At 52.6% G+C, this 115343-nt stretch carries 102 protein-coding genes, 1 tRNA gene and 1 riboswitch (1 of these 104 running past the window's edge); of the genes, 69 read left to right on the forward strand and 34 right to left on the reverse strand.

Annotated features, from left to right (window positions below; translation table 11 throughout):
- Positions 1 to 120 precede the first annotated feature (120 nt).
- A complete protein-coding gene (locus tag JNC80_RS09255) occupies positions 121 to 945 on the reverse strand; it encodes an aldo/keto reductase (RefSeq protein ID WP_022709446.1) in 825 nt (274 codons plus the stop codon).
- A 348-nt stretch (positions 946 to 1293) separates the two neighbouring features.
- Positions 1294 to 2127, reverse strand: a complete 834-nt coding sequence (locus tag JNC80_RS09260) for a L,D-transpeptidase (RefSeq protein WP_376710376.1) — start codon at positions 2125 to 2127, stop codon at positions 1294 to 1296.
- Between the two features lie 303 nt (positions 2128 to 2430).
- Here JNC80_RS09260 and JNC80_RS09265 point away from each other — a divergent pair, with 303 nt between their 5' ends.
- The 4 genes from JNC80_RS09265 (at position 2431) to hisG (ending at position 6561) form a co-directional block, all read left to right on the forward strand.
- Positions 2431 to 3081: a DNA-3-methyladenine glycosylase I gene (locus JNC80_RS09265; protein ID WP_376710144.1), complete on the forward strand. Its 651-nt coding sequence runs from the start codon at positions 2431 to 2433 to the stop codon at positions 3079 to 3081.
- 123 nt (positions 3082 to 3204) lie between these two features.
- Positions 3205 to 4728, forward strand: a complete 1524-nt coding sequence (gene hisS / locus JNC80_RS09270) for a histidine--tRNA ligase (protein ID WP_376710145.1) — start codon at positions 3205 to 3207, stop codon at positions 4726 to 4728.
- Position 4729: 1 nt separating this feature from the next.
- Positions 4730 to 5872 (forward strand): ATP phosphoribosyltransferase regulatory subunit, encoded by a 1143-nt coding sequence (locus tag JNC80_RS09275; RefSeq protein WP_376710146.1) that lies wholly within the window; start codon positions 4730 to 4732, stop codon positions 5870 to 5872.
- A complete protein-coding gene (hisG, locus tag JNC80_RS09280) occupies positions 5869 to 6561 on the forward strand; it encodes an ATP phosphoribosyltransferase (protein WP_151158395.1) in 693 nt (230 codons plus the stop codon). The genes JNC80_RS09275 and hisG overlap by 4 nt, the downstream gene beginning before the upstream one ends.
- A 78-nt stretch (positions 6562 to 6639) precedes the next feature.
- Here hisG and JNC80_RS09285 read toward each other — a convergent pair whose 3' ends face one another.
- The 6 genes from JNC80_RS09285 to JNC80_RS09310 all read right to left on the reverse strand — a co-directional run bounded on the left by JNC80_RS09285 (position 6640) and on the right by JNC80_RS09310 (position 14248).
- Positions 6640 to 7041 (reverse strand): DoxX family protein, encoded by a 402-nt coding sequence (locus JNC80_RS09285; protein ID WP_376710147.1) that lies wholly within the window; start codon positions 7039 to 7041, stop codon positions 6640 to 6642.
- Positions 7042 to 7369: 328 nt separating this feature from the next.
- Positions 7370 to 8761: a class II fumarate hydratase gene (gene fumC / locus JNC80_RS09290; protein WP_376710148.1), complete on the reverse strand. Its 1392-nt coding sequence runs from the start codon at positions 8759 to 8761 to the stop codon at positions 7370 to 7372.
- A 179-nt stretch (positions 8762 to 8940) separates the two neighbouring features.
- Positions 8941 to 9192, reverse strand: coding sequence for a hypothetical protein (locus JNC80_RS09295; RefSeq protein WP_116086960.1), 252 nt, complete (start codon positions 9190 to 9192; stop codon positions 8941 to 8943).
- A gap of 746 nt (positions 9193 to 9938) precedes the next feature.
- Positions 9939 to 11582 (reverse strand): chaperonin GroEL, encoded by a 1644-nt coding sequence (groL, locus tag JNC80_RS09300; RefSeq protein WP_075654413.1) that lies wholly within the window; start codon positions 11580 to 11582, stop codon positions 9939 to 9941.
- A gap of 109 nt (positions 11583 to 11691) precedes the next feature.
- Positions 11692 to 11988, reverse strand: coding sequence for a co-chaperone GroES (gene groES / locus JNC80_RS09305; RefSeq protein WP_022711248.1), 297 nt, complete (start codon positions 11986 to 11988; stop codon positions 11692 to 11694).
- A 412-nt stretch (positions 11989 to 12400) separates the two neighbouring features.
- Positions 12401 to 14248: a TadE/TadG family type IV pilus assembly protein gene (locus JNC80_RS09310; RefSeq protein WP_376710149.1), complete on the reverse strand. Its 1848-nt coding sequence runs from the start codon at positions 14246 to 14248 to the stop codon at positions 12401 to 12403.
- A gap of 421 nt (positions 14249 to 14669) precedes the next feature.
- Between JNC80_RS09310 and JNC80_RS09315 the strand changes: the two genes are divergently transcribed.
- From JNC80_RS09315 to JNC80_RS09335, 5 genes are all read left to right on the forward strand, one after another.
- A complete protein-coding gene (locus JNC80_RS09315) occupies positions 14670 to 15518 on the forward strand; it encodes a TIGR01459 family HAD-type hydrolase (RefSeq protein WP_376710150.1) in 849 nt (282 codons plus the stop codon).
- A 55-nt stretch (positions 15519 to 15573) separates the two neighbouring features.
- Positions 15574 to 16596: a bifunctional riboflavin kinase/FAD synthetase gene (locus tag JNC80_RS09320; protein WP_376710377.1), complete on the forward strand. Its 1023-nt coding sequence runs from the start codon at positions 15574 to 15576 to the stop codon at positions 16594 to 16596.
- 105 nt (positions 16597 to 16701) lie between these two features.
- Entirely contained in the window at positions 16702 to 17523 is an 822-nt protein-coding gene (locus JNC80_RS09325; protein ID WP_376710378.1) for a MipA/OmpV family protein, read from the forward strand.
- A gap of 367 nt (positions 17524 to 17890) precedes the next feature.
- Entirely contained in the window at positions 17891 to 20797 is a 2907-nt protein-coding gene (ileS, locus tag JNC80_RS09330; RefSeq protein ID WP_376710151.1) for an isoleucine--tRNA ligase, read from the forward strand.
- A gap of 317 nt (positions 20798 to 21114) precedes the next feature.
- Positions 21115 to 21783, forward strand: a complete 669-nt coding sequence (locus JNC80_RS09335) for a hypothetical protein (RefSeq protein WP_075654416.1) — start codon at positions 21115 to 21117, stop codon at positions 21781 to 21783.
- A 57-nt stretch (positions 21784 to 21840) separates the two neighbouring features.
- Here JNC80_RS09335 and JNC80_RS09340 read toward each other — a convergent pair whose 3' ends face one another.
- The gene (locus JNC80_RS09340) at positions 21841 to 22272 is read right to left on the reverse strand and encodes a nucleoside deaminase (RefSeq protein WP_075654789.1); all 432 of its coding nucleotides are present in this window, start codon (positions 22270 to 22272) and stop codon (positions 21841 to 21843) included.
- 393 nt (positions 22273 to 22665) lie between these two features.
- Here JNC80_RS09340 and JNC80_RS09345 point away from each other — a divergent pair, with 393 nt between their 5' ends.
- From JNC80_RS09345 to JNC80_RS09360, 4 genes are all read left to right on the forward strand, one after another.
- The gene (locus JNC80_RS09345; protein ID WP_376710152.1) at positions 22666 to 24603 is read left to right on the forward strand and encodes a pseudouridine synthase; all 1938 of its coding nucleotides are present in this window, start codon (positions 22666 to 22668) and stop codon (positions 24601 to 24603) included.
- Positions 24603 to 25157 carry a 16S rRNA (guanine(966)-N(2))-methyltransferase RsmD gene (gene rsmD, locus JNC80_RS09350; protein WP_022711239.1) on the forward strand — a complete coding sequence of 185 codons (555 nt, stop codon included), beginning with the start codon at positions 24603 to 24605 and terminating at the stop codon, positions 25155 to 25157. Before JNC80_RS09345 ends, rsmD begins: the two co-directional genes overlap by 1 nt.
- Before the next feature lie 231 nt (positions 25158 to 25388).
- The gene (locus tag JNC80_RS09355; RefSeq protein ID WP_376710379.1) at positions 25389 to 26951 is read left to right on the forward strand and encodes a M16 family metallopeptidase; all 1563 of its coding nucleotides are present in this window, start codon (positions 25389 to 25391) and stop codon (positions 26949 to 26951) included.
- Positions 26951 to 28312, forward strand: coding sequence for a M16 family metallopeptidase (locus JNC80_RS09360; protein ID WP_376710153.1), 1362 nt, complete (start codon positions 26951 to 26953; stop codon positions 28310 to 28312). The genes JNC80_RS09355 and JNC80_RS09360 overlap by 1 nt, the downstream gene beginning before the upstream one ends.
- Positions 28313 to 28403: 91 nt before the next feature.
- Here JNC80_RS09360 and JNC80_RS09365 read toward each other — a convergent pair whose 3' ends face one another.
- Positions 28404 to 30263 carry a monovalent cation:proton antiporter-2 (CPA2) family protein gene (locus JNC80_RS09365; protein ID WP_022711236.1) on the reverse strand — a complete coding sequence of 620 codons (1860 nt, stop codon included), beginning with the start codon at positions 30261 to 30263 and terminating at the stop codon, positions 28404 to 28406.
- A gap of 422 nt (positions 30264 to 30685) precedes the next feature.
- On the opposite strand from JNC80_RS09365, the gene JNC80_RS09370 reads away from it, so the two are divergent.
- From JNC80_RS09370 to lpxK, 6 genes are all read left to right on the forward strand, one after another.
- Positions 30686 to 32035 (forward strand): TldD/PmbA family protein, encoded by a 1350-nt coding sequence (locus tag JNC80_RS09370; protein WP_376710380.1) that lies wholly within the window; start codon positions 30686 to 30688, stop codon positions 32033 to 32035.
- Positions 32022 to 32876: a 3'(2'),5'-bisphosphate nucleotidase CysQ gene (locus tag JNC80_RS09375; protein WP_075654422.1), complete on the forward strand. Its 855-nt coding sequence runs from the start codon at positions 32022 to 32024 to the stop codon at positions 32874 to 32876. Before JNC80_RS09370 ends, JNC80_RS09375 begins: the two co-directional genes overlap by 14 nt.
- Positions 32877 to 33042: 166 nt before the next feature.
- Positions 33043 to 33312 carry a DUF4170 domain-containing protein gene (locus JNC80_RS09380; RefSeq protein WP_022711233.1) on the forward strand — a complete coding sequence of 90 codons (270 nt, stop codon included), beginning with the start codon at positions 33043 to 33045 and terminating at the stop codon, positions 33310 to 33312.
- 47 nt (positions 33313 to 33359) lie between these two features.
- A complete protein-coding gene (locus JNC80_RS09385; protein WP_376710155.1) occupies positions 33360 to 34130 on the forward strand; it encodes a lysophospholipid acyltransferase family protein in 771 nt (256 codons plus the stop codon).
- Positions 34131 to 34472: 342 nt separating this feature from the next.
- A complete protein-coding gene (gene waaA / locus JNC80_RS09390) occupies positions 34473 to 35822 on the forward strand; it encodes a lipid IV(A) 3-deoxy-D-manno-octulosonic acid transferase (protein ID WP_376710156.1) in 1350 nt (449 codons plus the stop codon).
- The gene (gene lpxK, locus JNC80_RS09395) at positions 35822 to 36883 is read left to right on the forward strand and encodes a tetraacyldisaccharide 4'-kinase (protein ID WP_376710157.1); all 1062 of its coding nucleotides are present in this window, start codon (positions 35822 to 35824) and stop codon (positions 36881 to 36883) included. Before waaA ends, lpxK begins: the two co-directional genes overlap by 1 nt.
- Here lpxK and JNC80_RS09400 read toward each other — a convergent pair whose 3' ends face one another.
- From JNC80_RS09400 to JNC80_RS09415, 4 genes are all read right to left on the reverse strand, one after another.
- Complete coding sequence (locus JNC80_RS09400; protein ID WP_376710158.1) at positions 36884 to 37339, reverse strand: GNAT family N-acetyltransferase; 456 nt, start codon at positions 37337 to 37339, stop codon at positions 36884 to 36886.
- 1 nt (position 37340) lies between these two features.
- Entirely contained in the window at positions 37341 to 37577 is a 237-nt protein-coding gene (locus JNC80_RS09405; protein WP_022711228.1) for a DUF2093 domain-containing protein, read from the reverse strand.
- A gap of 35 nt (positions 37578 to 37612) precedes the next feature.
- Positions 37613 to 39547, reverse strand: a complete 1935-nt coding sequence (gene mutL, locus JNC80_RS09410; RefSeq protein WP_376710159.1) for a DNA mismatch repair endonuclease MutL — start codon at positions 39545 to 39547, stop codon at positions 37613 to 37615.
- Between the two features lie 72 nt (positions 39548 to 39619).
- Positions 39620 to 39961, reverse strand: a complete 342-nt coding sequence (locus JNC80_RS09415; RefSeq protein WP_376710160.1) for a protein tyrosine phosphatase family protein — start codon at positions 39959 to 39961, stop codon at positions 39620 to 39622.
- Positions 39962 to 40250: 289 nt separating this feature from the next.
- Between JNC80_RS09415 and fdhD the strand changes: the two genes are divergently transcribed.
- On the forward strand, positions 40251 to 41114 hold the full coding sequence (gene fdhD / locus JNC80_RS09420) for a formate dehydrogenase accessory sulfurtransferase FdhD (RefSeq protein WP_376710161.1): 864 nt from the start codon (positions 40251 to 40253) through the stop codon (positions 41112 to 41114).
- Between the two features lie 139 nt (positions 41115 to 41253).
- Here fdhD and JNC80_RS09425 read toward each other — a convergent pair whose 3' ends face one another.
- Positions 41254 to 41724, reverse strand: coding sequence for a 6,7-dimethyl-8-ribityllumazine synthase (locus tag JNC80_RS09425; RefSeq protein WP_022711224.1), 471 nt, complete (start codon positions 41722 to 41724; stop codon positions 41254 to 41256).
- An 85-nt stretch (positions 41725 to 41809) separates the two neighbouring features.
- Positions 41810 to 41963: riboswitch (FMN riboswitch) on the reverse strand.
- 263 nt (positions 41964 to 42226) lie between these two features.
- On the opposite strand from JNC80_RS09425, the gene JNC80_RS09430 reads away from it, so the two are divergent.
- The gene (locus tag JNC80_RS09430) at positions 42227 to 42676 is read left to right on the forward strand and encodes a GNAT family N-acetyltransferase (protein WP_220159210.1); all 450 of its coding nucleotides are present in this window, start codon (positions 42227 to 42229) and stop codon (positions 42674 to 42676) included.
- Positions 42677 to 43313: 637 nt separating this feature from the next.
- Positions 43314 to 44714 (forward strand): DHA2 family efflux MFS transporter permease subunit, encoded by a 1401-nt coding sequence (locus tag JNC80_RS09435; protein ID WP_376710162.1) that lies wholly within the window; start codon positions 43314 to 43316, stop codon positions 44712 to 44714.
- Between the two features lie 71 nt (positions 44715 to 44785).
- Here the strand turns inward: JNC80_RS09435 and JNC80_RS09440 are convergent, their stop codons facing one another.
- Together JNC80_RS09440 and JNC80_RS09445 are read right to left on the reverse strand one after the other, a co-directional pair.
- Complete coding sequence (locus JNC80_RS09440; protein WP_022711220.1) at positions 44786 to 45544, reverse strand: RlmE family RNA methyltransferase; 759 nt, start codon at positions 45542 to 45544, stop codon at positions 44786 to 44788.
- Positions 45541 to 47220, reverse strand: coding sequence for a Ppx/GppA phosphatase family protein (locus JNC80_RS09445; protein ID WP_376710163.1), 1680 nt, complete (start codon positions 47218 to 47220; stop codon positions 45541 to 45543). The genes JNC80_RS09440 and JNC80_RS09445 overlap by 4 nt, the downstream gene beginning before the upstream one ends.
- A gap of 259 nt (positions 47221 to 47479) precedes the next feature.
- Between JNC80_RS09445 and JNC80_RS09450 the strand changes: the two genes are divergently transcribed.
- The 8 genes from JNC80_RS09450 to JNC80_RS09485 all read left to right on the forward strand — a co-directional run bounded on the left by JNC80_RS09450 (position 47480) and on the right by JNC80_RS09485 (position 56390).
- A tRNA-Gln gene (locus tag JNC80_RS09450) sits at positions 47480 to 47553 on the forward strand.
- 357 nt (positions 47554 to 47910) lie between these two features.
- On the forward strand, positions 47911 to 49209 hold the full coding sequence (locus JNC80_RS09455) for an ROK family protein (protein ID WP_376710164.1): 1299 nt from the start codon (positions 47911 to 47913) through the stop codon (positions 49207 to 49209).
- Positions 49206 to 50516, forward strand: a complete 1311-nt coding sequence (gene xylA / locus JNC80_RS09460; RefSeq protein WP_376710165.1) for a xylose isomerase — start codon at positions 49206 to 49208, stop codon at positions 50514 to 50516. The genes JNC80_RS09455 and xylA overlap by 4 nt, the downstream gene beginning before the upstream one ends.
- A 58-nt stretch (positions 50517 to 50574) precedes the next feature.
- The gene (locus JNC80_RS09465) at positions 50575 to 51630 is read left to right on the forward strand and encodes a sugar phosphate isomerase/epimerase family protein (protein WP_376710166.1); all 1056 of its coding nucleotides are present in this window, start codon (positions 50575 to 50577) and stop codon (positions 51628 to 51630) included.
- A gap of 12 nt (positions 51631 to 51642) precedes the next feature.
- Positions 51643 to 52797, forward strand: coding sequence for a Gfo/Idh/MocA family protein (locus JNC80_RS09470; protein ID WP_376710167.1), 1155 nt, complete (start codon positions 51643 to 51645; stop codon positions 52795 to 52797).
- Positions 52794 to 54332, forward strand: coding sequence for a sugar ABC transporter ATP-binding protein (locus tag JNC80_RS09475; RefSeq protein ID WP_376710168.1), 1539 nt, complete (start codon positions 52794 to 52796; stop codon positions 54330 to 54332). Before JNC80_RS09470 ends, JNC80_RS09475 begins: the two co-directional genes overlap by 4 nt.
- Positions 54329 to 55342, forward strand: a complete 1014-nt coding sequence (locus JNC80_RS09480; protein WP_075654437.1) for an ABC transporter permease — start codon at positions 54329 to 54331, stop codon at positions 55340 to 55342. Before JNC80_RS09475 ends, JNC80_RS09480 begins: the two co-directional genes overlap by 4 nt.
- A gap of 103 nt (positions 55343 to 55445) precedes the next feature.
- Complete coding sequence (locus tag JNC80_RS09485) at positions 55446 to 56390, forward strand: substrate-binding domain-containing protein (RefSeq protein ID WP_075654438.1); 945 nt, start codon at positions 55446 to 55448, stop codon at positions 56388 to 56390.
- Positions 56391 to 56459: 69 nt separating this feature from the next.
- Here the strand turns inward: JNC80_RS09485 and JNC80_RS09490 are convergent, their stop codons facing one another.
- On the reverse strand, positions 56460 to 56999 hold the full coding sequence (locus JNC80_RS09490; RefSeq protein ID WP_376710169.1) for an invasion associated locus B family protein: 540 nt from the start codon (positions 56997 to 56999) through the stop codon (positions 56460 to 56462).
- A 386-nt stretch (positions 57000 to 57385) separates the two neighbouring features.
- Here JNC80_RS09490 and JNC80_RS09495 point away from each other — a divergent pair, with 386 nt between their 5' ends.
- The 5 genes from JNC80_RS09495 (at position 57386) to JNC80_RS09515 (ending at position 61987) form a co-directional block, all read left to right on the forward strand.
- On the forward strand, positions 57386 to 58528 hold the full coding sequence (locus tag JNC80_RS09495; RefSeq protein ID WP_376710170.1) for an ABC transporter substrate-binding protein: 1143 nt from the start codon (positions 57386 to 57388) through the stop codon (positions 58526 to 58528).
- Positions 58529 to 58647: 119 nt separating this feature from the next.
- Positions 58648 to 59526: a branched-chain amino acid ABC transporter permease gene (locus JNC80_RS09500; RefSeq protein WP_075654440.1), complete on the forward strand. Its 879-nt coding sequence runs from the start codon at positions 58648 to 58650 to the stop codon at positions 59524 to 59526.
- Complete coding sequence (locus JNC80_RS09505; protein ID WP_376710171.1) at positions 59523 to 60524, forward strand: branched-chain amino acid ABC transporter permease; 1002 nt, start codon at positions 59523 to 59525, stop codon at positions 60522 to 60524. Before JNC80_RS09500 ends, JNC80_RS09505 begins: the two co-directional genes overlap by 4 nt.
- Complete coding sequence (locus JNC80_RS09510; protein WP_376710172.1) at positions 60521 to 61264, forward strand: ABC transporter ATP-binding protein; 744 nt, start codon at positions 60521 to 60523, stop codon at positions 61262 to 61264. The genes JNC80_RS09505 and JNC80_RS09510 overlap by 4 nt, the downstream gene beginning before the upstream one ends.
- Before the next feature lie 3 nt (positions 61265 to 61267).
- Positions 61268 to 61987: an ABC transporter ATP-binding protein gene (locus JNC80_RS09515; protein WP_221720454.1), complete on the forward strand. Its 720-nt coding sequence runs from the start codon at positions 61268 to 61270 to the stop codon at positions 61985 to 61987.
- Between the two features lie 135 nt (positions 61988 to 62122).
- Here JNC80_RS09515 and fdhA read toward each other — a convergent pair whose 3' ends face one another.
- Positions 62123 to 63313: a formaldehyde dehydrogenase, glutathione-independent gene (gene fdhA, locus JNC80_RS09520; protein WP_376710173.1), complete on the reverse strand. Its 1191-nt coding sequence runs from the start codon at positions 63311 to 63313 to the stop codon at positions 62123 to 62125.
- 155 nt (positions 63314 to 63468) lie between these two features.
- The gene (locus JNC80_RS09525) at positions 63469 to 63828 is read right to left on the reverse strand and encodes an antibiotic biosynthesis monooxygenase family protein (RefSeq protein ID WP_376710174.1); all 360 of its coding nucleotides are present in this window, start codon (positions 63826 to 63828) and stop codon (positions 63469 to 63471) included.
- Positions 63829 to 63904: 76 nt separating this feature from the next.
- Between JNC80_RS09525 and JNC80_RS09530 the strand changes: the two genes are divergently transcribed.
- From JNC80_RS09530 to JNC80_RS09540, 3 genes are all read left to right on the forward strand, one after another.
- The gene (locus JNC80_RS09530; RefSeq protein WP_376710175.1) at positions 63905 to 64588 is read left to right on the forward strand and encodes an ArsR/SmtB family transcription factor; all 684 of its coding nucleotides are present in this window, start codon (positions 63905 to 63907) and stop codon (positions 64586 to 64588) included.
- 162 nt (positions 64589 to 64750) lie between these two features.
- Complete coding sequence (gene guaB, locus JNC80_RS09535; protein ID WP_075654446.1) at positions 64751 to 66244, forward strand: IMP dehydrogenase; 1494 nt, start codon at positions 64751 to 64753, stop codon at positions 66242 to 66244.
- 61 nt (positions 66245 to 66305) lie between these two features.
- Complete coding sequence (locus JNC80_RS09540; protein ID WP_376710176.1) at positions 66306 to 66524, forward strand: hypothetical protein; 219 nt, start codon at positions 66306 to 66308, stop codon at positions 66522 to 66524.
- Here the strand turns inward: JNC80_RS09540 and JNC80_RS09545 are convergent.
- On the reverse strand, positions 66496 to 67479 hold the full coding sequence (locus JNC80_RS09545) for a hydrogen peroxide-inducible genes activator (protein ID WP_376710177.1): 984 nt from the start codon (positions 67477 to 67479) through the stop codon (positions 66496 to 66498). The two genes, JNC80_RS09540 and JNC80_RS09545, sit on opposite strands and share 29 nt — an antisense overlap.
- A gap of 260 nt (positions 67480 to 67739) precedes the next feature.
- Between JNC80_RS09545 and katA the strand changes: the two genes are divergently transcribed.
- The 6 genes from katA (at position 67740) to JNC80_RS09575 (ending at position 74855) form a co-directional block, all read left to right on the forward strand.
- Positions 67740 to 69239 (forward strand): catalase KatA, encoded by a 1500-nt coding sequence (katA, locus tag JNC80_RS09550; protein ID WP_075654448.1) that lies wholly within the window; start codon positions 67740 to 67742, stop codon positions 69237 to 69239.
- Positions 69240 to 69376: 137 nt separating this feature from the next.
- Complete coding sequence (locus JNC80_RS09555) at positions 69377 to 70669, forward strand: RsmB/NOP family class I SAM-dependent RNA methyltransferase (protein ID WP_376710178.1); 1293 nt, start codon at positions 69377 to 69379, stop codon at positions 70667 to 70669.
- Positions 70670 to 70931: 262 nt separating this feature from the next.
- On the forward strand, positions 70932 to 71387 hold the full coding sequence (locus JNC80_RS09560) for a PaaI family thioesterase (protein ID WP_022711196.1): 456 nt from the start codon (positions 70932 to 70934) through the stop codon (positions 71385 to 71387).
- Positions 71388 to 71601: 214 nt separating this feature from the next.
- Positions 71602 to 72318 carry a 5'-methylthioadenosine/S-adenosylhomocysteine nucleosidase gene (locus JNC80_RS09565; RefSeq protein ID WP_083646896.1) on the forward strand — a complete coding sequence of 239 codons (717 nt, stop codon included), beginning with the start codon at positions 71602 to 71604 and terminating at the stop codon, positions 72316 to 72318.
- Positions 72319 to 72406: 88 nt separating this feature from the next.
- On the forward strand, positions 72407 to 73963 hold the full coding sequence (gene guaA / locus JNC80_RS09570; protein ID WP_075654792.1) for a glutamine-hydrolyzing GMP synthase: 1557 nt from the start codon (positions 72407 to 72409) through the stop codon (positions 73961 to 73963).
- A 181-nt stretch (positions 73964 to 74144) separates the two neighbouring features.
- Positions 74145 to 74855 carry a phosphoribosylaminoimidazolesuccinocarboxamide synthase gene (locus JNC80_RS09575; protein WP_376710179.1) on the forward strand — a complete coding sequence of 237 codons (711 nt, stop codon included), beginning with the start codon at positions 74145 to 74147 and terminating at the stop codon, positions 74853 to 74855.
- 148 nt (positions 74856 to 75003) lie between these two features.
- On the opposite strand, the gene JNC80_RS09580 is transcribed toward JNC80_RS09575, so the two are convergent.
- Entirely contained in the window at positions 75004 to 75723 is a 720-nt protein-coding gene (locus JNC80_RS09580) for a L,D-transpeptidase (protein ID WP_238481704.1), read from the reverse strand.
- A 188-nt stretch (positions 75724 to 75911) separates the two neighbouring features.
- Positions 75912 to 77489: an EAL domain-containing protein gene (locus JNC80_RS09585; protein ID WP_376710180.1), complete on the reverse strand. Its 1578-nt coding sequence runs from the start codon at positions 77487 to 77489 to the stop codon at positions 75912 to 75914.
- A 677-nt stretch (positions 77490 to 78166) separates the two neighbouring features.
- On the opposite strand from JNC80_RS09585, the gene ureB reads away from it, so the two are divergent.
- The 5 genes from ureB (at position 78167) to JNC80_RS09610 (ending at position 84966) form a co-directional block, all read left to right on the forward strand.
- Positions 78167 to 78928 (forward strand): urease subunit beta, encoded by a 762-nt coding sequence (gene ureB / locus JNC80_RS09590; RefSeq protein WP_376710181.1) that lies wholly within the window; start codon positions 78167 to 78169, stop codon positions 78926 to 78928.
- A 90-nt stretch (positions 78929 to 79018) separates the two neighbouring features.
- Entirely contained in the window at positions 79019 to 80734 is a 1716-nt protein-coding gene (gene ureC, locus JNC80_RS09595) for an urease subunit alpha (protein WP_376710182.1), read from the forward strand.
- Positions 80735 to 80944: 210 nt separating this feature from the next.
- Positions 80945 to 81637, forward strand: a complete 693-nt coding sequence (locus JNC80_RS09600; RefSeq protein WP_221720464.1) for an alpha/beta hydrolase — start codon at positions 80945 to 80947, stop codon at positions 81635 to 81637.
- 376 nt (positions 81638 to 82013) lie between these two features.
- On the forward strand, positions 82014 to 83303 hold the full coding sequence (locus JNC80_RS09605; RefSeq protein ID WP_075654458.1) for an NCS2 family permease: 1290 nt from the start codon (positions 82014 to 82016) through the stop codon (positions 83301 to 83303).
- A gap of 271 nt (positions 83304 to 83574) precedes the next feature.
- The gene (locus JNC80_RS09610; RefSeq protein WP_075654794.1) at positions 83575 to 84966 is read left to right on the forward strand and encodes an MATE family efflux transporter; all 1392 of its coding nucleotides are present in this window, start codon (positions 83575 to 83577) and stop codon (positions 84964 to 84966) included.
- Between the two features lie 59 nt (positions 84967 to 85025).
- Here the strand turns inward: JNC80_RS09610 and JNC80_RS09615 are convergent, their stop codons facing one another.
- Positions 85026 to 85715, reverse strand: coding sequence for a hydrolase (locus JNC80_RS09615; protein ID WP_376710183.1), 690 nt, complete (start codon positions 85713 to 85715; stop codon positions 85026 to 85028).
- 109 nt (positions 85716 to 85824) lie between these two features.
- Positions 85825 to 86706 carry a pirin family protein gene (locus tag JNC80_RS09620; protein WP_376710184.1) on the reverse strand — a complete coding sequence of 294 codons (882 nt, stop codon included), beginning with the start codon at positions 86704 to 86706 and terminating at the stop codon, positions 85825 to 85827.
- A gap of 166 nt (positions 86707 to 86872) precedes the next feature.
- Between JNC80_RS09620 and JNC80_RS09625 the strand changes: the two genes are divergently transcribed.
- A complete protein-coding gene (locus JNC80_RS09625) occupies positions 86873 to 87799 on the forward strand; it encodes a LysR family transcriptional regulator (protein WP_376710185.1) in 927 nt (308 codons plus the stop codon).
- A 43-nt stretch (positions 87800 to 87842) separates the two neighbouring features.
- Here JNC80_RS09625 and JNC80_RS09630 read toward each other — a convergent pair whose 3' ends face one another.
- Positions 87843 to 90164, reverse strand: coding sequence for a heavy metal translocating P-type ATPase (locus tag JNC80_RS09630; RefSeq protein WP_376710186.1), 2322 nt, complete (start codon positions 90162 to 90164; stop codon positions 87843 to 87845).
- A gap of 74 nt (positions 90165 to 90238) precedes the next feature.
- Here JNC80_RS09630 and JNC80_RS09635 point away from each other — a divergent pair, with 74 nt between their 5' ends.
- Positions 90239 to 90688 carry a MerR family transcriptional regulator gene (locus JNC80_RS09635; RefSeq protein ID WP_075654461.1) on the forward strand — a complete coding sequence of 150 codons (450 nt, stop codon included), beginning with the start codon at positions 90239 to 90241 and terminating at the stop codon, positions 90686 to 90688.
- Positions 90689 to 90713: 25 nt separating this feature from the next.
- On the forward strand, positions 90714 to 91061 hold the full coding sequence (locus JNC80_RS09640) for an ArsC family reductase (RefSeq protein WP_028233691.1): 348 nt from the start codon (positions 90714 to 90716) through the stop codon (positions 91059 to 91061).
- 27 nt (positions 91062 to 91088) lie between these two features.
- Here JNC80_RS09640 and JNC80_RS09645 read toward each other — a convergent pair whose 3' ends face one another.
- Complete coding sequence (locus JNC80_RS09645; RefSeq protein ID WP_376710187.1) at positions 91089 to 92108, reverse strand: polysaccharide deacetylase family protein; 1020 nt, start codon at positions 92106 to 92108, stop codon at positions 91089 to 91091.
- 410 nt (positions 92109 to 92518) lie between these two features.
- Between JNC80_RS09645 and JNC80_RS09650 the strand changes: the two genes are divergently transcribed.
- The 6 genes from JNC80_RS09650 (at position 92519) to JNC80_RS09675 (ending at position 99014) form a co-directional block, all read left to right on the forward strand.
- A complete protein-coding gene (locus tag JNC80_RS09650; RefSeq protein WP_151158319.1) occupies positions 92519 to 93190 on the forward strand; it encodes a tetratricopeptide repeat protein in 672 nt (223 codons plus the stop codon).
- Between the two features lie 59 nt (positions 93191 to 93249).
- Entirely contained in the window at positions 93250 to 94689 is a 1440-nt protein-coding gene (der, locus tag JNC80_RS09655) for a ribosome biogenesis GTPase Der (protein WP_151158317.1), read from the forward strand.
- An 86-nt stretch (positions 94690 to 94775) separates the two neighbouring features.
- Positions 94776 to 95357 carry a histidine phosphatase family protein gene (locus JNC80_RS09660; protein ID WP_376710188.1) on the forward strand — a complete coding sequence of 194 codons (582 nt, stop codon included), beginning with the start codon at positions 94776 to 94778 and terminating at the stop codon, positions 95355 to 95357.
- Between the two features lie 100 nt (positions 95358 to 95457).
- Entirely contained in the window at positions 95458 to 96420 is a 963-nt protein-coding gene (locus JNC80_RS09665; RefSeq protein WP_151158312.1) for an L-threonylcarbamoyladenylate synthase, read from the forward strand.
- A 20-nt stretch (positions 96421 to 96440) separates the two neighbouring features.
- A complete protein-coding gene (locus JNC80_RS09670; RefSeq protein WP_376710189.1) occupies positions 96441 to 97859 on the forward strand; it encodes an FAD-binding oxidoreductase in 1419 nt (472 codons plus the stop codon).
- 588 nt (positions 97860 to 98447) lie between these two features.
- Positions 98448 to 99014, forward strand: coding sequence for a DUF6101 family protein (locus JNC80_RS09675; protein WP_376710381.1), 567 nt, complete (start codon positions 98448 to 98450; stop codon positions 99012 to 99014).
- Positions 99015 to 99155: 141 nt separating this feature from the next.
- On the opposite strand, the gene JNC80_RS09680 is transcribed toward JNC80_RS09675, so the two are convergent.
- From JNC80_RS09680 to purD, 3 genes are all read right to left on the reverse strand, one after another.
- Positions 99156 to 99908, reverse strand: a complete 753-nt coding sequence (locus tag JNC80_RS09680; RefSeq protein WP_376710190.1) for a crotonase/enoyl-CoA hydratase family protein — start codon at positions 99906 to 99908, stop codon at positions 99156 to 99158.
- 2 nt (positions 99909 to 99910) lie between these two features.
- Positions 99911 to 101677, reverse strand: coding sequence for an acyl-CoA dehydrogenase family protein (locus JNC80_RS09685; RefSeq protein WP_376710191.1), 1767 nt, complete (start codon positions 101675 to 101677; stop codon positions 99911 to 99913).
- 263 nt (positions 101678 to 101940) lie between these two features.
- Positions 101941 to 103248 (reverse strand): phosphoribosylamine--glycine ligase, encoded by a 1308-nt coding sequence (gene purD, locus JNC80_RS09690; RefSeq protein ID WP_376710192.1) that lies wholly within the window; start codon positions 103246 to 103248, stop codon positions 101941 to 101943.
- 102 nt (positions 103249 to 103350) lie between these two features.
- Here purD and ubiA point away from each other — a divergent pair, with 102 nt between their 5' ends.
- A complete protein-coding gene (gene ubiA, locus JNC80_RS09695) occupies positions 103351 to 104334 on the forward strand; it encodes a 4-hydroxybenzoate octaprenyltransferase (RefSeq protein WP_376710193.1) in 984 nt (327 codons plus the stop codon).
- Positions 104335 to 104384: 50 nt separating this feature from the next.
- Here ubiA and pdxH read toward each other — a convergent pair whose 3' ends face one another.
- On the reverse strand, positions 104385 to 104996 hold the full coding sequence (gene pdxH, locus JNC80_RS09700; RefSeq protein ID WP_022711642.1) for a pyridoxamine 5'-phosphate oxidase: 612 nt from the start codon (positions 104994 to 104996) through the stop codon (positions 104385 to 104387).
- Positions 104997 to 105465: 469 nt separating this feature from the next.
- On the opposite strand from pdxH, the gene JNC80_RS09705 reads away from it, so the two are divergent.
- From JNC80_RS09705 to JNC80_RS09720, 4 genes are all read left to right on the forward strand, one after another.
- Positions 105466 to 105897 (forward strand): RT0821/Lpp0805 family surface protein, encoded by a 432-nt coding sequence (locus tag JNC80_RS09705; RefSeq protein ID WP_338019243.1) that lies wholly within the window; start codon positions 105466 to 105468, stop codon positions 105895 to 105897.
- 358 nt (positions 105898 to 106255) lie between these two features.
- A complete protein-coding gene (locus JNC80_RS09710) occupies positions 106256 to 107176 on the forward strand; it encodes a DnaJ C-terminal domain-containing protein (protein ID WP_376710194.1) in 921 nt (306 codons plus the stop codon).
- A 209-nt stretch (positions 107177 to 107385) separates the two neighbouring features.
- Positions 107386 to 108204 carry an enoyl-ACP reductase FabI gene (gene fabI / locus JNC80_RS09715; protein WP_116087060.1) on the forward strand — a complete coding sequence of 273 codons (819 nt, stop codon included), beginning with the start codon at positions 107386 to 107388 and terminating at the stop codon, positions 108202 to 108204.
- 11 nt (positions 108205 to 108215) lie between these two features.
- Positions 108216 to 108815 (forward strand): histidine phosphatase family protein, encoded by a 600-nt coding sequence (locus tag JNC80_RS09720; protein WP_116087062.1) that lies wholly within the window; start codon positions 108216 to 108218, stop codon positions 108813 to 108815.
- Between the two features lie 77 nt (positions 108816 to 108892).
- Here JNC80_RS09720 and JNC80_RS09725 read toward each other — a convergent pair whose 3' ends face one another.
- Positions 108893 to 109150: a DUF1344 domain-containing protein gene (locus tag JNC80_RS09725; RefSeq protein ID WP_022709980.1), complete on the reverse strand. Its 258-nt coding sequence runs from the start codon at positions 109148 to 109150 to the stop codon at positions 108893 to 108895.
- A gap of 292 nt (positions 109151 to 109442) precedes the next feature.
- Here JNC80_RS09725 and aroC point away from each other — a divergent pair, with 292 nt between their 5' ends.
- From aroC to JNC80_RS09745, 4 genes are all read left to right on the forward strand, one after another.
- Positions 109443 to 110534: a chorismate synthase gene (gene aroC / locus JNC80_RS09730; RefSeq protein ID WP_213596964.1), complete on the forward strand. Its 1092-nt coding sequence runs from the start codon at positions 109443 to 109445 to the stop codon at positions 110532 to 110534.
- A 147-nt stretch (positions 110535 to 110681) separates the two neighbouring features.
- Entirely contained in the window at positions 110682 to 111788 is a 1107-nt protein-coding gene (gene ribB / locus JNC80_RS09735) for a 3,4-dihydroxy-2-butanone-4-phosphate synthase (protein WP_075654473.1), read from the forward strand.
- Positions 111789 to 111930: 142 nt separating this feature from the next.
- A complete protein-coding gene (locus JNC80_RS09740; protein WP_376710195.1) occupies positions 111931 to 112893 on the forward strand; it encodes a histone deacetylase family protein in 963 nt (320 codons plus the stop codon).
- A 3-nt stretch (positions 112894 to 112896) separates the two neighbouring features.
- Complete coding sequence (locus tag JNC80_RS09745; RefSeq protein WP_022709975.1) at positions 112897 to 113166, forward strand: exodeoxyribonuclease VII small subunit; 270 nt, start codon at positions 112897 to 112899, stop codon at positions 113164 to 113166.
- Positions 113167 to 113250: 84 nt separating this feature from the next.
- Here JNC80_RS09745 and JNC80_RS09750 read toward each other — a convergent pair whose 3' ends face one another.
- Both JNC80_RS09750 and JNC80_RS09755 read right to left on the reverse strand, forming a co-directional pair.
- A complete protein-coding gene (locus tag JNC80_RS09750; protein ID WP_376710196.1) occupies positions 113251 to 113748 on the reverse strand; it encodes a DedA family protein in 498 nt (165 codons plus the stop codon).
- Between the two features lie 18 nt (positions 113749 to 113766).
- A complete protein-coding gene (locus JNC80_RS09755; protein ID WP_022709973.1) occupies positions 113767 to 114027 on the reverse strand; it encodes a GlsB/YeaQ/YmgE family stress response membrane protein in 261 nt (86 codons plus the stop codon).
- Positions 114028 to 114287: 260 nt separating this feature from the next.
- Here JNC80_RS09755 and JNC80_RS09760 point away from each other — a divergent pair, with 260 nt between their 5' ends.
- Both JNC80_RS09760 and JNC80_RS09765 read left to right on the forward strand, forming a co-directional pair.
- Positions 114288 to 114935 carry a YidB family protein gene (locus JNC80_RS09760; protein ID WP_376710197.1) on the forward strand — a complete coding sequence of 216 codons (648 nt, stop codon included), beginning with the start codon at positions 114288 to 114290 and terminating at the stop codon, positions 114933 to 114935.
- A gap of 229 nt (positions 114936 to 115164) precedes the next feature.
- Positions 115165 to 115343, forward strand: the 5' portion of a protein-coding gene (locus tag JNC80_RS09765; RefSeq protein WP_151158290.1) for a pirin family protein. 757 nt of this gene lie beyond the right edge of the window; the window shows 179 of its 936 coding nt (coding positions 1-179); the start codon lies at positions 115165 to 115167; its stop codon lies off the right edge, out of view.

Below are 115343 nucleotides of genomic sequence, written 5' to 3' on the forward strand. Positions count from 1 at the left end.
GTTTGACACCATTAGATTTTTTGTTGATTTATTCATGTTAAAATAAAGCACTCGTATAATTTATACGAGTGCTTTGATAATTAAGCAAATTTTTTGAAAAATATATTTCGAAATGACAGATTAACCGAAGGTTGTCGGATCAGGCCCGATACGTCCGTCAGAAGCGTCCAGCTTGTTGATCTCGTCATGCTCGATACCCAGAAGCTTGAAATCTGTGACTTCAAAATTTTCTTTAATACGGGCAGGGGTGACGGATTTCGGAATGACGACATTGCCGATATCCAGATGCCAGCGCAGAATGACCTGAGCGACAGATTTGCCGTGATTGGCGGCAATGGCTTTCAAAACCGGATTGTCCAGAATTTTACCCTGTCCGAGCGGGCTCCATGCTTCTGTAGCGATATTATGCTGCTGGTGGAACTGGCGCAGATTATCCTGCTGGAAATAAGGGTGCAGCTCGATCTGGTTGATGGCTGGCACAACATCTGTTTCACGCAGGATACGTTGCAGATCAGCTGTGCGGAAATTGGAAACGCCGATTGATTTCACACGGCCTTCTTCACGTAATTTGATGAGTGCACGCCATGTATCAAGAAATTTATCTTTGTTCGGCATTGGCCAGTGAATGAGATAAAGATCAAAATAATCTGTACCGAGGCGCTCAGCCGAAGCATCAAAAGCTTTCAGGGTGGAATCATAACCCTGATCGTCATTCCAGACTTTCGTTGTCAGAAAAATATCCTGACGTGCGATGCCGGAATTACGAATTGCCTGACCGACACCTTTTTCATTCTTGTAAATTGCGGCGGTATCAATGTGACGGTAGCCGGTTTCAAGCGCGGTTGTCACACTGGCGACGGCTTCTTCATCGCTGACCTGCCATACACCGAAACCCAGTTGCGGAATGGAGTTGCCGTCGTTCAGTTTGATCGCAGCTACGGTCATGTCCTTATTCCTTTTCTGTTTTTTGCGCCGGTAATTTCATCGCATTGTTTGGGATAAACCGGCGAAGCACTTTGCAGAACGCAATCTTGAATCAGTTCTTACAGTTTTTGCAAGACCGGCTTATGTCAAAAGCGATAAATTCTTGGGGGTGGTTTTTCACAAGCCTGTCTGTTGCCGGACAGATTTCTTCTTGCGAGTGCAATGCTCGACAGGCTGCCGGAGGCGAGATGCGAGTAAAACCGCAGCTTGCCATGCGATGAATAGAAAAGCCCTGCATCAGTGTCTGATGCAGGGCTTTTGGTTGTGGGGCGTTTAAACAGAAATCCTATTCTGCTCTTCAGGATAGATTCAGAGAACGACGACTTTCGTGCCCACCGGCACCCGTTCATAGAGATCTTCCACATCCTGATTGCGCATGCGGATACAGCCGGAGGATACTGCGCGCCCGATGGTGGATGGCGCATTGGTGCCGTGAATACGATAGAGCGTATTACCTAAATACAGCGCACGTGCGCCGAGCGGATTGGCAATGCCGCCTTCCATACGAACAGGAAGAATGCGGCCTTTCTTGCGCTCGCGGGCAATCATTTCTTTCGGCGGATGCCATGTCGGCCATTCGGCTTTGCGGCTCACGGTTTCAGTGCCTTTCCAGCTGAAACCTTCTTTGCCGACACCCACGCCGTAGCGGCGGGCTTTGCCATTATCTCCGACAAGATACAGAAACTTGTTTTTCGTATCGATCACGATTGTTCCGGACTTATGGGAAGCTGAGTAATCAACTTCCTGCGGCAGATAGATCGGGTTCATACCACCCGCAGCCTTTGCAGGATTTTGCGGTGCTGCTGCACTGGTGCGGATGAATGAACCCTGCTGATAGGTTGCATTCCGTTGCAGAGCTTTATCCTGTTTTGTGCGCGCTTGCTGGCGTGTAGCGGAGCGTTGCGCAGGTGCCTGAATGCCTTGTGATCCGCTGTTGCGGTAGATGCGCGGCTTTGATGGCGCAAGCTGAGTGGCATAGCGCTGCGGCTGCAATTGAGTGACCCAGGGTGCACTCAGATCAGGGCTGAGAACCAGAGGCGGCGGTGTGGCATAACGGTCATTGGCAAATGCTCCGCCAGCTGAAATGGCGGACAGGGCAAAAGCAGCAATGGATGCGATCAGCAGCAGATGACGTGGTTTCATCAGATCGTCCTGTGTTGAAGTCATGCCTGAAACTGTGATGCACTGTTCAGCAGGCGAGACATGCAGATTCCTTTGCTTCGACTGTGATGCCTGACCCTTTTGAAAAGGTGAATCACTGCCTTGCGGATGCGCAAATGCGGTGAAAACTTTCTCTTTTGGTTATCAGCAGGTAAATATTCTGAGTTGGGTTTCGTGGCTGCTTTCTGTCTTGAAACGGAAGATATGTTCTTTTTTTGTTCCATGTCAAATGAAATATGCTATAGAGAGACTCGTTGGTTTGGACAAAGATGGCGCGGGTGAAAAATGGTGCAGGATATACCGGTTCTGGAAGCAGGATTGCATTTAGGAGAGGATGGGCGGGTGCGCTGTGGTTGGCATGGCGGTTTGCCGGATTATCTGCTTTACCATGATACGGAATGGGGATTTCCGGTTGATAATGATCGTCGTCTTTTCGAGAAAATCTGTCTGGAGGGCTTTCAGTCCGGCCTGTCATGGCTGACAATTCTGCGTAAGCGTGAAAACTTCCGCCGTGCTTTTGCAGAGTTTGATTTTCATAAAATGACGCAGTTTACTGAGGAAGATGTTGAGCGTCTGATGCAGGATAAGGGCATTGTACGCCACCGCGGCAAGATCAAATCAGCGATTAATAATGCAGGTCGTGCGATTGATCTGATTGCCGAGAAGGGCTCGCTGGCCGCTTATTTCTGGAGCTTTGAACCGCAGCCGAAAGACCGGCCGGCACGGTTTGATCTGGCGGCCTATAAAGCGAACCCTTTAACCGAGATTTCTACCCGTATCAGCAAGGATTTGAAGAGGCGCGGCTGGTCATTTGTCGGCCCGACAACAGTCTATGCTTTTATGCAGGCGATGGGGTTGGTGAATGATCATCTGGAAGGTTGTTATTGCCGTCCGGTGATTGAGCGATTGCGGCAGGATTTTGTGCGGCCAGCATAATATGTTTCTGCGCGGATCTTGCTCTTGCCGCATGCAAACTGATCGGTTAGGAAACATACGCGCCTTTCAAGGATATTAAGGCATTTAATCTTCAAGATAACTCAAGTTTAGCGGATCAGTATCATGGCAAATAAAGCGGAGAAGATGAAAGCGCGGTTGCCGCGCGGCTTTGTGGACCGTGAGCCTCATGATCTGCGTGCTGCTGAGAAAATGCTGGCGACAATCCGTGAGGTTTATGAGCGCTACGGTTTTGATCCGATTGAAACGCCGCTTGTTGAATATACTGATGCATTGGGCAAATTCCTGCCGGATCAGGATCGTCCGAATGAGGGCGTGTTCTCGCTTCAGGATGATGATGAACAATGGCTGTCGCTGCGCTATGATCTGACTGCGCCGCTGGCGCGTCATGTGGCTGAGAATTTCAATGAAATTCAGCTGCCATTCCGCACCTATCGCAATGGCTGGGTATTCCGCAATGAAAAGCCGGGTCCTGGCCGTTTCCGCCAGTTCATGCAGTTTGATGCGGATACTGTTGGTGCACCGGGCGTTTCTGCCGATGCGGAAATGTGCATGATGGCAGCGGATACGCTGGAGCGTCTCGGCATTCAGCGCGGCGATTATATGATCCGCGTCAATAACCGTAAGGTTCTAGACGGTGTTCTGGAAGCGATTGGTCTGGCCGGTGATGACAATGCCGGACGCCGCCTCAATGTGCTGCGTGCCATCGACAAGCTCGACAAATTTGGCGAAGAGGGCGTGAAACTGCTGCTCGGCGAAGGCCGTCGTGATGAATCCGGCGACTTTACCAAAGGTGCAGGACTGGATGCGGCTGCGATTGCCAAAGTTCTCGACTTTACTGCTGCGGGTGCGGAAGATGGTCAGCAGACCATCGCAAATTTGCGTGCTGTTGTTGAAGGCAATGCCCGCGGTACAGAAGGCGTGGAAGAACTCGCGCAGATGCAGATTTTATTTGATGCAGGCGGCTATGCCGGTCGCGTCAAAATCGATCCGTCTGTTGTACGTGGTCTGGAATATTACACCGGTCCTGTTTATGAGGCCGAACTGCAATTCGACGTCACCAATGAAAAGGGTGAAAAAGTCGTATTCGGTTCTGTTGGCGGCGGTGGTCGTTACGATGGTCTGGTGTCGCGTTTCCGTGGTCAGCCGGTTCCGGCAACGGGTTTCTCCATCGGCGTTTCCCGTCTGATGACAGCGCTGAAAAACCTCGGCAAGCTCGGCTCAGAAGATGCAATGGCGCCGGTCGTCATTACGGTGATGGATGGTGATGCTGAAAGCCTCGGCCACTACCAGAAATTCACGCAGGATCTGCGTGATGCCGGTATCCGCGCCGAGATGTATCAGGGCAACTGGAAGAAATTCGGTAATCAGCTGAAATATGCGGACCGCCGCAATGCGCCGCTTGCGATTATTCAAGGCGGTGATGAACGTGCCAATGGCGAAATTCAGATTAAGGATCTGATCGAGGGCAAGCGTCTTTCCGGCGAGATTGAAAGCAATGAGGAATGGCGCGCCAGCCGTCCGGCGCAGATCACTGTCAAAGAAGCTGATCTGGTTGCGGAAGTGAAGCGTATTCTGGCTGAACAGGCAGAGGATCGTTTGCAGGAACTAAGCAGGCAGGCGAAGTAAAATGAGCAATCGTCAAACAGCAGATATTGCCACTGATCTGGCGTCTTATTTTGCAACCACGTCGAGTGAAGCCGTTGATATTCCGATCCTGCAGCCGGCCGACCCGTTTCTGGATATGGCCGGTGAGGATCTGCGCAGCCGGATTTTTCTGACTGAGAATGAAAATGGCGACAGCCTGTGCCTGCGTCCGGAATTCACCATTCCGGTCTGCCGCAATCATATTGCGCTGAATGCAGCCACGCCGAAGCGCTATTCTTATATTGGCGAGGTTTTTCGTCAGCGTCGTGAAGGCGGCACCAGTTTTCATCAGGCCGGTATCGAAGATCTTGGCGGCGATAATGAACCTGCCTCCGATGCGCGCTCTCTGAGCGATGCGTTGAATGCTGTGCATCAGGCAGCTCCTAATGCGTCATTGCAGGTGCTGCTCGGCGATCAGTCTGTGTTTGAAGCCGTTCTGGCATCTCTCGGCCTGCCACGCGGCTGGCAGAAAAAGCTGGCGCGTGCTTTTGGTAGTGCTGAACTGCTGGAACAGGCCTTGCAGGATTTGGCATCACCGCGTCTTGGTAATGTCATTCCTGAGCGTTTGCGTCAGATTGTGGATGAACAGGGCGAAGATGCTTTGGTCACTGCACTTGCACAGGAAATGCAGGTTGCCGGTATTTCACCGGCCGCAGGCCGCAGCCCTTCTGAGATTGCACGGCGTCTGATGGAGAAGCAGCAACTGGCTGCGGTTCAGCTGGCAGATAGGGTGCTGACGGCGCTTAAGACATTCCTGTCCATCCGTGTACCGCTGGAACAGGCGACTGTACAGCTGACAGAATTTGCTGAACAAAACGGTCTTGATCTCGGCGCTGCATTGCAGAGCTTCGGCAAACGTGTTGAGGAAATGCGTAAGGCTGGTATTGATCTTCGCATCATCACTTATGATGCAGGTTTTGGCCGTCCGCTCGATTATTATACCGGTCTGGTTTACGAAATTACCAGTCGCGATGCTGATTGCGGTGTGATTGTCGGTGGCGGGCGTTATGACCGTTTGCTGACAATGCTGGGTGCGAAAGAGCGTATTTCCGGTGTTGGTTTCTCCATCTGGCTCGACCGTTTACAAAAATGTGCCGAGGCAACACAGGCAGGAGCACGCTCATGACTGTAACACTGGCTTTGCCTTCCAAAGGCCGTCTGAAAGAGCAAACAATTGCAGTGATGGCGAAAGCCGGATTGCATGTCGTTCTGCCGGAAGATGACCGCAATTACCGCGCCCGTATTGAAGGTGTGGATGATGTGGATATTCTGTTTCTCTCCGCGTCAGAAATTGCCCGTGAACTGGGTTATGGGACAGTTGATCTCGGTGTCACCGGTGAAGACCTGATCCGTGAGACGCTGGCGCGTGCAGATGAAAAAGTGCAGATTGAAACGCAGCTTGGCTTTGGCCATGCGGATGTGATCGTTGCCGTGCCGGAAGTCTGGCATGATGTGGCGACAATGGCCGATCTTGATGATGTGGCTGCGGATTTCCGCCAGCGTCATGGTCGCCGTTTGCGGATTGCCACCAAATATTGGCGGCTGACACAGCAGTTCTTCTCTCAGAAGCACGGTATTCAGGTTTACCGTATTGTTGAGAGCTTGGGTGCGACCGAAGGTGCACCGGCAGCCGGTTCTGCGGATATTATCGTTGATATCACATCGACCGGTTCGACATTACGAGCCAATAGACTGAAAATTCTGGATGACGGCATTATGCTGAAATCGCAGGCTTGTCTGGTTTCTGCGCGCCGCAGTCTGGATAATCCGCGGGTGACGGAAATTATCAGCCGTATCTGTGACAGTTTGAAATAAGCTTACATATTTAAAAAAAAGAAAAGGCCGCAATTCTCATGAATTGCGGCCTTTTTGATAGGTAGAAGTGTTCAGCTATTAGCGACCGCGACGGTCTACTGAATATGCACCGGCACCGGTTACGGCGAGCAGAAGCAGACCACCTGCAATTGCGAGGTTCTTCTGTGCCATCAGTGCGTTCATGCCTTCGGCAAAGTCCATATGGGCTACCAGTGTGGCACCGATGGTGAACAGGGCAACAACGACCGCTGCGATACGGGTCTGGAAACCGATCAGAATGGCGAGGCCACCAACAAATTCAACCAGACCAACGAGAACTGCGGTCACGCTTGGCATTGGCAGGCCGATCGCACCGAAATATTGCGCAGTGCCTTCAAGGCCGGTCAGCTTGCCCCAACCTGCAAGAATGAAAAGAATAGCAAGAAAAACGCGGGAGATCAGAATAATAACGGAATTCTGGGAGGCGGAAACAGTGCTCATTATGAGGCTCCGGATGATATATTGCTGGAGGAGGGTAAGAGGCTTCCAGGCAATAAAAGTTAACAATAGAAAAGTGATTTATGCTGCAGGCTCATTGTGCGCAGCATGAATTGCTGTTGCGCAATGGATAACTAATAAGTGACTGTATTGTAAATATAGACAGATATTGACATATTGTTCATCAATAGTGAACCCTAAAATAGCATGTTGAAATTTAACACCGATAGCCCTGCGTTGATAGCAAGTTAAGGTTACAAGAGCTTATAAAAGAAAGCAGCCCGCAACAGTGAGCTGTTACGGGCTGCAATTCATTCGTCATGCAGAGCAGTTATGCAGGGTGCAACATCAGTTCCGGACGCACTAAAGCTTCATATTCTGCTTCACTGACAAGACCGCTTTTCAGGGCTTCCTCGCGCAAAGTCGTGCCATTATGATGGGCAGTCTTGGCGATTTTTGCTGCTGCGTCATAGCCGATCTGCGGTGCGAGAGCCGTCACCAGCATCAGTGAATTTTCCATCAGTTCATGGATGCGGGCTTCATTGGCTTCAATCCCGTCAATACAATGATCGACAAAGGAATTCATGCCGTCAGCCAGCAAACGGATAGATTGCAGCACATTGGCCGCAATCACCGGCTTGAAAACATTCAGCTCAAAATGCCCCTGACTGGAAGCAACGGTGACGGTGGTGTGGTTGCCGAAAACCTGAGTGGCAACCATGGTCAAAGCTTCTGCCTGTGTCGGGTTGACTTTGCCCGGCATGATCGATGAACCCGGCTCATTTTCCGGCAATTGCAATTCGCCGAGGCCGGAGCGGGGGCCGGAACCGAGAAAGCGGATATCATTGGCAATCTTAAACAGATCGGCGGCAAGCGCATTCAGACTGCCATGAAGATTGAGCAGAGCGCCGTGGGAAGCGAGTGCCTCGAATTTATTCGGGGCGGTTTTAAATGGCAGGCCGGTAATATTGGCTACCGCATCAGCAAAGCCGGTATCAAAACCCTTTGCCGAATTCAGCCCTGTACCGACCGCTGTGCCGCCCTGTGCCAGCAGATAAACATCTGTCAGGCTCTGCACAATACGGTGCCTGCCATATTCTGCAGCCGCACGGTAACCAGAGAATTCCTGCCCCAGTGTGACAGGCGTGGCATCCTGCGTATGGGTGCGACCGATCTTGATCAGATGCGCGAATTTCTCTTCTTTGGCTTTCAGCGCATCAATCAGATGATCGAGGGCAGGGAGCAGGCGGGATGTGACTTCAACCGCGGTGGCAATATGCATGGCAGTCGGGAAACTGTCATTGGAGGATTGCCCCATATTCACATGGTCATTCGGGTGAACCGGCTTTTTGCTGCCGATCGTGCTGCCGAGCATTTCAATCGCGCGGTTGGAGATCACCTCATTCACATTCATATTCGACTGGGTGCCGGAACCGGTCTGATAAATCACCAGCGGGAAATGGTCGTCAAGCTTGCCTTCAACAACCTCTGCAGCGGCTACAGTAATGGCGCGGCCTAAGACCGGATCAAGTTTACCCAGAGCAATATTTGTCTCTGCTGCGGCCTGTTTGACAATGCCGAGTGCATGAATGAGCGGCAGTGGCTGGCGATCTGTTCCGATTTTAAAATTTTGCAGAGAGCGCTGGGTCTGCGCACCCCAGTAACGATCATTATCAACAGCGATAGGGCCGAAACTATCGGTTTCGGTACGTTGGTCAGACATTTACAGCTCCTGAAGTTCTGTATTCTGGGAAGATGTCAGAGTGTCATATGGTATCGGTTACAGGTATTGCGAGACCGTGCAAAACACAGTTTTGTGTAAGCTTCAGCACAATCGCGAGTGAAAATAAGTTTAATATTTTCAGTGCGGTGCCGTTATCGCGCCGCAATATTAAAGGCGGTTCAGTCGTCCTCGGCCTCATCATCCGGATTTTCTATCCAGGCAGTCGGGTCGATTTTTTTCTGGGTTGTGCTGTCAATGAAAGTCCACCAGCCTGCATCGCTTTCATTCCAGTCGCCACCGGCTTTTTGAAGCTGTTCAAGCCGGCGATAACGGGCGGGAGATTCATTGAGCTGACCATCAAAGTCTGTCCAGAGTACCGTGACTGTGCGTCCGTCCTGCGGTGCCGTTGTAATCGGGTGTTCTTTACGCATTCGTCTTCCCTTCGTTGCGATGCAATGAAAGCACTGTCCAGATCAGAACAGCGAAGCTTGTAAATACAAACCTATAGCGCATTCCGGACAGTGTGAAGCATTTATATGTAAAACAGAGTGCTGAGATGAAGAGGTCAGCTAACAGGCTGAACTATGAGCTTCACAGGCGCAAGCGGCATATCGGAGCTCTTATTTATGACTTGTGAAAAGCGGAAATTGTGCTGAGAAAGGCGTGGGAAGACGGGTTTCCCCGTCTTCCCTATGCGCGGTCAGCAGTTCCTTCAAGCGGGGGCAAATAGGAGTGCCGACCAGCGCAAGCTGCAGATTTTCAATCTTTAAAGCCTGATCCTTAAGGAGATACTAAAATAATTTTGAGTTATCATTAAGTACAGTAACTTTAAAAAAATAATGCATTGCAATTGTGATGGTCGCTAATCGCATTGGTTACAATTTATTTAGAAATATCTCTCCTGAAAAATGGAGAGGTTACATAATCAGCTTAAATGCATAAGGCAAGCTATATCCTGTGCCGCATCGCTATGCCGTGCAGATTTTAGTGTTTTGATATAAAAAAAGCCCCTGATTTCTCAGAGGCTTTTTCATTTCTTAGCCGCATTATCGTGGCCGCACAGGCGCTCACGCCTGTGCTACAAAATGCTCGGATGGATTTCTTAGAAATCCATGCCGCCACCCGCACCGCTTCACGGTGCAGGCTTATTCTCTCATGGGCGAGCTTTATGGACTTCTTAGAAGTCCATGCCGCCCATGCCGCCCATGCCGCCGCCTGGCATTGCTGGCATGCCGCCGTCTTTCTTCGGCAGTTCAGCAATCATGGCTTCGGTGGTGATCATCAGACCAGCGATAGAAGCTGCGTTCTGCAGAGCAGTACGTACAACTTTAACCGGATCAACAACACCAGCTTTGATCAGATCGCCATATTCGTTGGTTGCAGTGTTGTAACCAAAGGTTTCGGAAGCGTTTTCGAGGATTTTACCAACGATTACGGATGCTTCTTCACCGGCGTTTGTGGTGATCTGACGGGCAGGAGCCTGGATCGCACGACGGATGATATTGATACCGGCGTCCTGATCAGCGTTGATACCTGTAACGGTAATCTTGGCCGATGCGCGGAGCAGGGCAGTACCGCCACCAGGTACGATACCTTCTTCAACCGCAGCGCGGGTTGCGTTCAGAGCATCGTCAACGCGGTCTTTGCGTTCTTTAACTTCAACTTCAGTTGCACCGCCAACGCGGATAACTGCTACACCGCCGGCGAGCTTAGCAAGACGTTCCTGCAGCTTTTCACGGTCGTAGTCGGAAGAAGTTTCTTCGATCTGCTGTTTGATCTGGCCAACGCGGGCTTCGATTTCAGCTTTCGAACCGGCACCATCAACAACAGTTGTGTTTTCTTTGGTGATCGCAACTTTCTTCGCACGGCCGAGCATGTCGAGGGTCACGGATTCCAGCTTGATGCCGAGATCTTCGGAGATAACCTGACCACCGGTGAGGATAGCGATATCTTCGAGCATTGCCTTACGACGATCGCCGAAGCCAGGAGCCTTAACAGCAGCGATTTTCAGACCGCCGCGCAGCTTGTTAACAACCAGAGTTGCCAGTGCTTCACCTTCTACGTCTTCAGCGATGATGACGAGTGGCTTGGAAGTCTGAACAACAGCTTCGAGAACCGGCAGAAGAGCCTGCAGGTTGGAAAGCTTCTTTTCGTGCAGAAGGATGTAAGCGTCTTCCAGTTCTGCAACCATCTTTTCTGGGTTGGTTACGAAATACGGAGACAGGTAACCGCGGTCAAACTGCATACCTTCAACAACTTCCAGCTCGGTTTCAGCTGTCTTGGCTTCTTCAACAGTGATAACGCCTTCGTTGCCGACTTTCTGCATCGCTTCCGCAATCATGCGGCCGATTTCAGCTTCACCGTTAGCGGAGATTGTGCCAACCTGAGCAACTTCTTCAGAAGTGTTGATTTTCTGAGCTTTGCCGAGAAGGTTTGCAACAACTTCGGTCACAGCCAGATCAATACCGCGCTTCAGATCCATCGGGTTCATGCCGGCAGCAACAGCTTTTGCGCCTTCCTGAACGATAGCCTGACCGAGAACGGTAGCGGTTGTTGTACCGTCACCGGCAGTGTCATTGGTCTTGCTTGCGACTTCGCGCAGCATCTGTGCGCCCATGTTTTCGAACTTGTCTTCAAGTTCTACTTCTTTGGCAACCGATACACCGTCTTTGGTGATGCGTGGCGCACCGAAAGATTTGTCGATAACAACGTTACGACCTTTAGGGCCGAGCGTTACTTTAACAGCATCTGCAAGGATATCGACGCCGCGCAGCATTTTTTCGCGCGCTGAACGACCGAATTTTACGTCTTTAGCAGCCATTTTTCTCTCCTGGAGCCTGAGGTCTTGCCTTCAAAGCTTCCCGATTTGAACTGTTGAAAAGGGATGGTGAATAAGCCCGGGCTATGAACCGCTCAGGCTAAATCGAAAATCAGGCGATGATTCCGAGAATGTCGGATTCTTTCATGATCAGCAGGTCTTCGCCACCGATCTTCACTTCTGTGCCGGACCATTTGCCGAACAGAACGCGGTCGCCAGCTTTAACGTCCAGAGCAACCAGCTTGCCGCTTTCATCGCGGTTACCGGAACCAACGGCGACAACTTCGCCTTCAGACGGCTTTTCTTTGGCTGAATCAGGAATAATGATGCCACCGGCTGTCTTTGCTTCCGATTCTACACGACGAACGACAACGCGGTCATGAAGAGGGCGGAAATTGATCTCTGCCATGGATATAACCCTTGAAAATACGCCTTGAAATAAGGCAGCAAAATGAGTTGAAGGCCTTTCGGCCCGTGGATTATTAGCACTCTCTTTGTGTGAGTGCTAACGTGCTTTTGATATAGGAAAGAGCCGTTTCGGAGTCAAGGTTTCCGGCGGGCATAAAAGACAATATTGCCGGTGATAAACCCTGTAAAAACTGACAGGGGGCATCGTAAATCAGATGCTTAGGCACAAATATGATGCCCGTCCTGCGGATTTATAAGTGCCTGACGGCAACAAATTTTCATGTCTCGTAAGCGTGTCGCTGTGTTTCGGACATTATTGCCCGAATGTGAAAGCAGTATGAACTCTGTTGGAAGGGTGAGAAAATAAAACCACGGCGGGCTCTGTGTAACCGCGCCGTGGTTTTTCTCATCAATCAGCGGACAACACGCAGATTGGATAATTCATCGGCAATTTCACGGAATGTCTGTTCAAGATTGCCGCCGGTTGTATTCCAGAAAAGTTTTGCCCGCTGGGTAGGAAAGTCCTTATCAAATCGCACCCGAGATTCTGAGGCGCATTGTTTCATAGTTTCCATCTGCTTGCGATCTGTCGCATTGTTCTGCCGCAGATCAAGCGCAACAGTCATCACCATGATTTTGTCCTGTTTTGCAAGCTCGCACAATTTTTTGAAGCGCGCATTCAGTGCTTCAGTATAATAGGCATTGTCATGAACATTGCTGGCGCCGCGTGCTTCCTGAAAAATACGTGTTCTGTCGTAGGATTTAGTTGTAACTGCGGTATATCCCAGTGAAGAATAGTTGGATATGTTGTTTGCATAGTCTGTACCGCCGAGTGAGTTGTAACGGTAATAAGTGTTGGCACCATCGGTCAGAACAATGACGACTTTATCATTGCCCCGCTCCGAAATTGCTCTTCCGCCTGCAAATGGCGAATTCTGGATAAGTGTTCTCCAGCCCCAGACCATACCTTCCGGCACATTTGTACCGCCATCCGGTTGCATTTTGGCAATGGCATTTTTTACCGTTCTCAGGCCATTGTCAGTTGTTACATCTGTAAGTGTAGTGATCGGCGTTGTTGTGCAGCTGTAATTCGGACCGGATGTTCCTTCACCAGACGTGTTTTGCGCGATGTAGTATTTTTTCAAATCCCGTTGCATCGTTTGATAGCTGTCGTAGCGTCCCCCGTTATCCGACCACCAATGGTTCAGAGAGCGGCTGGTGTCATATTCATCGGGGGCGAACATCGGCACATACATCGTGTCAGGCTTATCAATCGTCGGGCGATCAGCATTAATGCCGTACTCTCCGGGGCGTGCTTCTACACAACCTTTCCAGCTTGTATATGTTCTGCCACGTGTGGTTTGCATGTCATTATACAGGCTGAACCGCGTGAAATAATGGCCGTTTTCGCTTCCCCAACCAGACCCTTGTTTAAAATAAGCACCATCACGAAGAATGATATTTTTATTGTACCCGACATTGATAGGGTTGTTTGCCGTGGGCATGGTGAAGTTTTCATAATGAACCGGCGAGATACCGGTCTGATCCATCCATAGCTGGGCCTGGTTTTCGGGGCCGATATTGACTGAGGCAGCAAAAGGAACCAGGGAAAACTGTACCGGATTTTCAAGATGCGTAATGAGTTTGGCCTGATCTGCCAGCTTATCCACGAGCTGAGCTGATGCCTGTTTTAGCAAGTCGATGCGCTTGAGACCTGAGCCCGAGCCGCGTTCAGACATCGAGCCGGAATTATCAAGGACAAGAGCGACTTCCAGAGTATTCTTAAGGCGTACAGTTGCAGACATTGAAAAAGTATATTTATCCCAGTCAACCTCATCTTTCGTCATTGCCATTACGGCTCTTCCGTAAAATGAAATATAACGGAAGGATGCGCCGGCAACGATTTGCTGGTCTGAATCACGACCTTTAGGAAACTCCAGAGTAAACTGAGTTTTGTCCGGTTCGATGGCACGCAGATTAGCATCAAATATTTTTTTGCCGAATGCCCGGATCTGGCTTTCTTCCGAAACGACAGTGAAGCGCTTACCTACAGCCAGTGCAGCGGCATCAAGTGACTGCTGAACATTTCCGCGCACACGCATCAGATTGGCAGAGTCAATCGCCAGCATCATTGCAAAAAGAATAGGCGGAAGCATCAATGCGAAAAGCGGGGCAATAGCGCCGGTCTGGTTTCTGCGAAACCGCATTATCAGTGCAGAAAAACTGCCGGATCGCTGTTTTGGGCTTTTTACGCAACGCATAGTCTCTCCTGCCGGCACAGGCCGGAACATAGTCTTCTTATTGTCCGTCTGTTTCCGGTCGCGTGACGTTTCAGAAAACGGCAGACATGACCGGAAACGCGATTCAATCTTTTCATTCTTTCTGATGGTAATGGATTGGTTCTAACAAGCCGTCACGAAACACAGTAAAAAAACTGGGTACAGGGTAGAGTTAATGAAACATGAGCGGCGTGGTTCCGTGCTGCGTCAAAATATAAACAGTGTTGTGATATTTTCGCTCACGTAAAACGGGTGACATATGCTGCCTGTTGGTTTAGAGCATTTATAAAATCCGGCGCCTGAAGCTTTGGCTTCGACCGCGTCTTTCATGCAGATCCGTGCGCGCGAATGGTGCGCCTGTGCTCCGTTTAGCCGCGGAGATAATTGATTTAAGGATAGTTTTATGCTGCATCCGGCGAAACTCGATGATCTTTTTGACCGCTATGATGTGATCTTCAGTGATGTCTGGGGCGTGTTGCATAATGGGGTGGAAGCCTATCGTCCGGCTGCGGATGCTCTGAAACGTGCCCGCGAGGCCGGTGTCAAAGTGGTGCTGATTACCAATTCGCCGCGCCCGTTTCCCGGTGTTGCCGCCCAGATGGAAATGATGGGTATCACCAATGAGAGCTATGACCAGATCGTGACATCCGGTGATGTTACCCGTGATCTGATCGCTGCAGGCCCGCGTAAAATCTATCATCTGGGGCCTGAGCGCGAATTGGCGATTTATGACGGGCTGGATGTGGAGCTGGTTGAAGAATATGAGGCATCCGGTGTTGTCTGTACCGGTCTGGTCGATGACGAAGTGGAAAAGCCGGAAGATTATGCCGAACTGTTGCAGCGTTTCCGTTCGCGCAATCTGCCATTCATCTGCGCCAATCCTGATATTGTTGTGGAACGCGGCACTCGCCTGATCTGGTGTGCCGGTGCACTGGCGCGTGATTATACGCAGCTTGGCGGTCGCACACTTATCGCCGGTAAGCCACATCACCCGATTTATGCGGCCGCAATGCAGGCCGCAGAAAAGCTGACCGACAAGCCTGTTGATAAATCCCGCATCCTTGCTATCGGTGATGGTATGCTGACCGATGTGAAAGGTGCGCAGAATTACGGCGTGGATGTTCTGTATATTTCCGGCGGTATTCACGCGGCTGATTATGTGGCCAAGGGCGAAGTCGATCACGACAAGCTGCTGGCATTTCTTGGCCGTCACGGCGAGGCACCGGCAGCAGTGATGCGTTATCTGGTGTGATTGCCGGAAGTTTTTAATCCCTGAACAACTGATCTGAAACAACTCAATGACTGCGATGCCTTCAGAATTTGCTGCAAAATCCGCAATTCTTCGTCTCACCTGCGGTGTGAACGGCAGTGAGCCGCTGCCTGCGCATATGCGCGGCGGCGTCGTGGCAATCGGCAATTTTGACGGTGTGCATCGCGGTCATCAGGCTGTGCTTGAGAAAACCCTGCAACTGGCCAAAGAGCGCAATTGTCCGGCTGTTGTGCTGACATTTGAGCCGCATCCGCGCAGTTTTTTCAATCCGGATCAGCCGGTTGATCGCCTGACTGATGCGCAGGAAAAAGCGGCTATTCTGGGTTTGCTCGGTTTTGATGTTGTGGTGGAGCAGGGCTTTGATGCCGGATTTTCCTGCCTGAGCGCGCAGGAATTTATCGATCAGGCGCTGATCGAACGGCTGGGTGCATCGGAAGTCATTACCGGTGTTGATTTTCACTTCGGTAAAAAGCGGCAGGGCAATCCGGAGTTTTTGAAACGGGCGGGTGAGAAACACGGTTTTGGCGTGACCCTGATTGAGCCTTTTACCGATGAGGGCGGCGAGGTGGTTTCCTCCTCGCGCATTCGCTCCCATCTGGCTGAAGGTGATGTGGCGGGCGCAGCGGGACTGTTGGGCTATCGCTACACGCTGGCCAGTACTGTAATTAAAGGCAAGCAGCTGGGGCGCACGCTTGGTTTTCCGACAGCCAATATGGCGCTGCCGGAGCAGACCAATCTGAAGCACGGTATCTATGCTGTGCGTTTCCGCCGTGCTGACGGCACGCTTTATGATGGTGTTGCCAGTTTTGGCCGCCGTCCGACCGTGGACAGTGACGGTTGCGCATTGCTTGAGACATTCTTGTTTGACTTCTCAGGCGATCTCTACGGCGAATTCTGCTCTGTATCTTTCTTTGCTTATTTACGCGGAGAAGAAAAATTCGATTCGCTTGATGCATTGATGGTGCAGATGCGGCAGGATGAAGCTGAAGCGAGGGCAATATTATCCGCTGTACAGCCGCTTTCTTTGCTGGATTCCTATCTGACATTCTCCCGCAGCTGAATTGATCTCAATATTTCAGAATATATTTACCGCTTTACTTGAAATATAAGCGCATACCTGTTTGTCCGCCTGCAAATGGCGTCTGGAGTATGCGTTTTGCGTAATATGTTTAACCGGTCCCGGATTGCCGGATTGGCTGTTTTGTCTGCTGCATCATTCATTCATCCGGCTTTGGCGGAAGAGGGCGGACAATCATCAGGAAAACATTTCTGGTCAGGTGACTGGTCGCTGACCGTCGGCGGTGACTTTTACCGCCAACCCCGTTTTACAGGCTCCAGCAAATATATAATGAGTGCGCAGCCTCTGATTTCCTTTGGCCGCACAGGTGTTGCCGAGCGTTTTTCATCCCGCAATGACAATATTTCCTTCGCCCTGATGGATATGGAAGATTTTCGTGTGGGGCTGACCGGCGAGTTTTTGATGGCGCGTGGCGGCAGTCAGGCCGATGGCTTGAAAGATGTGCCATGGGGTGGTGAGGTCGGCGGCTTTATGGAATTCTACCCGACAGACTGGTTTCGTCTGCGCTCAGAACTGCGTCACGGGGTTCGGGCACATAATGGTATTGTCGGCGAACTGGCAGGGGATGCATTTTATGATGTGACACCGGCGATCCGTGTTTCCGGCGGGCCGCGCATGTCTTTTGCTTCAGAGAAATATCTGGATGCCTATTATGGTATTAATGCTGAGGAATCCGTTGCCAGCGGTCTTTCCGTTTATGATCCGGATGGCGGGGGAATTACATCTGCCGGACTGGGTGGCGCGGTGACATGGATGACAACCGATAAAATCACAACCAGCCTTTATGCCGAATATAGTAAATTGCAGGGTAAAGCAGCGCGCTCCAGCCTTGTATCCGAGCGCGGATCGCGTCATCAGCTGACGGTTGGTGTTTCGGCAACCTATCGTTTTGATTTTACGCTGGACTGATGTTTTGAGCGAAAACCGTCAGGTTTTAGAAAAGTAACGGCTTATTTGCTTTGAAAATCTGCCGGAAGGGCAAAGTTTATCTGTCTTGCCTCTTTATTCTGCGCGCCTGCATTGGTAAAAGCATCACCATGATGAGACAATACTCGATATTTATAATGCTGCGCTATGCCGGCCGAATTATTGGCCCGGCCTTTTCTTAAGCCTGACCGGATGGTTCAGGGGGAAAGGTCCGGGAAGAATAGCTGACATCCTGAGGCATGATGAACTCTGCCGCAATTTCAGGATATATATTTTCTTAAGACTGCCTGCCTGAAAGCAGCATAGTGCCTGCATTATGCTCCGGCAGTCCAACTGAATGCTCAAGATAATGACTGCTGAAAAAATCGATTATTCCAAAACGCTTAACCTGCCGCAGACCGACTTTCCGATGCGCGCCAGCCTTCCTCAGCGTGAGCCGCTGCTGGTTGCCCGCTGGGAAGAGATGAATCTTTACAAGAAGCTGCGTGAAGATGCCAAGGATCGTCCGCTTTGGGTGCTGCATGACGGCCCTCCATATGCCAATGGTAATATTCATATCGGTCATGCGTTGAACAAAACGCTGAAAGATGTGATCACCCGCTCGTTCCAGATGCGCGGCTATAACTCGAACTATGTTCCGGGCTGGGATTGCCACGGTCTGCCGATCGAATGGAAGATCGAAGAAAAATACCGTGCGCAGGGCAAGAATAAAGACGAAGTGCCGGTTAATGAATTCCGCAAGGAATGCCGTGAATTTGCTGAAGGCTGGATCAAGGTTCAGACCGATGAGTTCAAACGTCTGGCAATCACCGGTGATTTTGAACAGCCATACACCACAATGAATTTCCATGCGGAAGCCCGCATTGCCGGTGAATTGCTGAAATTCGCCCGTTCCGGCCAGCTTTATCGCGGTTCCAAGCCGGTTATGTGGTCAGTTGTTGAGCGCACTGCTCTGGCAGAAGCCGAAGTTGAATATCACGATGTTGAGTCGGATATGATCTGGGTGAAATTCCCTGTCACATCCGTGCCGGAACTGGCTGACGCGCATGTGGTGATCTGGACGACGACACCTTGGACAATTCCGGGCAACCGCGCCATCGCCTATTCGCCAAAGGTTTCCTACGGTCTTTATGAAGTGACCGGTGCGGAAAATGACTTTGGCCCGCAGGCTGGTGAGAAGCTGATCTTCGCTGATAATCTGGCTGAGGAATGCTTCAAGAAAGCCAAGCTGACTTTTAATCGTTTGCGCGATGTTTCCACTGCACAGCTGCATGGCATGACTGCTGCCCATCCGCTCAAAGGCTTTGGCGGCGGTTATGAATTTATCGTGCCGCTGGTTGCCGGTGAGCATGTGACCGATGATGCCGGTACAGGCTTCGTTCACACTGCACCAAGCCATGGTCGTGAAGACTTTGAAGCATGGATGGATGCTGCACGTGAACTTGAAGCACGCGGCATCAATCCTGCAATTCCTTTCCCTGTGGATGATGCCGGTTTCTATACTGCCGATGCGCCGGGCTTTGGCCCTGACCGTGAAGGCGGGGCTGCCCGTGTTATCGATGATAACGGCAAGAAGGGCGATGCCAATGAAGCGGTTATCAAAGAACTGATCGCGCGTGGTCTGCTGTTCGCCCGTGGCCGCATGAAGCATTCCTATCCGCATTCATGGCGCTCGAAAAAGCCGATCATCTTCCGCAATACACCGCAATGGTTCGTCTATATGGACAAGGAACTGGGCGACGGCACTACGCTGCGTTCCCGCGCTCTTAAAGCCATTGATGATACACGTTTTGTACCGGCTGCCGGTCAGAACCGCCTGCGTGCCATGATCGAAAACCGTCCTGACTGGGTGCTGTCACGCCAGCGCGCATGGGGCGTGCCGATCTGTGTTTTTGCAGCCGAAGACGGCACAGTGCTGCTTGATGAAGCTGTGAATGAACGTATTCTCGCGGCTTTTGAAGTGGAAGGTGCTGATGCATGGTTTGCAGAAGGTGCGCGTGAGCGTTTCCTCGGCAACCGCGCCGGTGAGGCTTGGGAGCAGGTCACTGACATTCTCGATGTCTGGTTTGACTCCGGTTCCACGCATACATTTACGCTGGAAGACCGCCCTGATCTGAAATGGCCTGCCGATCTTTATATGGAAGGTTCGGATCAGCATCGCGGCTGGTTCCATTCCTCGCTGCTGGAAAGCTGCGGAACCCGTGGCCGTGCACCTTATAATGCAGTGCTGACCCATGGTTTCACCATGGACGAGCATGGCAAGAAAATGTCGAAGTCGCTCGGCAATACAGTGACCCCGCAGGAAATCATCAAGGACTCCGGTGCAGATATTCTGCGTCTCTGGGTGATGACCTCGGATTACTGGGACGATCAGCGCCTCGGCAAGAGCATCATCCAGACCAATATCGACGCTTACCGCAAGCTGCGTAACACCATCCGCTGGATGTTGGGTACATTGGCGCATGATGAAGGCGAAGAGGTTGCCTATGCCGATCTGCCGGAGCTTGAAAAGCTGATGCTGCATCGCCTGAGCGAGCTGGATGAAGTTGTTCGCAATGGTTATGATGCATTTGAATTCAAACGCATCACCCGTGCGCTGATCGACTTCACCAATATCGAGTTGTCGGCTTTCTATTTCGATATCCGCAAAGATGCGCTTTATTGCGATGCACCATCGAGCCTGCGCCGCAAAGCTGCTTTGCAGACCGTGCGTCACCTGTTCGATAATATCGTGACATGGCTCGCACCGATGCTGCCTTTCACAACGGAAGAAGCATGGCTTGACCGTTATAAAGATGCGGTTTCTGTGCATCTGGAGCAGTTCCGCAACATTCCTGCCGAATGGAATAATCCGGTTCTGGGTGCGAAATGGGACAAGGTGCGCGATGTACGCCGCGTTGTTACCGGCGCTCTGGAACTGGAACGTGCGGACAAGCGTATCGGCTCGTCGCTGGAAGCTGCGCCTCTGGTGTATATCACCGATGCGTCGCTGCTCTCAGCGGTACAGGGGCTGGATATGGCTGAGATCTGCATCACCAGCGGACTGACCATCAGCGACCAGCCGGTTGCCGGTGAGGCATTCGCGTTGAGCGATGTGAAGGGTGTTGCTGTTGTGCCTGCCAAGGCCGACGGTACAAAATGCGCCCGTTCATGGCGTTATACCAATGATGTCGGCAGTGATTCTGAGTTCCCTGATGTATCGGCACGCGATGCTGCGGCATTGCATGAGCTGAAAGCCCTTGGTCGTTTGGGATAAGTATGAATCTGCGATAATCACAGGTAAGCATTTCCAGCAAAAGTGCGAAGCAGTTTTGCGTTGGATAATGCGTAAAACAAAGAAAAAGAGCGGTTCCGGTAATTCAATTTTAACAGGAACCGCTCCGACAAGTAATTATCAGTGATTGCCGCATATTTTCTGCCGTGCTAAGGCACTGCATTGAAATATTTTGTCGGCAGTGAAAATCTGCTTTCATGCCTTGGAGTTGCCGGAAAGTACCGATAACGCCATAATGCATGAAATTTAATGTAGCGGTGGTTGGGTAATCTGGCCGAATACGGATAAAAGTGGTGCTCATGAAGATTGAAGGACGCATTTTCGCTTTCGCAACAGTGCTGGCCAGTTTGGGTCTTGCCGGTTGCGTGTCCGATCCGACCTATGGAACAGGCAAGTCAGCCAGCACGCAATTGCTGGATGATATGTCATCCATTGCTACAATCGGTCCGAAAAAGAGAACCGGTATTGAATATAAGCCGCGTCCGGAGCTGGTGAAGCCTGTTGCCGGGCAGAAAGAAAGCCTGCCGCAGCCACAGGAAAGTGTTGCCCGCGCCGGTGATCCTTCATGGCCGGAATCGCCGGAAGAACGCCGCAAGCGTCTGCGTGCAGAGATTGAAGCAAACCGCGACAATCCGAATTTCGTTTCGCCGATTGCACCGGACAGCCCGAGCGATTTCACGCCGCGCCGTCAGATTTTGCCAAGCGGTGCCAGCCGTCGTGAAGATTATGCATCACGTGATTCTGTTGCCGATCCGGCAGTTGCTGCAGCCGCCAAGCAGGCACAGCTTGATCGCGCAGGCGGTTCTGCCACTCAGCGTAAATATCTGAGTGAGCCGCCGGTCAGCTATCGCCAACCAGCCGCCACTGCTGCAGTTGGTGATCTGGGTGAAGACGAGGCGAAGAAAGAACGCCGTCGTAAGGCTGAAGCCACGGGCTCGAAAAGCTGGCGCGATAAGCTAGGTCTTTAATTCGGGTTTGAATGAAGTTTGAAAAAAAGCCGCGTCCTGACAAAGGACGCGGCTTTTTTATTTGCGTTTTTCCTGAAAGAAACGTTTCAGCATGTCGGTTGCCTCCGCTTCACCAATGCCGGAATAGACCTCCGGTGCGTGATGGCAGGTCGGCTGGCTGTAGAAGCGGGGGCCATATTCCACGCCGCCGCCCTTCGGATCGCTTGAAGCATAATAAAGACGGCGGATACGGGCAAAAGAAATTGCCGCCGCGCACATGGCGCAAGGTTCCAGCGTCACATAGAGATCGCAATCCCCGAGCCGCTCATTTTCCAGAGCCTCACAGGCAATGCGGATTGCCAGAATTTCGGCATGGGCGGTCGGATCATTGATCTCGCGGGTGCGGTTACCCGCACGGGCAATAATCCGGTTTTTATGTGTGATGACCGCGCCGATCGGCACTTCGCCCCGTGCTTCTGCGGCGCGGGCTTCTTCCATCGCGGCCTGCATAGGAGATAACTTTGCATGACCGCTTGCCGGATGTGTCACGGAAACCAAATTCTCTGCAGGAGCCAAACTTGCCGCAGGGGATTGTGAATTTTTATTGTTCATCTTGCCGGAATTGCCGCCGGTTGCGTTTTTTTGCATAATGTGCGGCAGCCTTTCAGATATTTTACTCGCAAGCGCGGTGATGATTTGTTAGAGCGTAGCTTTAATAAGGTGTGTAGCATAAGAACTGCGCTGCAATCGTGCCAGCTTTATCCTAAATTTTGCCGGATCGGAATGATTTAGCATAAAGCATGTCCGGCGAAAACGCGCAGCGGTTTTGCAGCAGGGCTTTCCGCATCCTGATTTTCGATTTTTGACGCCGGGCAGAAATACCGGTGAAAGGCTGATATTCTAATGACCCGTGACGATCATGATAATGAACGCGGCAAGCGTCCTTTTGTAAAGCGTGAGCGTACGCGCGATGACAGAGGTTCTGACCGTCCGCGTCGTTTTGAAGGTGAATCCCGTGGTGACAAGCCGCGCGGCTTCGGTGAGCGCGGCGACAAACCTCGTGGTTTTGAACCTCGCGGCGATAAGCCCCGCGGCTTTGATATGAGCGCCGCTGAAGAAGGCGAACGTATCGCCAAGCGTCTGGCGCGCGTGGGTATTGCCTCGCGCCGTGAAGCGGAAAGCATGATTGCTGCCGGTCGTGTTGCTGTAAACGGTAAAGTGCTGACCAGCCCTGCCGTCAATGTTCTGCGCACAGATCGTATTACCGTTGATAATAAAGTTCTGCAGCAGGCTGAACGTACCCGCCTGTGGCTCTATCACAAACCTGCCGGTCTGGTGACAACCAACCGTGATCCGGAAGGTCGTCCGACAGTGTTTGATGCACTGCCTGCTGAATTACCGCGCGTTTTGTCGGTTGGTCGTCTTGATATCAACACCGAAGGCCTGTTGCTGCTGACCAATGATGGCGGTCTGTCCCGCGTTCTGGAACTGCCTGCTACCGGCTGGCTGCGTCGCTATCGCGTGCGCGCCCACGGTACAGTAACACAGGCACAGCTTGATGAGCTGAAAAACGGTATCGCTGTTGACGGCGTGTTCTACGGCGCGGTTGAGGCAACTCTGGAGCGCGAGCAGGGCGCCAATGTCTGGCTGTCCATTGGTCTGCGCGAAGGCAAGAACCGCGAAGTTAAGAATATTCTTGGTGCGCTTGGTCTGGCCGTTTCCCGCCTGATCCGCGTTTCTTTCGGTCCGTTCCAGCTGGGCGATCTGGAAGAGGGCGCGGTGCGTGAAATCCGTGGCCGTACCCTGCGTGAACAGCTCGGTGAAAAACTGGTTGAAGATTCCGGTGCGGATTTTGATGCGCCGATCCTCAATGAATTCTCCAATGAAGCTGTTAAGGGCGAATTGCCGTCCCGCAGCCCGCGTTTTGATGCTTATGAAGAGCGCGGCAGCGACGAGGAAGGCGAGGGCCGTTCCCGTTACAAATCCGACTGGATTTCCAGCAGCCGCAATGCAGGCGGCGGCCGTGGCGGCAAAGGCGGCTTTGGTGCCAAGCGTGGCGAAGGGCGTATGGACGGTGAGCGTAAACCGTTCCGCCGTGACCGTGAGGAAGGTGACCGTCGTGAGGAAGGCCGTGCGCCGTGTGATGGTGAGCGTAAGCCTTTCCAGCGTGATCGTGATGGTAAGAGCTGGCGTGAAGATGGTTTGTCACGCCTCAGCACATCTGCACCGCGTTCCGGCGGCTTCGACAAGCCGCGCTTTGCGAAAGGCGGCCGTGGTGACAAGGATGATGACAAGTTTGGTTCACAGCCGCAGCGTCCGCGCGGCGTGAATGTATGGATGGCACCGGGTGCCAAGGCCTATAATTCGTCGTCCAAGCCGACCCCGGGTGATGATCGCCGCCGTTCGCGCCGTGACGGTGATGACCGTCCGCAGCGTGAAGAAGGTGGTCGCGGTTATCAGGGCCGTACAGAGGACAGAGACGGCTATAAGCGTCAGGGTTTCCGCCGCGATGAAGACAATCGTGACGGTTTCAAGCGCGAAGGCTTCCGCTCGGAAAACCGTCGTTCTTTTGATGAAGGCGACCGTCCGGCACGCGAAGAGCGTCGTTTCTCTGGTGAGCGCAATTTTGACAAGAAGCCATTTGGCGACAAGAAGCCGTTTGGTGATCGTCCGTCGGGCGACAAACCATTCCGTGGCAAACCTGAAGGCGGTCGCGGCGGCAAGCCTTTCGGCAAAGGACCGCAGGGTGGCCAACCATCCGGTAATCGTCCGTCCGGCCCTCGTGGTGCAGGTCCTCGCGGCGCAGGACCGCGTTCCGGCCCGCGCGGAGATAAACGTTAATGCGCATTGTCGGCGGTAAATTCCGCGGACGTGCACTGGTGACGCCGGAAAGCTCTGCAATCCGGCCGACCAGCGACCGGACGCGCGAAAGTCTGTTCAATATTATCACGCATGGTTTTCGTGAGAAGCTGGACAATACGCGCGTGCTGGATCTGTTTGCCGGCACCGGTGCGCTTGGCCTTGAAGCCTTGTCACGCGGCTGCCGCTATACGGTTTTCGTTGAGGAATCCGTAGAAGGGCGTGGCTTGTTGCGCCAGAATGTGGAGGCGTTCGGCCTTCAGGGGAATACAAAAGTGTTCCGTCGCAATGCAACAGCCTTGGGGCCGACCGGTACAATGGGCGAATTTGATCTGGTTTTTGCCGATCCGCCCTATGGTAAAGGTTTGGGTGAACAGGCTTTTATCTCTGCACTTGAAGGCGGATGGCTGAAGCCTGATGCGCTTTTGATACTGGAAGAAGTGTCAGAAGCCGTTATCACGCTGGATGACCGCTTCATATTGCGCGATGAACGCAATTACGGGATCACCACGATAAGGCTTTATGAACTGGCCTGACAATTTTATTATTAGATAACAAATTGCCCGCTCTGTGCGGGCAATTTGCATTTCAGCATAGTGCTGCCTTTTTGGGAGCATATTTATTAAATTATTGTCATCATGACATAATTCTTGATGGCTGGTTGCGAATTTGCCGCAATCTCGTTTAATTAAGGTTGTTTTGCAAAACAGGAAGGGACACTTTTCGTGCCATATCTATCCTTTTGCCGGCAACTGGTCAGCACATCCATGCTGGCGCTGATTGTCAGTTCTGCGACTGTGGGCGCATCTTTTGCGCAGGCTGCCAAGCCCGCCGAGGCGCAGGTTGCCCCCGCTGCGACCACCCAGACCAATCCGGCCAATGATAATCAGCCGGCCGCGCTGCCTGAAATCAAGACCCAGAAAGGCGTCAGCAGTTTTAAGCTGACCAATGGCATGGATGTTGTGGTGATTCCCGATCACCGCGCACCGGTTGTCACACAGATGGTCTGGTATCGCGTGGGTGCCGCTGATGAGCAGGAAGGTGTATCCGGTATTGCCCATTTTCTTGAGCATCTGATGTTCAAGGGTACGAAGAATGTTCCTGCCGGTGAATTCTCTGCAAAAGTTGCAGCGATTGGCGGTCAGGAAAACGCTTTCACCTCGTCCGATTATACCGGCTATTACCAGCAGGTTGCACCGGATGCGCTGGAAATGGTGATGAAATACGAGTCAGACCGTATGGCCAATCTGGTTCTGACCGAAGATGTGATTGTACCGGAGCGCGATGTTATTCTCGAAGAGCGCCGCATGCGTGTGGACAGCAATCCGGGCGCAATGCTGAGCGAAGAGGTGAGTGCCGCTTCTTTCTTTAATCATCCTTACCGCCGCCCGATTATCGGCTGGCAGCAGGAAATGGAAAAGCTCAGCCTTGAGGATGCCATCGGTTTTTACGAGCGTTATTATACGCCGAATAATGCCATTCTCGTGGTGGCCGGTGATGTGACGCCGGAGCGCGTCCGTGATCTGGCGCTCAGCACCTATGGCAAATTGCCGAAGCGCTTTGAAGTTGCACCGCGTATCCGTCCGCAGGAACCTGTGAAGCACACAGCCCGCACCGTGACATTGCGCGACGCCCGTGTGAACCAGCCGTCTTTCAATTCCACATGGGTGGTGCCGTCTTACGTAAACGCCAAGGCTAAGGGACGTGAAGGTGATGCGGAAGCACTTGATCTGCTGGGAGAAATTCTCGGCGGTGGTATGCGTAGCCGTCTCTATCAGAAGCTGATTGTTGAGCAGGGCATTGCTGCCAGTGCCGGTGCTTATTATGCCGGTGACGCGCTGGATGACGGTACATTCATGCTCTATGGCGCGCCGCGCGGCGATGCCACGCTTGAGCAGGTGCAGGCTGCAATCAATGTTGAAGTCGAGCGTCTGATTAAAGACGGTGTGACGGAAACAGAACTTAATCAGGCACGCAATCGTTTTCTGAAGTCGGAAATTTTTGCCCGTGACAGCCAGACCGGCATGGCACGGATTTATGGTTCCTCACTGGCTGTCGGCCAGACTGTTGAGGATGTGCAGGGCTGGTCGGATAAAATCCGCACCGTCAAGCCGGAGCAGATCCGCGATGTGGCAGAGCGCTATCTGAAACCGTCAATTGCTGTGACCGGTTATCTGCTGCCGCCGGAAACGGCAGAAGCAGCCGTAAAGCCTGAACAGAGTGCAAAACCAGCCGCAGCCGATAAGGCGCAAACCGGTGCTGCCGGTGAAAAACCGGCAGGCAATGATCTGAACAAGAAGACAGATGCAAAGCCAGAGGTGAAAAAATAATGACATATTCTCTTCACTCTGAGCCAGGGTTCGAAAATGCACGCCCTGTCCGTAGCAATGCTTTGCGTGGTTTCAAAGCTGCGGCTGTTGGTCTTTTCGCATTGCTGACAACACTGCCTGCCTATGCGCTGGATATTCAGGAAGTGACCTCACCGAAGGGTATCAAAGCCTGGCTGGTGGAGGACGGCAGTGTGCCACTGATCTCTGTGCGTTTTTCGTTTAAGGGTGGCAGTGCGCAAGACCCTGAAGGCAAAGAAGGTCTGGCCAATCTGATGACCGGTCTGTTCGATGAAGGTGCGGGTGATATGCCATCCGATGCCTATCAGGAAAGACTGGATAATATCGGTGCGGAAATGAGCTTCACCGCCAGTGATGATACGATTTCCGGCGGTATGCGGATGCTGAAAGAGAACAGTCCGGCAGCCTTTGACATGCTGGCTCTGGCTATTCAGAAACCGCGTTTCGATCAGGCGGCAGTTGATCGTATCCGCGATCAGGTGATTGCAGGGATTAACGCTTCCAAAAATGATCCGAACACAATTGCTTCGCAGAAATTTGCCGAAGTGCTCTATGGCAAGCATCCTTATGCCCGCCGTGAAGAGGGCACAGTGCAGTCGCTGGAAACAATCACCCGCGATGATCTGCTGGATGCCCATAAAAAACTGTTCGGCAAAGACCAGCTGAAAATCGGTGTGGTCGGTGCGATCAGCGCCGAGGAACTGGCGCCTCTGCTGGATAAGCTTTTCGGAAATCTGCAGGATAAAGCAGAGCTCAAGCCGATGGAAATGGCCAAACTCGCTTTGGGTGCCACAACATCTGTGACCTATGATCTGCCGCAGACTACGGTCAGCCTGGTGTATCCGGGTGTAAAGCGCAGCGATAAAGATTTCTTCGCAGCCTATCTGATGAATCAGGTGCTGGGTGTTGGCTTTACTTCACGTCTTTATAATGAAGTGCGTGAGAAGCGCGGCCTTGCTTATACGGTCAGCTCCGGTCTCAGTGGCCGGGACTATTCCAACAGCCTCAATATTGCCACCGGTACACGTCCTGACCGTGCACAGCAGAGTTTGGATGTGATCCGCGCGGAAGTTGCCCGTATGGCGAAATCCGGCGTGACAGAGGAAGAACTGGCCGCAGCTAAGAGCTTTGCAATCGGTGCCTATGCGATCAATAATCTGGATTCATCCGTGGCCGTTGCCCGCACCTTGGTTGGCTTGCAGGAGCAGGATCTGGGGCGTGATTATATCGACCGCCGTGCTGATCTCATCAATGCTGTGACCACAGATGATGTGAAGACTGTTGCAGCAAAGCTGCTCAAAGCAGATCCTGCCATTCTCGTGGTTGGGCCAAGCCTGAACTAACGAGCCTGAACTAAGATACAGGTTTGTAGGAATATAAAAAACGGCGCGGTGGATGACCACCGCGCCGTTTTTGTATTTAATCGGCGATGATTTATTCGCTTGCCGGAGTGAGGACGATACCTGCTTCCGGATAGGGTTTGGCGGGTGCGATTGTCTCTTCTGTTGCCTTGTCGAGCGGCACTGCCGAGCGGGTTGGTTTGACCAGAGGTTCCGGTGTTACCGGCTTATTGAACAACAGGTGACGACCGGCGAGAATACCTTCCGAAGCCTGTACATGCAGGCGGTCTTCATCGCGCTGGCGCACATCATCGGCAATGGTCTGAGCCTCTTCTTCCGGCATGCCGAGCGCTTCCAGTGTTTTGCGGCCAAATAACAGACCGGATTCAAAAGTTTCACGCAGCTCGTAATCCACGCCTTTTGCCCGCAATTGCAGCGTATGCTCACGGTCAAAGGAACGGACATAGAGTTTCACATCCGGAAATTCTGTCTGAATGAGATCAACTATCCGGTCGGTGATTTCTTTTTTCTCAGTGCAGATGGCAACCAGTTTGGCTTTGCGGATACCTGCCATTTCCAGCACGTCTTTACGCTGCCCGTCACCGAAATAAATACGGAAACCGAAGCGTCCGGCTGCGCGGATTTTATTGGCGGAATTGTCGATCACCGTCACATCAGAACCACCGGCCAGCAAAATCTGCGAGGCAATCTGCCCGTAACGGGAGAAGCCGATCATCAGCACATCGGAACCTGCACCCTCGAAATTTTCCTCCATGCCGTCTTCCTGCTTCGTATTCGTCAGCAGGCGATTGCCGATGGTTACGCAGAGTGGTGTCAGCGCCATGGAAATCGTGATGGCAGCGATCAGCTCGGAGGCCAGCGCATCGGTGATAACCGCAGCGGCACTGGCCGTGGAGAACAGAACGAAGGCAAATTCACCGCCCTGTGGCAGCAGAAAGGCGACTTTGACCGCATCATTATGGCTGGTGCGGAAAATACGGCACAGCAGATAAATGATTGCGATTTTAGTAACAATAATCACCGGAACCGATAGCAGGATCATCAGCCAGTTATCGAGAATGACCACCAGATTAAGCGACAAACCAACCGCGACAAAGAACAGGCCGAGGAAAATACCGCGGAATGGTTCCACGTCGGCTGCCAGTTCATGACGGTAGGAGGAATCTGCCAGCAGCACACCGGCGATAAATGCGCCCATCGCCATGGACAGGCCGGCAGCTTCCATCAGCGCCGCCGAACCGAGAACGACGAACAATGCGGCGGCGATCATCACTTCACGCGCACCGGTATTGCCGATGATACGGAACATCGGGTTCAGCAAATAGCGTCCGGCAATAATCAGAATGATAATGGCACCGAGTGCCGCTGCCACATGGAAATTCGCAGCGCTTTGCGAGCTTTCGCCCGGTGACAATGCAGGTATAAGCGCCAGAATAGGAACGATCGCCAGATCCTGAAACAGCAAAATAGCAAAGGCTTTTTGCCCGTATTTCTGGCTGGTTTCCCCTTTGTCTTCCAGAATTTGCATGGCAAAGGCGGTTGAGGATAGTGCAAAACCGCAACCGACGATAATCGCTGCCGGTACGGGAAGACCTGCAACATAAACGCCCAGAAAGGCAAGGGTGACAGCACATAATGCGACCTGTGCCAGACCGAGGCCGAAGATCGCATGGCGCAGAGACCAGAGGCGGGATGGCTTGAGATCAAGACCGATGATGAACAGCAGAAACACCACGCCCAGTTCGGAGAAATGCAGCAGTTCTTCACCATCGGTAATAAAACGGGCAATCGGGCCGATAATCACACCGGCGGCCAGATAGCCCAGAACGGTTCCCAACCCCATACGCTTGAACAATGGTGCGGCAATGATTGCCCCGCCGAGGATCATCAGGGTCTGCAGATAAAGACTGCCGATGGAAATATTGTTTTCCATAATTAAAACATCACATATTACGTTTGTCGGGGCGGGTGCGGAATAAGCTACCGGCAGAAAATCATCAAATACAATGCTGCAGGCAAATCATGCCGAACATAATATGAAACAACGCGTGCAGATAACGGTTTTTTAAAGAAAAATATCACGTTTATGGTTTCATCGTTTTCAAATATGAAGTCATGAACATGGGCGAAACACTGAGGATATTATTCTGAAGACGACGTCTGTGTTCCTGCATATGTTTCCTCAGGCCTGAGTTGTCATGCATAAACATAAAATGAGACTTAAAAAATACACGGCTTATCCGTATATAGAACCTATACAGGCGGCAAAACCTGATAATTGACTGTTCGCAGATTGCAAAATGCGGGCGTTGAATTATCTCTCACCACCGCGCCAGACGAATGACAGGAAGAATGATGGACGCACAAAGCTCTGCTCAAAAACTCGCCGATCAGGCTCGTTTTCTCGTCGCCGCGGCTAAAAAAGCCGGTGCGGATCATGCCGATGCGGTGGTTGTGCGCAGCCGTTCCAGCAATGTCAGCGTGCGTTTAGGCAAGGTTGAAGCGACCGAAGCCTCGGAAAGTGATGATTTCTCACTGCGGGTTTTTGTCGGTAAGCGCATTGCCAGTATTTCGGCCAGTGCCAATAAGGGGGCTGATCCTGTCGCGCTGGCCGAACGTGCCGTCGCGATGGCAAAAGTCTCGCCGGAAGATGCCTATGAGGGGCTGGCTGATCCGTCGAAGCTGGCTAAACAAATTGCCGATCTTGATCTGTTTGACCCGACACAAATTGACAGCAAACGCATGACTGAAGATGCGCTGGCAATGGAAGAGGCTGCGAGGGCGGTTGCCGGTGTTACCAATTCCGGCGGTGCTACGGCCTCTGCGGGGCTGGGCGGTATGGTGCTGGTCACATCCGGCGGCTTTGAAGGTTTTTACACGCTGAGCCGTTTTGGCCGCTCTGTCAGCGCGATTGCCGGTGAAGGCACCGCGATGGAGCGCGATTATGATATGCGCGTGCGTTTGCATTTTGCCGATTTGCCAGAACTGGAAGATCTTGGCCGCACCGCCGGTGAACGGGCAGTGCGCCGCCTCAATGCACGTAAGGTTAAAACCGGCGCGGTTAATGTGATGTTCGATCCGCGTGTGGCGCGCGGCATGGCCGGTCATATTGCCGGTGCCATCAATGGTGCATCCGTTGCCCGTAAAAGCAGTTTTTTGAAAGATAAAATGGGACAGCAGGTTCTGAGCAAAGGGATCAGCATCACTGATGATCCGATGCGCCTGCGCGGTTCATCTTCCCGTCCGTTTGACGGTGAGGGCATTGCCGGTGAAAAACTGACCATGATTGAGGACGGTGTGCTGAAGCACTGGTTCCTCTCCGGCTCGACCGCGCGTGAACTGGGACTGGAAACCAATGGCCGTGGCGTGCGTTCCGGTTCAACTGTTGTGCCGTCCTCTACCAATCTGGCGATTGAAGCCGGTGCACGCACACCGGAAGAACTGATGAAAGAACTCGGCACCGGTTTCTATGTCACCGAGGTTTTCGGACAGGGCGTGGATATGATTACCGGCCAATATAGCCGTGGTGCTTCCGGTTTCTGGATTGAAAACGGCGAGCTGACCTATCCGGTGAGTGAAGTGACCATCGCGTCCAATCTCAAAGATATGTTTATGAATATGACCGCTGCCAGCGATCTCGACCGGTCTTACGGAACAGCCGCACCAACGCTGGTAATTGAAGGAATGACGCTTGCCGGAAACTAAAGAAGCAACTAATCAAAAAACAGACAGCGATGACCTGCAACTCATCCGTGAAGCGGCAGCGGAAGCGGGTAAAATTGCTTTGCGCTATTATGGCAATAATCCGGAGGTCTGGCTGAAAGGCGGTCAGTCTCCGGTGAGCGAAGCGGATTTAGCAGTTGATCGTTTCCTTCAGGCGTTTTTGCTGCAGGCGCGGCCGGATTATGGCTGGATTTCAGAGGAAACGGCAACAGATCAGCAGCGTACAGGCAGAGAACGCGCATTTGTGGTTGATCCGATTGACGGTACCCGCGCATTTCTTGCCGGTGACGACCGCTGGTGTGTGAGCATTGCAGTGATCGATCAGGGTAAACCGCGCTGCGGTGTGCTGGATGTTCCGGTGCGTAAAGAGGTGCTGAGCGCCGTCAGCGGACAGGGTGCTTTCCAGAATGGCACGCCGGTTGCAGCGCAGTTGCCTGCGGATGGTCGCAGCTATCCTGTGGCGATGTCGCGATCACATTTTAATGATCTGCCGGAAGGCTTTCGCAGCAAGACAGCTTTCTCGCCCTATGTGCCATCGCTGGCCTATCGCATAGCTATGGTCGGACGGGGTGAACTGGCCGGAACTTTCGTGCGCGGCGGTGCCCATGACTGGGATCTGGCCGCGGCAGATTTGCTGCTTTCCGAGGCTGGCGGCAGGCTTTTGACCCTTGAGGGGCAGGCGCTTAGCTATGGCGCGGCAGGTGGTGCCGTTGCGGGGCAAAAACCATTCAGCCACGATGTGCTGGTGGCGGCTGTTGCAGGTTTTGAAGAAGAAATGCTGAGCGTTGTACGGCAGTTATTGTCGGATCAGAATTATTCCTGAGCCGGCATGTCGCAGGTGCATTAGAAAATACGATAAATTAAAGAGTGTGCAATGAGCACTCCGGTTGAACTTGGACGTAAACCGCTCTAAAGAGGGCGGCAACAAAGGCAGGCTATAAAGTGCTTGCCTTCCGGCAAAACATAATCTCAGTGACAGGATTAGAAACATGACCGCATCTGGTGAAAACAAACAACTGCTGCATCTGGTATTCGGCGGTGAATTGAAGACGCTGAATTCCATGGAATTCCGTGATCTGGACAAGCTGGATATTGTCGGCATCTATCCGAATTATGAAGCCGCTAAAATGGCTTGGAAATCCAAGGCTCAGCAGACCGTTGATAACGCGCATATGCGTTATTTCATCGTGCATATGCACCGTCTGCTCGATCCTGCAAGTGCAGTTGCCGAAGCTGTGCGCTCTGCTGACAAAGCCTGACGCGCGTTCTGACTGTGGCAGGTGACAAACCGCACCGAACCGGATTTTTGACCAAGTTTTTGAAACGCGCCTGGCAGCGTATTCGTGGGCCTTTGGCGCGTTCAGAAGTTCTGAAGACGGTGCTGGTCAATTTGATTTCGGGCTATCTCCGGCTGGTTTATGCAACCAATAAACGCCTGCCGGGATTTTACGAAACGATTGCATCCCAAAAAAAGCAAACGCCCTATATTGTCACTTTCTGGCATGGCCAGCATTTGATGGGGCCGTTTGTGCGCGATAAATCTGTGCCGGTTGTGGCCATGTTTTCGCGCAGTGCCGATGCGGAGCTTAATGCCCGTGTGGCGGAAAAGCTCGGCCTGCAAACGGTTCGCGGTTCTGGCGGGCGTGCTGACAGCGATAATAGCGGCAAGGGTGGTGCACGCGCTCTGCTCACCCTGAAACGGGCATTGGATCAGGGCACCAGCACCGGCATGATTGCCGATGTGGCGCATAGTCCGGTGCGTGAGGCGGGGCAGGGCATTATCCTGCTGGCCAAATTATCCGGCCGCCCGATCCTGCCGGTTGCCTATGCTTTTTCACGCAGCAAAATTCTGGAAAAAAGCTGGGATAAAACCTCAATACCGCTGCCTTTCGGGCGTTCCGCTGCGACCACGACCGAACCGGTCTGGGTGCCTGCGGATGCGGATGAAAATTTACTTGAGGAAAAACGGCTGGAACTGACCCGCAAACTCGATGCTGCCACGCTTGCCGCTTATAAACAGCTGGGAATGCTGCCACCTCCTGCCAGAGCATGTCACAGTCAAGTTGATCCAACTTGATCGTTTTAGTTTTGCCAGGTTGGATCAAATTGACGGCCGTGACAATGCGACCAACTAAAGAATCCAGAGCGAGCGTCGTTATTAAATTTGAACGCAACCCGCTCTGACTGACAATAAATTGTGATAGCGGCCGGCATTCTTTTATATAATCACCTTGTGACCGGTTTATTCGTGTATAAACTTAAGATAGGCTTGGTTCGCCGGGCATCTTTATGCAAGATTTCAATAGCTTGCGCAGGGGCGCAAATAGTCTTTGTGCCCTTTGTGTTTCCGGTATTTTATGTTCGTTTTACAGAACAGAACTGCTGTACGGCATAAAACAAGGCCGGTATGGAGATAAGAATGAGTGAAAAATGGGCCCGCACTGTTCTTAAAATCTATAAGGCTGCCGGTTGTGCGGCCTATCCGCTGATCGGGCCCTATATCAGTTATCGTGTTTCCAAAGGCAAAGAAGACCGTACTCGCCGTGCTGAGCGCTATGGCCGCAGTCAAATTGTTCGTCCTGAAGGACCGCTGGTCTGGATGCATGCCGCGAGTGTGGGCGAGTTTACCGCCATTCTGCCGCTGATTGAGCATTTTCTGGCACAGGATATCCGCATTCTGCTGACCACCGGCACGCGCACTTCTGCTGCGTTGGTGGGCGAGCGTCTTGGTGACAGGGTTATCCACCAATATGTACCGCTGGATTTGCTGCCTGCCGTGCGCCGTTTTCTGGATCACTGGCAACCGGATGTGGCGATTAAATGTGAATCCGAAATCTGGCCGATGACCATTCTGGAGCTGGGTAAACGCCATATTCCGCAAATCCTGATCAACGGGCGTATGTCTGACCGTTCCTATGCGAAATGGAAAAAGCGCAGCTCAGTTGCTGAGGCTTTGTTTGAAAATTTTGCCCATGTGGTGGCGCAGTCTGATGCGGATGGCGAACGCTTCCGCCAGCTCGGCGCACGTCCGGTCACGATTTCCGGCAATCTCAAAGTGGATACGGATGCCCCGCCGGTTGATCCGCAGGAACTGGAACGTCTGCAACAGCAAATTGGCAAGCGCAAAGTCTGGGCTGCGATTTCCACCCATGAGGGTGAGGAAGATATTGCTGCGACAGTGCATACAATGCTCAGCACCCGCCATCCGGATTTGCTGACTATGATTGTGCCGCGTCATCCGGATCGCGCTGAGGCAATCCGCACCATGATCGAAGCCAAGGGGCTGACTGTTGCTCAGCGCAGCCGTAATGAGGAGATCACTCCGCAAACGGCGGTTTATCTTGGTGATACGATCGGCGAAATGGGCTTGTATCTGCGCCTGTCACAAATTGCTTTTGTCGGCAAATCCCTGACCGGTGAGGGCGGGCAAAATCCGCTGGAACCAGCGATGCTCGGCACGGCAGTTTTGTCCGGCCGGAATGTGCAGAATTTCCGTGAACCCTATCAGCGCCTGATTAAAAACGGCGGTGCCAAACTTGTCAGCGATCATAATATGCTGGCCGGTGCGGTGAATTTCCTGTTCAATAACCCTGAAAAGCTGAAAACCATGACCGAGGCCGGAAAGCGCACGGTCGGTGATATGCGCGGCGCGCTGGAGCGCACACTCACGGCGCTTGAACCTTTTATACAGCCGCTGGCTGTCAAATCTCGTCTGGATACGACAGTTGTTGAACCTCTGGCTGAGACAGATGCAGCGGAGCAGCCGTGATGGCTGCAAATAAGACACCGGCAGATATTTCAGGTTTCTGGTGGCGTAAGGCTGGCTGGCAGTCTGTATTGCTGTCGCCGGTGGCTGCGATTTATGGCTCGGTTGCTAAAAAGCGTATGGTGAGTGCTGAGCCGCCGGAAATAGCCATGCCGGTTTTGTGTATCGGTAATTTCACGGTTGGCGGAGCGGGTAAAACACCGACCTGTATCGCTTTTGCCGAGGCTGCAAAGGCTGAAGGCTTTAAGCCCGGTATAGTCTCGCGCGGTTATGGCGGTTCTTTCAAAGGCGTGCATCTGGTGGATGTGGCGCAGGATACAGCCAAGTTGACCGGCGATGAGCCGCTGCTGCTGGCAAGACATGCCATGGTCGCTGTTTCAGCCAATCGTTTGCATGCTGCGCAATTGCTGGAAAAGCATGGTTGCAACTTCATCATTATGGATGACGGTTTTCAGAGCGCGCGTCTGTTTTATGATTATGCATTGCTGGTGGTGGATGCCGCACGTGGGATAGGCAACGGAAAAATCATTCCGGCAGGACCTTTGCGTGCGCCTTTGATGGCGCAGATGCAGCAGGCATCGGCACTGCTGCGCATAACGCCGAACCATCTGAAAGGCGAGGATGCCTCGGAAAATGTGATCCGCATGGCAGCGCGCAGTAATAAGCCGTTTTTTGATGCGCGTCTGGTCTCGGTGGCGGAACAACCGGTTGAGGGCAAAAAGTTTCTCGCTTTTGCCGGTATCGGCAATCCGCAGAAATTCTATGACAGTGTGACGGAACTGGGCGGGGAAGTGGTCATCAGCCGCTCATTTGGCGATCATTATAATTACAAGCCGGAAGATATCCGCCAGCTTATTGCGGAGGCGCGGGAAGCCAATCTGATATTGGCAACCACGGCGAAAGATTATGTGCGCCTGCATGGATTGCAATCTGCCGTTGAGGGCGACTGGCTGCGTAATATTGCTGTTTTTGATGTGCGGCTTGATTTTGGCCGTGAGAAAATTTTGCAACGCATTATCAAAACAACACGGCAAAATTTTCTTGAGCGTAGCCTTGAGCTCTAATCAGAGGCTTTGACGGTAAATATTGAGGCCATCAATATTCTCTTCAATCAACAGCCAACCGCGCGCAGTATAATAATCATGCTTGTCAGCTTCAGCGCAAAGATAGACTTCCGAGAAGTTCAGGTCGCGGGCTTGTTGCGCTGCGGCTTTCAGCAAGGCACCGCCGATGCCATGTGAGCGCTGTTGTTCATCAACCCAAAGGGCTGCGACCCACGGCGTATATTGCGGGCGGGCTTCCATATCACTGTTAATCAGCGACACAGTACCGAGAAACGCACTGCCTTTATGGGCGATGAGCGCAACCGGTGTGGTCTCTGCCGTCAGATTTTCCTGAAACAGACCTTTGATGAAGTCCAGTTCATGACCGTCCTGCCGCCACCATGCATTCCAAACGCGGTCGGCTGCATCATCGAGAAAATGCGGATGGGTCTTCAGGCCTGATATTTCGTATGCCATTTTAGCTTTTGCTGCGCTGGCGCAGTTCAGGATTAGCTTCCAGTTCGCGCTGATAGGAGACGAGGCCGTTCACATAGGCTTCCTGACGGGCAACGCTCCAGTAGCGCAGATCATCCAGTTCAATTTTTTCGCCGGTAACCGCACAAATCACATACGAACCCGGTTCGAGAACCTGATAATCACCATCGAGGTAGCGCAATTTGGCTTCACCGTTGCGATTGCTGGAAAACATATTCATTATTCTTTCTTGTCTTCAGTGTGTTTGGGTAATCTTTACCTGCGTCCGAACAGACGTTCAATATCGCTGAGTTTTAATTCTATATAGGTCGGCCGCCCGTGATTACAGGTGCCTGAGCCCGGTGTGGCTTCCATCTGGCGCAACAACGCGTTCATTTCCTCGCCTTTCATGCGGCGGCCGGAGCGCACAGAGCCATGACAGGCCATCGTCGCCGCTACATGATTGAGCATATCTTTCAAACCGTTGGCGGTGTCATGTTCGGCAATTTCATCAGCCAGATCGCGGATCAGCTGCTGCACATCCATTTCGCCGAGCATGGCCGGAGTTTCACGCACAGCCACAGCACCGGGGCCGAACTGTTCCACACTCAGGCCAAAACGCTCCAGCGTCGGCGCGTGGGCGACAACACGTTCCGCATCTTCTTCCGGCAGGTCAACAATCTCAGGGATCAGCAGCATCTGCGCGGCCATTGGCTTGGATTCCAGCGCGGTTTTCAGCGCTTCATAAACCAGTCTTTCATGGGCGGCATGCTGGTCAACAATCACCAGACTGTCTTCGGTCTGGGCAACAATATAATTCGCATGGATTTGCGCCCGTGCGGCACCAAGCGGAGCACGCAATAACTCTGCCGGTGCTTCAATTTCTGCGGCACGGCTGTCAGCACTGGGCACCGCGAATTGTGAAATCGTAGCCTGTAAAGCCTCACCGAAACCTGCCTGCTCAAAGCGCGGTGCCGGTTGTGTATCGAGATGCAGCGGACGCTGTGCCGGATGTGCAGTCTGCGGTGACCATTCCTGTCGCGGCGGCTCTGGCCGGTAATTCGAAGCAGACTGCCAGTTACGGGCAGGGGATGCAGTGTATGAACCGGCTGACCGTTCCGGCACAGCAGAATTCTGTGTTTCGAATCCTTGCGCCTGAAAGGCTTTCAGCATGGCTTCCGCGCCGCTGGTTGCGGGGCGGATGCCCGATTGCGCCAAGGCGTGACGAATGGTGCCGACAATCAGTCCGCGCACCAGCCCGGGATCGCGGAAGCGCACATCAGCCTTGGCCGGATGCACATTGACATCGACATGGGACGGATCAAGCTGGAGAAACAACACGCCGACCGGATGGCGGTCACGGGCAATCACATCGGAATAAGCGCCGCGTAATGCGCCGAACACTTGCTTATCGCGTACCGGACGACCGTTAATATAGGCAAATTGATGCAAAGAATTGGCGCGGTTGAAAGAGGGAATAGCGGTAAAACCGGTGAGGCGCACGCCTTCACGCTCGCTGTCGAGTGCCAGTGCATTTTCAGAGAAATCAGCGCCAAGCACCTGTGAAATGCGCTCCAGCATGGTGGTTTCAGTGACCGTTTCACCTGCGCTGCATGTGGCAGGCAATTCCAGTGGGCTGCGGTCTGTACCGGCAATGGAAAAGCGGATTTGCGGGAAGGAAATCGCAATGCGCTTCACCACTTCCGTAATGGCGGTGGATTCGGCGCGATCGGTTTTCATAAATTTCAGGCGGGCAGGGGTCGCATAAAACAGATCGCTGACTTCAACAATCGTCCCGCGATTGATCGCCGTCGGGCGCGGGCCTTCCAGATGTCCGCCACGCACCACAACCTCATAGCCGGAATCGGCATCAGTTGTACGTGATTTAATGCTGAGGCGCGCAACGGAACCAATGGATGGCAGCGCTTCACCACGAAAGCCAAGGGCACGGATATCATGCACATCATCGGTCAGCTTGGAGGTACAGTGACGCGAGACAGCGAGTGTCAGCTCATCCGCCGGAATACCGCCGCCATTATCCGTCACACGGATCAGGTTCTTGCCACCGCCTGCGGTGACAATCTCAATACGTGTGGCACCGGCGTCAATCGCATTTTCGACCAGCTCTTTCACCACGCTGGCAGGGCGTTCAATCACCTCGCCGGCAGCAATCTGGTTGATAATGGTTTCGCTCAGGAGCCTGATAGACATAAAATGATCCGCTGCGTTTTGTAGAATTCAGATGATGTGCGGACCGTATCCGCACATCATCATTGAGTTTAATCAGCGCTGTTTCTGCTGCTGAACAATGCCGTAAAGATTGGTGCAGCGGGTGCCGGAACGGCAGTAAGCGAGCACAGGCTGCGGTGCATTTTCCAGAGCTACGGTCATCTCGTCCAGATTTTCCTGCGTGATCTGGCCACCGGCCACAGGGATGAAATAGGTTTGCAAACCGGCAGCTTTTGCTGCCTGCGCAACCGCATCATAGAGCGGCTGGCCGTCGGTTTCATGATCCGGACGATTGCAAATCAGGGTTTTGAAGCCTTGTGCCACAACACCGGCAATATCTTCCGGTGCCAGCTGGCCGGTGACAGCAAAATTTTCATCAATCAGACGAATGTCCATAAGTCAGAACCTCATTAAAGCATGTCGGCTCAAATGGAGTCATTTGAGCTCCCGCGAACATGCGACAATTACAAGAATCCAGAGCGAGTGCCGTGGCTGTGATCAAATACAACACGCTCTGGTGGATTTGTTTCAGAATATACCATCGTGATGTGCTTACCACCCCGAAAGCGCTTATTGCCTGTTGAAACTGCCGCGTCATGGCTGAAATTATCATCCGTTTAAGCGCTGGTATATGCTTCCAATAAAAGCATATAGTTATGGCGTCAGAGGGTTGAAAGGGAAAACTATGGATAAAACCTGCGGACTTGAGAGAGAAGGCGCGGATATTCCGCCTGCTACATCTGAGGTCAGTAATATTATCCACCGTCAGGGCGTGCTGAAAGCTTCGCAGCGGCAGGTTGCGGAAGAGCTTCCGGTGGCCTTTTCCTATGGCGGTACCACCCATGCGGTGATGATGGCCAGCCCGCAGGATATTGAGGATTTTGCTGTTGGTTTCAGCCTCTGCGAAGGCATTATTGCGCAGGCTTCTGAAATCGAGGCGATGGATATTCAGAACTTTCCCGCCGGTATTGATGTGCAGATGCAATTATCTGACCTGAAACGCGATGCACTGACTGCCCGCCGCCGCCATATGGCCGGGCCGGTTGGCTGTGGACTGTGCGGCATTGAATCGATTACTGAGGCCGTGCGGGAGTTCCCGCCGGTTGCTGACAGTGATTTCACATTGCGTTCTGAGCAGATTGTGCAGGCCGCAGAGCAAATGTGGGATTTGCAAATTTTGCATCGGGCGACCGGAGCCGTTCATGCGGCAGGTTTCTATCAGACGCATCAAAGTGGTGGCGAGATACTGGCCGTGCGCGAGGATGTCGGGCGGCATAATGCGCTGGACAAGCTGGCAGGCTTCTTGTTGCGCGGTGAGGGCAAGGCTGAAAATGCTGATCCGGCGCGTGGTGCTGTGGTTGTCACCAGTCGCGTTTCTCTGGAAATGGTGCAGAAAACAGCGGCGATCCGCTCACCGGTGATTATGGCAATTTCCGCGCCGACGGCTCTGGCAATCCGTACCGCAGAGGCGCTGAATATCACGCTGGTGGCACTGGTGCGCGGTGCGGAATTTGATGTTTATACGCATCCGCATCGTATTAAGGAGTAGAGCATTTCCAGCAAAAGTGGGAACCGTCTTCGCGGGGAAACCAGTTCACTGGACTGATTTCTTTTCCCGCTTCGATACGAAGGACAATGCGTAATAATCAAGAGAGACGGCCTGCATAAGCAAGCCGCCTCTATAATTATCAGGCTTCGATTTTGCTGTAAGTATTCAAAATCTGCACGGTTGCATGGGCGGCTTCACGGCCTTTGACTTTGAAATGTGCATGGAAGAAATCATGATGCTCTTTGCTGTCATGATAATGATGCGGGGTCAGCACAACGCTTAAGACAGGCACATCGGTGTCCATCTGTGCCTGCATCAGACCTTTGATGACGGCATCGGATACGAAATCATGGCGATAAATGCCGCCGTCAACCACAAAGCCCGCTGCAACAACAGCTGCATATTTGCCGGTGCCGGCCAGTGTGCGGGCTAGAAGCGGTGCTTCGAATACACCCGGCACGTCAAAGACTTCGGTTTCAATGCCGTTGTCAGTCAGTTTAGCCAGTTCTTCAATATAGGATTTGCGTGCTTCATCCACGATATCGGCGTGCCAGCGCGCCTGAATGAAAGCAACTTTGAGGGAAGATGGGTTGGTCAAGCTCTGGTTCATAGTTTCATCTCTTGATACTAGAATCAGGGCGCAAATTCACAAATCGACAGATCACACGCAGAAAGCGGGTGCTGTTTAACCGTGTCTTTGCTCTCTTTCATCCGGACTATACCGTCGGCTCCGGCATCGCACCGGATCTGCTGACTCTGAACAAATCGCTTTATTCAGACGCTCGCGGGCTCAAAGAGTTTCCTCTTCATACCGCCGGTGGGGAATCGCACCCCGCCCCGAGAACAACATCGCGCATTATTACGCGACGCATGTCTCATACAGACAGCTGGAGGGGAAGTCGAGTGGACAATGTGTTACTGTTTTACTTTACAATCTTGCTTCGCTTTTGTGCCGGTGATATGGAGGCGCAGTCCAATCAGGAGATTTATGCGCAGCAACTCATAGCAAGTGTTTCCCCGACAGCCTTTTCATAAATGGCTGAGGGTTGAGTTGCGCCTTTTGCAGCCCATAGCAGGGCGCGTATAATATCTTTCAATGGACTAAAATTATCATGATACAAATAAGAAATGAAATCCGCCCGATCCGCAATGAGGATACGGAAACTCTGGTCGCTATCTGGCTGGAGGCCTCGCAATTTGCCCATAGTTTTCTGGGGCAGGAGCGCCTGCAATTACAGTCTGAACAGGTGCGGGATATCTATCTGAAACAAGCTGAAAACTGGGTGATCCTCGAAAACGGACAACCGGCCGGATTTATCGGTCTGATGGATCAGTTTATCGGCGGCCTTTTCATCGATACCAAAATTCATGGCAAGGGTCTTGGCCGTCAATTGCTCGACCATGCATTGCAATTGAAGAAAACGCTGTCGCTGGAAGTTTATGCACTGAACACGCAGGCACATAGTTTCTATCTGCGTAACGGTTTTACTGAAACCGCGCGTGATCCGCAGGATGCGGAAGGCCTGCCTTTTGAAGTCATCCATATGAGTCGTGATCTGTAACTCTACAGATAATAAAAAAGGTCTGCCGGAACACTTCCGGCAGACCTCTTATGAAATCTGCAGCGCGGGAGTTCTCCCGCATAAACAGGTTAAGAGCATTCATTCGCTTATCAATACAGCGCCGCTATGCTCATCCGTCATGATGGTTATGGCAGGAAATCCAGCCCGATCACACTAATGGCAATGGCCGTATTCAGCGTGATGATCATCATGGTATAAAGTATTGCGCTTTTGGTGATCTCAGTCATCTCACACCTCTACGCATCGGCCCCTTATCGATGCTTTGCTCATTTCTGTTTACTCACCAAATGTAACAGCGTGTAACCGGTCACGCAACCCGAAAGCGCTTTTTTCTGCCGCTCCGGCGATGCCGGTCATGGTTTGAGCCTTGTTTTGCGGCCTTGGCAGACAAGAGGGAGCGGGTTCTTCAATCGTAACACGCTCATCACAATCCATTGTTTTTTAAGTCGAAATTAATCACGTTCGCACACGATTTGTTGCCCGCGTTAAATTTTGTGACACTATGTTTTTGCCCGTTAAAAAACTTTGCCGGTTCGGTCAATTCTGCGTGTAATCCGGTCTGGCTGGTTTATATAATGACCATGATGAAACATATCTGACATTCAGGATTCGTATTGTGAATCGCATTATTCCGCTGGTTCTGGCCGTCGCGCTCTTTATGGAGCAGATGGATTCGAATGTGATTTCGACCTCACTGGCGGCAATTGCAGCCGATATCGGCACCAGCCCCATTGCGCTGAAGCTGGCGCTCACATCCTATCTCGTATCTTTGGCGGTGTTTATTCCGGTCAGCGGCTGGATGGCCGACCGCTATGGCGCCCGCAATGTATTTCGGGCTGCTATTGCGGTTTTTGTGATCGGCTCTGTGGCCTGTGCAGCATCCAATTCTCTGATGAGCTTTGTGGTCGCGCGTTTTCTGCAGGGCATGGGCGGGGCGATGATGACGCCGGTCGGTCGTCTGGTCTTGTTGCGCTCTACACCGCGTAATCAGCTGGTGAATGCGATGGCATGGCTGGCAATCCCGAGCATGGTGGGGCCTCTGGTCGGGCCGCCGGTCGGCGGTTTCATCACAACCTATTTCAGCTGGCACTGGATTTTTCTGATTAATGTGCCGATTGGTTTGGCCGGTATCTGGTTTGCCACCAAATATCTGCCGGTGCTGGATGTGCCGCTGCCGCGCAAGCTGGATGTAACCGGTTTTATCCTGTCGGGGCTGGCAATGTCCGGTGTGGTCTTCGGGCTTTCTGTGGTCAGTCTTCCGGCGCTGCCGCCTGCGGTGGGCATTGTCACGCTTGGTGTCGGTCTACTGTCGACAGCTCTATATATCCGCCATGCAAAGCGGGTGGAAAATCCGCTGCTGGACTTGTCATTGTTTCAGAATGATGTGTTCCGTATTTCCGTTGTCGGCGGCAGCCTGTTCCGTTTAGGTATCGGTGCTATTCCGTTTCTGCTGCCGCTGATGTTGCAGCTCGGCTTCGGGCTTGATCCGTTTCAATCCGGTATGATCACTTTTGTTTCGGCAATCGGGGCATTGCTGATGAAATACGGGGCGACACGGGTTTTCTCCCGCTTTGGCTTCCGCCGGTTGCTGATGTTCGGCTCTCTCGCATCGGCATGTTTCATTATCCTGAACGGGTTTTTCACGCCGCAAACGCCTATGACGCTGATCCTGATCGCCTTGCTGTTTGGCGGCTTCCTGCGTTCAATGTTCTTCACCGGAGTGAATGCGCTGGGCTTTGCAGAAATTCCTGACGACAAAACCAGTCAGGCAACGCCGATTTCTGCGGTTGCCCAGCAGGTTTCCATCGCAATGGGTGTGGCGCTGGCCGGTGTGATACTGGAACTGAGCACAATCATTCGTGGTTCTGTGCTGCAATTGCAGGATTTTCATATCGCGTTTTATATTGTCGGCGCTATTTCCGCGCTGGCTTTCTTCTCTTTTGTTAAGCTGAAGCCGGAAGCAGGGCAGGAGCTTTATGAAAAGAAATTCGCGCCTAAAGTGAAAAAGATACATTGAGCATTTGGTACTTGAAGCAACAAAAAAGCGCGGCTCAGCCGCGCTTTTTTGTTGAATAGAATGAGGCGAATTTATTCTTCGCTGTCATCTTCCTTACGGCCTTTGAAATCACGGGCGAGCAGATAAAGCTCAACGGATTCCGCGCGCGATGCAGGCGGTTTAACGTGATGCACAGAGCGGAAATTCTGCTTCAGCATGGTCAGCAGGTCGTTCTCGGTACCGCCCTGAAAGGTCTTGGTCAGGAAGTGGCCACCCGGTTTCAGTACCGAAACGGCAAAATGCGCTGCGACTTCGCAAAGATGCGCGGTGCGCAAATGGTCGGTACGACGATGGCCGGTGGTTGGTGCTGCCATATCGGAAATCACCAGATCAGGTGAGTCACCCAATGCATTCATAATTGCATTCGGTGCTTCATCATCCAGAAAGTCCATTTTCAGGAGTGCAACACCCGGCAACGGATCAACGTCGAGATAATCAATGCCGACCACATGCGGCTGCTCATCATTGGAGCCGACGATCTTCGCCGCAATCTGGCTCCAGCCACCGGGGGCGGCGCCAAGATCGATAATCTTCTGGCCTTTTTTCAGAATATTATAGCGCTCGTTGATCTCAATCAGCTTATAGGCCGCGCGGGAGCGATAGCCGTCTGCCTTGGATTGCTGCACATAAGGGTCGTTGAGATGGCGTTCCAGCCAGCGGCGCGATGTTTCTTTGATCGTGCCGGCCTTTTTCTTGACGCGCACATGCATGCCGCGCGTGCCTGCGCCGCCACGACCACCGGTGGTGTTGCCGAATTTTGATTTGCCGGACTTGCTTCCAGAACCGCTCATATCGACTGTCTGCCCTTTAGCTGCGTGTCCCTGCCGGAACCGTTTTTCATATAAGTTTCTTTTGCCTGATGAGGGCGGCGGTGGCGCCATGCACCATCGCGGGACATCAATTCAGTAAGGATACCTTCACGCAAGCCGCGATCGGCAACCAGCAATCTTTCGCTCGGCCAGATCTGACGGATGGCATCGAGAATAGCACAACCGGCCAGCACCAGATCAGCACGGTCAGCGCCGATGCACGGATTGGCCACACGGGTTTTGAAATCCCATGACAACAGCTTGGCGGTCATGTCAGTCACATCCTGTGACCCCATCCACATGCCATCCACGCGGCGGCGGTCATAGCGCTCAAGCCCCAGATGAATGCCTGCCAGAGTGGTTACCGTACCGGAGGTGCCGAGCAGATGGAAATGCGTACTTTGAGCAAGCTCACCCAGCTTGTGGCGTTCGCTGAAATCATTCAGCATACCGGCAACATAGGCAACCATTTCCGCATAATTTTCAGGCGTAACATCGCGTCCGCCGAATTTCTCCGCCAGAGTGACAACACCAACGGGCAGGGAGGTCCATGCGGTAATGTGTTCTGCAAGGCGCGAAGAGCGGCGGCAGGTCACATCAATCAGAGCGATTTCCGAAGAGCCGCCACCGATGTCAAACAGCACAAGCGCATCGGTCTCGCGATTGACCAGTGTACCGCAGCCGGAAACCGCAAGGCTTGCTTCAGTCTGACGGTCCACAATTTCCAACTCAAGACCGGCTTCTTCGCGTACCCGCTCCAGAAAATCCGCACCATTGCTGGCCGAGCGGCAGGCTTCCGTCGCGATCAGGCGTCTGCGGCGGATATTCTTGCTTTCAAGCTTATCACGGCAGATTTTCAATGCTTCAATCGCACGGTTCATTGCCTGATCGCTCAGGCGGCCGCTGGTGCCGAAGCCTTCACCAAGACGCACAATACGCGAGAAGGAATCGACAACGCGAAATTGTCCGGGTCTGCTCGGCGTTGCAATCAGCAGACGGCAATTATTGGTACCAAGATCAAGCGCTGCATAAAGTGGCGGCTCATAGGCGCGCGGCTGCGCAGCCTGCGGCGCGCGGTTTTCACCTGCATGGCCGGAATTATGCTCTGTTCTGGCCGCAATTGGTTTCGGGCTTTGGCGGTTCGGTGTATGGCCGTGCTTGGCGGTTTGCGCTTGTGAAGCGGACTGTGCAGACGGTGCCGCAGCTATATTATTGGCTGCGGCCGGATTGTCCTGCTTTTTACGACGTGAGCGTCTGCGGCGGTTCGAGAGTTTCTTCCCGTTTCTTTGGCCGTTTTTCTGCTCGCTTTTCGGTGCATGATTGCCGGAACCGTTTTCTGCACGTGCTGATTTGGCTGAAGATGACTTATCGCTGTTTGCAGAAACCCGTTCGGCGGCAAGGGAGGCCCCTTGTGCACCGGCTGACATCGTTTCCGAGCCATTATGCTTACCGGCTTTTCGCCGGCGCGCGCGTTTGCGCTGTTTTTTATCGAAGCGCCCCGATTCATCTGCCACGGGCTTTGGTGACGATGAGCCGACAGGAGAACGGCCTGACCGTTGCCCTGTATTCGGCGGTTCAGAGGAAGATGTTCTTCCTTCTTTGCCGCCAGACGCCCCGTTGATAGACACCTTTGGGGTGTGCAGATCGGGGTTCTTCAAAGTTTTTGTCCTTTTGGCACCGCGCGAACCCTTCAGGGACGCAGGCATGGTGCAGACTATTTCACGTTACCCTTAATGTAACAGTCCTTTGCCGATTTACCAAGGGGCGCAAATTGCTAAGAGAAAGGAGAATTTTGTGATCTGTGGAAAAATATATTGAAATCAGTGCAAAGAGGGTTTGCATTTGTGAAAATATCAATTATATGACCACCCACGGCGCCGCGAGCGTCACCGCTTCGCTCTCACAGAGCAGCGATGCTGGGGAATAGTTTAATGGTAGAACGACGGACTCTGACTCCGTTAGTCTTGGTTCGAATCCAGGTTCCCCAGCCAATCTTTTTCTCACTTTACAAAATACAGAGATTTATCCGCTTAAAGCGGTAATTCATTGTTTTGATACGGTATATTTCCGTGTCAGCGGTATTTTCTGAAGAAGAATCGAATTTTCCGAAAATTGTAATTTATCCGAATCGCACCAGCCGATGCGGCATGTGATTCTTTTATTTCCCTGTCATATGCCTTCGTTTTTTAATTATCCGGTCTGATTTTATTGCTGAGGCATAGAAATCTTATTTTTTTCGATACTCGAAAAATAGATGACAAGCAGAAAAATCCGTGCCAGTCTTATCCGCAGAGGAGACAGACGGAAACAGGTCGCTAAGAACCGTTCCGTTATAAGGGAGGTGTCGTGTGACGGGAGGCGTTTCACGATCTGAAGAGTTGCGCTGGCAAAACCGGCGACGGATTCTGCGATTGCTGCGGCAGTCCGGCAGCCTGTCACGCACGGATATCGCCGGCATGACCGGCATGAGCCACTCCACAATTTCCGCTATCAGTGCCATGTTGCTGGCAGAGCAGGTGCTCGTTGAAGTACCAGAAACAGAAGCCGCGAATAATGCTGAGGGCAAGCGTGGCCGTCCGCAGGTTTTGCTCGGGCTCAATCCGCAATGCGCATCTGTCGTTGCGGTCAATATCGCGCTGAATGTGATTGACGTAGACCTGTTCGATTATGCGGGGCAGAGAATTGCCTTTGAGCAATTGCAGCTTGATACGCTGACTATAGCACCGGATGCACTTCTTGCAGCCTTGGAGCGGCAGATCAGCGAATTACTCAACCGCTATCCTGTTCAGGCGAAAAATCTGCGCCATATCTCTGTGAGTGTGCAGGGCATGACTGATGCTGCCCATCAGATGCTGGTCTGGTCACCGACAATCGGTGCGGAAAATGTGACCATCGCAGATTTTCTGAAACAGGCTTTTGATGTTCCGGTGATGGTCTTCAACGACTGTCTGATGATCGCCGAAGCCTTGCGCTGGTCGCAGCCGGATATCTTCCACGGTGATTTCGCGGCGATCTTGTTTTCGTCCGGTATCGGCATGGGGCTGTATCTGAAAGGCGAACCGTTTTCCGGTGCGCGCTCGTCTGCTGCGGAATTCGGCCATGTGGTCTATATGCCGGATGGCGCTTTGTGCCGCTGTGGTCGCCACGGTTGTCTTGAGGCCTATGCCAGTGATTATGGCATCTGGCGCAAGGCGCATGGTGTTGATGAAAACAGTGCGCCCGTAGCGATGATTCCGGAGAGCGATTTTTATGCGCTGGCGCATGAGGCCAGAACGGCAGACGGCGTTGCACGGCAGGCTTTCCAGCAGGCAGGCAAGGCGCTTGGTTTTGCCTTGCGCAGCATTTTCTCGCTGATTGATCCGGTGCCGCTGGCTTTTGTCGGTCCCGGTGTGCACGCCTTTGATCTCATTGAGGATGAATTGCGCCAGACCATCAGCGGCGATCTTGCCGATGGACGGCAGGTCGGGCCGCGTAACGGCCTGCAATCGCCCAAAGATCTGACCATTCGTTGCTATCCGTCGGAACAGCCGCTGATCCTGCAAGGCTGTGCAATCACATCTTTGCTTCGCGTTGATGCGGAGACGGAAGTTCAGAAATCAAAATTGCTGGTGACAAATAATAATAACGCACAGAGGGTAACGGCATGAGCACAGGTTTCTTCGGATTGGATAAACCCATCCGCTATGAGGGTGAGAAAAGCACCAATCCGCTTGCCTATCGTTTCTACAATCCGGACGAGATTGTACTGGGCAAAAGACTGGAAGATCACCTGCGCTTTGCCATTGCCTATTGGCACAGTTTTGCATGGGTTGGCGGCGATCCGTTCGGCGGGCAGACATTTGAGCGCCCGTGGTTCGGCGACACGCTGGATCACGCGAAGCGCAAAGCTGATGTGGCTTTTGAATTGTTTACGCTGCTCGGTACACCTTATTATTGTTTCCATGATGCGGATATCCGCCCTGAGGGCAAAAATTTCGCGGAAACATCGGCCAATCTAGACCATATGGCCGATTATCTTCAGGAAAAGATGAACCAGACGGGCGTCAAACTGCTCTGGGGGACCGCCAATCTTTTCTCGCATCGCCGCTATATGGCCGGTGCTGCCACCAATCCTGATCCTGAAATTTTTGCCTATGCTGCCGCGACGGTTAAGCATTGCATGGATGTGACGCACCGCCTGAATGGTGAGAATTATGTGCTCTGGGGCGGGCGTGAAGGCTATGAAACCCTGCTGAATACCGATGCAGGGCGCGAGCTTGACCAGATGGGGCGCTTTCTCTCACTGGTGGTCGATTACAAGCACAAAATCGGTTTCAAAGGCACAATCCTTGTCGAGCCCAAGCCGCAGGAGCCGACCAAACACCAATATGATTTTGATGTTGCTACTGTTTACGGCTTTCTCAAGCGCTATGGTCTGGAAGGCGAAGTGAAGGTCAATATCGAGCAGGGGCATGCGATTCTTGCCGGTCATTCATTCGAGCATGAACTGGCAATGGCCAATGCGCTGGGCATTTTCGGCTCCATTGATATGAACCGCAATGATGACCAGTCCGGCTGGGATACAGATCAGTTTCCGAACAATGTGCCGGAAATGGCGCTGGCTTATTATCAGGTTCTGCAAAGCGGCGGCTTTACCACCGGCGGCACAAATTTTGATGCCAAACTGCGTCGTCAGTCGCTCGATCCGCAGGATCTGCTGATTGCGCATATCGGCGCGATGGATTGCTGTGCACGCGGGCTTAAAGCCGCTGCGAAAATGATTGAGGACAAAGCTTTGTCCGCTCCGCTTGATGCGCGTTATGCCGGATGGCAGCAGCCGCAGGCGCAGGCCATGTTGCAGGGCAAACAATCACTGGAAGACATTGCTGCCTATGTGCGTGACAGCGGAATTGAGCCGCAGCCGGTTTCCGGTCGTCAGGAATATCTGGAGAATATCGTGAATTGTTACGTTTAGTTGCCCTTCTGGCAACGGCGAACATCAGAAACGATACAGAAAATTCGGGAGTGGGATGATGAAAACGATTAAAGGACCGGCGATATTTCTGGCGCAGTTTGCGGGAGATGCGGCACCGTTTAACTCCTTTGAGAATATCTGCAAATGGGCAGCCTCGCTGGGCTATAAGGGCGTGCAGATTCCGACATGGGATAAGCGTTTGTTCGATCTGAAAAAAGCATCGGACTCGCAAACCTATTGCGATGAAATCAAAGGCATTGCCGCTGATAATGGTTTGGAGATCACCGAGCTTTCAACGCATTTGCAGGGACAGCTTGTTGCGGTGCATCCGGCCTATGATGCAGCCTTTGACGGCTTTGCCGATGAGGATGTTCGTGGCAATCCGCAGGCACGGCAGAAATGGGCGGAAGATCAGGTGCGCCGTGCGTTGCGAGCCTCAAAACATCTTGGTCTGAATGCGATGGCATCCTTCTCCGGTGCGCTGGCATGGCCCTATGTCTATCCGTGGCCGCAGCGCCCTGCCGGTCTTGTCGAGACAGCTTTTGATGAACTGGCGCAACGCTGGACACCGCTGCTCAATTATGCCGATGAAAACGGTGTGGATGTTTGCTACGAATTACATCCAGGGGAAGACCTGCATGACGGTATTTCCTATGAGATGTTCTTGGATCGGGTGAAAAATCATGCCCGCGCCAATATCCTGTATGATCCGTCGCATTTCGTGCTGCAGCAGCTCGATTACCTTGATTTCATTGATATTTATCACGAACGCATCAAAGCGTTTCACGTCAAGGATGCGGAGTTTAATCCGACCGGACGACAGGGCGTTTATGGCGGCTTCCAGAGCTGGGTAAACCGCGCAGGCCGTTTCCGCTCATTGGGTGACGGGCAGGTCGATTTCGGCGGTATTTTCTCGAAACTGACAACGCATGACTTCGATAGCTGGGCTGTGCTTGAATGGGAATGCGCATTGAAGCATCCTGAAGACGGTGCACGCGAAGGTGCGGAATTTATCCGTCATCATATTATCCGCGTTACAGAGCGTGCTTTTGATGATTTTGCCGATGCGGGCACTGATGATGCGGCAAACCGTAAAATGCTCGGTCTGGGTTAAGAGGAGGTGGCTATGGGAAACGCAGCACATCGTATCAGACTTGGCATGGTCGGCGGCGGGCAGGGCGCTTTTATCGGCGCCGTGCATCGCATTGCAGCGCGGATTGACGATCAGTATGAACTGGTTGCCGGTGCGCTTTCATCCGATCCGGCACGCGCCGGTGCTTCTGCGCAAGAGCTGGGCATTGCACCTGAGCGTTCCTATGCATCTTTTGAAGAAATGGCGCTGGCGGAAAGCAAACGGCCGGATGGGATTGAGGCTGTGGCTATAGTCACGCCGAACCATCTGCATGGCGCTGCTGCCCGTGCTTTTCTGGCCGCAGGCATTCACGTGATTTGCGACAAGCCGCTGACAACTACAGTTGCTGAAGCCAAGCAACTGGTTGAAACTGTTCAGCAATCCGGCAAAATCTTTGTGCTGACCCATAATTACAGTGGCTATCCGATGATCCGGCAGGCGCGGGAAATGGTCGCCAATGGTGATCTGGGCGATATCCGTGTTGTGCAGGCCGAATATGCGCAGGATTGGCTGACCGAGCGCAGTGAGCTGAGCGGTAATAAACAGGCTGAATGGCGCACAGACCCGAAGCGCTCCGGCGCCGGTGGCGCAATCGGTGATATCGGCACCCATGCCTATCATCTGGCCGGATTTGTCAGCGGTCTTGAAGCCGAGGCTGTGCTGGCGCAGCTGACCAGTTTTGTTGAGGGGCGGGCGCTGGACGATGATGTGCAGATTATGCTGCGCTACAAAGGCGGCGCACGCGGCATGTTATGGGCAAGTCAGGTTGCCGTCGGCAATGAAAACGGGCTGAAACTGCGGGTCTATGGCAGCAAAGGCGGTCTGGAATGGTCGCAGTCTGATCCGAATTATCTGTGGTTCACGCGTTTCGGCGAGCCGAAGCAACTCATCACCCGTGGCGGTGCCGGAGCCGGTGCCTCAGCGGCACGAGTTACCCGTATTCCGGGCGGGCATCCGGAAGGTTATCTCGAAGGTTTTGCCACGATTTACACGGAAGCAGCACGCGCTATCCGCGCAGCGCGCAACGGTGAAAAACCGGATGCGGCGGTGTTGTATCCGACTGTTGAAGACGGGCTTGAAGGAATGCGCTTTATTGAAGCTTCTGTGGCTTCATCCAAAGCGGGCAATGTCTGGACAAATTTGCGATGACAGAACGAGACACGAGCAGCAAACCACCTTTTATGCGTGTTGAGGGACTGGCCAAAAGTTTTGGTCCGGTGGAAGTGCTGCGCGACATTACGCTGGATATCCGTGAGGGTGAAATCCATACGGTGATCGGCGAGAACGGTGCCGGTAAGTCAACACTGATGAAACTGCTTGCCGGGCATTTAAGTCCGAGCAAAGGCACAATCTTTATTGATGGGCAGCCGGTTGTGCTGTCAGGGCCGGTTGATGCGGAGCAACGCGGTATTGTGCTGGTGCATCAGGAAATTTTGCTGGCACCGGATATGACGGTTGCGCAGAATATTTTCCTCGGCCGCGAGCAGCGCAAAGGGCTGATGCTGAATGACCGTGCCATGAATGCGCAGGCCAGAACAGCAGTTGCGGATCTCGGTGCGGATATCGAGCCGACTATGCGTGTCGAGCAATTGTCGATTGCGCAGAGGCAGCTGGTACAGATTGCCCGTGCTTTGCTGGTGCCGCACAGACTGGTGATTTTTGATGAGCCAACTGCGTCGCTGACGCCGGTTGAAACTGAGGCTTTGCTCAAAGTCATCATGGCTATCCGTAATCGCGGTGCTGCGATTTTGTATATTTCGCACCGCTTGCCGGAGGTGAAAGCCATTGCCGATCGCGTGACAGTGCTGCGCGACGGGCAGATGATTACAACGCGCGAGGCTGAGGGGCTGGAACCGCTGGATATGGCGCAGCTGATGGTCGGGCGGGATATGTCCCAGCTTTATCCGGAACGTGTCATCCCGCAGGTCAGAACGCCGGTGCTGGAAGTCTTGGATTTTACCGTTCCGGGTTATGCGAGCAATTGTGGCTTTACGCTGCATAAAGGTGAAATACTCGGTTTTGCGGGGCTGATTGGCGCGGGGCGCACCGAGCTTTGCGAGGGCGTGGTGGGCTTGCGTCATGCGCATGGTACTGTGCGTGTCAACGGAACCGCACGGCGCTTTCATAATGCCCGTGAGAGCATGGATGCCGGACTTGTTTACCTGAGTGAAGACCGCAAGGGCAAAGGACTGTTGCTGGCACAAAACCTGCGCACCAATCTGACATTGGCCGCTTTAAGCCAGTTTTCAGGCTTGCAGATCAACCGCACTGCCGAGGCCGCAGCATTGGAAAAGGCAATCGGGGACTTTGATATCCGTACCCGTAATCCTGATCTTCTCGCCGGACAGCTTTCAGGCGGTAATCAGCAGAAATTGCTGCTGGCGAAGATGATGCTGCTTGAACCGGATATTGTGATTATTGATGAGCCGACACGCGGTATCGACATTGGCACCAAAGAGCAGATTTACCGCTTTATTGCCGAGCTGGCCGCACAGGGCAAAGCCGTAATCGTGATTTCTTCGGAAATGCCGGAACTGATCGGCCTGTGTCACGGCGCACTGGTGATGCGCAATGGCCGTATCGTTGCGGAACTCAGCGGAGACAAAATGACCGAGAATGAAATTGTTGTGCACGCTACCGGTGTTACATCTTCAGAGGCTGCAATTTTTGCAGAGGCGCTATGACAGAACAGGCTAAAACCACTCCGCAAAATACAACAGAACGCCGCTTCTGGCAGGATATGGATTTGCGTGCTGTTGCCCCTTTCGTGGCGCTGGCGGCTCTGCTGGTCTTTGGAACGCTGGTGAACTCCAATTTCATCGGTGTGGACAATCTGCTGAATATTGCAACCCGCAGCGCCTTCATCGCGATTATCGCTATCGGCGCGACCTTTGTGATTTCATCCGGCGGTCTCGATCTGTCTGTCGGCTCGATGTCTGCCTTTGTTGCAGCTGTTACGATCATGTTTATGAATTCCGGCATCATCACCGGCATTCTGCCGATGCTGCTGGTGGCTGCCTGTATTGCCATTGTTGTCGGCGCGCTTTGCGGACTGGCCAACGGCGTCACCACCACACTCGGACGTATCGAACCATTTATCGTTACACTCGGCACAATGGGGATATTCCGCGCACTCACCATTTATCTGGCTGAGGGCGGTTCCATTGCCATGAAATCGCAGGAGCTGCGGGCAGCCTATCGTCCGGTTTATTTCGGCAATATTCTGGGCGTTCCGGTGCCGATTGTTGCGATCATTGTCGTGGCACTGATTGCATCTTTCATTCTCTACCGCACAGCTTTTGGCCGCCATATTATCGCGGTTGGTTCCAATCAGGATGTGGCGCGTTATTCCGGCATTCCGGTCAACCGCGTGCGCACGATGGCTTTTGTCATTCAGGGTATCTGCGTTGCCATCGCTATTCTGATTTACATTCCGCGTCTGGGCGCAGCCACGCCGACCACAGGTCTGATGTGGGAATTGCAGGCAATTACTGCGGTGGTGATCGGCGGCACAGCCTTGCGCGGTGGTGTCGGGCGCATTTGGGGTACTGTTTGCGGTGCGCTCATTCTGGAGGTTGTCGGTAATATTATGGTTCTGTCTGATCTGGTCAGTGAATATCTGATCGGGGCGGTGCAGGGCGCGATTATCATTATTGCAATGCTGGTGCAGCGGTCATTGTCGCGGCGTCAGTAATTGCAGATGTTCTTGGCGGCGGGGCTGTGGCTCCGCTGTCGCAAAGCGGCGGAGGGGAGGCCGGACCGCCGTGTCGTCAGGCCAAATATCAGGGAGTGAGACCATGAAAAATATTCTGTTAGGTGCTGTTTGTGCTGCTGCCCTGTTCGGGACAGCGGCTCAGGCACAGGAAGAAAAGAAAGTCACGATTGCCGTGTCGATACCGGCGGCTGACCACGGCTGGACAGGCGGCGTTGTCTATCACGCAGAACGGGCTAAAGCGGTTCTGGAAAAGAGCCATCCGGGTCTGAAAATTGTCATCAAAACCTCACCGGACGGCGCTTCGCAGGCCAATGCTCTGGAAGATCTGACCACGCAGGGCATGGATGCGCTGGTAACACTGCCGCACAATTCTGATGAGCTGACCGATCCGATCCGTCAGGTGAAGGATAAGGGCATTTTCGTTACTGTTGTTGACCGCGCATTGTCTGACCAGTCCATTCAGGATCTTTATGTTGCCGGTAATAATGAAGAACTCGGCCGTGTTGCCGGTCAGTATCTGAAAGATACGCTTGGCAAAGGCGATGTCGTGGTTATCCGCGGCCTGCCGATTGTGATTGATGAAGAACGCCAAAAGGGTTTTGACGGCGCAGTGGCCGGCAGCGACATCAAGGTGCTGGATAAGCAGTTCGGCAACTGGTCGCGCGATGATGCCTTTAAAGTGATGCAGGATTATCTGGTCAAATATCCGAAGATCGATGCGGTCTGGACGCAGGATGACGACATGAGCGTTGGCGCTCTTGAAGCCATTCAGCAGGCCAAACGCACAGATATTAAAATGGTTGTCGGCGGTGCCGGCATGAAAGAAATGATCAAAAAGGTTGCCGACGGTGATGCTATGGTGCCGGTAGATGTGCTCTATCCGCCTGCGATGATCGCAACCGCAATGGAACTGACCGTTGCCAATTTCTACGATCAGGTGCCGGTACGCGGACGCTATATTCTGGATGCAACCCTTGTCACCAAGGACAATGCACAGGAATTCTACTTCCCTGATTCACCATACTGATCGGGTCTGTACCTAAAAGAAAAGCTCCGGTTCGCCGGAGCTTTTTTGTTTTGTACTCTGAGCGGATACTTATTTCAGCAATTCTCTGGTGCGTTTTATAGCGGAAGCAAAGCCATCCAGCGGGACTGCGAGTTTAAGGTCTTTCCCGTCCGCAGATTGTATGAGGACAGACAGGTTCTGCCCCTTACTTAAAGCATCTGTCTTCGCGGTATCAAAACTGGCGGGTACAATACAACCGGCTGGCAGGCAGGTTGAGAATGCAACAGCTTTGTCGGCAGTCGTTTCATCAATCTGCAAAACCGCTCCGGCGCTGAGATTGAGGCCAAATGGCAGAACAAAGGCGCCGGATGCACCGCTTTTATCGGGGCTGAGTTCAACGGCAAGAGCACGCTGTCTTTTATCATCAACCTGTTGCTGGGACATGGAACAGAGGACTTTCTGCGCGTCATCCTGTTTTTGTACAAGGCAGGAAACTGTCCAGTTGCCGTAAGTTTCGGAGAGCGATGATGCCCCGCCGGGTAATCCGGTGGCAGCGGATACGGATGCAATATGCAGTGCCAGAACGAGTGTGGTTCCGGTTATTATTCTGAGGATGTTTTTGTTACTCATCACTTGCGCTCCCCTGTTATATTGAATGACTGACGGATATTTCAGAAACCGGCAGAGATGAATTTCGCCGGTTCTGCAGAATTGAAAACAATCCGCACCATAGACAGTTTTGGCCGGTGAAATACTGACAATTATATATGTTTTACGGGGATAAAATCGGAGCATTCCGGCAATGCGGCAATATCGGGCTTTATTGGTTAAGCCTGTGCTTGCAACTGTGCAAACAAGCCGTTAAATCAGATTATGATGGGCTGAAACTCCGGTCATTAAATATACATTTCTGTACGGTGAAAAACATATGTTGTTTTTGTGCTGACAATAATGATGTGAATGATTGTGCAGACAGAATGAAATCCCATCCGGTCGGGGAGCCTTGGGAGGGGTTTATGAACAGAAGACATTTACTGGCTTTAACTGCAGCAGCTGCATTATCAGCAGCATTGCCGCAAATGAGTTTTGCGGCGGAAACCATCAAAATCGCAGACGTGATTGAACTGTCCGGCGCAGGCGCGACCGTTGGCACCAATTGGCGCGACGGTCTGAAACTGGCTGTTGAAGAGATCAATGCCTCAGGCGGCGTGCTCGGACAGCAGCTCGAAGTCACAGACTATGACACGCAGACCGATGCAACGACTTCGCGCGCTATGGTGCAGAAGGCGATTGACGACGGCGCTTATGTGATTATGGGGCCGATTTATTCCGGCTCGGTCAAAGTCAATATGATGGTTGCCATGCAGAATGGCGTGCCGCAGCTGACCGGTGCGGAAGCACCATTCATCACTGATCTCGGCAATCCTTATATTTTCCGCACATCCTTCGGCGCGCAGCAGTCGATGCCGAAACTGGTGAAATATCTCACCGATGAGCTGAGTGCCAAAACCGTTGCCGTTGCATGGGTCAATAATGATTTCGGCAAGGGCGGACGCGATGCATTCGTTGCGGAGCTTGACAAGCGCGGCATCAAACTTGTCGGCGATGTGTCCAGTGAAGTCGGTCAGGCGGACTTTGCCGCTGACGTGGTGAAGCTTAAAGACAGCAATGCCGATGTGATCTTCGCCTATTTGCACGAAGAAGAAAGCGCACGTCTGCTGAAAGAAATGCAGAAACAGGGCGTAAAGCAGCCGATCTTTGGTGAAACCACACTGATGAACCAGAAGGTGATTGATCTGGCCGGTGATGCAGTGAACGGCGTGCGTGGCCATGTTGGTTTGACCGCCGATGCACCGGTGCAGGCTGTGCAGGATTTTGCCAAAAAGTTTGAAGGCAAATATGGTTACAAGCCGGATCACAATGCGATTAAAGCCTATATGGGTGCTTATATCGTGAAATATGTGACCACGAAAAACGGCAAAGTTGACCGTCAGGCCTTTGCTGATACGCTTCACGGGCTGACCATCACCCCTGCCGATGAGCCGGGCATTCTGATGGAAACCACATGGGATGACAAAGGCGAAGTGAACCGTGAGAGCTTCCTTGTGGAAGTCAAAGACGGCAAGCAGTCTGTCGTTTCCACACTGCCGAAGCTTTAACGCATGTCGCGGAAAAGTGGATGCCGGTTTTCCGATAACGACATGCGTAACAATAAATAGTCGTTGCATATTCCGGCGGGGTGCCCGCCGGATTATGCCCGCAAAACGGACTTTTCCTGATGGCTACTTTCTTTCAGTTGCTGGTATCGGGTCTGGCAACAGGCTCGATCTATGCCCTTGTGGCGATCGGCTTTACGTTGCTCTGGCAGGCTTCGCAGACGATCAATTTTGCGCAGGGCGAATTTGTCATGCTGCCCGCATTTTTTGTGCTGGCAGGCACGCAGATTTTAGGTCTCAGTTTTCCGGTCGCCATTTTGCTGGCACTGGTGCTGACACTGCTGTTTCTGGGCTATGGCTTCAAACGTATCATCATTGATCCGTTGCTGCCGCATGGCGTGTTGCCGATTGTTATTGCGACAATCGCGCTGGGCATTTTGCTGAAAGAAGGCGTCAAACAATTCTATACGGCGGAAGCCATGCCGTTTCCGGCGCTGTTTACCGACCGCACATTGAATATTTTCGGAGCGGCGATCTCGGTACAGGATATTGCGGTTCTGGCGATCTCGCTTGGCACTGTGGCACTGCTGCAGTTTTTCCTCAACGGCACCAAGACAGGGCGCTGTATGCAGGCAACGGCGCAAAATCCGCAGGTGGCGGAAATTCTCGGTGTGCCGGTTAAACGCATGATTCTCTATACATTTTTAATCAATGGTGCGCTGGCTCTGCTGGCCTCCATTCTGATTTCACCGATCTATCTGGCGAAATTCTCCAATGGTGAAACGCTGGGGCTGATCGCCTTTATCGCGGCGATTGTCGGTGGCTTTAACCAGATCCGCGGGGCGCTGGCCGGTGGCTTGCTGATCGGCGTGATTGATAATCTCTCGGCTGCTTATATTTCCGCATCCTATCGCTCGGCCGTGCCGCTGATCCTGCTGATTGTGATTATTCTCGTGCGCCCGCAGGGGCTGCTCGGCAAGGCGGAGGGACGGACAATATGAGCCTTCGCAAAATACTCCTTCTGCTCGCCGGTCTGGCCATTCTGATTGCTTTGCCATTCTCGCAAACCAATTACGGCCTGCTGGTGCTGTCTTCATGGCTGATCTATTCCATTGCTGCCATGGGGCTTAACCTGACACTCGGCTATGCGGGGCAGATTTCACTGGCGCAGGCAGGTTTTATGGCGCTGGGTGCCTATACTGTGGCGCTGATGACGATGGCGGGTATCGCATGGCCATTCGCACTGATTGCGGCAATGCTGCTGTGCTTTGTGCTTGGTCTGCTGCTCGGTTATCCGGCCTTGCGGGTGCAGCATCATTTTCTGGCTTTTGTCACGCTGGCTTTCAATGCGCTGGTTATCCTCGTGTTGCGGAATGAAGAATGGCTGACAGGCGGGACATACGGCCTGACTGGCATTCCGCGTCCGGAAATTTTCGGCATGAAAACCATGATGGCCACGCCGTTTTATTATTTCGTGCTTGGCCTGTTTGTGCTGATGGCACTGGCGCTTTACGGCATTATCCGCTCTCCTTGGGGGCGGGCATTTAAAGGCCTGCGTGAGAACCCGATCCGCGCCAATAGTCTGGGCGTTGATGTCCGCAAAATGACTTTGCTGGCCTTTGCGATCGGTGCTGCCTATGGCGGTCTTGCGGGTGGTCTGATTGCGCAGCTCACCCAATATATCGAGCCGCATTCTTTCGGTCTGCCGATCTCGCTTAAAATCCTGCTGATGGTGATTGTCGGCGGTGCTGGCTTCTTCTTCGGGCCGGTGCTGGGGGCTTTCCTCATTGTACTGGCGCCGGAATTCCTGCGCTTTACCGAGGGCTATTATCTGATGCTCTATGCGGTGCTGGTGATTGTGCTCATGGTGTTCTGCCCGACAGGACTTTTAGGACTGGCAGAGCGCGCTAAAAATGCACTCAGGCAGCGTCGCAATCCGCAGGCAACCGCATGGACAACAAAAGCTGCGCTCGACAGCAACGGGGAGAAAAACCAATGAATCCCGTTCTTTCTGTGCGTAATCTGAGCAAGAATTTCGGCGGTGTAACCGCTGTGGATGATGTGTCCTTTGAGGTGCATGAAGGGGAAATCCTCGGCCTGATCGGGCCAAATGGCAGCGGCAAATCCACTTTGTTCAACTGCATTCTCGGGCAATTGCCTGCCACAAATGGCACGGTGCTGGTAGACGGGCAGAATGTTGCGGGCAAACGCCCAAGCGACCTCAATAGGCTCGGCGTCGGCCGCACTTTCCAGATGTTGCAGGTGTTTCCGGATATGAGCGTGCTGGATAATATCATTCTGGCCGGTCAGGAGCATAAAGGCACGATGCTGTCGCATTTGTTTGGTCGTCCGGATGCCGGCTTGACTGAAGAAGCGAAGACGATGATAGAGTTCTTCCGTCTCACGCATCAGACCTATGAAAAAGCAGGTTCGTTGTCTTACGGGCAGCAGAAATTGCTCGACGCGGCTATGGCCTTCATGGCGGGACCGAAGCTGGTGATGCTGGATGAACCCGCAGGCGGGGTCAATATGACCATGCTGGCCGACCTCAAAGAGCGGCTCAAGGCGTTCAACCGTGAGCGCGGAGCAACCTTTGTGGTGATCGAGCATAATATGGAATTTGTCATGTCGCTCTGCACGCGTATTATTGTGCTGGCAAACGGGCGTATCATTGCCGAAGGCGATCCGGAAACTGTGCGTAACAATCCGGACGTCATTGAAGCCTATCTGGGAGGCTGAGCCATGCTGGAACTGAAACAGGTCTTTGGCGGCTACGGTAAAATGACCATTCTCAACGGTACGTCTTTTCGCATTGAAAAAGGCACGATCACCACTGTGATCGGCCCTAACGGGGCGGGTAAGTCTACGGTTTTTAAAGCGATTTTTGGCCTTTTGAATATCCGCTCAGGGCAGGTTCTGCTCAATGGCAAGGATGTGACAGGGCAGGCGCCTGCTAAAATGCTGGCTCATGGCGTGAGCTATGTGCCGCAGGGGCGCAACTTGTTTCCGATGCTGTCGGTGAAGCATAATCTGGAGATTGGCGGTATTTCCGCACCGGATCAGGGCAGGGTCGCCCGCCGCATTGATGAGGTGATGGAGCAATTTCCGATCCTCAAAGAGAAAGCCAATCAGCAGGCGATTACACTCTCCGGTGGGCAGCAGAAACAGCTGGAAATTGCCCGCGCATTGCTGCTTGATCCGAAACTGATTCTGATTGATGAACCGTCTATCGGTCTGTCACCGCAAATGGTGAGCGAGACATTCCGCACGCTGATCCGCCTGCGCGATGAGGGGGTAACCGTGCTGATGGTTGAGCAGAATGCCAAGGCGGCACTGGCGATGTCTGACTATGGTTTGGTGCTGGAACAGGGGCAGACGCGGATGCATGACAAGGCAGATGCGCTGCTGGCTGATCCGCGTGTCGGGCAGTTGTTTCTTGGTGCCAGCCTCGAAGAGGCGTAAAGTAAAAGAATCCTCGAAGAGGCGTAGGGAGAAAGAGCCTTGCAGAGGCGTAAAGTAAAAGAAACCTCGAAGAAGTTTAAATAAAAACAGCCCCGCAAGTTTCCTCATGCGGGGCTGTTCTGTTTCTGATTATTCTCAGGCTGATTTCAGCAGATCGCCATGCGGGTCGATGACGAATTTCTTCGCAGCGCCCTGATCGAAACTTTCATAACCTTTCGGTGCATCATCCAGCGAGATCAGCTGGGCATTAACAATTTCCGCAATATTTAGCCGGTCGTAGAGAATGGCCTGCATTAGCTGGCGGTTATATTTCAGCACTGGTGTCTGGCCGGTGTGGAAGCTCTGTGCTTTCGCCCAGCCAAGGCCAAAGCGTAAGGAAAGGCTCCCGACTTTGGCGGCTTTGTCCACAGCGCCTGGATCTTCAGTCACATAAAGCCCCGGAATACCGATATTACCTGCTGCACGGGTGATCTCCATCATCTGATTGAGAACAATGGCCGGTTGCTCGCCGCCTGCATGGCCGCGTGCTTCAAAGCCCACAGCGTCAATGGCGCTGTCCACTTCATTGCTGCCGGTAATATCGGCAATCAGATCGCCAAGACGGTCGGAAGCCGAAAGATCAATCGGCTCAAAACCGACTTTTTTGGCATGGGCAAGGCGTTCTTTGTTGAAATCGCCGATCATCACTACAGCCGCACCGAGAATGCGGGCAGAGGCGGCAGCCGCCAGACCGACAGGGCCTGCACCGGCCACATAAACGATAGAGCCAACGCCAACACCGGCTTTAACAGCGCCGTGGAAGCCGGTTGGCAGAATATCGGATAACATGGTCAGATCGCGGATTTTGGCCAGCGCACGGTCGCGATCCGGAATTTTCAGCAGGTTGAAGTCCGCATAGGGAATCGTGACATATTTGGCCTGACCGCCGATCCAGCCGCCCATATCCACATAACCATAGGCACCGCCAGCACGGGACGGATTAACGGTGAGGCACACGCCGGTATCCTGCGCGCGGCAGGTGCGGCAGCGGCCGCAGGCCACGTTGAACGGCACGGAGACGATATCGCCGATCTCCAGCATTTCAACATCCGCGCCTTTTTCAATCACTTCACCGGTGATTTCATGACCGAGAACAAGACCTGCTTCCGCTGTGGTGCGGCCGCGCACCATGTGCTGGTCAGAGCCGCAAATATTGGTGGTAATAACTTTCAGGATCACCGCATGTTCGATTTTGCGCCCCGTCGGATCGGCAAAAACCGGATCTGCAATATTCTGTACTTCAACCTGCCCCGGACCCGTATAGACGACACCACGGTTGCTGCTCATGGATTTTCCTCCCAGATAAATCACCAGATGAATGAGATGCGTAAATGTTGGATTGAAGATCACTGCAATGCTGATCAGAGCATATTCCAAGTTTGGCGAGATATCGTTCTGGACGCGACATCTGGTGTAGTGAATGGGCAGGCTGATATTTTGGGTCAGGCAAGTGCCCGCTCATGGTGAAAGTTGCGGCTGTCCTGCGGTGCCTGTTCGCGGCTGTTCAATCCGTAATCGCGGGTGACATCTGCCACCCGCAGCCGGTAATCGGCGAAAACACCACTGCGTCCCGCCGCTTGCGCCGAGCGATGCATGAAGCTTGAGCGCCAGTTTTTCACGGCTTCTTCATCGCGGAAGAAGGAGAGGGAAAGAACTTTGTCCGGATCAGTCAGACTCTGAAAACGCTCGACGGAGATAAATCCGTCAATCTGTTGCAATTCATTTTTCAAACTGGCAGCAATGTCCAGATAGCTATTTTTCTGACCGCGAGCGGGAAAAACTTCAAAAATAACGGCGATCATGGGGAGGCTCCTTATGCTGTGTCAGGGCAGTAAATAGGCTATTGTTGTGCATCAATGTTTCGGCTATCATCGAACTATGAAAGATGGTCCTGTCATAGCTTCTGTTGCCGCATTGATCGGCGACCCCGCCCGCGCAAATATCCTCACGGCGCTGATGGATGGCCGTGCTTTGACGGTCAGTGAACTGGCAGGTGTGGCCGGTGTCACTGTTCAGACCGCCAGCGGACATCTCACCAAGTTGAGTGACGCCGGTTTGCTCACAGCAGAAAAACAGGGGCGCCATCGTTATTTTCGTCTCTCGGGTGCGGATGTGGCGCAGGTGCTTGAAGCCCTTATGGGGCTGGCGCAACGCACAGGTGCTGTGCGGGTGCGCACAGGCCCAAAAGATGCAGCGTTGCGGGAAGCGCGGATTTGCTACGATCATCTGGCGGGTGAGGCGGGTGTCACGCTGTTCAATGGTCTGACGGCGCGTAATTATCTCGAACACTCAAAGCAGGATGCACTTCAGCTGACTTCGGAGGGGCGGGAGTTTTTCAGCGGATTAGGGCTTGAGCTGAAACCGCTGGAAGGCAAGCGCCGTCCGCTTTGCCTGCATTGTCTGGACTGGAGTGAGCGCCGTCATCACCTTGGCGGTGCGCTGGGTGCGGCAGTGCTGGATATGATGTTGGAGCGCAACTGGCTGCGCCGCGAGCAGGGGCGTGCACTCTATTTTACGGCGCAAGGGCGGCAGGAATTTGATCGCCGCTTTAGCTGTCAGTAGTTGTTATCACGCTATATCTGGTAAAATTTACGCGATTTTCACGAATAGTCTTTTCAAAAAGTCATATCCGTGTTACCAGCCGCTGCCAATTCAATTGAAACGATAAGAGTCGTTGCACCCTCTGCTCCCACAGGGTGTTTTACCTGTTTAAAGGAATTGGCCATGGCGAAAATTGTTGAATCATCCACCGGCGCATACGCGCTGACTTTTGATGATGTCCTGCTGCAACCCGGTCATTCCGAGGTTATGCCTGGTCAGGTCGATCTGCGCACCACTATTGCTGAAGGCATTGAACTGAACCTGCCGCTGCTCTCCGCCGCGATGGATACAGTGACTGAGTCCCGTTTGGCGATTGCTATGGCGCAGGCTGGCGGCATCGGCGTTATTCACCGCAACCTGACACCGGAATTGCAGGCAGAAGCTGTTCTGCGCGTTAAGAAATTCGAATCCGGCATGGTTGTAAACCCTGTCACTATCGGCCCTGACGCAACATTGGCTGATGCACAGGCACTGATGCGTATGCATGGTATTTCCGGTATTCCTGTTGTTGAAAATGCGGGCAAAGGCCCGGGTCGTCTGGTCGGTATCTTGACCAACCGCGATGTGCGTTTTGCCTCTGATCCGGCACAGAAAATCTACGAATTGATGACCCGTGAAAATCTGGTCACTGTGCGCGAAAACGTTAATCAGGAAGAAGCCAAGCGTCTTCTCCACCAACATCGCATTGAAAAACTGCTGGTTGTTGATGCGCAGGGTCGTTGCACCGGTCTGATCACTGTCAAGGATATGGAAAAGTCGCAGCTCAACCCGAATGCCGCTAAAGATGCGCAGGGTCGTCTGCGTGCTGCTGCTGCAACTTCGGTTGGCGATGATGGTTTTGAACGTGCGGAACGTCTGATCGAAGCCGGTGTTGATCTGCTGGTTGTTGATACAGCGCATGGTCATTCGCAGCGTGTTCTGGATGCGGTTACCCGCATGAAGAAACTGTCTTCCGACGTACGTATTCTTGCCGGTAACGTGGCAACCGGTGCGGCAACACAGGCTCTGATTGATGCCGGTGCCGATGCGGTTAAAGTCGGTATCGGACCTGGCTCGATCTGTACCACACGCATTGTAGCCGGTGTTGGCGTACCGCAGCTTTCCGCGATTATGGGCGCTGTTGAAGTGGCTCAGAAAGCCGGTATTCCGGTTATCGCTGACGGCGGTATCAAATTCTCCGGTGACTTCGCCAAGGCACTGGCTGCCGGTGCATCGGCTGCTATGGCCGGTTCGCTGCTGGCCGGTACGGAAGAAAGCCCGGGTGAAGTTTACCTGCATCAGGGACGTTCTTATAAGTCCTATCGCGGCATGGGTTCCGTTGGTGCGATGGCACGCGGTTCCGCTGACCGTTACTTCCAGGCGGAAGTGCGTGATGAGCTGAAACTGGTGCCGGAAGGTATTGAAGGTCAGGTTGCCTATAAAGGCCCTGTTGCCAATATCCTGCATCAGCTGGCCGGTGGTCTGCGTGCTTCTATGGGTTATGTCGGTGCTAAGACACTGCCGGAATTCCGTGAAAAAGCAACATTTGTTCGTATCACCAATGCGGGTCTGCGTGAAAGCCATTCGCATGGCGTGACTATCACCCGTGAAAGCCCGAATTATCCGGGTAGCGTATAAGACGAATACGAAAAGGCCGGTTTAACCGGCCTTTTTTATTGCCCGCAAACGGGAGGTGATGATGAAAACCATTCCTGAAACCGACCAGATCAAGGCGACAGTGGAGCGTATGGAAAGACACTTCTCTGCGCAGGAGGGGGAAGGAGCGCAGAGCATGTGGCAGGCTTATACACAGCTTGCCAAGCGCTTTGAAGCTGATCTCGCGAATGAGCGCGACCTATGGATGAGCAAAGCTGCTGCACTTATGATGCTTAAATACCTGCGGGAACGCGCTGAATAAGTGCAGTCTCTTCAGATTCGGCACTGTGGCGGATCAGGCTGCTAAGCTCATCAGGTGCCAGCATCACTTTTTCCGCGCTGTTTTGGATGCATTTTGCCAAAGCTGTGAAATCCTCAAGACGCAGGCTTTGTTTGCGCCAGAACAGGCCGATCTGGCGTTTTGGTGAGCCGTCAGAGAATGGCACAATGCGGATGCGTTTATGCGGAACTTCGGAACGGATAGCGATTTCCGGTATCAGCGTCAGTCCCATATCATTGCTGACCATTTGCAACAGCGTTGCCATGCTGGTCGCGCCAAAATTCACCAGTGCGCGCTCACGCGGCAGAGCGCAGACCTCAAGTGCCTGATCGCGCAGACAATGGCCTTCTTCAAGTAAGAGCAATTTTTCCAATGCCGCATTGCCCTGTGTGAGTGGTGAGGGCAGCACATCATTATTATTGCTGGAAGTAGCAATGAGAAACCGGTCATCAAACAGGTGTTTACCCGTCAAATAGGGATCATGCACCGGCATAGCGGCAATCACCGCATCGAGTTCACCATTGCGCAATTCTTCCAGCAGCTTGTCGGTTAGTGCCTCGCGCAGTTCCAGCGTCAGTGCCGGATATTGCTGTTTCAGCGCCTGAATAAGATCCGGCAGCAAATAGGGGGCAATGGTTGGGATGATGCCAAGCCGCAGCCGTGACTGTAAAATACCGCTCTTCTGCTCGGTCAGTTCTTCCAGCGCACGGATTTCCTGTAAAATCACTTTAATGCGCGGCCAGAGTGTGTGACCGAGTTCTGTGAGCAGAACTGATTTATTGGCGCGCTCAAAGAGCGGGCTGCCGGCGAGATTTTCCATTTCTGCAATTTGTGCGGATAAAGCGGGTTGCGAAACAAAGACTGTTTCGGCGGCTTTGCGAAAATGCAGATGGGTGGCGAGCGCATCGAAATAGCGCATTTGCTTGACTGTAAACATGATAAGAAAATCTTATCAATAATCACAGTAAATTCAATTGGAAATTATGGTTAGAATAGTTCTATTCTGTAGAAAGAGCATGAGAATGCAATTTCAATCCTGATCGGTGTATATCGTTAAGTTATTGAAATTGAGTATTTAATACATGTTTTGGCTGGTGCGGAATACCTGAAGGTGGTTCTGCGCCCGTCATAATCTTGTCATGCAGATTTTTTTATAATGGCTCAAAACAGAGCCAATCATACAAGGGAGAGCTAAAAATGGCCGATCGTCCGATTATGACCACAAGTGCCGGTTCACCGATTCCGGATAACCAGAATTCCCTGACAGCAGGCGAGCGCGGTCCTGTCCTGATGACTGACTACCAGCTCATTGAAAAGCTGGCACACCAGAATCGTGAGCGTATTCCTGAGCGTGCGGTTCATGCCAAGGGTTGGGGTGCCCATGGTACACTGACCATTACCGGTGATATTTCCAAATATACCAAAGCGAAAGCCTTGCAGCCGGGTGCGAAGACCCCGATGATTGCGCGCTTCTCCACAGTTGCCGGTGAAGCCGGTGCGGCAGATGCCGAACGCGACGTGCGCGGTTTTGCATTGAAGTTCTACACCGAAGAAGGCAACTGGGATCTGGTTGGCAATAATACGCCGGTCTTCTTTGTGCGTGATCCGGTGAAATTCCCGGACTTCATTCACACTCAGAAGCGCCATCCGAAGACCAATATGCGCTCCGCCACAGCTATGTGGGATTTCTGGTCATTGTCACCGGAAAGCCTGCATCAGGTAACAATCCTGATGTCTGACCGTGGTCTGCCGACAGATGTGCGTCACATCAATGGTTACGGCTCGCATACTTATTCGTTCTGGAATGATGCCGGTGAGCGTTATTGGGTGAAATTCCACTTCAAGACCATGCAGGGGCACCAGCACTGGACGAATGCGGAGGCTGAAAAAGTTGTCGGCCAGACCCGTGAATCCACACAGGCCGACCTGTTTGGTGCGATTGAAAAGGGTGAATTCCCGCGCTGGAAAGTGCAGGTTCAGATCATGCCTGAACTCGATGCCGATAAAACACCTTATAACCCGTTTGATCTGACCAAGGTCTGGCCGCATGCAGATTATCCGGTGATGGATATCGGTATTATGGAGCTGAACCGTAACGCTGATAATTATTTTGCGGAAATCGAGCAGGCTGCTTTCTCGCCGTCGAATATTGTGCCGGGTATCGGCTATTCGCCTGATAAGATGTTGCAGGCACGTGTATTCTCCTATGCGGATGCGCATCGTCATCGTCTTGGCACGCATTATGAGCAAATTCCGGTCAATAAGCCTGCTTGTCCGGTGCATCACTACCATCGCGACGGTCAGATGAATACTTATGGCGGTATCGCGACCGGTAATCCGGATGCTTATTATGAGCCGAATTCCTTCAATGGTCCGGTTGAACAGCCATCGGCGAAAGAACCGCCGCTGAAAATCTCCGGTGACGTTGATCGTTACAATCACCGTATCGGCAATGATGATTATTCGCAGCCGCGCGCACTGTTTAACCTGTTTGATGCAGGTCAGAAGAGCCGTCTGTTCTCGAATATTGCTGCGGCAATGGGCGGTGTGCCTGGCTTTATCATTGAGCGTCAGCTTGGCCATTTCAAACTGATCCATCCGGATTATGAAGCCGGTGTCCGTGCAGCCCTCAAGGAAGCGCATGGCTATGAAGCCAATACGATTTCCAATGAGGAAAAGCAGACAGCTGCTGAATAAGAGCTGGAAACGCAATACAAAGAAGCCGGAGCAGTGATGCTCCGGCTTTTTCTTTTGCTCAGGTCGTTTCACTTTGGCGCATTTTAAGCTATGCGGTGAGAACATATGAACAAGATAAAGACAGGAAAGCGGTAAAGATGCGTTTGGGCGGACGGTTGCAGGCAGCGATAGAAGTGCTGGAAGATATTGAACGCCAGAGCCGTGCTGCTTCCGATGCGCTGAAAGACTGGGGTGCAGCGCACCGCTTTGCCGGAGCCGGCGACCGCGCTGTGATCGGCAATATTGTCTATGATGTTCTGCGCCGTAAACTTTCATTCGGCTGGCGGATGGATGCGCAGGATGCCCGTGCGCTGGTTTATGCCTCTGTCCTGAGCGATCCTGATATGGGCGCAGAGTGGCTGGAGGCTAATCTGGCCGGTGATAAATTTGCTCCAGAGCCGCTTGAGGGTGAGCGCTTGCAGGCTTGGGAAAGCCGTGATCTGAGTGATGCGCCGGATTTTATCCGCGCCGATATTGCCGAGAGTTGGGTGCCGGAATTTTCAGCCTTGTTTGGTGAAAACTGGGTTGCACAGGCTGCTGAACTTGCCACGCGTCCGCCGGTTGATCTGCGGGTCAATACGCTGAAAACCAATCGCGACAAGGTGCTGACCGCGCTGGAAGGTCTGAAAAATGCCGGTGCAGAAGCTGCGCCTTTTCTGCCGGAAGCTGTGCGTATTCCGCCTTTGCGTGCGCTTGGCCGTCATCCGAATGTACAGACCGAGCAGGCTTTTCTCGATGGCTGGTATGAGGTGCAGGATTTAGGCTCGCAGCTTGCCGCGAAACTGGTTGGTGCGCAGCCCGGTCAGCAGGTGATGGATTATTGTGCCGGTGCCGGTGGCAAGACACTGGCTCTGGCTGCAGCCATGCAGAATAAAGGGCAGATTCATGCCTATGATGCCGAGCGCTCGCGCCTCAATCCGATCCATGATCGCCTGAGCCGCGCCGGTGTGCGTAATACACAGGTACATAACCGGCCGGAAAATCTGGAGCCTTATAAAGGTCAGATGGATATTGTGCTGACTGATGCGCCATGCACCGGTTCCGGCACATGGCGTCGCCGTCCGGATGCCAAATGGCGCCTGACCGATGTGCAGCTTGAGCGCCGCGTTGCCGATCAGCATGAAGTGCTTGAAGCGGCCAAACATTATGTGAAGCCGGGTGGTCGTCTGGTCTATGTGACCTGTTCGCTGTTTGCTTCAGAGAATAACCGGCAAGTCGCCCGTTTTCTCTCGGAAAACTCCGATTACAGGGCGCTGCCGATGGCCGAGTTATGGAGCGGCATCACCGATCAGGCACAGCCGTATTATCCCGATTTCGGTGCCGTGTTCTCGCCGCTTTCCACGGATACAGACGGCTTCTATATTGCTGTTTTGCAAAATCAGCCTGCCTGAGTATTGGGTATTATTCTTATCCGGATCGTAATATTGAAAAAATACGGGCTTTTTCTCCATTAAAGCTGGTATTTTTTTCTGTTTGCGCTATTAGCTGGGCTTGAATAGCAGTATCCGATATAAATATATGTCTATAAGGATATATCCTGTTTTCGGTCGTATATGGACATGCTTTGTACGAACCGGTAGTTGGAATAGGTTCTGAAGACTGTTATGGAGATGCCATAAAACTGACATTCAGTGTATAAGACTGAGGGATATTATGGCAGTACCGAGAATAGCAGAACCGGATTTCAAAGAACGGGTTGAGAAGAGTTTTGCACGTCAGGCGGCGATGAAGCTGATTGGCGCACAACTCACGCGCTGTGAACCGGGTGTGGTTGAAGTGGAGCTGCCGTTTCGTGCCGATCTGACCCAGCAGCATGGGTTTTTGCATGCGGGAATTGTGTCTACGGCTCTCGATGCAGTCTGTGCCTATTCGGCGCTGACAATGATGCCGGCGGATGCCGCAGTGCTGACCATCGAATTCAAAGTCAATCTGCTGGCGCCCGGTAAAGGCGATCATTTTCTGTTCCGTGGGAATGTAACCAAGCAGGGACGTACGATTATGGTCAGCGACGGTCAGGCATTTGCCGTCGGTGAGACTGAAGTAAAATTGGTAGCCACCATGACAGCGACGCTGATGGTGGTGAAAGATCGTGAAGATTTGCAGGACTAGGTTATCCTCTGAACACCTGTCCTGAGTGTGCTGTTTACGGAAGCGCTTCTGTAAACAGCTTTTTGATTTGAACCTCGTGCGGATTTATCCCAAAGCTCCGCGCAAGTCCGAATAAAAGGGTGTGCCGCAATCATCTGTATTGGCGGCCTCAGGTGTTAGAATGACCAAGATTATGTCCGCGCCGGTACAGGGTGCTTCAGAAGATGCGATGTCGATGCTGCAATATGTGCATGATTTCGGCGGCAAAAAAGTTCTGTTTGTTATGGCGTCCCCTTCAGAATACGGCCCGCATTTGCAGGCTATGTTCAAGCCGCTGATTACCGGTATCGGCCCTGTTGAAGCGGCTGTCGTGGTTTCTGCGGTTCTGGCCGATCTTTCCATGCGCGGTGCTCTGCCTGATCTGGTGGTGTCGCTTGGGTCTGCCGGTTCGGCAAAGCTGGTACAGACCGAGATTTATCAGGCGGTCAATGTCGGTTACCGCGATATGGATGCCTCGGCTCTCGGCTATGCCAAAGGCCAGACACCATCGGCTGATTTCCCGATCATTATTCCGCTGCCATATCATATTCCGGGTATTGCCAGCGCGTCCTTGTCTACAGGTGCAAATATCGTCACCGGTTCTGCCTATAATGATATTGATGCGGATATGGTGGACATGGAGAGCTTTGCGATCCTGCGCACCTGCCAGCGTTTTGCTGTGCCGCTGATCGGTTTGCGCGGTATTTCCGATGGTGATGAAGCGGTGAAGCAGGTGTCTGACTGGACACGTTATCTGCATATTATTGATGAGAAACTGGCACAGGCCGTGCGCTTGCTGGAAGCGGCAATGTTGCAGAGCACATTGGTCAAAACAACCGGCCATCCTGATCCGGGTCTTTACAAGGCTGATCTTGAGCGTACAGTGCCGCTGACGGTAAAATCCGGCGACTGATCTTATCTCCACTGTTTGTACCCTAATATATTGTCGCGGGTTTCGATTCCGGCTTGCAACAATCAACATAATTCTCTAGATGCTGCCCATGAGCACCCATCCCGATACTATCCTTATCATTGACTTTGGCAGTCAGGTCACGCAGCTGATAGCGCGGCGTGTGCGCGAGGCCGGAGTCTATTCCGAAATCGTGCCGTTCCAGCTGGCAGATGAAGCGTTCAAGCGCATCAATCCGAAAGCTGTGATCTTGTCCGGCAGCCCGCATTCGACCACCGATATCGGTAGTCCGCGCGCACCACAGGCAGTGTTTGAAGCCGGTATTCCGGTTATGGGCATTTGCTACGGTCAGCAGACCATGTGCGAACAGCTGGGCGGCAAGGTCGAGAGCGGCCATGACCGTGAATTCGGTCGTGCATTCCTCGAAGTCAACGAGGACAGCGCGCTGTTTTCCGGCATCTGGGCCAAAGGCACCCGCCATCAGGTTTGGATGAGCCACGGTGATCGTGTAACAGCGCTGCCGGAAGGCTTCAAAGTTGTCGGCACATCGCCGAATGCACCATTTGCAGCCATTGCCGATGAAAAACGCAAATATTTTGCGGTGCAGTTCCATCCGGAAGTGGTGCACACACCGGACGGCGCGAAACTCCTGCAGAATTTCGTCCATAATATTGCTGGCATCAAGCCGGACTGGACAATGTCCGCCTATCGCGAACAGGCTGTTGAAGCTATCCGCAAACAGGTTGGCAAAGGCAAGGTTATCTGCGCGCTTTCAGGCGGCGTGGACTCTTCCGTTGCAGCGCTGCTCATCCATGAAGCGGTTGGCGATCAGCTGACCTGTATTCTGGTTGATCACGGCCTGATGCGTAAGGATGAAGCGGCACAGGTTGTTGCGATGTTCAAAGAACATTACAACATGCCGCTGGTTCTGGTGAATGCGCAGGATCGTTTTATCTCCGCTCTGGAAGGTGAAACTGATCCGGAAGTGAAGCGCAAGACCATTGGCCGTCTGTTCATTGAAGTTTTCGAAGAAGAAGCGGCTAAACTCGGTGGTGCAGACTTCCTCGCGCAGGGTACCCTCTATCCTGACGTGATTGAAAGCGTATCTTTCACCGGTGGTCCTTCGGTTACAATCAAGTCGCATCACAATGTCGGCGGTCTGCCTGAGCGCATGAATATGCAGCTCGTGGAACCACTGCGTGAACTCTTCAAGGATGAAGTGCGCGTTCTCGGTAAGGAACTCGGTCTGCCGGACAGTTTCATCGGCCGCCATCCGTTCCCGGGTCCGGGTCTGGCAATTCGTTGCCCGGGCGGTATCACCCGTGAGAAGCTGGAAATCCTCCGTGAAGCTGATGCAGTCTATCTGGACGAAATCCGTAAAGCCGGTCTTTATGACAAGATCTGGCAGGCTTTCGCAGTGTTGCTGCCGGTGCAGACCGTTGGTGTTATGGGCGACGGCCGTACATATGAATTCGTTTGTGCGCTGCGTGCGGTAACATCGGTTGACGGTATGACAGCTGATTTCTACCACTATGATATGGACTTCCTTGCCAAGGCAGCGACCCGTATTATCAATGAAGTACGCGGTATTAACCGCGTGGTCTATGATATTACCTCGAAGCCTCCGGGCACCATTGAGTGGGAATAAGTTGAAGAACAATGCGCCAATCGGCGCATTGTTTTTTTCTGGAGCATTTCACAGTCAAGTTGATCCAATTTGACGTAGGGATAATGCGACAAACTAAAGAATCCAGAGCGAGCATTGCGATCCAACATGAACGTAAACCGCTTTGGGTATGATCAGCGCATAAACCTGAGCGGGCAAACGAATGAACAGCAGCGAAAAGATTTACTCCGGCAAGACCAAAGACCTCTACGCCTTGGAGAACGGCAACATTCTTCTGGTGTTCAAGGATGATGTAACCGGCTCGGATGGTGTGATTGATCCGGGTGCAAATACCGTTATTGGTCAGGTTGAAGGCAAGGGGCGCAAATCTCTTGGCATGACGGATTATTTCTTCAAGCGTCTGCATGCTGCTGGCGTGCCTACACACTCGGTCAATCTTGATCTTGAAAAGGGCACGATGGAAGTTCGCCGTGCTGAGCCTTTGGGCAAGGATATTAACGGCACCGGCGGCTTTGAATTTGTTTGCCGCACCCGTCCTTGGGGCAGTTTCATTCGCCGTTATCAGCAATATATTCGTAATACCGAACAGAAATTTGACTATCTTGTTGAAATTACTGTGAAAGATGATGAACGCGGCGATCCGCTTATCAATGACGACACCATCGTTGCGCTCGGCCTTTTAAGCCCTGACCATCTTGCAAAGGCTAAGGACATTACCCGTAATGTGTGCCGTATTGTAGAAGCTGACTTGCGTGGTTTGGGTCTGACGCTGATCGATATGAAGATTGAAATCGGCCTGATCGACGGTGAAGTCGTGGTTATCGATGAGATTTCCGCTGATGCCATGCGTGTTATGGATGAAACAGGCAAAGTGCTTGAACACGGCAAAGTCTATGAAAAGCTGATCGGCTGACTGAGAAAATATTTCTATCCTCTTTTCATAAGTGAAACGGATAATAAAAACACCGCCGTAGTTGCGAAAACTGCGGCGGTGTTTTTATGTCTCGGGTTTGAACACTGCCCCGAAATGCAGAGATCACGGGGCAGGGTAGATTGGTTTTTTATTTCACGACAATGCGTGCACCAGGCTTTACGCGGGAATGCAGGTCGATAATGTCCTGATTGATAAGACGGATACAGCCTGCGGAAACGCCTTTGCCGATCGATGAAGGTTTATTCGTGCCGTGGACGCGGTAATAAGTGTCGATGCCGTCTTTATGCATATAGAGTGCGCGCGCGCCCATCGGATTTCCCGGGCCGCCGTCAACGCCGTCTTTGTAGCGCAGATACTGGTTCGGATTGCGCTTGATCATGTTCTGGGTCGGCGTCCAGCGCGGCCATGCGGCCTTATGCGCGATAATTGCATCGCCGCCGTTAAAGCCGCGTGCTGCGGGGCCGACACCCACGGCATAGCGGACAGCCTTGCCTTCCGGCAGCACAAAATAGAGATAGCGTGCAGGCTGGTCGACAATAATGGTGCCCGGTTTTTCTGTGGTCTTGTAATCGACAACAGTCCGGCGGTGTTCCGGTTTCAGCTTGGCCAGATCAATCGCAGGGATCTGGTAATTCTGATCCGTCATTGCGCGATACATATACGCGGCGCTGTCAGTTTCCGGTGTCGCTGCCGGTGCTTCCGGCTCGGATACCGGTTCCGGTTTCACCGGCTGCGGCTGGGTTACGCTGGCATTGAGCACAGGTGGCGGATTCTGGACAGTGGTACAGGCAGAAAGAGCAGCAGCGCAGGCGAATAACAGGGATAATTTCAGCGGGGATAATGACACGGACAAACCGGCTCCAGTTTTTAGCAAGGAAGACAGCTTGCTCCCTCGCGATACTTAAGGTTTTCTTAAGCGTCTACAAAGAGTTTACCAAGTGATCAATTATTTTTACAAAGATTGGGCGAATGTCAGAGGGATGGTATCTTTTTGGCAACGCTCAGTTCTGCGCAGGACAGGGAGCTGCAGAGCGGTTACTTCCCACGTTTCGGTTTCTGTCCCGATAAATGCTGGCACATATGGGACTGGAAAACAGTAATCGGCTGCGGCTTGGAGAAATAAAAGCCCTGAAGATACTGGACGCCTCTCTCTTGAAGATAATCGGCCTGCTGACGTGTCTCGATACCTTCTGCAATGATCCGGAGCCCCAGTTGCTGCGACAGATCAATAATGCTCTGCAAGACATGGCGGGAGAAGTCATTGCTGCCAATGCCGGTAATAAAGCTACGGTCAATCTTGAGCAGATCGGCCTGAAACTCTTTCAGATAATTGAGATTGGAGTGGCCGACGCCAAAATCGTCCAGTGCGATCAGAATTCCGGCCTGACGCAACGTATGGATTTGCTGTAACAGTTCCGGCGTTGGCTCTATTGCTTCACGTTCGGTCAGTTCCAGCATCAACCGTATCTTGTTTTGCGAAAACTGGCTCAGGAAATAGTGACAGCTTTTGATCAATTCAGGATCGGCCAGATAAACGGCAGAAACATTGATACTGATATGGAAACCGTCAGGAAGCTGTTTCTCCAGCAGTCTAAATTCTTCCGCAACGCGCCGGATCAGGGCTGCCGTCATCGGAATAATCAGTCCGGAACGTTCCATAAAAGGAATAAAACTGTTTGGCAGGATCATGCCTTCAAGCGGATGATCCCAGCGGGTCAGCACTTCCGCACCAACCCATTCATGGGTGTCGCTCCGCACAATTGCCTGATAATAAGGGATAAATTCATTATTGCGGATGGCGCGCTTGGCCTCAGCAGTCATGTTGCGGGCATTGACCGTCATCCGGTTTGTTGCAAATGCACTCAGCCCGCCAAGAATGACGAGCAGGATGATAAGCGGCAGATGGCGGGATAAAATATAGTCCCGTAATGCGCCGCTGTGAAAACCGGTCTCAACCGAAAACGGATATTTATCGGAGCGGTCGCGGATCAGAATGCTGTTGCTGGTTCCGGCAGATATGTTGCGGACTTTGCCGTCCTGCTCAAGCCGGTAAGAACCGATAATCAGCGTTGTTGCCGGTGTCATCTCATGACTGTTGAGCAGCTGAATAATATGCAGGCCGTCAATACCGGCCAGAATAGATGACGTGCCGTTTTTCCATCGGTAGAGCAAAATTGCACGGTCAGGAGAAACTCTGTTTCCGGCGATTAAGGCCAGCCGGTCATCATAAAAATGGGCACTTGTGACGGGCAGACGCGTGTCACCGTAAATGGTGCTGCAGGTTATTGTATCATTTTTGATGACTGCCAGCGATCTGACAAAAGATGCCGTGGTGGCTTTGATACGCAGTGTTTCGACAATTTCGGAACAGGGTTTTTCAATCAGAGGTGCAGCGTCTTCAGTTACTTTTCTTGCATTGTCGAGAATATCATCAACATGTTCAATAACGGCACGGCTGGCTGACTGGGCTCTTTCCTGTAAAGTATTGCCGGATTGCCAATATAAAATCGGCAGTCCCAGAAGTATAGGCGTGAAAAAAGCCAGCAAAACGACAATAATATGCCGTGCTGTATAATTGCTTTTTCCGAGCTTAAACTGACGATGCCAAATCACTGCAAAGGCTTTCGTATTTATCTGCCTTTCCTCCCATACAGGGAAAGACTTAGGATTCAGTGTAAAATTTCATTTTTAGGTTTAATAAAACAACATTTGTCATTGTGTTCAGCTGTGTTTTTTAACCGTGCAGAGCGCAGCAATGTCCCCTTGACTTCGGTTTATACTGCTGTCTTTATCGGGCTTGCGATGACTCAGATTGACCAATCCGCATCGCAGTTTTTTCTTCATACAGAACTGAAATGACAGGGCCGAGATTGCTGACTTTTTTTGTCGTTAATCACATGATGGAACATTTCTCAGGACTTAATGTCGGCTAGTTTCAGCCGCTGCGAAGTGCTGATGCCCTTTCTGTATTGCTAATCCATATCATCCGAAATTCACCGGCATAGCCGATGCTGCTTGCGGGCGTATTGCGTCTTGTAATCATCGCTATGATTATATCACCGTCATGACTATAGGCGGTGGTAATGTCGTGTAATCTGCAACTCTTCCTGTTCTGCAGGACGCGTTGTGATGTCATTGATATTGGTCAGTGCAAAGCGCATCAGCTGTGTATTTTCGCAGCACGTCCATTCTTCACACAGGCTCCTTGAAATTCATAGCGGCTTGCCGAGGATTTGGCACGCCTTGCGATTTGCTGCGCCTGTGTTTTCCCGAAAATAAAGGAGACACCATTGCATCTTACACCTCATGAAACCGACAAGCTGATGCTTGTAACCACCGGCCAATTGGCACAGCGCCGTCTCGCACGCGGGTTGCGTCTCAATTATCCGGAAGCCATTGCCCTGATCTCGCTGGTGATGCTGGAGCTGATCCGCGACGGTCAGCACTCAGTTGCTGAACTAATGCGCCTCGGCAGCACCATTCTCGGCAGACGCGAAGTCATGTCCGGCGTGGCCGAGATGATTGAAGATGTGCAGATTGAAGGCACATTCAAAGATGGCACCAAACTGGTTGCCGTGCGCACGCCGGTCAGTGCCGACAAGGGCGACATGAAACTGGCGCTCTATGGTAGCTTTCTGCCGGTTCCGGAGAAAATGCAGGATGATGAAGAGATCGGTATTGCCGGTCAGGTTGTCTGCGCTGAAGGCGAAATCCAGCTCAATGAAGGGCGCGAAACTGTCACAATCAGCGTCACCAATACCGATAGCCGTCCTGTACAGATCGGCAGTCACTTCAATTTTGTTGAAACCAATCCGCGTCTGAAATTCGACCGAGAAGCAGCCTATGGCAAGCGTCTGGATATTCCGGCGGGTCTGGCTGTGCGCTTCGAGCCGGGTGAGACCAAGGACGTTACACTGGTGGCAATTTCCGGCAATCAGATCATCCGCGGCGGTAATAATCTGGTCGATGGTGCAGTGGATGCGGAGAATAAAGCGCGCACGCTTTCCCGCGTGAATGAGCGTGCTTTTGCCGACAGTCGCAGTGCTGAATGAGCGCTTTTATCACAGATTTTACGCAACAATTTAAGCTTGCAGAGTGCCGGATATATGCATCACGCCGCGCTCTGCCGATAAGGATAAAACATGGTCTATAAAATAACCCGTGCAGATTACGCCAAGTTTTTCGGCCCGACCAAGGGTGACAAAGTTCGTTTGGGCGATACCAATCTCTATGCGGAAGTCGAGCATGATTACACCGTCTATGGTGACGAATGCATCTTCGGCTCCGGCAAGGTCATCCGCGATGGTATGGGGCAAGCAACGGGTGTCAGCAGTGATAAGGCACTGGATTGTATCATCACCAATGCGCTGATCATTGATTATACCGGCATCGTCAAAGCTGATATCGGCATCAAGAATGGCAAGATTGCCGGTATCGGCAAAGCCGGTAATCCCGATATCATGGCTGGTGTGCATCCGGATCTGGTGATCGGGGTGAATACAGAGGTGATCTCAGGCGAGGGCTGTATTGTCACTGCCGGTGGTATTGATACGCATTTCCACTATATCACGCCGTCGCAGCCAATTACTTCGATTGCCAGCGGACTGACTACCGTACTCGGCGGCGGTACCGGTCCTGCTACAGGCTCGATGGCCACGACCTGCACACCGAACCCGAACTACTTGCATAATATGATGCAGGCGACCGATGATCTGCCACTCAATGTGATCTTTACCGGTCGTGGCAGTTCATCCCGACCTGAAGGTATGCGCGAGCAGGTTCTGGCCGGTGCTGCTGGTCTGAAGCTGCATGAGGACTGGGGCACAACACCGGCAGCTATTGCAACCTGTATGGATATGGCTGACGAATATGACATTCAGGTCACCATTCATATGGATTCCGTCAATGAAAGCTGCACGGTGGAAGATTCCATCAAGGCTTTCGGTGGTCGCTCCATCCATGCCTATCATGCGGAAGGTGCAGGCGGTGGTCATGCGCCGGATCTGATGCGCATCTGTGCGGAAGCCAATGTGCTGACCAGCTCCACCACGCCGACTTTGCCTTACACCGTGAATACGGTGGAAGAGCATCTCGATATGCTGATGGTCTGCCATCATCTGGATAAGAATATTCCGGAAGATGTGGCTTTTGCAGCCAGCCGTATCCGTGCCAATACGATTGCTGCCGAAGGCGTGCTGCATGATATCGGCGCGATTTCCATGATGACATCTGACAGTCAGGCGATGGGGCGCGGTGGTGAAGTGATTATGCGGACATGGCAGGTCGCCGATCAGATGAAGGCGCAGCGCGGAAACCTGCCGCAGGATGGTGCAGGAAATGATAATTTCCGTATCAAACGCTATATCGCCAAATATACCATCAATCCTGCCATTGCCCATGGTATCAGCCATCTCATCGGGTCAGTTGAGACAGGCAAAGTCGCGGATCTGGTATTGTGGAAACCAGCATTCTTCGGTCAGCGACCTGAACTGGTGATGAAGAGCGGTTTCATTGCCTATGCGCAGATCGGCGATGCCAATGCATCAATCCCGACACCGCAGCCGGTAATCATGCGCCCGATGTTCGGTGCTTTGTCTTCCGGTATCGGCAAAACATCAATTCTGTTCGTCAGTCAGGTATCGGTCAATGACGGCAATGTGCTGAATCTCGGCCTGAACAAGCGCATCGAACCGGTTGTCAAATGCCGTGGTCTGACCAAGGCTGACATGAAGCTTAATGATGCATTGCCGAAAATCACCGTTGATCCGAAGACGTATAAAGTCAGCGTTGACGGCGCAGAGGTCGGGGCTGAACCGGTTTCTGTCGTGCCGCTCGCGCAGCGTTACAACCTGTTCTGATTATTAAAGACAGCACGCCGTGTAGCAATATGCGGCGTGCTGCTACGAAAAATATTGAATGTCCCGTTGCCGGATAAAACAGGCGCTCTAATTACGAGGCACTGTCGTTACAGCAATATCGCATCATTCTAAAATAATAATATTCCCTGTTCTGTAACGCATCGAAAGACAACACATCTTTCAGGATTATCACTGCAAAAGGAGATAGCTATGGGTAGTCAGCTGACAATTGTATTGGTGCACGGGTTTTGGGGCGGTGCCGCCCATTGGAGCAAAGTTATTCTCGAATTGTCCCGTAAAGGATATGGCAAAATCCGTGCCGTGGAAATGCCGCTGACATCTCTGGCGGATGATGCGGAACGCACCCGCAAAATGGTTAAACAGCAGGAAGGCAAGGTTTTGCTGGTCGGCCATTCCTATGGCGGAGCGGTTATTACCGAGATGGGCAATCTGCCAAATGTTGCCGGACTGGTCTATATTGCGGCCTTCGCACCGGATGCAGGGGAAAGCCCTGGTGGTATCAGTCAGGCAAATCCGCCCGCAGCCATTGCCAATCTGGCTCCGGACAGTGACGGCTATCTCTGGATTAATTATGACAAATACCATGAAAGCTTCTGTCAGGATATGAGCGCGGACGAAGCGCTGGTAATGGCTGTAGCGCAGAAGGCGCCAATTGCCACGACATTCGGTGATAATGTGACCGACCCTGCATGGAAACATAAGCCGGTCTGGTATCAGCTTTCAACGCAGGATCACATGATCCATCCGGCCAATCAGAAACATATGGCTGAACGGATGAAGCCGCGCAAAATGATTGAGCTGGATGCAAGCCATGCTTCACTGGCTTCCCGCGCGGCAGAGGTTGCAAATCTGATTGATGAGGCTGCAAAAGCGCTCGGCTAAAGCTGTTTCTATATTGATCTTACCTGATCACCGCTATGATGCGGCCTATTAAAACGGAGTGTGTCGCAGTGTTCACGCGCGACACATTCCGGCTTTGAACCGGCATATCATCACGATTGTCAGCCTTTTTTACCTGCGAGATTCCGGTGTATAAAGCCTGCACTGCGGAGTGCCGGAGGGTGCTGTGCATTTACGCGACCGGCTATTCATGATAATGGCGAAAATGTGGCATTGTTTTATCCCGCCGGATCAGGCGCTATAAAACAGGTCGTCTCCCGTGGACTGCAGCAGGTTTTGCTATCAGGATTTTGCGAGGAGGCCATTCATCTGCAAGACGTCAGAATGCTTTCTTACCAAAGACTGACAGGGAGCTACCATGCTGGAAAAGCTTTTCAAATTACAGGAACATAAGACCAATGTGCGCACAGAAGTGCTCGCCGGTCTGACAACGTTCCTGACAATGTCCTATATCATTTTTGTTAATCCGGACATTCTGTCCTCGACCGGCATGGATCGTAATGCGATCTTTGTCGCGACCTGTCTTGCCGCAGCGCTTGGCTCTATCGTGATGGCATTTGTTGCCAACTGGCCGATCGGTATGGCACCGGGCATGGGTCTGAATGCGTTTTTCGCTTTCACCGTTGTCGGTATTATGGGCTTCACATGGCAGCAGGCTCTGGGCGCTGTCTTTATCTCCGGTGTGATTTTCTTTATCCTCACCATTTCCGGCATTCGTAGCTGGCTGGTTGACGGTATTCCGAAATCCCTGCGCAGTGCGATTGCTGTCGGTATCGGCATGTTCCTTGCGCTAGTCGGTATGAAAAGCTCCGGCATTATTGTCGGCAGCGAAGCAACTTTCATCACCCTTGGCGACCTGACCAAAACCGGTCCGTTGCTGGCGATCTTCGGCTTCTTCGTGATGGCCGTTCTGGATGCGCTGAAAGTGCGCGGCGCAATTCTGATCGGTATTCTGGTTGTGACCGTTCTGTCGATCATGCTCGGCGTCAGCCAGTTTCAGGGCGTATTCTCAGCACCGCCAAGCCTGATGCCGACATTCATGCAGCTCGATATTATGGGCGCTCTGCATGTGGGCTTCCTGCAGGTTATTCTGGTTTTTGTGCTGGTTGAAGTTTTTGATGCAACCGGTACGCTGATCGGCGTGAGCAAGCGTGCAGGTCTTATCCCTGAGGGTAAGCCGAACCGTCTGAACCGCGCTTTGTTTGCAGACAGCACTGCCATCATCGGCGGCTCACTGATCGGTACCAGCTCGACAACCGCTTATGTTGAAAGCGCTTCCGGCGTTCAGGCCGGTGGCCGCACAGGTCTGACAGCACTGGTTATCGCTCTTCTGTTCCTTGCTGCCTTGTTCATTTCACCTCTGGCCGGATCCGTTCCTGCCTATGCAACAGCGCCGGCGCTGATCTATGTCGCCTGTCTGATGATGCGTGAAATGTCTGAAATCGAATGGGACGATGTAACGGAAGCTGCACCAGCTGCTCTGACAGCTCTGGGCATTCCGTTCACCTATTCGATTGCCAATGGTCTGGCCTTCGGCTTCATCAGCTATGTTGTGCTCAAGGCCGGTTCGGGTAAATGGCGGGTTATTCATCCGGCAACATGGATTGTTGCGGCACTGTTTGTGATCCGCTTTGCCTATGTGCATTAAAGCATAGTAATCCTGATTGTTACTATGTTGAGCCGCAGTGCCGGAAAGCACTGCGGCTCAACACATTTGATTGTTCTTTCAGATCGCTCTCGATCTTCATGAACCGGCATGATACAGCATGGTTCTCAATGTTAAGCGCCGGCTTCTTTGTCCGGAAATTGCTTGCGAATATACCATAACAAAATGAGCGTATTTTCCTGAGGCAGTCAGGCCGGAAAGTGCTTTGAAAACCCGGTCTGTGCCGGAAAAAGCTGTCGGGAGGCGGCTGAACATGACTGCAATTACGCAGACAAATACAGGTAATCGCTGGGGGCGGGAGGTCATTTCGTCCTTTAAACTTGGCTGGCCGCTGATTTTTACGAATCTTTCGCAGGCAGCGCTGACAGCAACGGATGTCATTCTGATCGGGCGTCTCGGCGCCGATACGCTGGCTGCTGCTGTGCTGACGACCAGCTTTTATCATTCGATGATGATCTTCTGCATGGGGCTGGTTTCCGCCACGCTGCCGATGATGGCGATGGCGCTTGGCCGCAACCGCCATTCCGTGCGCGATGTGCGCCGCACTGTGCGTCAGGGATTCTGGACAGCGATTATTATCTGCATTCCGTTCTGGGTGCTGCTGTGGAATGCGGAATCCGTGTTCCTGTTTATGGGACAGCGGCCAGATATTGCCGCGCATTCCGTGCAGATGATGCATACGCTGCAATGGGCGATGCTGCCATATCTCGGCTATATCGGTCTGCGTTCATTTCTGGCGGCAATGGAGCGTCCGCTCTGGACATTGCTGATTGCGGCTTTTGCTATCGTGTTCAATGCGATTGCTGCCTATAGCCTGATTTTCGGTAAATTCGGTATGCCGGAAATGGGGCTGCGCGGTGCCGGTATTGCCACCACAGCTTCCAGCTGGATGATGTTCTTTGGTCTGGTTGTCGTTGTCTGCACTCATAAGAAATTCCGTCGCTACCGTTTGTTCGGCCGCTTCTGGCGCCCTGACTGGCCGCGTTTTCTTGAACTATGGCGCATCGGTTTACCAATGGCGCTGACCTTTGCTTTCGAAACCACGATCTTCTATGCGGCGGTGCTGATGATGGGTAAAATCAGCCCGACATCACTGGCCGCTCATGCGGTAGCGATGCAGATTGCTTCCTTAAGCTTTATGGTGCCACTCGGCTTCGGACAGGTGGCGACGGTGCGTGTTGGCCGTGCCTATGGCGCGGGTAACCGTGAGGCCGTGGCCTATGCAGGCTGGAGTGCCTATGCTTTGGGGGTCGGCTTCATGGGCGTGATGGGCCTGTTGATGATCCTGATGCCGAAGGTGTTTATCAGTGCGTTTCTGGATATTCGTGATCCGGCCAATGCGGAAGTGATCCGGCTTTGCATATCATTTCTGGCTTTTGCGGCACTGTTCCAGATTGTTGACGGGGCGCAGGCGGTGGCAGCGGGTATGCTGCGTGGTTTGCGGGATACACGCATTCCGATGTTTCTGGCGCTGCTCGGCTATTGGGGGGTCGGCTTACCGCTTGGCGCGCTGCTGGCCTTTACCTTCAACTTTGAAGGGATCGGCGTGTGGATCGGTCTGGCGACGGGACTTGCAATTGTCGCTGTGCTGATGACACAGCGCTGGATGCGCCGCGACAGTCTCAGCAATGTGGTCTATGTCTGATAAAAAATGGCTGCGGAACAGATAAGTTCCGCAGCCATTTTCATTTTTGTGACCGGAAATTATTTCCGCATTGAATCCAGAGTTTCGTGATTTTTCTCGACTTCCTGTGCCTTCATATAGCTTTCAATCAGAAGCTGGTAAGGCGGGAAAATAAGGGTATAGACTTTGGCCCATTCCGCCGCATCATCACGGTTCCAGCTGCGTTGAATTTCAGAGGCTACCGCTGCGGTATCCATCGGAATAACACCGGCCTGCGTCACCCGCGCCAGCGTAATTTCCTGAGCCATTTTGGAATAGGTGCCGGAAGCATCAACAACGGCAAAAACTTTATATCCGTCATAGACCGCTGAAATCGACGGAAAGGCCATGCAGACACTGGTAATTGTACCGGCAATAATCAGGGTCTTGCGGCCTGTTGCTTTGACGGCGGCAACGAAATCCGGATTATCCCATGCATTAATTTCGCCTTTGCGGGCAACATATTTGGCGTGAGGGGCATTCTCATGAATTTCCGGTATCAGCGGGCCGTTCGGTCTCTGCGGCACTGATGCAGTGGTGATAACCGGAATTTTTGCCAGTGTGGCGATCTTGGCCAATGCGGTTGCACGGGCGCGTAATTCTGTCATGGGCATATCGCCGACGGTCTGAAAAAGCCCGCTCTGGTGGTCAATCAGCAGCATGACAGAATCTTCCGGGTCGATAACCGGCCGCTGACCGTTAAAATTGGCAATGGTTGATGGAATATTCATTTCGACGTCTCCCTTGGATTAAATGTCAGGCTGAATCATTTCATCATCTGCCGGTCTCACGAAACTGGGGGGCAAGGTGAGACCGGCAGCGCATGGCCGGATAAACCGGTCATGAAAGGGGTATGTGTCCGAATTGGCCATTCTGAAAATCGCGGAGGGCGGAGCTGATTTCTTCCGTGCTGTTCATTACAAATGGCCCATGAATAACGACAGGCTCGTTAATTGGTTCCCCGCTGAGAACCAGAAAAGAGGCATTATTGTGCGCTTCTATCCAGACATCCGTGCCGTGGCGATCCAGTAAAACCAGCTGAGCCTCACCGGCCTGCTTGTCATTATTGATTGTCACTGAGCCGCTGAGCACGACCAGCATTGCCGTATGTCCGTCGGGAATAGTCAGGGTTGCAGTTGTGTTCTGCCGCAGGCTGACATCCCATAAATTGACGGGCGTGAAGGTACGGGCAGGGCCTTTGACCTTGTTATAAGCACCGGCAATAACGCGCAGGCTGCCTGCCTTATCCGGCAGGTAAACAACTGGTATCTCTGCACTCCGTAAGTTCTGATAGCCGGGTTCTGCATTTTTATCTTTCGCAGGCAGATTGACCCAGAGCTGAACCATTTGCAGCGTGCCGCCCTGTTCAGTAAAGGCGCGCGAATGCAGTTCTTCATGCAGGATGCCTTTGGCTGCCGTCATCCATTGCACATCGCCCGCACCGATCGTGCCGCCCTTGCCGGTTGAATCCCGATGCTCGAGCTCGCCCTGATAAACAAGCGTGACTGTCTCAAAGCCGCGATGCGGATGAATGCCTATGCCCCGCCGGTCACCGGAGGCATGACCGGCAGGGCTGAATTCTGCCGGACCTGCATAGTCAAGCAGAAGAAACGGGCTGACATGATCGCCATGGCTGGCATAGGAGAAGACTGAGCGGACCGGAAAGCCATCGCCTACCCAATGCGGGCGGGGGCTGCTGTAAACACCTAATACCTTTCTCATTATCTGTCTCCTGTATTGTGCTGAATGACAGGAAGATATGAGCAGGACAAAACTAGCGGTAGTCCGTAAAAACGCACTACAATGTCTGAAATATGAGACAATACCGTAGCGATTTAAAATAATACGGTTATATTCATGGAAACAGACGACATGACAGGGAGTTTCCATGCAGGATCTGAATGATCTGAGATTTTTCGTGGTTGTGGTGGAGCAGGGTGGTTTTGCTGCTGCGGCGCGAAAGCTGAATATGCCGCGCTCCCGTCTGAGCCGCCGCATCGGTTTGCTGGAAGATAGTCTCGGTGTGCGGTTGATCCAGCGCACAACCCGTCATTTCGCGGTGACGGAAGTCGGGCATGAATATTACCGCCATTGTGTGGCAATGCTGGTTGAGGCAGAGGCTGCGCAGGAGGTGATTGACCGGATGCGCTCGGAACCGCAGGGTATCGTGCGGGTCAGCTGTCCGTCCTCGATGATTTACTTCCAGATCGGCGACATGATTGCCCGTTTCATGCAGGAAAATCCGAAAGTTGATGTGCTGCTGGAAAGCACCAACCGCCGCGTTGATGTGCTGCGGGAAGGTTTTGATCTGGCAATCCGCGTGCGTTTTCCGCCGCTTGATGACAGCGATCTGGTTATTCGTAAACTGGCAGAAAGCCCGCAACGCCTTGTCGCCAGCCCGTCGGTGATTGCTGAAATCAACCGGCCATTGGTGCCGGCTGATCTGGCTTCTTTACCAAGCATGGCATGGGACCCGCTGCGGGTGGATCATGAATGGTGTCTGGAAAAAGCAGATGGTGCAACCGCCAGAGTGCATCATAAACCGCGTCTGATAACGGAGGATATGGTGGCTCTGCGTATGGCCGCAATACATGGCGTCGGGGTCTGTCAGTTGCCGACAATGGTCATCCGCGATGATCTGCGTGAGAGGCGTCTGGTCGATGTGCTGCCGGAATGGGCACCGCGTACCGGCATACTCCATGCGGCGTTTCCGTCGCGGCGCGGCTTGCTGCCTTCTGTTCGCTCGCTGCTGGATTTCCTCGGCAATGAATATGCAAAAATCGCCCGTGAAGAAACGGATTACAGTCTGACATAAATAAAAAGGGCACCGGATGGTGCCCTGTTTTATATCGTGGAGATTATGGTTTCCAGCGCAGCAAGCGCATGGCATTGGCTGTCACCAGAACCGTGGCACCGGTATCGGCCAGAATGGCTGGCCACAGGCCGGTAATGCCGAGGATCGTGGTGATGAGGAACACCACCTTCAATCCAATGGCGAGCGTAATATTCTGCTTGATATTCGCCATGGTTGTTTTTGACAGGTCGATCATATTGGCAACGTCAGTCACGCGGCCATGCATGATTGCGGCATCAGCGGTTTCCAGCGCCACATCAGTACCGCCGCCCATGGCGATACCGAGATCGGCAGCGGCCAGTGCCGGAGCATCATTGATACCGTCACCGATTTTCGCAACCACCTGCTTATCGGCTTTCAGCTCTCCAACCACGCGGCGCTTGTCTGCCGGCATCATTTCCGCATGGACTTCCATGCCGAGATCGCGGCCGATCGCTTCTGCCGTACGGCGGTTGTCACCGGTCAGCATGATGGTGCGGATACCCTGAGCCTGCAGCGCTTTGATGCCCTGACGCGCATCTTCACGCGGCTCATCCCGCATGGCAATGCCTCCGGCAAGCTGATCGCCGATCATCAGCAGCGAGACGGTCTTGCCCTGATCATTCATATCAGCGATGCGCTTCTGATCCGCATCGGAAATGCTGGTCTTGGCGGCAATTGCTTTAGGAGAGGCCAGCAGAACAGCTTTGCCGTCAACTGTACCGGATACGCCTTTACCACCAAGCGCCGCACCGTCATGTACCTGCGGCAGAGTCAGTTTGCGATCTTCCGCAGCCTTGAGAATGGCAACAGCAAGCGGATGGCTTGAGCCTTGTTCCACAGCCGCCGCATAGCGCAGCACTTCTTCTTCCGAACTGCCAAAGGCGATAATGTCGGTAACAACAGGCTTGCCTTCTGTCAGCGTGCCGGTCTTGTCAAAGGCGGCTGCGGTTACATGACCGGCGCTTTCCAGAACTGCACCACCCTTCATCAGCAGACCACGGCGGGCACCGGAAGAAAGACCGGCAGCAATCGCGGCAGGCGTGGAAATAACCAGCGCACAAGGACAGCCGATCAGCAGAATGGCCAGACCTTTATAGATCCATTCATTCCAGTCACCACCGGCAACAAGCGGCGGTATAATTGCCACCAGAGCAGCAAGGATCATTACTGCAGGTGTGTACCAGACCGAGAAACGGTCGATAAAACGCTCGGTCGGTGCTTTGGATTCCTGTGCTTCCTCAACCTGTGCGATAATACGGGCAATGGTGTTGTTCTGCGCCGTGGCAGTGACTTTAACCCGCAAGACAGCATCGGAATTGATGGTGCCTGCGAAAACCTTGTCGCCGACTTCTTTATTCTTAGGCGTGCTTTCACCGGTCACAGGGGCTTCATTGACGGCGCTGTTTCCGCTGATAATTTCACCATCGGCGGCAATACGGTCACCCGGACGCACCAGAATAACCGCACCAAGCGCGAGAGTGGATGCATCCTGCTCAATGATCTGACCGTCTTTTTCCACACGCGCGGTTTTCGGCACCAGATCGGCAAGGCCGCGAATGGAGTTGCGGGCACGCCGTGCCGCCACACCCTCCAGAAGTTCACCGATCAGGAACAGGAAGACAACCATCGCGGCTTCTTCCACAGCACCGATAAACAGCGCGCCGACAGCGGCAACGGTCATCAGTGTTTCAATGGAAAACGGTGTGCCGAAACGGGCGCCGGCCAGAGCGCGGCGGGCAATCGGCACCAGCCCCACCAGCATTGCAGCGGAGAAAATATAGATTTCATATTGCGGTACAAAATGGCCGAGAAGATAGGCCGCAACCAGTGCCGTACCCGCAGCAATGGTCACTTTGGCTTTGCTCTGCTGCCACCATGGCTTGCTGTCTTCATCGGTGCCATGGTCATGCATATGCAGAGGTGCGGCCTCTTTGACCTGCACTTGTTTCTGCTCGTGTGCATGACTGTGACTATGGGGTTTATGATCATGCGAGGCATGATCGTGGCCGCTGTGGTTGTGCCCTGTGTGATCATGGTCGTGATGGCTATGATCGTGGTCATGATCACCGGAACAAACATGCGCTTCGGTTTCCGGCTCTGCAACAACAGCGCCTTGATTGGCACCCAGATAGCTGGATTTATAGCCGAGTTTTTTCAACTGGCCGGTAATGGCATCAGCTTCAATACCATTATGGGTTACAGTCATGGTGCCTTTGGTGACCGAAACATTGACATCGCTGATCTGTTTGCCAAGGCGGCGCACAGCCGTGTCAATTTTCATGGCGCAGGAGGCGCAATCCATGCCTTCGACGCGGAATTTATCCTGACGGACGGGACCGGACATCTCCAATTTCCTTTTCTCTTGCATCTTTTGAGAAAGACCCTAAATGCTCTAGTGGCTATAGGAGCAAGCGGAAAATGGACAAAAAAGGTTATACGATTGGCAAAGTTGCAGCACGCAGCGGTGTTAAAGTGCCAACTATCCGTTTTTACGAGCAAATCGGGCTGATCCGCGAGCCTGAACGCACCGAGAGTCAGCGGCGGGAATATGGCGCGGAAGATATTAAGCGCCTGACTTTTATCCGTCATGCCCGTGATCTCGGCTTTGAAATCAATGATATTCGTGAATTGCTGGCGATGACTGAGACGCCCAATGCGTCTTGTCACGAGGCAGATTCGATTGCGCGACGTCATCTTGATGAGATTGAAGACCGGATTGAGCGCCTGTCAGCCTTGCGTGATGAATTGCGCCGCATGGTGAGTGAATGTGATCACGGACGGGTTTGTGAATGCAGAGTGATCCAGATACTCGAAGATCACAGCCAATGCGGTCACGATCATGATCATCCGGCACAGACGCTGAAATAGCATTATCTATAAGAGAGGAATGGACGTGACTGTAACTATTTACGGAATTAAAAACTGTGACACGATGCGCAAGGCACAGGACTGGCTCACAGAGCAGAATATCACCTTTGACTTTCATGATTATAAAAAGGTTGGTCTGGATCGTGCCAAGCTGGAAAACTGGTGCCAGACACTGGGCTGGGAAACGGTAATCAACCGCGCAGGGCAGACATTCCGTAAACTCGATGATGCACAGAAGCAGGATTTGACTGAAGCCAAAGCCATTGAGCTGATGCTCGGCAATCTGTCGATGATTAAGCGTCCGGTTCTGGAAAAAGACGGCAAATTGCTGGCCGGTTTCAAACCGGAAATCTACGCGGAATTTTTCGCTTAAATCTTCAAACTGCCGTTCTCTGTTCTGTCAGAGAACGGTTTGTCTTTTATGCAGTTCCGGCTCCGCCAGATAATCCTGATAGCTGACGCAGCGTACATCCTCACGCTTGCACACATCACGGGCAAAACGCTCCAGCGCATTCCAGTAAGCGCCGTTATTCATCAGCACAAAGTGAAAGCCCATTTGCAGCGGAATGCGCTGGCCGTCATATTGTTTGTTGAACGCATTCATAAAGGCATCATAGCTGCGCTGCTCAAATTGCGCTGCCTGTTCCGGTTTTTCTTTGCCGCCCGAATGACGCACATAGAGATTATAGTCCATGGCAATCACGGGTTTGCGGGCAGGGCCTTCCGGTATCAGCGGCAAGCCGAAACTTTTGAGACCTGCAAGATTCTTTGGCAATTCAGGCCCTGAGGTCACGCCGCTGGCCTGATAGGCAAAACCGCTTTCACGCAAAGCTGTCTGCACCGGCTTGTCATCGGAGAGATAGGGCGCACGAAAGCCGGTGATCTTGTTATAGACCAGATCTTTCCAGCCTTCCGGTTCGCCATCAATTTTATTGGCGCTCCATGCATTGCCGACAATAGTGCGGAATGCCTGAATTTCCTGCGCCCATTCTTTTGCCGTCCAGCTCTTGCCGTCAAAATGGCCGCAGCCGTGGCTGGCAATTTCATGGCCTTCCAGATTGGCTTTCCAGACCTGATCGAGACGAGTGGCAATTTCTGCTTTATCCTGTGCAAAGCCAACATTGGAGCGACCTGCTTTCATGCGCGGTGGCTGATATTGCGCGCGGTCTGCGCGTTCCAGATAAAACACGCAGGAGAGAAAATAGGTGAAATGCGCACCGGTTTCCTGTCCCAATGCGCGGCTGCGTTGCCAGAGCTTGTTATCATGCGCGCCGTCAAAGGAGATAATCACCACCTGTTTCGGGCGGGTATCAGCCGGTTTTTCCTGTTGCTGAGGCGCTGCGGGCATATCGGGCATAGCCTGCGCAGCCGTGGCCAGACACAGAGAAACCGCAAAACCGGAAAGAAGAGACTGATACATGAAAACGAAAGCTCATTGCTAAATCGGAAGCGGATTGATTAGGTATGAAATGTGGCAAAGCACAGGCAGAGAGCGCTCTGCGTCCAAATGGATGCACAAAGATGCTCTGATCTTTTGATACTGTGCCATTGATTTGAGCGCTAGAGCGGTTTACGTCCAGATTGGATCATAGCGCTCGCTCTAAATTCTTTATTTGGTCGCATTATCACGGGCGTCAAGTTGATCCAACTTGACTGTGAAATGCTCTAAGCAGCGCAAATTAAGGAATTATGCAGGAATTCGCAATCAGGACTACCATCTGTCGGCGATTCCGACTAAAAGCCGGATAGGTGTGTTAAGTTGCGGGCTGTGTATATAGTCCGTGCTCTTGATGCATATTCGATAATCTTGACAAGTTTCACAGGGTATTCATGACAGACGACAGCTTTATCCGCGAAGTCAACGAAGAGCTCCGCTCAGAACAGGTACGCGCTGTATGGCGGCGTTTTGGTCCGGTTTTGATCGGTGGCGCGGTAGCCGTTGTTATCGGTACAGCCGGTTATGTCGGTTATGAATATTGGCGTGAAAGCAAAGCGGCAGTGTCGGGCGATCAGTTCCTGACAGCGCTTGATCTGGCCGGTGAAAAGAAAACAGATGAAGCCCTGAGCGCGCTGAAGAAGCTGGAAACCGAAGGTGCAGGGTCTTATCCGGTTCTGGCACAGTTGCGCACAGCAACATTGCTTGAGCAGAAAAAAGACATGGCCGGTGCGGTCACTGCTTTTGATGCGGTTGCGGCAGACAGCAAGGCACCGGTTGCCCTGCGCGATGTTGCCAAGCTGCGGGCTGCCTATATTCTGGTGGATACCGGCTCTTATGAAGATGTTGCAAAACGTGCGGAAACACTGAGCGCGGATGGTAATCCGATGCGCGGTTCTGCCCGTGAAGTGCTGGGTCTGGCTGCTTATAAGGCAGGTCGTGCAGACGATGCGCGCAAACTGTTCCAGCAAAATGCGGATGACGCGGCAATTCCTGCCAATCTCCGCCAGCGTGCCAATACAATGCTTGACCTGATGCGCAGTACAGAGACTGCAGCAAAAGGCTGAAACACTCATTAGGGCGGGACGGTTTAAGTACCGCTCTATAATACGGAAAAATAAGCTGAATGAGCTTTACACTCGCAATTATCGGACGTCCGAATGTCGGCAAGTCCACACTGTTTAACCGCATTGTCGGGCGCAAACTGGCGCTGGTCGATGATACGCCGGGTGTTACCCGTGACCGTCGTATCCACGACGGCAAGCTCTATGATCTGCATTTCAAAGTTATTGACACTGCCGGTCTGGAAATTGCCGAAGCCGGTACGTTGGAAGGCCGTATGCGCGCGCAGACCGAAGCCGCAATCGACGAGGCTGATGCGGTACTGTTTGTGATTGATGCAAAAGCCGGTCTGACGCCGACGGATATTGAATTCGCGCAGCTGGTACGCAAATTCAGCAAGCCGATTATTCTGGTTGCCAATAAGTCTGAAGCCCGCGGCGCTGATGCCGGTCTTTATGATGCCTATCGTTTGGGTCTGGGCGAGCCTTGCCCGATCTCCGCTGAACATGGTCAGGGTTTGCCTGATCTGCGCGACGCGATTGTGGAAGCGATCGGCAAAGAAAAAGCTTTTGCGGAAGAAAAGGCCGAAGAAGAATTTACGCAGGAAAAAATCGGCGCTCTGGTTGGTGAAGATGTCAGCGATGAGGATGAGGAAATCATCCCTGAATATGACGCGACCAAGCCGCTGCGCATTGCCATTGTCGGACGCCCGAATGCCGGTAAGTCCACAATGATTAATACAATGCTCGGTCAGGATCGCCTGCTGACAGGCCCTGAAGCCGGTATTACCCGCGACTCGATTTCCGTTGAATGGGAATGGCGTGGCCGCGAAGTTAAGCTGTTTGACACCGCCGGTCTGCGCCGCAAAGCGCGCGTGCAGGAAAAGCTGGAAAAGCTCTCCGTTGCCGATGGTCTGCGTGCCATTCGTTTTGCGGAAGTGGTGATTATCGTTCTCGATGCGACCATTCCTTTTGAAAAGCAGGATTTGCAGATCATCGATCTGATTATCCGTGAAGGCCGTGCGCCGATCATCGCTTTCAATAAATGGGATCTGATCGAAGACCGTCAGGCATTGCTGGCTGATCTGCGTGAAAAGACCGAGCGTCTGCTACCGCAGGTACGTGGCATCCGCGCTGTGCCGATTTCCGGTGAAACCGGCCACGGCATTGATAAGCTGATGGAAAATGTCGAGATGACGCACCGTATCTGGAATACGCGTATCTCCACAGGTCGTCTGAACCGCTGGCTTGAAGGTGTGATTACCCATCATCCGCCACCGGCAGTGGCTGGGCGTCGTCTCAAGGTCAAATATATGACGCAGGTCAAGACACGCCCGCCGGGCTTCATGGTGTCGTGCTCGCGTCCTGATGTGATGCCGCAATCCTATGTGCGTTATCTCATCAATGGTCTGCGTGATACATTCGAAATGCCGGGCGTGCCAATCCGCCTGTCCTTGCGTACATCGGAAAATCCTTTTGCCGGACGGGCCAAGAAGAAACGCTGATGTCATCTTGATGATGTATTTTAAAATCCTGCCGGAAGTATTCCGGCAGGATTTTTTATTGCCGGTAACAGATTGGCGGGAATGCAATGCAGCTGATTTTTCTGAGCCATCCGCAGGTTGTTGTTGATCCGGCTGTTCCGGTTGAACATTGGCATTTGTCACAAGCGGGCAGAGCTGCATTACAACAGTTTCTCGAGAGCAATATCTGGCCGGTGCCGGATATGATCTGGAGCAGCACGGAAACCAAAGCGCAGCAGACTGCCGCTTTATTGGGCGCGTATTTTAACAAGATTGTGCAGAGCCATAGTGCCTTGGGAGAAAATGACCGCTCCGCAACGGGTTTCCTCCCTCCGGCAGAGTTTGAACAACTTGCTGACCAGTTCTTTGCTCAGCCGCTTCATTCCGTGCGTGGTTGGGAAAGAGCGGTGGATGCACAGGCGAGAATTTGCACGGCAGTTCGTGACATTATGGATGCTGCTGCCAAAGCTCAGCATAAGGCCGTTATCATCTGCGGTCATGGGGCAACCGGCACATTGCTTTATTGTGCGCTGGCCGGATTGCCGGTTTCCCGCCGCTATGATCAGCCCGCGCAGGGGCATTATTGGCACTATGATGACGGGGCAAAACAGATGCTGCATCATTGGCGAAACATCAATGATCGCAGCTGACAGGGATTACAGTCTTGCATCGCGTTTCATGGTTCTGTAGTCAGAGAACATGCAGGTCCTGACAGTGCTGCCAGCTTGCAAAAAATTGCAGGAGCGCGGCATGGCACAAATTATTTCTACTGACATTTCATCTCTTGAACTAGCTGCAAATGCGCTGGGCACAGGCAAACTTGTGGCTCTGCCGACCGAGACTGTCTACGGACTGGCCGCCGATGCCACCAATGGCAATGCGGTTGCCGGTATTTTCTCTGCCAAAGGCCGTCCGCATTTCAATCCGCTGATTGCGCATATGGCGACGCTTGCAATGGCCGAGCGCTATGTGGTGTTTGATGATCTGTCCCGTAAACTTGCGGAAAAATTCTGGCCGGGGCCGCTGACACTGGTGCTGCCGGTGCGTGATGGTGCGGAGATACATCCGCTGGTAACCGCCGGTCTCACAACACTGGCCATTCGTATGCCGCGCGGGTCGGTGCGTGAGATCATCGCCATGCTTGACCGCCCGCTGGCCGCGCCGAGTGCCAATAGTTCTGGGCGTATCAGCGCCACCTCGGCACAGGCGGTGCAGGATGATCTGGGTGCCAAACTCGATCTGATCGTTGATGGCGGTGCCTGTGTGGTGGGGTTGGAATCCACCATTGTTAAAATTGAAAATGGTCAGGCATTTCTGCTGCGTCCGGGTGGTTTGGCAGCGGAAGAGATTGAAGCCTTTCTCGCTCAGCCTTTGCATCGTCTGGATCAGCGTGCGGCCATTCAGGCACCGGGCATGATGGCGTCTCACTATGCGCCGGATGCAGCGATGCGGTTGAATATCTCTGAAGTGCGTGAAGGCGAGGCGCTGCTGGCTTTTGGCGCACAGCGAGCAAGTAGTGCTGATAAAGCCGTTGCGGTGCTGAATCTGAGCCCATCCGGTGACTTGCATGAAGCTGCCGTGCATTTGTTTGATTATATGAAAAAGCTGGATGCAGCGGGGGCGAAGACGATTGCCGTTGAGCCGGTGCCGCATCATGGTCTGGGTGAGGCAATTAATGATCGCTTAGCGCGCGCGGCTGCGCCGCGCGAATAACTGGTACTGGGCGGAAACAGATGATGACGATTTCAGAAGAGTTGATCGCACGCTTCACTGCAATTGTCGGTGAGAAAAATGCACTCCGCGATCCCGCCGATCAGATTTCTTACTTAAGCGAACCACGCGATCTGTTTCATGGCCGCGCTGCTTTGGTGCTGCGCCCTGCATCGGTGGATGAAGTCTCTGCCATTATGAAACTGGCATATGAGACTGCAACACCTGTTGTGCCGCAGGGCGGTAATACCGGTCTTGTCGGTGCGCAGCAGCCGGATAGCAGCGGACGGGCGATCATTCTCTCGCTGTCGCGCCTTAATAAAATCCGCAATATTGACACGATCGGCAATCTTGTCACGGTTGAAGCCGGTGTGGTTTTGCAAAATCTGCAGGAAGCCGTGCAGGATGCGGGACGGTTGTTTCCTCTGTCCCTCGGCGCGGAAGGTTCCTGCCAGATTGGCGGCAATCTCTCATCCAATGCCGGTGGTACGGCTGTGCTGGCCTATGGCAATATGCGCGAATTATGCCTTGGTCTTGAAGTCGTCTTGCCGGATGGGCAGGTGCTGAATGATCTGCGTCGCGTGAAAAAAGACAATACCGGCTATGATCTGCGTGATCTGTTTATTGGTGCTGAAGGCACGCTCGGGGTTATCACCGCGGCTGTGCTGAAAATGCACCCGCAGCCGAAAGGCAAAGCGGTCGCCTATGCCGGATTGCAATCGCCGGAAGATTTGGTGCAGCTGTTCCGTTTGGCGACCGATCAGGCGGGGCAGGCGCTGACCGGCTTTGAGCTGATGCCGCGCATTGGCATGGAATTTATCCTCCGCCATATCGGAGAAGCGCGTGATCCGCTGGAAAACGCCTATCCGTGGTATGTGCTGATTGAGATTTCTTCCGCCCGCTCTGAGGCCGATGCACAGGAAATGATGGAAGCTGTTCTGACACAAGGTTTTGAGGTCGGACTGGTGCAGGATGCAGCCATTGCGCAAAATGGTGCGCAGGCTGATCTGTTCTGGAAAATGCGTGAGGAAATGTCTCCGGCGCAGAAGCCGGAAGGCGGCTCAATCAAACATGATATTTCTGTGCCTGTTGCTTCAATCCCTGCATTCCTTACGGAAGCGGCGATTGCGGTTGAGGAAATGATCCCGTCCGCGCGTGTGGTTTGTTTCGGCCATATTGGTGACGGCAATCTGCATTATAATGTTTCGCAACCGGTCGGGGCGGATAAACAGGCATTTCTCGCACGCTGGCATGAGCTCAACCATCGCATCCATACGATTGTGATGAGTTATAATGGTTCCATCTCGGCAGAGCACGGTATCGGCGCGCTGAAGCGTGAAGAATTGCGTGCCTTTAAACAGCCGCTGGCGCTGGAATTGATGCACCGGATCAAACAGGCTTTTGATCCGAAGAATATTATGAATCCGGACAAGCTGCTTTGAACTGAGCCATGTTAAAGTTTAAACATTGAGCCGCCGTTTCGTTAAGAAGCGGCGGCTCAATTGTTAAAAACAGGCCGTTTTGCCCACCGCTCATCATAAACGAGCGGTAAATATCCACATTCTGAGCAGCAAAAACGCGGTTAGCAAAAGATTGATGTGCTGTCCGGCGTGTTTAACGCGGATTTAATGTCCACAGCCTCAGCCTTAATAACTGGTTGCTGCCGGATTGCGGTTTTCAGACAATCTTCAGATTTGGAAGCTCCGGAAGCGGTAAAATGCTGTTGGCGAAGCAGAACGGACGCTTATTGTTTAGCTCTTGTTAAAAATCATGAATATTCGCTGATTTTCATGGTTTAAATGCTGTTTACCGGTCTTTCCGAAGTCTTACTTCTGCTTGGCAGATAGTTGGAATCTGTAAACCATTCCCGCAAAGACAGAAGCATTAACCCTGTCATTTAAGCAGATTGGTGACTTTGCCGCGCTATTCTTGTGTCCAACGAAGCCAAAAAGGCTCGCAAATATAACAGGACCGAAAATAAAAATAACAGCGGTTCTCAGAAGCAACAGGGCGCGAAAACAATGAACCAGATGCTGGAAAAACAGGACAAACCAGTTTGGGCGAGCAGGGAGATCCGTCTCGATCCTTTCCAGTTCCCGCAGAGCGTATCTTACGCTTCAACGGGCGAGCAGGAAGATGTGACTTTCACGATCAATGAGCGTGGCGCAATGCTGCGACGCGTATTGCCTTCCAGCGGTTTGCCAATGTCTGTGGCATTGCCTGCCCATGTGTTTCTTGGCGTGACCGCCCGTGCAGTTGAAGATGAACAGGGTCTGATTACTGTGACATTGGAACTGATGCACGAAGATCCGCAAATGTCTGTGCCGCTGCTGGTGGCGCATGATCTGGATGATGTTGCCGCTGACTGGCATGCATGGGCGAATGCTTACAAGCTGCCGATGCTTCTGGTTGAGGCCGATGGTGTTGCCCGTCCGCTTCATGACAGCATTGGCGGTGTTACTGCTTCGGCCAGCACAGAGCGTCGTCAGGGGCAGGAGCCGCGTCGTCGCCGTCCGCGTTTTCTGGCACGCCGCAAAACCGGTTCGCTGGGCGTGAGTTTGAAGATTTCTGGCCGCGAAATTATTTCGCGAGTTTAAAAAGTTGAGATTATCTCGCGAGTTTAAGAAACCGAAGACTGTCTCGCGCGTTAAAGAATTAAATATGTGATCTCCAGTCACAGAACATGCAAAAAACCGTATGCTTGAAGGGGCATACGGTTTTTTGCATTATGACTGAAATTATTTTTTGCGGGAAAGAAATGCGCCGACAGCCTGTGCAGTCTCGGCAGATTTCAGGCGATCAGCAAAAATCTGAGCCTCGCGGTCGATCCGGTCTGTGAGCGGTTCGGCGGCACTGCGCAGCAAATCACGGGTCAGTTGCAGAGCCGCAGGCGGGCGTGCGGCAAGCTTTTGAGCGGTTTTCAGCACTTCCGCTTCCAGTTCATCTTCCGGCACAACGCGCCAGACAATACCAGCTTCCAGCGCCTGTTGTGCGGTCATGGCTTCTCCCATTGCCAGCAGAGCAAAGGCACGCTGATAACCCATGATTTTAGGAGCAAGCAGGCTTGAACCGGCTTCCGGTACCAGACCAAGATCAACAAATGGCGTGTGAAACACAGAGCGCGGTGTCGCAAAGGTCAGGTCGCAATGCAGGTTCAGCGTGGTGCCGACGCCGATTGCCAGTCCGTCCACACCGGAGATCAGCGGTTTGCGTGTCAGTGCCAGCCTGTGCAGAAAGTCGATAATTTCCTCACCGAGGCTGCCTTGTGACAATGCTGCATGCATAAAGTCCTGCATGTCATTACCGGCGGAGAATGCACCGGGCTGACCTAGAATAACGCTGACACGGATAGTGTCGTCACTGTCGGCCTGTTTCAGTGCCCCGGCAATGCCGTGATACATATCACGGGTGATGGCATTTTTCTTTTCCGGCCGGTTGAGGCGGATAATCTGTACAGCATCCTGACGTTCAATCTGAAGAAATTCGCTCATCATCAAATATCCTGCAAAATTGTTGCGGCATTGCTCAGGCTGGCTGCGCCATTAAACACGACCTGTTTAAGCGCGGCAGTTTCCTGAAGCGTGTTTTCGGCAAAGAATGCGGCAAGGGCAGCAGCACGGCTGTCCTGCAATCCGGCTTTGGTGAGGTACAACGCTCCGACAGTCAGCGAGAGCAGGCGCTGATAGGGGGTAGCACCGCAAAGCGCTGTCTGACTATCGCCTTTGACAAGACAATCTTGCAGGAAGCGGGTGGCTTCTTCTGTAGCATCCAGCGCAGTTTCAAGCTGCGGAGCGACTGCGGAGAGCTTGCCGGAGGTTTTGGCCTGTCCGGCAATATCGCGTAATTCCTGCAGGAAACCATGAATATGGCCACCATTTTCCAGTGGTAATTTGCGCATCACCAGATCCATGGCCTGAATACCATTGGTGCCTTCATAAATCGGCAGGATACGTGCATCACGCAGCAACTGCGCGGCGCCGGTTTCTTCAATATAGCCCATGCCGCCATGCACCTGAATGCCGAGGGATGCAACATCCACGCCGCTATCGGTGGAGAAAGCCTTGGCAAGCGGGGTCAGCAGGCTGGCACGGTTTGCCCAAAAATCCGCTTTGGCACTGTCGGCTTTGGCCATGTCCAGCGCCTGCGCACAGGAGTAGCAAATCGCACGGGAAGCCTGTGTCAGTCCCTTCATGGTCAGCAACATGCGCTGGACATCGGGATGCTCGATGATCGGGCTCATTTCTGCGCCCTTCGGTGCATTCAGGGAACGTCCCTGACGGCGCTCCGCCGCATAGGCACGGGCTTTCTGATAGGCAGCTTCGGCAATCGCAACACCCTGAATGCCGACCAGCAGACGGGCATTGTTCATCATGGTGAACATATAGACGAGGCCTTTATGCTCTTCACCGATCAGATAACCGACAGCGCCTTTGTCACCTGTACCACCAAAACCGTCACCATAAATCATGGTGCAGGTCGGTGAGGCGTGAAGGCCGAGCTTTTCTTCCAGTCCGGCGCAGAACACATCATTGCGTGCGCCAAGCGAGCCGTCTTCATTGACCAGATATTTCGGCACCAGAAACAATGAAATCCCTTTGGTACCTGCCGGTGCATCGGGCAGGCGTGCCAGCACCAGATGCACAATATTATCGGTCAGATCATGCTCACCATAGGTGATGAAGATTTTTTGCCCGAAAATCCGGTATGTCCCGTCATCCGCCCGTTCAGCGCGGCAACGCAAGGCACCGAGATCGGAACCAGCCTGCGGTTCGGTGAGGTTCATGGTGCCTGACCATTCACCGGAAATCAGTTTTTCGAGATAGGTGTTTTTCAGTTCATCGCTGGCATGATGTTCCAGCGCTTCAACTGCACCCATCGTCAGAGTTGAGGCAATAGCAAAACCAAGGGAACCGGAGTTCCACATTTCCGCAACGGCAACCGAGAGCAAAGTCGGCAGGCCTTGGCCGCCATAGGCAGGATCGCCGGTCAGGGCGTTCCAGCCGCCATCCGTCCAGTCTTTGTAAAGTTCTTTCCAGCCTTCTGCCGTGGTGACCTTAGCATCTTTAAGCGTTGCGCCCTGATGATCGCCTTTGGTGCGTAGCGGAGTGATGCGCGTCTCGCTGAACTTTGCTGCTTCCTGCAAAATGGCTTCGACAATATCCGGTGATAATTCTGAAAACAGATCGGTTTTCAAAAGTTCCGCCAGGTCTGCAACCTGATTGAGTGTCTGGCTGATTTCAGCAAGTGGCGCGCGATACATCTGCTTCCTCCGTTTGGCGCATTCCTGTGAAAGAATGCAGCCGTAATTCTCCTGCAAATATTGGTATCGGCTTATTACGTAAACGTCAATAAAATCTCAAAAGAGCAAAACAAGAAAAAACCCGCCGGAGAGGCGGGTTTTAGGCGGGTTTTAAAAGCATGATCCCAAAAAGTGGGAACCGGTTTTTGGATGAGATTATGCTCAAATAAAGGGTTCAAACGGGATGATAATTTAATTTAACATCATTCCGTTTGTAAAAGCGATTATCGGGCCGATTTTTCCCGCTCAACGGCGCGCCAACCAATATCCGAACGGCAGAAGCCACCAGCCCAGTCGATTTTAGACACAGCCTGATAGGCTTTCGCCTGAGCCTCGGAGACTGTCTTTCCGGTGGCAGTTACATTGAGAACGCGACCGCCATTAGCCAGCAGCTCGCCATTTTTATGCACAGTGCCCGCATGGAACACTTTCACATCCGGCAGAGCATCAGCCTCTTCAACGCCTTTGATGACTGTGCCTTTGCGCGGGGAGGCCGGATAGCCTTCCGCTGCCATCACCACAGTGAGGGCGGCATCATCGCTCCAGCGGATTGAAACCTGATCCAGCATTTTATTGACCGCTGCCAGCATTATCACCAGCAGGTCGTCTTTAAGGCGGGTCATCAGTACCTGACATTCAGGGTCGCCGAAACGGGTATTATATTCAATCAGCTTAGGGCCATCTTTACCGATCATCAGACCGGCAAACAACACGCCGCTGAAAGGTGCGCCGATCTCGGCCATGCCGCGCATTGTCGGCTCGATCAGCTCCTTCATCACCCGTTCCGTCATGGCTTCATCCATGATTGGTGCAGGGGAATAAGCGCCCATACCGCCGGTATTGGCACCGGTATCACCGTCCCCGACGCGCTTATGATCCTGCGCGCTGCCGAAAGGCAAGGCTGTGGTGCCGTCACAAATGCAGAAGAAGCTGGCTTCTTCACCGTCAAGAAACTCCTCGACCACAACTTCTGCACCGGCATCGCCGAAATGGCCTTCAAAACAGGCATCCACGGCATCCAGCGCTTCTTCCAAAGTCATGGCAACGACCACGCCCTTACCGGCGGCAAGGCCATCGGCTTTAACGACAATCGGCGCACCTTGTTCGCGGATATAGGCCTTGGCCTTTGGCGCATTGTTGAAGCGGCCATAGCTGCCGGTCGGAATATCAAAACGGGCGCAGAGATCTTTGGTGAAACCTTTTGAGCCTTCCAACTGAGCTGCGGCCTGCGAAGGGCCGAATACTTTAATGCCTGCAGCGATCAGCGGATCGGTAATACCGGCAACCAGTGGTGCTTCAGGCCCAACTACGACCAGATCAATCTCAAAGCTGTGGCAGAAGGCAATCACAGCGTCATGATCGTCAATATCCAGATCAATCAGCGTGGCACATTCGGCAATGCCCGGATTGCCCGGTGTGCAATAGAGAGTGCCGAGCAGCGGAGATGCCGCCAGTTTCCAGCTGAGCGCGTGTTCACGGCCACCGGAGCCGATCAGCAGAACTTTAAGAGCGTCTGAGGGGGAGGTGGTCACAGGCATTTCTCCATATGTGCTTGAGGCTTGCTCCTCCTTTACGAAATCGGTAGAGAATTTAAAAGCATTTATGAGAATGCAACTGCGAAAGGTTTGCATAACATGGTTCAGATTCAGGCACGCGGGCAAACGGGCAAGGTTATGGACGCGCCGTCCGGCCATTGGGTCTACCGGTTATTGCCGCCAAGCCTGTGGCCTTATGCGCAGCTTGCCCGCTGGGATCGTCCGATTGGCTGGCAGTTGCTGCTCTGGCCATGCCTGTGGTCTGCAGCTCTGGTGACGAGTGCCGGTGCCAAACCCGGAGACGATATCTGGACTGTGCTGCCTTCGCTTTGGCATATGGTGCTGTTTCTGATCGGCGCAATTGCCATGCGCGGTGCCGGTTGCACACTCAATGATCTGGCGGATCAGGATATTGACGATAAGGTTGCGCGCACCCGTTCCCGCCCGCTGCCATCCGGTCAGGTCAGCCGCAAACAGGCTTGGGTCTTCTTAGGGCTGCAATGTCTGGCCGGTCTTGCTGTGGTGCTGCAATTTAACTGGTTCACCGTTGCTTTGAGTTTTGCATCGCTGGTGATTGTTGCAGCCTATCCGTTTATGAAACGTATTACTGACTGGCCGCAGCTGGTGCTGGGGATGGCTTTTTCGTGGGGCGCATTGGTGGCGTGGTCGGCGCAAACCGGTTCTCTGTCGCTTTCGCCTGTGCTGCTTTATATCGGCGCGATCTTGTGGACGATCGGCTATGACACGATTTATGCCCATCAGGATAAGGAAGATGATGCATTGGTGGGCGTGCGCTCGACTGCCCGTTTGTTCGGCGAGAAAACCAAGCTGGCGCTGATGCTGCTTTATGGTGGTGCGCTGATGTGCTTTGCCGGTGCGTTTGCCGTGGCAGAAGTACCGATGCCTGCACTGGCCGGTTTGCTTGCAGCCGGTGTGCATCTCTACCGCCAGATCGTTGTGCTGGATATTGATAATCCGGAGCAATGCCTGCGCCTGTTCCGTTCCAATAATATTGTCGGCTGGCTGATCTTTGCCGGTCTGGTGTTTGGCTCTTTGTGGGTTGTGGTTAAGCCGGTGATCTGATCCGGATCAGATAATAAAAAAGCCGCTCTGAAAAAGAGCGGCTTTTTTGTTTACGGATAGAATTTCTGTGTTGTCCAATCGCCTTCCGGTGCATCGCGTTTGAAGATCAAACGATCATGCAGGCGGAATGGGCGGTCATGCCAGAATTCAATATAGGTTGGTTTGATGCGGAAGCCCGACCAGTATTCAGGGCGCGGAATTTCACCGATAGCATAACGTGCAGTATATTCGGCAACCGCTTTTTCCAGTGCAAAACGGCTTTCCAACGGGCGGGATTGTTTGGAAGCCCATGCCCCGATACGGCTGCCGCGCGGGCGCGACTTGTAATAGGCGTCAGCTTCCTCTGCCGTTACCTGTTCGACAGGGCCGCGCACACGGATCTGACGGCGCAGGGATTTCCAGTGGAAGCACATGGCCGCTTTACCGGCTGACAGGATTTCGCAACCCTTCTGGCTCTCGTAATTTGTATAAAATACAAAGCCATGCTCATCGAAATCTTTTAGCAGCACCATGCGCACATTCGGCATGCCGCTTTCGTCTACGGTTGCCACTGCAACAGCATTCGGATCATTCGGCTCGGATTTTGTTGCATCCTCTAACCATTCTGCAAACAGACGAAAAGGTTCGGTTGCAGTTGTAAAATCATTCGCTGATGTCGTCATATCGGTATGTTCACTTGCTTGGTAATCGGAAGGCTTCAGCGGTACTTAACCCGCGCTTCCATCATCATGACCAGCATAAGTTGCATGACCGGCTGTGCTTGTGAAGACCCGCAAGTTTATTATTGTACAAAAAACCGGCTGAGATATCGGATGAAGGCCGTGTTGCGTCTTTAGTCTGCGGATCGGAAATAGCCGCGAAAACAACAAGAAATAATCACAAAACGCGAATAAACGGGCGCATATGCGGAATGCTGTGAAAACATGTTTCAGAAGCCTTTGACGGCTGCTATCGATTTGTTTACCTTCTGCACAAACCGCTTGTTAACGCAGACCGGCACATAATAAACGCCTGTTTTCAATTAACACCGGAATGTCTTTACGGATATTCTGTTCTTCAGCCTGTCAGGACGATCATTTGCCAGTCACTACAATGACTTCAGAATTACGGAAAAGCGGTTTTTTGCAGTTGATGCGGGGGGCATCCTGCCGTTTTCTTATGGTCGCCTGTACTGTTTCTGTCCTGTCCGGCTGCGCAATGTCCGGTTTTGATCTTGAAAAAGCGATGCCGGATAAAAACAGTATTACCGGTTCTGTCGCAAAACAGCCTGCTGTGACAGCAGAAGTCAATGACAGCAGTAAAGTATCGGATCAGAACACTATCCGGAATGTGGTCTCCGCTCTGAATTTCACGCAATGGGGCAAGACACCGATCCCTTGGGCTAATCCGGATACCGGCAGTCAGGGGACAATCACGACTGTCGCCGAGAAAAAGACGGATGCCGGACTGTGCCGCGAATTTGAAACCTCGCGCGAAGCCTTTGACGGCGCTGCGCTTTATCGCGGACAGGCCTGTATGGCGCAGGGCGGTGCCTGGGCTTTAACCTCTTTTGCCCCGATTTAACAATTATACGGAAATTGAAGGCCAAGTTTTGCAGATGAACGGCTATATTTGCCGTTTAACATCTGGAAAACAGCCGTATTGATACGCATATTGCTGTATAAAGCATGCCGGAACCATGCCGCGAAACACTGTCGCTGTCTTTACAAGCTGATCGGGTGTTTAATCCGCGCGGTAAAATGGTGTCGTATGCGCTAAAGCGTGTTGTGTGAAGTTTGATCTACTGCACTCGCTTTATCTTTTTGATTTGACGCATGTCTTTGTCCCAAAACCGGTACCCGCTTTTGGGAGACATGCGCTAAGCTCTTATCAGATGACAGGTGATTCTGTTTAGCAATCACCGCAGCCATGAAGGAATATTATGCGCGATCCCTATAGCGTATTGGGCGTCGCTAAAACGGCGAAGCCTGAAGAAGTAAAATCTGCTTTTCGTAAACTGGCCAAGAAATATCATCCGGACCAGAATCAGGATGATCCGAAGGCGCAGGAGAAATTTGCCGAAATTAATCAGGCCTATGAAATTATCGGCGACAAAGACAAGCGCGGTCAGTTTGACCGTGGCGAGATTGATGCCGAAGGAAAACCGGCAGGTTTTGCCGGTCATGGTTTTGGTGGCCAAGGTGGTGGTTTTCAGGGCGATCCGTTTGCCGGCTTCCGTCGTGGTGGTGCTGGCGGGCAAGGTGGCTTCCAGCAGGGTGGTTTTGACGGCGCAGAGGACATTCTGAGCAGCATTTTCGGTGGTGGCTTTGGCGGCGGCGGAAGCCGGACACGTAGTCGCGCACCGTCAAAAGCGCCGGATCTGAAAGCCTCGATCTCTGTTTCTCTGGAGCAGGCGACAGGAGCCGAGAAGGTTGAGGCGGTTTTCCCGAACGGCAAGAAACTGTCGATCAAACTGCCGAAATATGTTGAGGACGGCCAGACGATCCGCCTGAAAGGTCAGGGAGAAACCATTCCCGGTGCTGTTGACGGCGATGCATTGGTAACAATCAATTTCAAAAAACACCCGCGTTTCCGTCAGGACGGGCGTGATTTGCATCTTGATTTGCCGGTGCAACTCAGTGATGCGGTGCTTGGTGCCCGTGCTGAAGTGGAAACTTTGAGCGGACGTGTGGCTGTGCGTATTCCTGCCTGGTCAAGCTCGGATAAGATTTTGCGTCTGAAGGGCAAAGGATTGCCTAATAAAACGGGAGATGCTGCGGATTTATTCGTGCATATCCGGATTATGTTGCCTGAAAATGGTGATGAAGAGCTCGAATCGCTATTGCGTTCACGGGCAGGATAAAGTGATTCACGGGTGGATTCGCGCCCGTGAATACTGCTTTATATTGCTGACGGGAACCGTTACATATTAGAAACAACAAGCTGATATTTGCACTTAAATACCTGCTTTCAAGGGGAAGGGGGACAAAATTTACTGTCCTTGCTTGAAGCCAATGCTGTGCTGTGCGATAGGCAGCTATTCAGATTATATTTTTTTATGAGGTATGGTGAATGACCACCAAATCCGGTTTGTTGCAAGGAAAACGCGGGCTGATCTTGGGTCTGGCCAATAATCGCTCAATCGCCTGGGGTATTGCCAAGGCTGCACGGGATGCCGGTGCGGAGATCGCTTTAACTTATCAGGGCGATGCGATGAAGAAGCGCGTCGAGCCGCTTGCGGCTGAACTGGACGCGCTGGTCTGCGGCCATTGCGACGTGACTGACGACGCATCCATGGATGCGGTTTTCGCTCTGATTGAAGAGAAATGGGGTAAGCTCGACTTCCTCGTTCATGCTATCGGCTTCTCTGATAAGGATGAGCTGACTGGCCGTTATCTCGATACTTCGGCAGAGAACTTTTCCAACACAATGCTGATCTCGGTTTATTCCTTTACTGCGCTGGCTAAGCGCGCGGAGAAACTGATGACAGATGGCGGTTCAATGCTGACACTCACCTATTACGGTGCAGAAAAAGTCATGCCGAACTACAATGTGATGGGTGTTGCCAAGGCCGCACTGGAAGCCAGCGTGAAATATCTGGCTGTTGATCTCGGCCCGCAGAATATTCGCGTTAATGCGATTTCCGCCGGTCCGATCAAAACGCTTGCAGCTTCCGGTATCGGCGATTTCCGCTATATTCTGAAATGGAACGAGTATAACGCACCGCTGCGTCGTACCGTCAGCATTGAAGAAGTCGGCGATTCAGGCCTGTATTTCCTCTCCGATCTTTCCCGTTCCGTGACCGGTGAAGTTCACCACGTGGACAGCGGTTATCATACAATCGGTATGAAAGCCGTGGATGCACCGGATATTTCGGTTGTAAAAGACTGAGGACAGCAGGAATGGCACGGGAAATCATTTACTTCTCGCGTCATGGCGAGACGGACTGGAATGTCTCCCAGCGTGTGCAGGGGCAGATGGACATTGATATCAATGCCCATGGCCGCACACAGGCTGACCGCAACGGCGATATGCTGAAGTCGCTGATTGGTACCGCAGAAGGATTTGACTTTGTTGCAAGTCCTCTGCGCCGTACCCGTGAGACGATGGAGCGTATCCGCACCCGTATGGGGCTCGACCCGCTGGCTTACCGCACCGATCCTTTGCTGATGGAGGTGCATTTCGGTGACTGGCAGGGGCATATGATGGAAGAGTTCGAGGCTGCCGGTGTCGGTAGCGCAAGTCTCTTGCAGCAGCGTGAGCGTGACAAATGGAACTTTGTTCCGCCAGGCGAACATGCCGAAAGCTACATGATTCTTTCAGGACGCGTTGCCAAATGGCTTGAAAGCGTGAAGGGCAAAACAGTGTGTGTGACCCATGGCGGTTGCATTCGCACTTTGTTTTATCTGGTCGAAGGCATGAGCGGGCAGGATGCAGCGCATCTTTCCGTGCCGCAGGACAAGCTTCTGAAGCTTGAAAACAACCGTCTTGAATGGGTTTGAATAAAGCAGCTTCTGTATAATAAAAAAGCGCCGGAAACGGCGCTTTTGTCATTTTATGATGGCCGGTAATTACGGGTTTAACCGCCGTCGGCTTCGTCAATATTGCTGATATAGCGAACATTATCGACGAGATCATAGGTCACAATAACTTTCATACCCTTTTCAATCGCACTATAATCGAATTCTCCGGGCAGGCGGTAATCTTTGCCATTGTCCAGCGTAATGGTTTCCGTATCTTCATTGATCTTGGTGATCTTACCCTCAGCATCGTCTGCAAGCGCTGTGCCTGCAAAGAGCGGGGCGAGTAACACCGTGAGAATGGCCAAAATACGCATGAGAAATCCTTGTGCGTTATAAAATCCGGTTCCGAAGCTGCAGGTCAATTATGGCATTAGCACGACCTGCTTCTCTGAAACGCTCTACTGGAGAGACTAGATCATATCCGCAGATTTTCGCAACATTTTCCGGTTGTTTGGTGCCGATACCGCAAACGGTATCGATTAGCGCCGCTTTTTTGTGCGCCGGTCTTTCTCTCGTTTGACCACTGCTTAAAAGGCGAATAGAAACAGATTACCAAACTGAAATTAAAATGAGCCGCAAAGAACCGGTTCAATCTTGGGGTTTTCTATGTCGCATAACAGCTTTGGCCATCTTTTCCGCGTGACGACCTGGGGCGAAAGCCACGGTCCGGCGTTGGGTTGTATTATTGATGGCTGCCCTCCGGGTATTCAATTTACCGAAGCTGAAATTCAGGCCTATCTTGATAAGCGCAAACCGGGTCAGTCAAAATATACCACGCAGCGCCGCGAGCCGGATCAGGTGCGGGTATTGTCCGGTGTTCTCACCAGTGAAGACGGCGTGATGACCACCACCGGCACGCCGATTTCCATGATGATTGAGAATGTGGATCAGCGTTCAAAAGATTATGGTGAGATTGCCCGCCAGTATCGTCCGGGACATGCGGATTATGCCTATGATGTGAAATACGGCCTGCGCGATTATCGCGGTGGCGGACGTTCTTCTGCGCGTGAAACCGCAGCGCGTGTTGCTGCCGGTGCGATTGCCCGTAAAGTCGTTCCGGGTTTGAAAATCCGTGCAGCATTGGTCGGCATGGGTATTCACAAGATCGACCGCTCCCGCTGGGATTGGGCAGAGGTCGATAATAACCCGTTTTTCACACCGGATGCAGGCTCAGTAGAGCTGTTTGCCAGCTATCTCGATGGTATCCGCAAAAACGGTTCATCTATTGGTGCAGTGATTGAAGTTGTGGCTGAAGGTGTTCCAGCCGGTATCGGCGCACCGCTTTATGCCAAGCTGGATCAGGATATTGCGTCCAATCTGATGTCGATCCCTGCGGTAAAAGGCGTTGAGATCGGTAATGGCTTTGAGGCCGCGACGCTGACCGGTGAAGAAAATGCCGACGAAATGCGCATTGATGCCGATGGCAATCCGGTCTTCCTGTCGAATAATGCCGGTGGTATTCTTGGCGGTATCGCAACCGGTGCGCCGATTGTTGCCCGTTTTGCCGTGAAGCCAACCTCATCCATTCTCACGACACGTCGTTCGATTGATGTGGATAAGAAGGAAGTGGATGTCATGACCAAAGGCCGTCATGACCCGTGCGTTGGCATCCGTGCTGTGCCGATTGGTGAAGCAATGCTCGCTTGCGCGATTGCGGATCATTATTTGCGTCACCGCGGCCAGACTGGCCGCGTCTGATAACCATGGGGCCAGACTGGCCGCATCTGATAACCATGGGGCCAGACCGGTCGCGTATGAAAACTATGCTCCAAGCTGGCCGCGTCTCAATTCGATGCGGCCAGAGCAGTTATATGTGATGTTCTTTGAAAGATTACGGAGTGAAGCATGAGCTATAATCAGAAACAGGTTGTTGATGCACTCCGTGCTTTTGAACGCGGTGAAATCGTTGTTGTTATGGACGATGACGGGCGCGAAAATGAAGGCGATCTGATTGTCGCCGCTGTCCATTGTACAGCGGAGAAAATGGCATTCATCGTGCGCCATACTTCCGGCATCGTCTGCACACCTATGCCGAAAGAGGAGGCCAAACGCCTCAATCTGACGGCAATGGTGGCGGAAAATGATGCACCGCATTCTACTGCCTTCACCATTACCGTTGACTATAAACACGGCACGACAACCGGTATTTCGGCAGATGACCGCACGCTGACTGTGCGCAATCTGGCGAACCCGAATGCTGGCCCTGCGGACTTCGTGCGTCCGGGGCATATTTTCCCGCTTGTAGCGCGTGAAGGCGGTGTGCTGATGCGCTCCGGTCATACGGAAGCGGCTGTTGATTTGTGCAAGCTGGCCAATTTGCCGCCTGTTGGTGTGATCTGCGAACTGGTCAATGATGATGGTTCTGTGATGCGCGGCCCTCAGGTAACGGAATTCGCGGAAACACACGGATTGCACCGCATTACGGTGGCTGATCTGATCGCCTATCGCCAGCGCAAGGAAACGCTGATTGTGCGCATGGGCGAGACCGAAGTGGACACATCGGCGGGTCACGCCTGTGCATTTACTTATCAGTTGCCGTGGGAGCCGATGCAGCATGTGGCTCTGGTTTTCGGCGATATCCGTGACGGTGAAGATGTGCCGGTGCGTCTGCATCGGGAAGATGTGCTGGCGGATACATTCGGTGCCGGTTCCGGCCTTGATGCCGTGCTGAAGCGAATGGCTGCGGAAAAGCGCGGGGTGCTGGTGTACTTGCGTGAAGGGTCTGTCGGCGTCGGTAAAAATGACAAGTCGCGCCGCCGTGCGGAAAATCATGACAGGGAAGAGCACAAAGAAGCACAGGCGCGTGAGGAAGAATGGCGCCAGATCGGTCTTGGTGCGCAGATTCTGAAAGATCTCGGCATCAGTTCCATCCGCCTGCTGGCTTCCAAAGAGCGCCATTATGTCGGATTGGAAGGTTTCGGTATTACTATTCTTAAAACTGAAATCTTGTAACTTTATTCTGCCTGATTAGAGCGCCGTGCGCCCCATTGGGCGCACAAAACTCGCCCTAACGCTTTAAAATGCGAGCATAATTTTACCTTAAACTGATTCAAATTTAAGAAATTATGCTCTGAGCAGGCAGATACAGGATATTATGGCAACCAGACTTTACTCGCATCCGGTCTTTCTTGAGCATCTGACGCCGGCGGGGCATCCTGAGCGTCCGGATCGGTTGCGGGCTTTATTCAGCGTTCTGGAAGGCTATGATTATTATGCGCTCGATCAGGTGGAGGCACCTGTTGCCGATGAGCAGGCGTTGGAGCTTGTGCATCCGGCCTCTTACCTGAAGCAAATTAAAGCACAGATTCCCGATCCGCTTGATGAAGAACAGGTTGCTTCCGGCATGGCGCAACCGATTGTGAATGTCGGACAGGACACCTATGTCAGCCCGCAAAGCTGGCATGCCGTGTTGGCAGCAACCGGCTCTGCCCTTGCTGCGGTCGAAGATGTATTTAACGAGCAAGCGGATAATATCTTTATTGCTGCCCGTCCGCCAGGTCATCATGCGACGGCCGATACGGCGATGGGTTTCTGCATCACCAATACGGCCGCGATAGCTGCCCGTTATGCGCAGAGCCATTTTGGTGCGGAACGTGTGGCGATCATCGATTGGGATGTGCATCACGGTAACGGCACGCAGGACATTTTCGCGGCGGATAAGAATGTACTGTTCTGTTCAACACATCAGGCGCAGATTTATCCGGGTACTGGTCTGGTCAAGGAGACCGGTGTCGGTAATATCGTGAATGCGCCTTTGCTTGCTGACAGTGGCAGTCGGGAGTTTCGTGAAGCTTTTACTTCCCGTATTTTACCGGCATTGGACAATTTTCGCCCTGATCTGATCTTGATTTCAGCGGGCTTTGATGGTCATTATCTTGACCCATTGGCTCAACTTAATTTGACCGAAACAGATTATGATTGGGTGACAGGGCAGGTGATGGAGCGCGCCGACCGGTTTTGTAATAACCGGCTGATCAGTTTTCTTGAAGGCGGATATGATTTACAGGGCTTGTCCTTTTCCGCCGCAGCGCATATTACGCGTTTAATGAAAGGATAAATTATGACCGAGCCGAACACCACCGGACAAGCTTCCAATGATGATATTGCAGTGATGAGCTTCGAACAGGCGCTCAAGCAGCTGGAAACAATTGTCGATGATCTGGAACGCGGTGATGTGCCTTTGGAAAAGTCGATCCTGATTTATGAACGCGGTGAAGCGCTGAAAAATCATTGCGAAAAACTGCTGCAGTCAGCAGAAGATAAAGTCGAGAAAATCAAACTCAGCCGCGACGGTCAGCCAACCGGCACCGAACCGCTTGATCCTGAGTGATTGTTCGGCAGCCAGTTAAACCGAAGCCCCGCGATGTCGGGGCTTTTTTGTACGCCGATGATACAGCCGGTTATAGATCAGCCTCTAAAGCAGCTTTTTAAACAAGGCGCTGAAATAATACGGGCCAGCACCCCAGACTAAAGTCCAGAGTGCCGCGCCGATAATATTGGCGGAGACGAATTTCAGCCAGTGCATTTTTAAGGCACCAGCCATGATACCGTTTAACTGGCGTAAAATAGCAAAGAAGCGTGCAGTGATGACAATGCCGCTGCCGTATTTTTCAAACAGTTTTTCGAATTGCTCCAGCCGTTCCGGTGTCAGCTTGATATAGGGGCCGAAGCGGATCAGAATTTTCCGCCCGCCAAAATGGCCGATCAGATAACCTGTGCTGTCGCCCAGTATCGCGCCGAGAAACACCGCGAATAACATAACCGGTAAAGACAGTTCGCCTTGTTGCGCCAGCAGGGATGCAGCAATAAGCAGTGTCTCTCCCGGTACCGGCGCACCGAAGCTTTCAAAATAAATGATGATAAACAGAGCGATTGAGCCATAAGCGGCAATATATGGCTCAACCCAATGCATGTTCGTGCCTGTTTATGTTTATCGCAGCTGCCTCTGGCCGCTGATTGCGTGATAAAGGAACAGCACGACCACTGCGCCGATTACCGAAACAATCAGGCTGTAAATATTCAGGCCGGTAACACCCGCCGCACCGAAGAAATTGAAAATAACACCGCCGATAACCGCGCCGACAATGCCGAGGACAATATCCATCAGCATACCCTGACCGCTTTTGTTGACGATTTTGCTGCCGATAAAACCGGCAATGAGACCGAGAATAATCCAGCTGATAACTGACATTGTATGTTCTCCGTTTCGCAAAAAGCATTTTACAGAGACAGATCACATCCGGCGCTGCAAGAATGCGAAAATCAAAGAAACCGGAACGCAGACCATCAATTAAATTCACGTGCTGGCAAATTCATGAGGCTGACTCTGGAAACTCGGTAAAACGCTCCCATATCATTACATGCTTGGCAAGTGACAATCTTGCCAAGTAAATATTTTTGCGCGATGCTGCTAAGTATCCGGCATTTCAGCAGGTTTGGAGGAAGTATAAAATGGGCCTTTTTGGTGGTGACTCTTCAAATAATGAACCGGTACCGGGCGGCAGTCTGACCAAACCGGTTCTGATTGCACTTGGTGCATTGCTCGTTGGTCGTATGTTCAGCGGTAAATCCGATGATAATGAACAGCCTCAGGTGAATGCGCCGGATCAGGCCGCATCCGGCGGCGGTCTCGGCGATCTTCTGGGCGGCGTGTTCGGCGGCGGACAGCAGGCGAATGCTCCGGCAGGCACGCAGGCAGATTCACAGGCGGGTGGCCTTGGCGGCCTCGGCAGTGTTCTTGGCGGCTTGCTTGGCGGTGTTCTGGGTGGCACAGCCGCAGGACAAGCCGGACAGACCGGCAGCGGCGGTGGACTTGGCGGCGGTTTAGGCGGCTTGCTTGAGCAGCTTACACAGGCCGGCCATGCAGATAAAGTTGATAGCTGGGTTGGTTCCGGCAGCAATGCGCCAATCGAACCGGACCAGCTTGGCAATGCCATTGGCAAAAACACAATTTCGGATATTGCCCGTCAGACGGGTGTCAATGAACAGGATTTGCTGGCAGAGCTTTCCGCAGCACTGCCGGGCATTGTTGACAAGCTGACAGCGAATGGTCAGGTGCCGGATATGCAGCAATTGCTGAAAATGCTTGGTCAGAAATAACAGGCATTAGTGTCCGATCCTGTCTGACTGATTTGTGATGGAATGTCCGGATGTAAAACTCCGGACATTTCTTATTTTATGATATGCTGTTTAAAATGCATCCCGAAAATCTGTTGCAGATTTTGGTGCGGATGCGTTTGAAAGCTGGTGGGTCAGGTATTTCAATGGCTTAACTTAAGCCGGAAATGCTTCACTCTGGGCGTTTCATTGTTTCTGAAAGGACAGATTTGTGAGCTTCTTTCCCGGTCAGGATCCGGTTCCCGGTGATCATCAGTCGATTGATGCAATTGAAACGCTGATTATTCCACGCACCAGTGAAGTGGGCGGTTTGCAGGTGCGCCGTGCATTGCCGACTGCAAAGCGCAGGCTCGTAGGGCCTTTCATTTTCTTTGACCGGATGGGACCGGC

This window comes from Pseudochrobactrum lubricantis (assembly GCF_041929865.1).
Taxonomy (GTDB): domain Bacteria; phylum Pseudomonadota; class Alphaproteobacteria; order Rhizobiales; family Rhizobiaceae; genus Pseudochrobactrum; species Pseudochrobactrum saccharolyticum.

What these genes read in the sequence shown, in the direction of transcription:
- JNC80_RS09255 (WP_022709446.1), bottom strand. Translation starts at nt 945, where the DNA reads ATGACCGTAGCTGCGATCAAACTGAACGACGGCAACTCCATTCCGCAA.
- JNC80_RS09260 (WP_376710376.1), bottom strand. Translation starts at nt 2,127, where the DNA reads ATGAAACCACGTCATCTGCTGCTGATCGCATCCATTGCTGCTTTTGCC.
- JNC80_RS09265 (WP_376710144.1), top strand. Translation starts at nt 2,431, where the DNA reads ATGGTGCAGGATATACCGGTTCTGGAAGCAGGATTGCATTTAGGAGAG.
- hisS (WP_376710145.1), top strand. Translation starts at nt 3,205, where the DNA reads ATGGCAAATAAAGCGGAGAAGATGAAAGCGCGGTTGCCGCGCGGCTTT.
- JNC80_RS09275 (WP_376710146.1), top strand. Translation starts at nt 4,730, where the DNA reads ATGAGCAATCGTCAAACAGCAGATATTGCCACTGATCTGGCGTCTTAT.
- hisG (WP_151158395.1), top strand. Translation starts at nt 5,869, where the DNA reads ATGACTGTAACACTGGCTTTGCCTTCCAAAGGCCGTCTGAAAGAGCAA.
- JNC80_RS09285 (WP_376710147.1), bottom strand. Translation starts at nt 7,041, where the DNA reads ATGAGCACTGTTTCCGCCTCCCAGAATTCCGTTATTATTCTGATCTCC.
- fumC (WP_376710148.1), bottom strand. Translation starts at nt 8,761, where the DNA reads ATGTCTGACCAACGTACCGAAACCGATAGTTTCGGCCCTATCGCTGTT.
- JNC80_RS09295 (WP_116086960.1), bottom strand. Translation starts at nt 9,192, where the DNA reads ATGCGTAAAGAACACCCGATTACAACGGCACCGCAGGACGGACGCACA.
- groL (WP_075654413.1), bottom strand. Translation starts at nt 11,582, where the DNA reads ATGGCTGCTAAAGACGTAAAATTCGGTCGTTCAGCGCGCGAAAAAATG.
- groES (WP_022711248.1), bottom strand. Translation starts at nt 11,988, where the DNA reads ATGGCAGAGATCAATTTCCGCCCTCTTCATGACCGCGTTGTCGTTCGT.
- JNC80_RS09310 (WP_376710149.1), bottom strand. Translation starts at nt 14,248, where the DNA reads ATGCGTTGCGTAAAAAGCCCAAAACAGCGATCCGGCAGTTTTTCTGCA.
- JNC80_RS09315 (WP_376710150.1), top strand. Translation starts at nt 14,670, where the DNA reads ATGCTGCATCCGGCGAAACTCGATGATCTTTTTGACCGCTATGATGTG.
- JNC80_RS09320 (WP_376710377.1), top strand. Translation starts at nt 15,574, where the DNA reads ATGCCTTCAGAATTTGCTGCAAAATCCGCAATTCTTCGTCTCACCTGC.
- JNC80_RS09325 (WP_376710378.1), top strand. Translation starts at nt 16,702, where the DNA reads ATGTTTAACCGGTCCCGGATTGCCGGATTGGCTGTTTTGTCTGCTGCA.
- ileS (WP_376710151.1), top strand. Translation starts at nt 17,891, where the DNA reads ATGACTGCTGAAAAAATCGATTATTCCAAAACGCTTAACCTGCCGCAG.
- JNC80_RS09335 (WP_075654416.1), top strand. Translation starts at nt 21,115, where the DNA reads ATGAAGATTGAAGGACGCATTTTCGCTTTCGCAACAGTGCTGGCCAGT.
- JNC80_RS09340 (WP_075654789.1), bottom strand. Translation starts at nt 22,272, where the DNA reads ATGCAGGCCGCGATGGAAGAAGCCCGCGCCGCAGAAGCACGGGGCGAA.
- JNC80_RS09345 (WP_376710152.1), top strand. Translation starts at nt 22,666, where the DNA reads ATGACCCGTGACGATCATGATAATGAACGCGGCAAGCGTCCTTTTGTA.
- rsmD (WP_022711239.1), top strand. Translation starts at nt 24,603, where the DNA reads ATGCGCATTGTCGGCGGTAAATTCCGCGGACGTGCACTGGTGACGCCG.
- JNC80_RS09355 (WP_376710379.1), top strand. Translation starts at nt 25,389, where the DNA reads ATGCTGGCGCTGATTGTCAGTTCTGCGACTGTGGGCGCATCTTTTGCG.
- JNC80_RS09360 (WP_376710153.1), top strand. Translation starts at nt 26,951, where the DNA reads ATGACATATTCTCTTCACTCTGAGCCAGGGTTCGAAAATGCACGCCCT.
- JNC80_RS09365 (WP_022711236.1), bottom strand. Translation starts at nt 30,263, where the DNA reads ATGGAAAACAATATTTCCATCGGCAGTCTTTATCTGCAGACCCTGATG.
- JNC80_RS09370 (WP_376710380.1), top strand. Translation starts at nt 30,686, where the DNA reads ATGGACGCACAAAGCTCTGCTCAAAAACTCGCCGATCAGGCTCGTTTT.
- JNC80_RS09380 (WP_022711233.1), top strand. Translation starts at nt 33,043, where the DNA reads ATGACCGCATCTGGTGAAAACAAACAACTGCTGCATCTGGTATTCGGC.
- waaA (WP_376710156.1), top strand. Translation starts at nt 34,473, where the DNA reads ATGAGTGAAAAATGGGCCCGCACTGTTCTTAAAATCTATAAGGCTGCC.
- lpxK (WP_376710157.1), top strand. Translation starts at nt 35,822, where the DNA reads ATGGCTGCAAATAAGACACCGGCAGATATTTCAGGTTTCTGGTGGCGT.
- JNC80_RS09400 (WP_376710158.1), bottom strand. Translation starts at nt 37,339, where the DNA reads ATGGCATACGAAATATCAGGCCTGAAGACCCATCCGCATTTTCTCGAT.
- JNC80_RS09405 (WP_022711228.1), bottom strand. Translation starts at nt 37,577, where the DNA reads ATGAATATGTTTTCCAGCAATCGCAACGGTGAAGCCAAATTGCGCTAC.
- mutL (WP_376710159.1), bottom strand. Translation starts at nt 39,547, where the DNA reads ATGTCTATCAGGCTCCTGAGCGAAACCATTATCAACCAGATTGCTGCC.
- JNC80_RS09415 (WP_376710160.1), bottom strand. Translation starts at nt 39,961, where the DNA reads ATGGACATTCGTCTGATTGATGAAAATTTTGCTGTCACCGGCCAGCTG.
- fdhD (WP_376710161.1), top strand. Translation starts at nt 40,251, where the DNA reads ATGGATAAAACCTGCGGACTTGAGAGAGAAGGCGCGGATATTCCGCCT.
- JNC80_RS09425 (WP_022711224.1), bottom strand. Translation starts at nt 41,724, where the DNA reads ATGAACCAGAGCTTGACCAACCCATCTTCCCTCAAAGTTGCTTTCATT.
- JNC80_RS09430 (WP_220159210.1), top strand. Translation starts at nt 42,227, where the DNA reads ATGATACAAATAAGAAATGAAATCCGCCCGATCCGCAATGAGGATACG.
- JNC80_RS09440 (WP_022711220.1), bottom strand. Translation starts at nt 45,544, where the DNA reads ATGAGCGGTTCTGGAAGCAAGTCCGGCAAATCAAAATTCGGCAACACC.
- xylA (WP_376710165.1), top strand. Translation starts at nt 49,206, where the DNA reads ATGAGCACAGGTTTCTTCGGATTGGATAAACCCATCCGCTATGAGGGT.
- JNC80_RS09465 (WP_376710166.1), top strand. Translation starts at nt 50,575, where the DNA reads ATGAAAACGATTAAAGGACCGGCGATATTTCTGGCGCAGTTTGCGGGA.
- JNC80_RS09470 (WP_376710167.1), top strand. Translation starts at nt 51,643, where the DNA reads ATGGGAAACGCAGCACATCGTATCAGACTTGGCATGGTCGGCGGCGGG.
- JNC80_RS09475 (WP_376710168.1), top strand. Translation starts at nt 52,794, where the DNA reads ATGACAGAACGAGACACGAGCAGCAAACCACCTTTTATGCGTGTTGAG.
- JNC80_RS09480 (WP_075654437.1), top strand. Translation starts at nt 54,329, where the DNA reads ATGACAGAACAGGCTAAAACCACTCCGCAAAATACAACAGAACGCCGC.
- JNC80_RS09485 (WP_075654438.1), top strand. Translation starts at nt 55,446, where the DNA reads ATGAAAAATATTCTGTTAGGTGCTGTTTGTGCTGCTGCCCTGTTCGGG.
- JNC80_RS09490 (WP_376710169.1), bottom strand. Translation starts at nt 56,999, where the DNA reads ATGAGTAACAAAAACATCCTCAGAATAATAACCGGAACCACACTCGTT.
- JNC80_RS09495 (WP_376710170.1), top strand. Translation starts at nt 57,386, where the DNA reads ATGAACAGAAGACATTTACTGGCTTTAACTGCAGCAGCTGCATTATCA.
- JNC80_RS09500 (WP_075654440.1), top strand. Translation starts at nt 58,648, where the DNA reads ATGGCTACTTTCTTTCAGTTGCTGGTATCGGGTCTGGCAACAGGCTCG.
- JNC80_RS09505 (WP_376710171.1), top strand. Translation starts at nt 59,523, where the DNA reads ATGAGCCTTCGCAAAATACTCCTTCTGCTCGCCGGTCTGGCCATTCTG.
- JNC80_RS09510 (WP_376710172.1), top strand. Translation starts at nt 60,521, where the DNA reads ATGAATCCCGTTCTTTCTGTGCGTAATCTGAGCAAGAATTTCGGCGGT.
- JNC80_RS09515 (WP_221720454.1), top strand. Translation starts at nt 61,268, where the DNA reads ATGCTGGAACTGAAACAGGTCTTTGGCGGCTACGGTAAAATGACCATT.
- fdhA (WP_376710173.1), bottom strand. Translation starts at nt 63,313, where the DNA reads ATGAGCAGCAACCGTGGTGTCGTCTATACGGGTCCGGGGCAGGTTGAA.
- JNC80_RS09525 (WP_376710174.1), bottom strand. Translation starts at nt 63,828, where the DNA reads ATGATCGCCGTTATTTTTGAAGTTTTTCCCGCTCGCGGTCAGAAAAAT.
- JNC80_RS09530 (WP_376710175.1), top strand. Translation starts at nt 63,905, where the DNA reads ATGAAAGATGGTCCTGTCATAGCTTCTGTTGCCGCATTGATCGGCGAC.
- guaB (WP_075654446.1), top strand. Translation starts at nt 64,751, where the DNA reads ATGGCGAAAATTGTTGAATCATCCACCGGCGCATACGCGCTGACTTTT.
- JNC80_RS09540 (WP_376710176.1), top strand. Translation starts at nt 66,306, where the DNA reads ATGAAAACCATTCCTGAAACCGACCAGATCAAGGCGACAGTGGAGCGT.
- JNC80_RS09545 (WP_376710177.1), bottom strand. Translation starts at nt 67,479, where the DNA reads ATGTTTACAGTCAAGCAAATGCGCTATTTCGATGCGCTCGCCACCCAT.
- katA (WP_075654448.1), top strand. Translation starts at nt 67,740, where the DNA reads ATGGCCGATCGTCCGATTATGACCACAAGTGCCGGTTCACCGATTCCG.
- JNC80_RS09555 (WP_376710178.1), top strand. Translation starts at nt 69,377, where the DNA reads ATGCGTTTGGGCGGACGGTTGCAGGCAGCGATAGAAGTGCTGGAAGAT.
- JNC80_RS09560 (WP_022711196.1), top strand. Translation starts at nt 70,932, where the DNA reads ATGGCAGTACCGAGAATAGCAGAACCGGATTTCAAAGAACGGGTTGAG.
- JNC80_RS09565 (WP_083646896.1), top strand. Translation starts at nt 71,602, where the DNA reads ATGCTGCAATATGTGCATGATTTCGGCGGCAAAAAAGTTCTGTTTGTT.
- guaA (WP_075654792.1), top strand. Translation starts at nt 72,407, where the DNA reads ATGAGCACCCATCCCGATACTATCCTTATCATTGACTTTGGCAGTCAG.
- JNC80_RS09575 (WP_376710179.1), top strand. Translation starts at nt 74,145, where the DNA reads ATGAACAGCAGCGAAAAGATTTACTCCGGCAAGACCAAAGACCTCTAC.
- ureC (WP_376710182.1), top strand. Translation starts at nt 79,019, where the DNA reads ATGGTCTATAAAATAACCCGTGCAGATTACGCCAAGTTTTTCGGCCCG.
- JNC80_RS09600 (WP_221720464.1), top strand. Translation starts at nt 80,945, where the DNA reads ATGGGTAGTCAGCTGACAATTGTATTGGTGCACGGGTTTTGGGGCGGT.
- JNC80_RS09605 (WP_075654458.1), top strand. Translation starts at nt 82,014, where the DNA reads ATGCTGGAAAAGCTTTTCAAATTACAGGAACATAAGACCAATGTGCGC.
- JNC80_RS09610 (WP_075654794.1), top strand. Translation starts at nt 83,575, where the DNA reads ATGACTGCAATTACGCAGACAAATACAGGTAATCGCTGGGGGCGGGAG.
- JNC80_RS09615 (WP_376710183.1), bottom strand. Translation starts at nt 85,715, where the DNA reads ATGAATATTCCATCAACCATTGCCAATTTTAACGGTCAGCGGCCGGTT.
- JNC80_RS09620 (WP_376710184.1), bottom strand. Translation starts at nt 86,706, where the DNA reads ATGAGAAAGGTATTAGGTGTTTACAGCAGCCCCCGCCCGCATTGGGTA.
- JNC80_RS09625 (WP_376710185.1), top strand. Translation starts at nt 86,873, where the DNA reads ATGCAGGATCTGAATGATCTGAGATTTTTCGTGGTTGTGGTGGAGCAG.
- JNC80_RS09630 (WP_376710186.1), bottom strand. Translation starts at nt 90,164, where the DNA reads ATGTCCGGTCCCGTCCGTCAGGATAAATTCCGCGTCGAAGGCATGGAT.
- JNC80_RS09635 (WP_075654461.1), top strand. Translation starts at nt 90,239, where the DNA reads ATGGACAAAAAAGGTTATACGATTGGCAAAGTTGCAGCACGCAGCGGT.
- JNC80_RS09645 (WP_376710187.1), bottom strand. Translation starts at nt 92,108, where the DNA reads ATGTATCAGTCTCTTCTTTCCGGTTTTGCGGTTTCTCTGTGTCTGGCC.
- JNC80_RS09650 (WP_151158319.1), top strand. Translation starts at nt 92,519, where the DNA reads ATGACAGACGACAGCTTTATCCGCGAAGTCAACGAAGAGCTCCGCTCA.
- der (WP_151158317.1), top strand. Translation starts at nt 93,250, where the DNA reads ATGAGCTTTACACTCGCAATTATCGGACGTCCGAATGTCGGCAAGTCC.
- JNC80_RS09660 (WP_376710188.1), top strand. Translation starts at nt 94,776, where the DNA reads ATGCAGCTGATTTTTCTGAGCCATCCGCAGGTTGTTGTTGATCCGGCT.
- JNC80_RS09665 (WP_151158312.1), top strand. Translation starts at nt 95,458, where the DNA reads ATGGCACAAATTATTTCTACTGACATTTCATCTCTTGAACTAGCTGCA.
- JNC80_RS09670 (WP_376710189.1), top strand. Translation starts at nt 96,441, where the DNA reads ATGATGACGATTTCAGAAGAGTTGATCGCACGCTTCACTGCAATTGTC.
- JNC80_RS09675 (WP_376710381.1), top strand. Translation starts at nt 98,448, where the DNA reads ATGCTGGAAAAACAGGACAAACCAGTTTGGGCGAGCAGGGAGATCCGT.
- JNC80_RS09680 (WP_376710190.1), bottom strand. Translation starts at nt 99,908, where the DNA reads ATGAGCGAATTTCTTCAGATTGAACGTCAGGATGCTGTACAGATTATC.
- JNC80_RS09685 (WP_376710191.1), bottom strand. Translation starts at nt 101,677, where the DNA reads ATGTATCGCGCGCCACTTGCTGAAATCAGCCAGACACTCAATCAGGTT.
- ubiA (WP_376710193.1), top strand. Translation starts at nt 103,351, where the DNA reads ATGGTTCAGATTCAGGCACGCGGGCAAACGGGCAAGGTTATGGACGCG.
- pdxH (WP_022711642.1), bottom strand. Translation starts at nt 104,996, where the DNA reads ATGACGACATCAGCGAATGATTTTACAACTGCAACCGAACCTTTTCGT.
- JNC80_RS09705 (WP_338019243.1), top strand. Translation starts at nt 105,466, where the DNA reads ATGCGGGGGGCATCCTGCCGTTTTCTTATGGTCGCCTGTACTGTTTCT.
- JNC80_RS09710 (WP_376710194.1), top strand. Translation starts at nt 106,256, where the DNA reads ATGCGCGATCCCTATAGCGTATTGGGCGTCGCTAAAACGGCGAAGCCT.
- fabI (WP_116087060.1), top strand. Translation starts at nt 107,386, where the DNA reads ATGACCACCAAATCCGGTTTGTTGCAAGGAAAACGCGGGCTGATCTTG.
- JNC80_RS09720 (WP_116087062.1), top strand. Translation starts at nt 108,216, where the DNA reads ATGGCACGGGAAATCATTTACTTCTCGCGTCATGGCGAGACGGACTGG.
- JNC80_RS09725 (WP_022709980.1), bottom strand. Translation starts at nt 109,150, where the DNA reads ATGCGTATTTTGGCCATTCTCACGGTGTTACTCGCCCCGCTCTTTGCA.
- aroC (WP_213596964.1), top strand. Translation starts at nt 109,443, where the DNA reads ATGTCGCATAACAGCTTTGGCCATCTTTTCCGCGTGACGACCTGGGGC.
- ribB (WP_075654473.1), top strand. Translation starts at nt 110,682, where the DNA reads ATGAGCTATAATCAGAAACAGGTTGTTGATGCACTCCGTGCTTTTGAA.
- JNC80_RS09740 (WP_376710195.1), top strand. Translation starts at nt 111,931, where the DNA reads ATGGCAACCAGACTTTACTCGCATCCGGTCTTTCTTGAGCATCTGACG.
- JNC80_RS09745 (WP_022709975.1), top strand. Translation starts at nt 112,897, where the DNA reads ATGACCGAGCCGAACACCACCGGACAAGCTTCCAATGATGATATTGCA.
- JNC80_RS09750 (WP_376710196.1), bottom strand. Translation starts at nt 113,748, where the DNA reads ATGCATTGGGTTGAGCCATATATTGCCGCTTATGGCTCAATCGCTCTG.
- JNC80_RS09755 (WP_022709973.1), bottom strand. Translation starts at nt 114,027, where the DNA reads ATGTCAGTTATCAGCTGGATTATTCTCGGTCTCATTGCCGGTTTTATC.
- JNC80_RS09760 (WP_376710197.1), top strand. Translation starts at nt 114,288, where the DNA reads ATGGGCCTTTTTGGTGGTGACTCTTCAAATAATGAACCGGTACCGGGC.